Source organism: Bradyrhizobium sp. 44, from assembly GCF_023073095.1.
GTDB lineage: Bacteria > Pseudomonadota > Alphaproteobacteria > Rhizobiales > Xanthobacteraceae > Bradyrhizobium.
Map to the genome: position 1 here is coordinate 991,955 of NZ_JADPIY010000008.1, position 109,943 is coordinate 1,101,897.

General features: G+C 64.6%; 118 protein-coding genes, 1 tRNA gene and 1 riboswitch (1 of these 120 cut by a window edge). Of the genes, 55 read left to right on the forward strand and 64 right to left on the reverse strand.

Annotated features, from left to right (window positions below; translation table 11 throughout):
* Window positions 1–8, forward strand: partial view of an alpha/beta fold hydrolase gene (locus IVB41_RS06745; protein ID WP_247428232.1) — the 3' end only. 895 nt of this gene lie to the left of the window's left edge; only the last 8 of its 903 coding nucleotides appear in the window; its start codon lies off the left edge, out of view; the stop codon is at window positions 6–8.
* Between the two features lie 125 nt (window positions 9–133).
* On the opposite strand, the gene IVB41_RS06750 is transcribed toward IVB41_RS06745, so the two are convergent.
* A complete protein-coding gene (locus IVB41_RS06750; protein ID WP_039798664.1) occupies window positions 134–592 on the reverse strand; it encodes a nucleoside deaminase in 459 nt (152 codons plus the stop codon).
* 119 nt (window positions 593–711) lie between these two features.
* On the opposite strand from IVB41_RS06750, the gene IVB41_RS06755 reads away from it, so the two are divergent.
* A complete protein-coding gene (locus tag IVB41_RS06755; protein ID WP_247428235.1) occupies window positions 712–2,883 on the forward strand; it encodes a pseudouridine synthase in 2,172 nt (723 codons plus the stop codon).
* A 2-nt stretch (window positions 2,884–2,885) separates the two neighbouring features.
* Window positions 2,886–3,440, forward strand: coding sequence for a 16S rRNA (guanine(966)-N(2))-methyltransferase RsmD (gene rsmD, locus IVB41_RS06760; protein ID WP_247428238.1), 555 nt, complete (start codon window positions 2,886–2,888; stop codon window positions 3,438–3,440).
* A 9-nt stretch (window positions 3,441–3,449) separates the two neighbouring features.
* Here rsmD and mutL read toward each other — a convergent pair whose 3' ends face one another.
* A complete protein-coding gene (gene mutL, locus IVB41_RS06765) occupies window positions 3,450–5,261 on the reverse strand; it encodes a DNA mismatch repair endonuclease MutL (RefSeq protein WP_247428241.1) in 1,812 nt (603 codons plus the stop codon).
* A gap of 277 nt (window positions 5,262–5,538) precedes the next feature.
* On the opposite strand from mutL, the gene IVB41_RS06770 reads away from it, so the two are divergent.
* On the forward strand, window positions 5,539–5,856 hold the full coding sequence (locus IVB41_RS06770) for a ribbon-helix-helix domain-containing protein (RefSeq protein ID WP_247428245.1): 318 nt from the start codon (window positions 5,539–5,541) through the stop codon (window positions 5,854–5,856).
* Between the two features lie 138 nt (window positions 5,857–5,994).
* On the opposite strand, the gene IVB41_RS06775 is transcribed toward IVB41_RS06770, so the two are convergent.
* Genes IVB41_RS06775 through IVB41_RS06790 form a run of 4 tightly spaced genes read right to left on the reverse strand, consistent with a single transcriptional unit; the run spans window position 5,995 to window position 8,971 of the window.
* Complete coding sequence (locus tag IVB41_RS06775; RefSeq protein WP_247428249.1) at window positions 5,995–7,563, reverse strand: GMC family oxidoreductase; 1,569 nt, start codon at window positions 7,561–7,563, stop codon at window positions 5,995–5,997.
* A 29-nt stretch (window positions 7,564–7,592) separates the two neighbouring features.
* Window positions 7,593–8,141, reverse strand: coding sequence for a gluconate 2-dehydrogenase subunit 3 family protein (locus IVB41_RS06780; RefSeq protein ID WP_247357953.1), 549 nt, complete (start codon window positions 8,139–8,141; stop codon window positions 7,593–7,595).
* 47 nt (window positions 8,142–8,188) lie between these two features.
* Window positions 8,189–8,584, reverse strand: coding sequence for a VOC family protein (locus IVB41_RS06785; protein ID WP_027565406.1), 396 nt, complete (start codon window positions 8,582–8,584; stop codon window positions 8,189–8,191).
* Complete coding sequence (locus tag IVB41_RS06790; RefSeq protein WP_247428252.1) at window positions 8,585–8,971, reverse strand: cytochrome c family protein; 387 nt, start codon at window positions 8,969–8,971, stop codon at window positions 8,585–8,587. It lies immediately after the preceding gene.
* Between the two features lie 305 nt (window positions 8,972–9,276).
* Here IVB41_RS06790 and IVB41_RS06795 point away from each other — a divergent pair, with 305 nt between their 5' ends.
* A complete protein-coding gene (locus IVB41_RS06795) occupies window positions 9,277–9,585 on the forward strand; it encodes a hypothetical protein (RefSeq protein ID WP_247428271.1) in 309 nt (102 codons plus the stop codon).
* Between the two features lie 62 nt (window positions 9,586–9,647).
* Here IVB41_RS06795 and arfB read toward each other — a convergent pair whose 3' ends face one another.
* The 7 genes from arfB to IVB41_RS06830 form a co-directional block, all read right to left on the reverse strand.
* Window positions 9,648–10,064 (reverse strand): alternative ribosome rescue aminoacyl-tRNA hydrolase ArfB, encoded by a 417-nt coding sequence (gene arfB / locus IVB41_RS06800; protein WP_018453479.1) that lies wholly within the window; start codon window positions 10,062–10,064, stop codon window positions 9,648–9,650.
* 114 nt (window positions 10,065–10,178) lie between these two features.
* Entirely contained in the window at window positions 10,179–11,546 is a 1,368-nt protein-coding gene (locus IVB41_RS06805; RefSeq protein WP_247428274.1) for a pitrilysin family protein, read from the reverse strand.
* Window positions 11,543–12,937: a pitrilysin family protein gene (locus tag IVB41_RS06810; RefSeq protein WP_247428277.1), complete on the reverse strand. Its 1,395-nt coding sequence runs from the start codon at window positions 12,935–12,937 to the stop codon at window positions 11,543–11,545. The genes IVB41_RS06805 and IVB41_RS06810 overlap by 4 nt, the downstream gene beginning before the upstream one ends.
* A gap of 198 nt (window positions 12,938–13,135) precedes the next feature.
* Complete coding sequence (locus IVB41_RS06815; protein WP_247429092.1) at window positions 13,136–13,861, reverse strand: hypothetical protein; 726 nt, start codon at window positions 13,859–13,861, stop codon at window positions 13,136–13,138.
* Between the two features lie 97 nt (window positions 13,862–13,958).
* Window positions 13,959–14,453 (reverse strand): signal peptidase II, encoded by a 495-nt coding sequence (lspA, locus tag IVB41_RS06820; RefSeq protein WP_247284532.1) that lies wholly within the window; start codon window positions 14,451–14,453, stop codon window positions 13,959–13,961.
* A gap of 156 nt (window positions 14,454–14,609) precedes the next feature.
* Complete coding sequence (gene ileS, locus IVB41_RS06825) at window positions 14,610–17,618, reverse strand: isoleucine--tRNA ligase (RefSeq protein WP_247428295.1); 3,009 nt, start codon at window positions 17,616–17,618, stop codon at window positions 14,610–14,612.
* Between the two features lie 202 nt (window positions 17,619–17,820).
* Window positions 17,821–18,792: a bifunctional riboflavin kinase/FAD synthetase gene (locus IVB41_RS06830; protein ID WP_247428298.1), complete on the reverse strand. Its 972-nt coding sequence runs from the start codon at window positions 18,790–18,792 to the stop codon at window positions 17,821–17,823.
* Window positions 18,793–19,022: 230 nt separating this feature from the next.
* Here IVB41_RS06830 and IVB41_RS06835 point away from each other — a divergent pair, with 230 nt between their 5' ends.
* Complete coding sequence (locus IVB41_RS06835; protein WP_007596883.1) at window positions 19,023–19,418, forward strand: response regulator; 396 nt, start codon at window positions 19,023–19,025, stop codon at window positions 19,416–19,418.
* 120 nt (window positions 19,419–19,538) lie between these two features.
* Here IVB41_RS06835 and IVB41_RS06840 read toward each other — a convergent pair whose 3' ends face one another.
* The 9 genes from IVB41_RS06840 to uvrC form a co-directional block, all read right to left on the reverse strand.
* Window positions 19,539–20,393, reverse strand: a complete 855-nt coding sequence (locus IVB41_RS06840) for a TIGR01459 family HAD-type hydrolase (protein ID WP_027565397.1) — start codon at window positions 20,391–20,393, stop codon at window positions 19,539–19,541.
* Between the two features lie 15 nt (window positions 20,394–20,408).
* The gene (locus IVB41_RS06845; RefSeq protein WP_247428302.1) at window positions 20,409–21,887 is read right to left on the reverse strand and encodes an EAL domain-containing protein; all 1,479 of its coding nucleotides are present in this window, start codon (window positions 21,885–21,887) and stop codon (window positions 20,409–20,411) included.
* 142 nt (window positions 21,888–22,029) lie between these two features.
* On the reverse strand, window positions 22,030–23,160 hold the full coding sequence (locus IVB41_RS06850) for a YihY/virulence factor BrkB family protein (RefSeq protein WP_247428305.1): 1,131 nt from the start codon (window positions 23,158–23,160) through the stop codon (window positions 22,030–22,032).
* A 2-nt stretch (window positions 23,161–23,162) separates the two neighbouring features.
* Complete coding sequence (locus IVB41_RS06855) at window positions 23,163–23,762, reverse strand: phage holin family protein (RefSeq protein ID WP_247284502.1); 600 nt, start codon at window positions 23,760–23,762, stop codon at window positions 23,163–23,165.
* 90 nt (window positions 23,763–23,852) lie between these two features.
* Entirely contained in the window at window positions 23,853–24,812 is a 960-nt protein-coding gene (prmB, locus tag IVB41_RS06860; RefSeq protein WP_247428308.1) for a 50S ribosomal protein L3 N(5)-glutamine methyltransferase, read from the reverse strand.
* Window positions 24,812–25,288, reverse strand: coding sequence for a molybdenum cofactor biosynthesis protein MoaE (locus IVB41_RS06865; RefSeq protein ID WP_247428311.1), 477 nt, complete (start codon window positions 25,286–25,288; stop codon window positions 24,812–24,814). Before IVB41_RS06865 ends, prmB begins: the two co-directional genes overlap by 1 nt.
* A 3-nt stretch (window positions 25,289–25,291) precedes the next feature.
* Entirely contained in the window at window positions 25,292–25,543 is a 252-nt protein-coding gene (gene moaD / locus IVB41_RS06870) for a molybdopterin converting factor subunit 1 (RefSeq protein WP_247428314.1), read from the reverse strand.
* Complete coding sequence (gene pgsA / locus IVB41_RS06875; protein WP_027565390.1) at window positions 25,540–26,157, reverse strand: CDP-diacylglycerol--glycerol-3-phosphate 3-phosphatidyltransferase; 618 nt, start codon at window positions 26,155–26,157, stop codon at window positions 25,540–25,542. Before pgsA ends, moaD begins: the two co-directional genes overlap by 4 nt.
* A gap of 97 nt (window positions 26,158–26,254) precedes the next feature.
* Window positions 26,255–28,324, reverse strand: a complete 2,070-nt coding sequence (gene uvrC / locus IVB41_RS06880) for an excinuclease ABC subunit UvrC (RefSeq protein WP_247284474.1) — start codon at window positions 28,322–28,324, stop codon at window positions 26,255–26,257.
* A 251-nt stretch (window positions 28,325–28,575) separates the two neighbouring features.
* Here uvrC and IVB41_RS06885 point away from each other — a divergent pair, with 251 nt between their 5' ends.
* Entirely contained in the window at window positions 28,576–29,199 is a 624-nt protein-coding gene (locus IVB41_RS06885) for an outer membrane protein (protein WP_027565388.1), read from the forward strand.
* An 86-nt stretch (window positions 29,200–29,285) separates the two neighbouring features.
* Here IVB41_RS06885 and IVB41_RS06890 read toward each other — a convergent pair whose 3' ends face one another.
* From IVB41_RS06890 to IVB41_RS06905, 4 genes are all read right to left on the reverse strand, one after another.
* A complete protein-coding gene (locus IVB41_RS06890) occupies window positions 29,286–29,501 on the reverse strand; it encodes a cold-shock protein (RefSeq protein ID WP_007614865.1) in 216 nt (71 codons plus the stop codon).
* A gap of 249 nt (window positions 29,502–29,750) precedes the next feature.
* On the reverse strand, window positions 29,751–30,611 hold the full coding sequence (locus IVB41_RS06895) for a 23S rRNA (adenine(2030)-N(6))-methyltransferase RlmJ (protein ID WP_247403900.1): 861 nt from the start codon (window positions 30,609–30,611) through the stop codon (window positions 29,751–29,753).
* Between the two features lie 52 nt (window positions 30,612–30,663).
* Window positions 30,664–31,356: a ribonuclease T2 family protein gene (locus IVB41_RS06900; protein ID WP_027565386.1), complete on the reverse strand. Its 693-nt coding sequence runs from the start codon at window positions 31,354–31,356 to the stop codon at window positions 30,664–30,666.
* A gap of 114 nt (window positions 31,357–31,470) precedes the next feature.
* Entirely contained in the window at window positions 31,471–31,935 is a 465-nt protein-coding gene (locus tag IVB41_RS06905) for a hypothetical protein (RefSeq protein WP_027565385.1), read from the reverse strand.
* Window positions 31,936–32,117: 182 nt separating this feature from the next.
* Between IVB41_RS06905 and IVB41_RS06910 the strand changes: the two genes are divergently transcribed.
* Together IVB41_RS06910 and IVB41_RS06915 are read left to right on the forward strand one after the other, a co-directional pair.
* Window positions 32,118–32,411: a hypothetical protein gene (locus tag IVB41_RS06910; protein ID WP_027520377.1), complete on the forward strand. Its 294-nt coding sequence runs from the start codon at window positions 32,118–32,120 to the stop codon at window positions 32,409–32,411.
* A gap of 42 nt (window positions 32,412–32,453) precedes the next feature.
* A complete protein-coding gene (locus IVB41_RS06915; protein ID WP_247284451.1) occupies window positions 32,454–32,984 on the forward strand; it encodes a DUF3617 family protein in 531 nt (176 codons plus the stop codon).
* A 66-nt stretch (window positions 32,985–33,050) separates the two neighbouring features.
* Here IVB41_RS06915 and IVB41_RS06920 read toward each other — a convergent pair whose 3' ends face one another.
* Genes IVB41_RS06920 through IVB41_RS06930 form a run of 3 tightly spaced genes read right to left on the reverse strand, consistent with a single transcriptional unit; the run spans window position 33,051 to window position 35,724 of the window.
* Complete coding sequence (locus tag IVB41_RS06920; protein ID WP_027520375.1) at window positions 33,051–34,439, reverse strand: ATP-binding protein; 1,389 nt, start codon at window positions 34,437–34,439, stop codon at window positions 33,051–33,053.
* 17 nt (window positions 34,440–34,456) lie between these two features.
* On the reverse strand, window positions 34,457–35,188 hold the full coding sequence (locus IVB41_RS06925; protein WP_018453502.1) for a response regulator: 732 nt from the start codon (window positions 35,186–35,188) through the stop codon (window positions 34,457–34,459).
* Window positions 35,185–35,724 carry a MarR family winged helix-turn-helix transcriptional regulator gene (locus IVB41_RS06930; RefSeq protein WP_007596846.1) on the reverse strand — a complete coding sequence of 180 codons (540 nt, stop codon included), beginning with the start codon at window positions 35,722–35,724 and terminating at the stop codon, window positions 35,185–35,187. Before IVB41_RS06930 ends, IVB41_RS06925 begins: the two co-directional genes overlap by 4 nt.
* Window positions 35,725–36,064: 340 nt before the next feature.
* Here IVB41_RS06930 and IVB41_RS06935 point away from each other — a divergent pair, with 340 nt between their 5' ends.
* The 5 genes from IVB41_RS06935 (at window position 36,065) to IVB41_RS06955 (ending at window position 40,245) form a co-directional block, all read left to right on the forward strand.
* A complete protein-coding gene (locus IVB41_RS06935; protein ID WP_027565383.1) occupies window positions 36,065–37,147 on the forward strand; it encodes a branched-chain amino acid aminotransferase in 1,083 nt (360 codons plus the stop codon).
* Between the two features lie 121 nt (window positions 37,148–37,268).
* Complete coding sequence (locus IVB41_RS06940; RefSeq protein ID WP_247428319.1) at window positions 37,269–37,793, forward strand: YegJ family protein; 525 nt, start codon at window positions 37,269–37,271, stop codon at window positions 37,791–37,793.
* A 50-nt stretch (window positions 37,794–37,843) separates the two neighbouring features.
* A complete protein-coding gene (gene hisS / locus IVB41_RS06945) occupies window positions 37,844–39,364 on the forward strand; it encodes a histidine--tRNA ligase (protein WP_027565381.1) in 1,521 nt (506 codons plus the stop codon).
* Window positions 39,365–39,382: 18 nt separating this feature from the next.
* On the forward strand, window positions 39,383–39,667 hold the full coding sequence (locus IVB41_RS06950; protein ID WP_256378942.1) for a tautomerase family protein: 285 nt from the start codon (window positions 39,383–39,385) through the stop codon (window positions 39,665–39,667).
* 182 nt (window positions 39,668–39,849) lie between these two features.
* Window positions 39,850–40,245 (forward strand): thioesterase family protein, encoded by a 396-nt coding sequence (locus IVB41_RS06955; RefSeq protein ID WP_247428322.1) that lies wholly within the window; start codon window positions 39,850–39,852, stop codon window positions 40,243–40,245.
* Window positions 40,246–40,376: 131 nt separating this feature from the next.
* Here IVB41_RS06955 and proC read toward each other — a convergent pair whose 3' ends face one another.
* Entirely contained in the window at window positions 40,377–41,204 is an 828-nt protein-coding gene (proC, locus tag IVB41_RS06960) for a pyrroline-5-carboxylate reductase (RefSeq protein WP_247428325.1), read from the reverse strand.
* 190 nt (window positions 41,205–41,394) lie between these two features.
* Window positions 41,395–41,895 carry a YbjN domain-containing protein gene (locus IVB41_RS06965; protein ID WP_247357974.1) on the reverse strand — a complete coding sequence of 167 codons (501 nt, stop codon included), beginning with the start codon at window positions 41,893–41,895 and terminating at the stop codon, window positions 41,395–41,397.
* A gap of 410 nt (window positions 41,896–42,305) precedes the next feature.
* Window positions 42,306–42,463, forward strand: a riboswitch (FMN riboswitch).
* Between the two features lie 76 nt (window positions 42,464–42,539).
* Between IVB41_RS06965 and IVB41_RS06970 the strand changes: the two genes are divergently transcribed.
* Window positions 42,540–43,118: a 6,7-dimethyl-8-ribityllumazine synthase gene (locus IVB41_RS06970; RefSeq protein ID WP_247357975.1), complete on the forward strand. Its 579-nt coding sequence runs from the start codon at window positions 42,540–42,542 to the stop codon at window positions 43,116–43,118.
* A 76-nt stretch (window positions 43,119–43,194) separates the two neighbouring features.
* On the opposite strand, the gene IVB41_RS06975 is transcribed toward IVB41_RS06970, so the two are convergent.
* From IVB41_RS06975 to IVB41_RS07010, 8 genes are all read right to left on the reverse strand, one after another.
* Window positions 43,195–44,229, reverse strand: a complete 1,035-nt coding sequence (locus tag IVB41_RS06975) for an ATP-grasp domain-containing protein (RefSeq protein WP_247428328.1) — start codon at window positions 44,227–44,229, stop codon at window positions 43,195–43,197.
* Window positions 44,226–45,254 (reverse strand): putative zinc-binding metallopeptidase, encoded by a 1,029-nt coding sequence (locus IVB41_RS06980; protein ID WP_247403879.1) that lies wholly within the window; start codon window positions 45,252–45,254, stop codon window positions 44,226–44,228. The genes IVB41_RS06975 and IVB41_RS06980 overlap by 4 nt, the downstream gene beginning before the upstream one ends.
* Before the next feature lie 138 nt (window positions 45,255–45,392).
* Window positions 45,393–46,346 carry a ribose-phosphate pyrophosphokinase gene (locus IVB41_RS06985; protein ID WP_007596822.1) on the reverse strand — a complete coding sequence of 318 codons (954 nt, stop codon included), beginning with the start codon at window positions 46,344–46,346 and terminating at the stop codon, window positions 45,393–45,395.
* Window positions 46,347–46,539: 193 nt separating this feature from the next.
* Window positions 46,540–47,154 carry a hypothetical protein gene (locus IVB41_RS06990; RefSeq protein ID WP_247428349.1) on the reverse strand — a complete coding sequence of 205 codons (615 nt, stop codon included), beginning with the start codon at window positions 47,152–47,154 and terminating at the stop codon, window positions 46,540–46,542.
* Window positions 47,155–47,267: 113 nt separating this feature from the next.
* Window positions 47,268–48,035, reverse strand: coding sequence for a peptidoglycan editing factor PgeF (gene pgeF, locus IVB41_RS06995; protein ID WP_247428352.1), 768 nt, complete (start codon window positions 48,033–48,035; stop codon window positions 47,268–47,270).
* On the reverse strand, window positions 48,032–49,150 hold the full coding sequence (locus IVB41_RS07000) for an SAM-dependent methyltransferase (protein WP_247428355.1): 1,119 nt from the start codon (window positions 49,148–49,150) through the stop codon (window positions 48,032–48,034). The genes pgeF and IVB41_RS07000 overlap by 4 nt, the downstream gene beginning before the upstream one ends.
* Before the next feature lie 21 nt (window positions 49,151–49,171).
* Window positions 49,172–50,017, reverse strand: coding sequence for a prolipoprotein diacylglyceryl transferase (gene lgt, locus IVB41_RS07005; RefSeq protein WP_247428358.1), 846 nt, complete (start codon window positions 50,015–50,017; stop codon window positions 49,172–49,174).
* Window positions 50,018–50,031: 14 nt separating this feature from the next.
* Window positions 50,032–50,763, reverse strand: coding sequence for a dienelactone hydrolase family protein (locus IVB41_RS07010; protein WP_247428362.1), 732 nt, complete (start codon window positions 50,761–50,763; stop codon window positions 50,032–50,034).
* A gap of 169 nt (window positions 50,764–50,932) precedes the next feature.
* Here IVB41_RS07010 and IVB41_RS07015 point away from each other — a divergent pair, with 169 nt between their 5' ends.
* The 4 genes from IVB41_RS07015 (at window position 50,933) to ychF (ending at window position 53,956) form a co-directional block, all read left to right on the forward strand.
* Window positions 50,933–51,184 carry an accessory factor UbiK family protein gene (locus IVB41_RS07015; protein WP_247428365.1) on the forward strand — a complete coding sequence of 84 codons (252 nt, stop codon included), beginning with the start codon at window positions 50,933–50,935 and terminating at the stop codon, window positions 51,182–51,184.
* A 285-nt stretch (window positions 51,185–51,469) separates the two neighbouring features.
* The gene (locus IVB41_RS07020) at window positions 51,470–52,189 is read left to right on the forward strand and encodes a 50S ribosomal protein L25/general stress protein Ctc (RefSeq protein ID WP_027565369.1); all 720 of its coding nucleotides are present in this window, start codon (window positions 51,470–51,472) and stop codon (window positions 52,187–52,189) included.
* Window positions 52,190–52,247: 58 nt separating this feature from the next.
* Complete coding sequence (gene pth, locus IVB41_RS07025; RefSeq protein ID WP_007614831.1) at window positions 52,248–52,853, forward strand: aminoacyl-tRNA hydrolase; 606 nt, start codon at window positions 52,248–52,250, stop codon at window positions 52,851–52,853.
* 5 nt (window positions 52,854–52,858) lie between these two features.
* Window positions 52,859–53,956 (forward strand): redox-regulated ATPase YchF, encoded by a 1,098-nt coding sequence (gene ychF, locus IVB41_RS07030; RefSeq protein WP_027565368.1) that lies wholly within the window; start codon window positions 52,859–52,861, stop codon window positions 53,954–53,956.
* Between the two features lie 47 nt (window positions 53,957–54,003).
* On the opposite strand, the gene IVB41_RS07035 is transcribed toward ychF, so the two are convergent.
* Window positions 54,004–54,300, reverse strand: a complete 297-nt coding sequence (locus IVB41_RS07035) for a DUF4282 domain-containing protein (RefSeq protein ID WP_007596805.1) — start codon at window positions 54,298–54,300, stop codon at window positions 54,004–54,006.
* Window positions 54,301–54,477: 177 nt separating this feature from the next.
* Between IVB41_RS07035 and IVB41_RS07040 the strand changes: the two genes are divergently transcribed.
* From IVB41_RS07040 to IVB41_RS07050, 3 genes are all read left to right on the forward strand, one after another.
* Complete coding sequence (locus IVB41_RS07040) at window positions 54,478–54,930, forward strand: MaoC family dehydratase (RefSeq protein WP_247428368.1); 453 nt, start codon at window positions 54,478–54,480, stop codon at window positions 54,928–54,930.
* Entirely contained in the window at window positions 54,930–55,412 is a 483-nt protein-coding gene (locus tag IVB41_RS07045; RefSeq protein WP_247428371.1) for a MaoC family dehydratase, read from the forward strand. The genes IVB41_RS07040 and IVB41_RS07045 overlap by 1 nt, the downstream gene beginning before the upstream one ends.
* Before the next feature lie 198 nt (window positions 55,413–55,610).
* Window positions 55,611–55,757, forward strand: a complete 147-nt coding sequence (locus IVB41_RS07050) for a hypothetical protein (RefSeq protein ID WP_007596790.1) — start codon at window positions 55,611–55,613, stop codon at window positions 55,755–55,757.
* A gap of 40 nt (window positions 55,758–55,797) precedes the next feature.
* Here the strand turns inward: IVB41_RS07050 and IVB41_RS07055 are convergent, their stop codons facing one another.
* The 5 genes from IVB41_RS07055 to IVB41_RS07075 all read right to left on the reverse strand — a co-directional run bounded on the left by IVB41_RS07055 (window position 55,798) and on the right by IVB41_RS07075 (window position 59,231).
* Window positions 55,798–55,935: a hypothetical protein gene (locus IVB41_RS07055; RefSeq protein WP_197031095.1), complete on the reverse strand. Its 138-nt coding sequence runs from the start codon at window positions 55,933–55,935 to the stop codon at window positions 55,798–55,800.
* A gap of 302 nt (window positions 55,936–56,237) precedes the next feature.
* Window positions 56,238–56,660, reverse strand: coding sequence for a hypothetical protein (locus tag IVB41_RS07060; protein ID WP_007614810.1), 423 nt, complete (start codon window positions 56,658–56,660; stop codon window positions 56,238–56,240).
* A 330-nt stretch (window positions 56,661–56,990) separates the two neighbouring features.
* Window positions 56,991–57,908, reverse strand: coding sequence for a hypothetical protein (locus IVB41_RS07065; protein WP_247428374.1), 918 nt, complete (start codon window positions 57,906–57,908; stop codon window positions 56,991–56,993).
* Window positions 57,909–58,121: 213 nt separating this feature from the next.
* Window positions 58,122–58,562, reverse strand: coding sequence for a nuclear transport factor 2 family protein (locus IVB41_RS07070; RefSeq protein WP_247284320.1), 441 nt, complete (start codon window positions 58,560–58,562; stop codon window positions 58,122–58,124).
* Window positions 58,563–58,778: 216 nt separating this feature from the next.
* Window positions 58,779–59,231 carry a nuclear transport factor 2 family protein gene (locus IVB41_RS07075; RefSeq protein ID WP_247428377.1) on the reverse strand — a complete coding sequence of 151 codons (453 nt, stop codon included), beginning with the start codon at window positions 59,229–59,231 and terminating at the stop codon, window positions 58,779–58,781.
* A 262-nt stretch (window positions 59,232–59,493) separates the two neighbouring features.
* Between IVB41_RS07075 and IVB41_RS07080 the strand changes: the two genes are divergently transcribed.
* From IVB41_RS07080 to IVB41_RS07090, 3 genes are all read left to right on the forward strand, one after another.
* Complete coding sequence (locus tag IVB41_RS07080) at window positions 59,494–59,736, forward strand: hypothetical protein (RefSeq protein ID WP_247357983.1); 243 nt, start codon at window positions 59,494–59,496, stop codon at window positions 59,734–59,736.
* A gap of 120 nt (window positions 59,737–59,856) precedes the next feature.
* Window positions 59,857–60,243: a hypothetical protein gene (locus tag IVB41_RS07085; RefSeq protein WP_247428382.1), complete on the forward strand. Its 387-nt coding sequence runs from the start codon at window positions 59,857–59,859 to the stop codon at window positions 60,241–60,243.
* A gap of 7 nt (window positions 60,244–60,250) precedes the next feature.
* Window positions 60,251–60,616 carry a hypothetical protein gene (locus IVB41_RS07090; RefSeq protein ID WP_027565363.1) on the forward strand — a complete coding sequence of 122 codons (366 nt, stop codon included), beginning with the start codon at window positions 60,251–60,253 and terminating at the stop codon, window positions 60,614–60,616.
* A 63-nt stretch (window positions 60,617–60,679) separates the two neighbouring features.
* On the opposite strand, the gene uvrB is transcribed toward IVB41_RS07090, so the two are convergent.
* The 4 genes from uvrB to IVB41_RS07110 form a co-directional block, all read right to left on the reverse strand.
* Window positions 60,680–63,658 (reverse strand): excinuclease ABC subunit UvrB, encoded by a 2,979-nt coding sequence (uvrB, locus tag IVB41_RS07095; protein WP_247428386.1) that lies wholly within the window; start codon window positions 63,656–63,658, stop codon window positions 60,680–60,682.
* 107 nt (window positions 63,659–63,765) lie between these two features.
* Window positions 63,766–63,996: a hypothetical protein gene (locus IVB41_RS07100; protein WP_247428389.1), complete on the reverse strand. Its 231-nt coding sequence runs from the start codon at window positions 63,994–63,996 to the stop codon at window positions 63,766–63,768.
* Window positions 63,997–64,054: 58 nt separating this feature from the next.
* Window positions 64,055–64,282: a hypothetical protein gene (locus IVB41_RS07105; protein ID WP_007614796.1), complete on the reverse strand. Its 228-nt coding sequence runs from the start codon at window positions 64,280–64,282 to the stop codon at window positions 64,055–64,057.
* Window positions 64,283–64,406: 124 nt separating this feature from the next.
* The gene (locus tag IVB41_RS07110) at window positions 64,407–65,324 is read right to left on the reverse strand and encodes a LysR substrate-binding domain-containing protein (protein ID WP_247282556.1); all 918 of its coding nucleotides are present in this window, start codon (window positions 65,322–65,324) and stop codon (window positions 64,407–64,409) included.
* A gap of 125 nt (window positions 65,325–65,449) precedes the next feature.
* Here IVB41_RS07110 and IVB41_RS07115 point away from each other — a divergent pair, with 125 nt between their 5' ends.
* From IVB41_RS07115 to IVB41_RS07125, 3 genes are all read left to right on the forward strand, one after another.
* Window positions 65,450–66,229 carry a sulfite exporter TauE/SafE family protein gene (locus IVB41_RS07115; protein WP_247403845.1) on the forward strand — a complete coding sequence of 260 codons (780 nt, stop codon included), beginning with the start codon at window positions 65,450–65,452 and terminating at the stop codon, window positions 66,227–66,229.
* Window positions 66,226–66,456 carry a hypothetical protein gene (locus IVB41_RS07120; RefSeq protein WP_247428392.1) on the forward strand — a complete coding sequence of 77 codons (231 nt, stop codon included), beginning with the start codon at window positions 66,226–66,228 and terminating at the stop codon, window positions 66,454–66,456. The genes IVB41_RS07115 and IVB41_RS07120 overlap by 4 nt, the downstream gene beginning before the upstream one ends.
* 116 nt (window positions 66,457–66,572) lie before the next feature.
* The gene (locus IVB41_RS07125) at window positions 66,573–67,271 is read left to right on the forward strand and encodes a glutathione S-transferase family protein (RefSeq protein ID WP_247428395.1); all 699 of its coding nucleotides are present in this window, start codon (window positions 66,573–66,575) and stop codon (window positions 67,269–67,271) included.
* Window positions 67,272–67,286: 15 nt separating this feature from the next.
* On the opposite strand, the gene IVB41_RS07130 is transcribed toward IVB41_RS07125, so the two are convergent.
* Window positions 67,287–67,499 (reverse strand): cysteine-rich CWC family protein, encoded by a 213-nt coding sequence (locus IVB41_RS07130; RefSeq protein ID WP_247428400.1) that lies wholly within the window; start codon window positions 67,497–67,499, stop codon window positions 67,287–67,289.
* 114 nt (window positions 67,500–67,613) lie between these two features.
* Here IVB41_RS07130 and IVB41_RS07135 point away from each other — a divergent pair, with 114 nt between their 5' ends.
* From IVB41_RS07135 to IVB41_RS07145, 3 genes are all read left to right on the forward strand, one after another.
* Window positions 67,614–69,203 (forward strand): DUF1800 family protein, encoded by a 1,590-nt coding sequence (locus IVB41_RS07135; RefSeq protein ID WP_247428403.1) that lies wholly within the window; start codon window positions 67,614–67,616, stop codon window positions 69,201–69,203.
* 2 nt (window positions 69,204–69,205) lie between these two features.
* A complete protein-coding gene (locus tag IVB41_RS07140) occupies window positions 69,206–70,423 on the forward strand; it encodes a DUF1501 domain-containing protein (protein WP_247429095.1) in 1,218 nt (405 codons plus the stop codon).
* A 77-nt stretch (window positions 70,424–70,500) separates the two neighbouring features.
* Window positions 70,501–70,824 (forward strand): antibiotic biosynthesis monooxygenase, encoded by a 324-nt coding sequence (locus IVB41_RS07145; protein ID WP_247428406.1) that lies wholly within the window; start codon window positions 70,501–70,503, stop codon window positions 70,822–70,824.
* A gap of 18 nt (window positions 70,825–70,842) precedes the next feature.
* Here the strand turns inward: IVB41_RS07145 and IVB41_RS07150 are convergent, their stop codons facing one another.
* The 6 genes from IVB41_RS07150 to IVB41_RS07175 all read right to left on the reverse strand — a co-directional run bounded on the left by IVB41_RS07150 (window position 70,843) and on the right by IVB41_RS07175 (window position 74,739).
* Window positions 70,843–71,784 carry an aldo/keto reductase gene (locus IVB41_RS07150; protein WP_247428411.1) on the reverse strand — a complete coding sequence of 314 codons (942 nt, stop codon included), beginning with the start codon at window positions 71,782–71,784 and terminating at the stop codon, window positions 70,843–70,845.
* 275 nt (window positions 71,785–72,059) lie between these two features.
* The gene (locus IVB41_RS07155) at window positions 72,060–72,515 is read right to left on the reverse strand and encodes a GNAT family N-acetyltransferase (protein ID WP_247282546.1); all 456 of its coding nucleotides are present in this window, start codon (window positions 72,513–72,515) and stop codon (window positions 72,060–72,062) included.
* A gap of 66 nt (window positions 72,516–72,581) precedes the next feature.
* Window positions 72,582–73,394: a PAS-domain containing protein gene (locus IVB41_RS07160; RefSeq protein ID WP_247403820.1), complete on the reverse strand. Its 813-nt coding sequence runs from the start codon at window positions 73,392–73,394 to the stop codon at window positions 72,582–72,584.
* Window positions 73,395–73,523: 129 nt separating this feature from the next.
* The gene (locus tag IVB41_RS07165; protein WP_155809328.1) at window positions 73,524–73,718 is read right to left on the reverse strand and encodes a hypothetical protein; all 195 of its coding nucleotides are present in this window, start codon (window positions 73,716–73,718) and stop codon (window positions 73,524–73,526) included.
* A gap of 37 nt (window positions 73,719–73,755) precedes the next feature.
* Window positions 73,756–73,932 (reverse strand): hypothetical protein, encoded by a 177-nt coding sequence (locus tag IVB41_RS07170; RefSeq protein WP_007614766.1) that lies wholly within the window; start codon window positions 73,930–73,932, stop codon window positions 73,756–73,758.
* A 156-nt stretch (window positions 73,933–74,088) separates the two neighbouring features.
* Complete coding sequence (locus IVB41_RS07175) at window positions 74,089–74,739, reverse strand: glutathione S-transferase family protein (protein WP_007596746.1); 651 nt, start codon at window positions 74,737–74,739, stop codon at window positions 74,089–74,091.
* Window positions 74,740–75,350: 611 nt separating this feature from the next.
* Here IVB41_RS07175 and IVB41_RS07180 point away from each other — a divergent pair.
* The 8 genes from IVB41_RS07180 (at window position 75,351) to IVB41_RS07215 (ending at window position 83,966) form a co-directional block, all read left to right on the forward strand.
* Window positions 75,351–76,553, forward strand: a complete 1,203-nt coding sequence (locus IVB41_RS07180; protein ID WP_007596745.1) for a pyridoxal phosphate-dependent aminotransferase — start codon at window positions 75,351–75,353, stop codon at window positions 76,551–76,553.
* 160 nt (window positions 76,554–76,713) lie between these two features.
* Window positions 76,714–77,193, forward strand: a complete 480-nt coding sequence (locus IVB41_RS07185; protein ID WP_027565351.1) for a DUF992 domain-containing protein — start codon at window positions 76,714–76,716, stop codon at window positions 77,191–77,193.
* A gap of 152 nt (window positions 77,194–77,345) precedes the next feature.
* Window positions 77,346–79,394, forward strand: a complete 2,049-nt coding sequence (locus tag IVB41_RS07190; protein ID WP_247428414.1) for an elongation factor G — start codon at window positions 77,346–77,348, stop codon at window positions 79,392–79,394.
* A 176-nt stretch (window positions 79,395–79,570) separates the two neighbouring features.
* Window positions 79,571–79,843 carry a helix-turn-helix domain-containing protein gene (locus IVB41_RS07195; RefSeq protein ID WP_007614761.1) on the forward strand — a complete coding sequence of 91 codons (273 nt, stop codon included), beginning with the start codon at window positions 79,571–79,573 and terminating at the stop codon, window positions 79,841–79,843.
* Window positions 79,844–79,953: 110 nt separating this feature from the next.
* A complete protein-coding gene (locus IVB41_RS07200; RefSeq protein ID WP_247428418.1) occupies window positions 79,954–81,708 on the forward strand; it encodes a SulP family inorganic anion transporter in 1,755 nt (584 codons plus the stop codon).
* 93 nt (window positions 81,709–81,801) lie between these two features.
* Window positions 81,802–82,635, forward strand: a complete 834-nt coding sequence (locus IVB41_RS07205) for a shikimate dehydrogenase (protein ID WP_027565348.1) — start codon at window positions 81,802–81,804, stop codon at window positions 82,633–82,635.
* A gap of 65 nt (window positions 82,636–82,700) precedes the next feature.
* On the forward strand, window positions 82,701–83,327 hold the full coding sequence (locus IVB41_RS07210) for a hypothetical protein (RefSeq protein WP_247428421.1): 627 nt from the start codon (window positions 82,701–82,703) through the stop codon (window positions 83,325–83,327).
* A gap of 15 nt (window positions 83,328–83,342) precedes the next feature.
* Window positions 83,343–83,966: a hypothetical protein gene (locus IVB41_RS07215; protein WP_027565346.1), complete on the forward strand. Its 624-nt coding sequence runs from the start codon at window positions 83,343–83,345 to the stop codon at window positions 83,964–83,966.
* A 210-nt stretch (window positions 83,967–84,176) separates the two neighbouring features.
* On the opposite strand, the gene IVB41_RS07220 is transcribed toward IVB41_RS07215, so the two are convergent.
* Window positions 84,177–85,313, reverse strand: a complete 1,137-nt coding sequence (locus tag IVB41_RS07220; protein ID WP_027565345.1) for an alpha-hydroxy acid oxidase — start codon at window positions 85,311–85,313, stop codon at window positions 84,177–84,179.
* Between the two features lie 145 nt (window positions 85,314–85,458).
* Between IVB41_RS07220 and IVB41_RS07225 the strand changes: the two genes are divergently transcribed.
* The 11 genes from IVB41_RS07225 to IVB41_RS07275 all read left to right on the forward strand — a co-directional run bounded on the left by IVB41_RS07225 (window position 85,459) and on the right by IVB41_RS07275 (window position 96,554).
* Window positions 85,459–85,626, forward strand: coding sequence for a hypothetical protein (locus tag IVB41_RS07225; protein WP_007596725.1), 168 nt, complete (start codon window positions 85,459–85,461; stop codon window positions 85,624–85,626).
* A gap of 220 nt (window positions 85,627–85,846) precedes the next feature.
* Window positions 85,847–87,190, forward strand: coding sequence for a phosphoglucosamine mutase (gene glmM, locus IVB41_RS07230; RefSeq protein WP_027565344.1), 1,344 nt, complete (start codon window positions 85,847–85,849; stop codon window positions 87,188–87,190).
* Between the two features lie 238 nt (window positions 87,191–87,428).
* A complete protein-coding gene (locus IVB41_RS07235; protein WP_027565343.1) occupies window positions 87,429–88,676 on the forward strand; it encodes an MFS transporter in 1,248 nt (415 codons plus the stop codon).
* 234 nt (window positions 88,677–88,910) lie between these two features.
* The gene (locus tag IVB41_RS07240; RefSeq protein WP_027565342.1) at window positions 88,911–89,738 is read left to right on the forward strand and encodes an outer membrane protein; all 828 of its coding nucleotides are present in this window, start codon (window positions 88,911–88,913) and stop codon (window positions 89,736–89,738) included.
* Window positions 89,739–89,905: 167 nt separating this feature from the next.
* Window positions 89,906–90,733, forward strand: coding sequence for an outer membrane protein (locus tag IVB41_RS07245; RefSeq protein ID WP_247282541.1), 828 nt, complete (start codon window positions 89,906–89,908; stop codon window positions 90,731–90,733).
* 73 nt (window positions 90,734–90,806) lie between these two features.
* Window positions 90,807–91,397: a glutathione S-transferase family protein gene (locus tag IVB41_RS07250; protein ID WP_247428425.1), complete on the forward strand. Its 591-nt coding sequence runs from the start codon at window positions 90,807–90,809 to the stop codon at window positions 91,395–91,397.
* A 25-nt stretch (window positions 91,398–91,422) separates the two neighbouring features.
* On the forward strand, window positions 91,423–91,887 hold the full coding sequence (locus tag IVB41_RS07255) for a GNAT family N-acetyltransferase (protein WP_247428428.1): 465 nt from the start codon (window positions 91,423–91,425) through the stop codon (window positions 91,885–91,887).
* A 173-nt stretch (window positions 91,888–92,060) separates the two neighbouring features.
* A complete protein-coding gene (locus tag IVB41_RS07260; protein ID WP_247428430.1) occupies window positions 92,061–92,252 on the forward strand; it encodes a hypothetical protein in 192 nt (63 codons plus the stop codon).
* A 79-nt stretch (window positions 92,253–92,331) separates the two neighbouring features.
* Window positions 92,332–93,504: a phosphoserine transaminase gene (locus IVB41_RS07265; RefSeq protein ID WP_027520323.1), complete on the forward strand. Its 1,173-nt coding sequence runs from the start codon at window positions 92,332–92,334 to the stop codon at window positions 93,502–93,504.
* A gap of 134 nt (window positions 93,505–93,638) precedes the next feature.
* Window positions 93,639–95,228 carry a phosphoglycerate dehydrogenase gene (gene serA / locus IVB41_RS07270; protein ID WP_027565337.1) on the forward strand — a complete coding sequence of 530 codons (1,590 nt, stop codon included), beginning with the start codon at window positions 93,639–93,641 and terminating at the stop codon, window positions 95,226–95,228.
* 153 nt (window positions 95,229–95,381) lie between these two features.
* On the forward strand, window positions 95,382–96,554 hold the full coding sequence (locus IVB41_RS07275; protein WP_247358004.1) for an acetyl-CoA C-acyltransferase: 1,173 nt from the start codon (window positions 95,382–95,384) through the stop codon (window positions 96,552–96,554).
* A 90-nt stretch (window positions 96,555–96,644) separates the two neighbouring features.
* Here IVB41_RS07275 and IVB41_RS07280 read toward each other — a convergent pair whose 3' ends face one another.
* Both IVB41_RS07280 and IVB41_RS07285 read right to left on the reverse strand, forming a co-directional pair.
* Window positions 96,645–97,814: an AI-2E family transporter gene (locus tag IVB41_RS07280; protein WP_247428433.1), complete on the reverse strand. Its 1,170-nt coding sequence runs from the start codon at window positions 97,812–97,814 to the stop codon at window positions 96,645–96,647.
* 223 nt (window positions 97,815–98,037) lie between these two features.
* Window positions 98,038–101,475, reverse strand: a complete 3,438-nt coding sequence (locus tag IVB41_RS07285; RefSeq protein WP_247428436.1) for a PAS domain-containing protein — start codon at window positions 101,473–101,475, stop codon at window positions 98,038–98,040.
* Between the two features lie 515 nt (window positions 101,476–101,990).
* On the opposite strand from IVB41_RS07285, the gene IVB41_RS07290 reads away from it, so the two are divergent.
* The 4 genes from IVB41_RS07290 (at window position 101,991) to IVB41_RS07305 (ending at window position 104,209) form a co-directional block, all read left to right on the forward strand.
* Window positions 101,991–102,422 (forward strand): phasin, encoded by a 432-nt coding sequence (locus IVB41_RS07290; protein WP_247428457.1) that lies wholly within the window; start codon window positions 101,991–101,993, stop codon window positions 102,420–102,422.
* Between the two features lie 194 nt (window positions 102,423–102,616).
* Window positions 102,617–102,693: transfer RNA gene (locus tag IVB41_RS07295), tRNA-His, on the forward strand.
* 272 nt (window positions 102,694–102,965) lie between these two features.
* A complete protein-coding gene (locus IVB41_RS07300) occupies window positions 102,966–103,460 on the forward strand; it encodes a hypothetical protein (RefSeq protein WP_247428460.1) in 495 nt (164 codons plus the stop codon).
* On the forward strand, window positions 103,457–104,209 hold the full coding sequence (locus IVB41_RS07305; RefSeq protein ID WP_247428463.1) for a hypothetical protein: 753 nt from the start codon (window positions 103,457–103,459) through the stop codon (window positions 104,207–104,209). The genes IVB41_RS07300 and IVB41_RS07305 overlap by 4 nt, the downstream gene beginning before the upstream one ends.
* A 216-nt stretch (window positions 104,210–104,425) precedes the next feature.
* Here IVB41_RS07305 and IVB41_RS07310 read toward each other — a convergent pair whose 3' ends face one another.
* Together IVB41_RS07310 and IVB41_RS07315 are read right to left on the reverse strand one after the other, a co-directional pair.
* A complete protein-coding gene (locus tag IVB41_RS07310; protein WP_247428466.1) occupies window positions 104,426–104,938 on the reverse strand; it encodes a hypothetical protein in 513 nt (170 codons plus the stop codon).
* A 3-nt stretch (window positions 104,939–104,941) separates the two neighbouring features.
* Entirely contained in the window at window positions 104,942–105,439 is a 498-nt protein-coding gene (locus IVB41_RS07315; RefSeq protein ID WP_247428469.1) for a hypothetical protein, read from the reverse strand.
* Between the two features lie 375 nt (window positions 105,440–105,814).
* Between IVB41_RS07315 and tenA the strand changes: the two genes are divergently transcribed.
* Window positions 105,815–106,489 (forward strand): thiaminase II, encoded by a 675-nt coding sequence (gene tenA, locus IVB41_RS07320; protein ID WP_247428472.1) that lies wholly within the window; start codon window positions 105,815–105,817, stop codon window positions 106,487–106,489.
* A gap of 292 nt (window positions 106,490–106,781) precedes the next feature.
* Here tenA and IVB41_RS07325 read toward each other — a convergent pair whose 3' ends face one another.
* The 3 genes from IVB41_RS07325 to IVB41_RS07335 are packed head-to-tail and all read right to left on the reverse strand — an operon-like array spanning window position 106,782 to window position 109,819.
* The gene (locus IVB41_RS07325) at window positions 106,782–107,720 is read right to left on the reverse strand and encodes an AEC family transporter (protein ID WP_247428475.1); all 939 of its coding nucleotides are present in this window, start codon (window positions 107,718–107,720) and stop codon (window positions 106,782–106,784) included.
* A 6-nt stretch (window positions 107,721–107,726) separates the two neighbouring features.
* The gene (locus IVB41_RS07330; protein ID WP_247428478.1) at window positions 107,727–108,656 is read right to left on the reverse strand and encodes a CoA ester lyase; all 930 of its coding nucleotides are present in this window, start codon (window positions 108,654–108,656) and stop codon (window positions 107,727–107,729) included.
* Window positions 108,653–109,819, reverse strand: a complete 1,167-nt coding sequence (locus IVB41_RS07335; RefSeq protein ID WP_247428481.1) for a CaiB/BaiF CoA-transferase family protein — start codon at window positions 109,817–109,819, stop codon at window positions 108,653–108,655. The genes IVB41_RS07330 and IVB41_RS07335 overlap by 4 nt, the downstream gene beginning before the upstream one ends.
* Window positions 109,820–109,943 lie beyond the last annotated feature (124 nt).

A 109,943-nucleotide genomic window follows, 5' to 3' on the forward strand; every position in this document is an offset into this window, starting at 1 on the left:
CTGTTTAGGCCCAACTGTCATCGCGCGGCTTGACCGGGCGATCCAGTATTCCGAGACGGTGCTTGTTGAATCGATAAGCTGCGGCGTACTGGATGCCCCGCCTTCGCGGGGCATGACAGCGATGTGCGGCGACCTAGCGCCGCTCCCGGAAGAAGTCCTTGAGCATCCGCGCCGACTCGCTCTCGCCGACCCCGGAATAAACATCCGGGACGTGATGGCAGGTCGGCGAGGTGAAGAACCGCACGCCTGATTCAACCGCGCCGCCCTTGGGGTCGGCGGCGCCGTAATAAAGCCGCCTCACCCTTGCAAACGAGATCGCGCCCGCACACATGGTGCAGGGCTCCAGCGTCACGTAGAGGTCGCAGTCGACCAGGCGCTCGCTGCCGATTTTTTTGGCCGCCTCGCGCAGCGCGACGATCTCGGCATGAGCCGTGGGGTCGTAGTCGGTCAGCGTCCGGTTCGCCGCGGTGGCGATGACCTCGTAATTGCGGACCACGACGCATCCGATCGGAACTTCGCCCGCCTTTCCGGCGTTTTCGGCCGTTTTGAGCGCCAAATCCATGAAAGAGGGGGCTTTCAAGCCTCGTATCATCCCGAGAAACCTGCTAGTAGCTGCGCCTTCAGCAGAAGTGCTTACCGATTTTGCCTGAGCATGCGGCTCGAGACGAGCGCGCACAATGCTTTCTGGCCACCCCCTGAGTGAGATTATTCATGCCTCGCGACAGCGACAAAGACAACGATTCCCGCGGCCGGCGTGATCGCGGCCCGGCCAAGGGCGGCCCCGCCAAGGGCCGCTCCGGCAAGCCACGCGGACCCGACAAGAAGTTCGCCAAGCGCGGCCCTCCCGGGGACAAAGGCGACGCCCGCCCGCCCCGCGGCGACCGCGACAGCCGTCCCTTCCGTCGCCGCGAGGAGGGCGATGCCCCGCGCCGCGACTTCAGCGACCGCCCGAAGTTCAATCGCGAAGACCGGCCGCGCCAAGACCGGCCGCGTGAAGACCGGCCGCGCGGCGAGGATCGTGGCGAGCGCAGCTTCAAGCCGCGTGGCGATCGTCCCTTCAAGCCGCGTGAAGACCGTCCGTTTTCCGATCGTCCGTCGCGCGACGGCGAGAAGCGCCCGTTCAAGCCCCGTGGCGACCGCCCATTTTCTGATCGCCCCTCGCGCGATGGCGACAAGCGGCCGTTCAAGCCGCGCGGTGATCGCCCGTCCTATGGGCGTGATGACCGTCCGCCGCGCAGGGATCGCGACGATTCCCGTCCGGCCGGCCGAACCGGTGACGCGAAGTTTGGCGACAAGCGACCTTACGCGCCGCGTGGCGACCGTCCGGAACGCAAGTTCGACGGCGAGCGGAAGTTTTCGCGCGGCGCACCGGACCGCAATCGCAGCGAGCGCAGCGATTCGAAACCTTGGCAGAAGCGCGATGCGGCCCCGCGCGGCGACCGGCCGCCGCGCAAGGACTTCAGCAAGGGTCCGCGCAAGGATTTCGGCGGCAGCGACCGCGGTCAAGACAAGCCCTGGCAGAAGCGCGATAATCGGCAAGGCGGCGGCGACGACCGTCCGCGCTTTTCGCGTTCGCGCGACGATCGTCCATCGGGTGATCGTCCGTTCCGCGAGCGGCCCAAATTCGATCGTCCCAAGTTCGATCGTCCGCGCGATGATCGTCCGAGGTTCGATCGCGGCGGCGATCGCCCGAAATTCGATCGTCCGCGCGAGCGTTCCGAGGGCCGTTCCGACTGGCACGAGCATCCCCGCAGCGAAGCGCCTTCCGGCGATCGTCCACGTCGCGAAAACGAGGACGAGAGCAGGATCTTCGAGAAGCGTCCCGCCTTCGGCGGTCGCGGCGCCTATCGAGAGCGCGATCGTGATTCCGAGCGGCGACCGCGCCGCGAGGAAGAGGTCAAGCCGAAGAAGGCCGGTGAGCGTATCGCCAAGGTGCTGTCGCGCGCGGGCCTCGCCTCGCGCCGCGACGCCGAGGAGATGGTCACGCAGGGCCGCGTCAGCGTCAACGGCCGGGTGATCAATTCGCCTGCGCTCGACATCACCTCCAACGATGTCGTCACCATCGACGGCAAGCCGTTGCCGGAGCGCGAGCGCACGCGGCTGTTCCTCTATCACAAGCCGCGCGGCCTGATGACGACCCATGACGATCCCGAGGGGCGTCCGACCGTGTTCGACAATTTGCCCGAAGGTCTGCCGCGGCTGATCTCGATCGGCCGGCTCGACTTCAACACCGAGGGCCTGCTGCTGCTCACCAATGATGGCGGGCTCGCGCGCACGCTCGAGCTGCCGGACACCGGCTGGCTGCGCCGCTACCGTGTCCGCGCCCATGGCGATGTCACGCAGGCGCAGCTCGACGAGCTCAAGAACGGCATCGAGATCGAGGGCATCAAATACGGTCCGATCGACGCCACGCTGGAGCGTGACCAGGGCGCCAATGTCTGGCTGGTTTTCGCGATCCGCGAGGGCAAGAACCGGGAAGTGCGCAACGTCTGCGCTCATCTCGGACTCGAGGTGAACCGGCTGATCCGGGTTTCCTACGGCCCGTTCCAGCTCGGCGAGGTCCCCGAAGGCCAGGTCGAGGAGATCAAGTCCCGCGTGCTGCGCGACCAGCTCGGCGAAAAGATCATCGAGAAATCGGGCGCGCAGTTCGACGTGCCGCAGAAATCTGCCTCGCATGAGGGAGACGACGCGCCGCGCGAGAAGAAGCCGGCGACCAAGCGCGGTGTGATCAACGACCGCAAGGGCCGGCGCGTGCTGGTGCAACGCACCGGGAGCGAGGAAGCGCGCGAGCGCAACGAGGCTGAGGCGAGCGGCTACGGCCCGCCGCGCCGTCCCAAGCGCGGCTACCACGGCAAGCGCGATCTGGCGCCGAAGGAGGACTGACGTTGCGCGTCGTCGGCGGTCGCTTGAAGGGGCGCAATCTGGCCTCACCGTCCTCGCGCGACATCCGCCCCACGGCGGACCGCCTGCGCGAGTCCGTGTTCAACATCCTCGTGCACGCCTATGACGATCCGATTGCGGATGCGCGCGTGCTCGATCTCTTCGCCGGCACCGGTGCGCTGGGCATCGAAGCGTCGTCACGCGGCGCGAAATTCGTGCTGTTCGTCGACAACGGCGCGGAAGCGCGGGCCCTGCTGCGGAATAATGTCGAGACGCTGGGCTTGGGCGGCGTGACAAAAGTCTATCGCCGCGATGCGACCGATCTCGGCCCTGCGCATCCGGTCGAGCCGTTCTCGCTGGTGTTTCTCGATCCGCCCTATGGCAAGGGGTTTGCGGAGAAGGCGCTTGCGAGCTTGCACGACGGCGGCTGGCTGACGCCGGGCGCGCTGCTCGTCGTGGAAGAGGCAAAGGTTGCGCAGTTCGTCACGCCGGAGGGCTTCGAGGAATTGGAGCGGCGCGCTTATGACGACACGGAGTTCGTGTTTTTGAAGCGGCCGTAATTTCGAACGTTACCTCCGCCCGAACAGCTTCTCGACATCCGACAGCTTCAGCTCGACATAGGTCGGGCGGCCGTGATTGCACTGGCCGGAGTTCGGCGTGTCCTCCATCTCGCGGAGCAGGGCGTTCATCTCCTCCGGCCGCAGCCTTCGGCCGGCGCGCACCGAGCCGTGGCAGGCCATGGTGGCGGCGACGTGCATCAGGCGGCGCTCCAGAGGCAGCGCCTCGTCCCACTCGGCCATGTGCTCGGAAAGATCGCGCAAGAGCCCGCCCGCGTTGGTCTTGCCCAGCAGGGACGGCGTCTCGCGCACCGCGACTGCGCCGGGGCCGAAGGATTCGACCGCGAGGCCAAACGACGCCAGCTCCTCGCTGCGCTCGAGCAGGCGCTCCACCGTAGCCTCGTCCATCTCGACGATCTCGGGGATCAGCAGGATCTGCCGCTGCACGCCGTTCTCCGCCAGCGAGGCCTTCAGCCGTTCATAGACGATGCGTTCATGCGCAGCGTGCTGGTCGATGATGATCAGGCCGTCGCGGGTCTGCGAGACGATATAGGTCTCGTGGATCTGGGTGCGCGCAGCGCCGAGCGGGCGGTCGACCAGGTCACTGACCGGCTGGGATTCGATCCGCACGTCCGCGCTGGGTGCGCCGACGTCGAACGCCGCTTGGGCACGTTCGGTAAATGCCGGCACGGCGGAGCCGTCGAATGACGGCATAGGCGCGACCGGGGCGGATGGCGACGCCCGCCAGTCCCAGCTTGCCGGGCGGGGCGTGAATGCGGGGCGGAACGACGACAGCGCGCTCTCGCCGCTGTTAGCCGCCGTACGCCGGCCCTCCCGTGCAAGCCCTTCCTTCAATCCGTGCACGATCAGCGCGCGGACGAGGCCGGGGTTGCGAAACCGCACCTCGGTCTTGGCCGGATGCACGTTGGCATCGACCTCGCGCGGATCGAGCGTGACGAACAGCGCCAGCACCGGATGGCGGTCGCGCGGCAGATAGTCGGCATAGGCCCCGCGCACTGCCCCTAGGATCAGCTTGTCGCGCACCGGGCGGCCGTTGACGAAGAGATATTGCCCGAGCGCGTTGGCTTTGGTCAGCGCCGGCGCTGCGGCATAGCCGGCGACCACCACGCCCTCGCGCTCGGCATGGACCTCGATGGCATGGCTGCGGAACTCTGCCCCCAGAATGTCGCCGAGACGCGTCAGGCGACCGGCGACGCCGGGCAGCGCCGCAGCCCAGGTCACCGGCGCGCGCTCTTCGCCCGCGAGCGTGAAGGCGATTTCGGGCCGCGCCATCGCGAGGCGCCGCACCACCTCACGGATCGCTTCCGCCTCGGTCCGGTCGGTCTTCAAGAACTTCAGCCGCGCCGGCGTAGCGTAGAAGAGGTCGTTGACCTCGACCCGCGTGCCATGCGCGAGCGCGGCCGGCATGATCTCGGATTTCTCGCCGCCCTCGACATTGAGCGCCCAGGCGTGCGGCTCGCCGGCGTGCCGCGTGGTGATGGCGAGCCGCGCCACGGAGCCGATCGAGGGCAGCGCTTCGCCGCGGAATCCGAGCGTGCGGATCTGCAGCAAGTCCTCGTCGTCGAGCTTGGAGGTGGCGTGACGCTCGACCGCCAGTGACAGGTCCTTGGCGGTCATGCCGCCGCCGTCGTCGGTGATGCCGATCCGCCGACGCCCGCCGCCATCGGTAAAGACGTCGATCCGGCTCGCGCCGGCATCGATCGCGTTCTCGACCAGTTCCTTGACCACGCTCGCGGGACGTTCGACCACCTCGCCGGCGGCGATGCGGTTGACGACCTGTTCGGGTAATTGGCGGACGGGCATGAAACTCGTTTTTCGGCTTCGATCTTGGGCTTCGATCTTGGGCTTCGATCTGGATTCGCGGAGAACGCTATTCTAGGCCGTGTTGCGTCAAAAGCATGTGTTGGGCAACAGGAACGTGGCGGGCTGGGGAAAAGGGCTGTCTATCGCATTGATGGGATTGGACGTTCGAGAAAATCGCGCAACCGGGATGGATCGATCTCCGGCTGCCGTCCCGATTGTGGGGTACCGGGCTGCGGTGTAGCATCGCGAAAAAACGGCAACAGGACGGGAGGACGCCATGTGCCATCTCTTCGCGCATCAGCCCCAAGGCGACTATGAATCCCAGACCCGCTCCTTACGGATCGGTGGGCATTGCACCTCGATCCGTCTGGAAATGGCGTTCTGGGACACGCTGGAGGAGATCGCGGCCAAGGAGAACATGAGCGTCGGCAAGTTTCTGACGACGCTCTACAACGAGGTGCTCGACCATCACGGCGAGGTCAACAATTTTGCCTCGTTGCTGCGCTGCTCATGCCTGATCTATCGCTCCCGGAGCTTGGCGCCGGTACGGGATTTCAAGGTCGCCGTCGCACCCATTCTTGATGCGGCTGAATAGCCCCTCCGTCATTGCGAGGAGCTCTTGCGACGAAGCAATCCAGACCGTCACCGCGGTGGGATTCTGGATTGCTTCGCGTCGCTCGCAATGGCGGGGAGGGAACGGTGTGCTCCATTCCGAGCCGATGGACGTCGGGCGTCAGATCTCTTTCTTCTGCATCGCGCCGGCAATGTAATCCGCCTGCCGGATCGCCAGCGAAACGATGGTCAGCGTCGGATTGCAGGCTGCGCCGCTGGTGAATTGGCTGCCGTCGGAGACGAACAGGTTCTTGACGTCGTGGCTTTGCCCGAACTTGTTGACCACGCCATCTCTGGGCTTCTCGCTCATCCGGTTGGTACCGAGATTGTGCGTGCTGGGATATGGCGGTGTCGGATAACTCACGGTGGCTCCGACGGCATCGTAGACCGCAGCGCCCTGCTTGTACGCGTGCGCGCGCATCGCGAGATCGTTGGGATGATCATCGAAGTGCACGCTTGCGACCGGCTGGCCGAACTTGTCCTTCACGGTCGGATCGAGCGTGATGCGGTTGGTCTCCTGCGCCATGTCCTCGCCGACCAGCCACATGCCGGCCATCCTGGGATAACCGTCGAGCGCTGCGGTGAACGGACGTCCCCAGGCGCCGGGGTTGAGGAACGCCGCCATGAAGGGCAGGCCGATCGACAGTGTCTCCATCTCGTAGCCGCCGACGAAGCCGCGCTTCGGATTATTTGCGGCCTCGTCGCGGATGATGCCGGCCATGGTGGTGCCGCGATACATGTGCACCGATTTCTCGAAGACGGCGTAGACGCTGCCGGTCATGTGGCGCATGTAGTTGCGACCGACCTGGCCCGATGAGTTGCCGAGGCCGTCGGGAAACATCGTGGATGCGCTGTTCAACAGCAGCCGCGGGCTTTCGATCGAATTGCCGGCCACCGCAACGATGCGGGCCTTCTGGCGCTGCATCGCGCCCGTCTCGTCGGCGTACACCACGCCGGTGACCTTGCCGCCTGCGTCATGCTCGATCTTGACCGCCATGCTCGCGGGACGGACCTCGAGATTGCCGGTCGCCTCGCCTTTGGGTATCTCGGTGTAAAGCGTCGACCATTTCGCGCCGGACTTGCAGCCCTGGAAGCAGAAGCCGATCTGCTGACAGGCGCCGCGGCCGTCGCGTGGCTGGCTGTTGATCGCCATGTTGCCGGTGTGCACGGTTTTGTATCCGAGCTTCTTCGCGCCCGCCTCCATCACTCTGAAGTTATTGTTGCCGGGAAGTCCGGGAATGCCGTTGGTGCGGGTCACCCCCATCTTGTTCTCGGCCTTGGCGTACCACGGCTCCATCTCCGCGAGCGTGACCGGCCAGTCCAGCAGGTTGGCGCCGGGAATGTTGCCGTAGGTGCTCTTCACCTTGAACTCGTGTTCGTCGAAGCGCAGCGACGCGCCGGCCCAATGGGTTGTGGAGCCGCCGACCGCCTTGACGATCCAGGCGGGAAGACCCGAGAAGTCTTTTGCGACGCGCCATGATCCTGATGTGGTGCGCGCATCGGTCCAGGCGAGCTGCGAGAAGCTCTCCCACTCGTCATTGACGAAGTCCTGATTCTCGATGCGGGGACCTGCTTCGAGAATGACGACCTTGACGCCCTTCTGTGCGAGCTCGTTGCCCAGCGTGCCACCGCCGGCACCGGAGCCGACGATCACCACAACGCTGGAGTCGTTCAGATCGAATTTTGCCATATGCGTTCTCCTGAACTGTTGGGTGAGCGTTAAGCCTTCGGCAGCCAGTCGATGTCGGCGAAGCCGCGGTTGATGTAACCGCCGTGCTCGGCGGAGGAGCCCTCGTAGCCGAACCGCGGCCAGACCTCCTTCTGGTTGTAGAGAGAGACGATGAGGTCGCCGCGCACCTTCTGGAAGAAGTCGCTCTGCTCGATCTCCTTCAACAGCACCACGCGATCGGCTTCCCAGGGCACTTCAGCGTAAGCCACCTTGTGGCGATCACGCGCATTCTGATCGAGCCGTGTGATGCCGTCGCTGATCAGCGACTTGACGGCGGGATCCTTCGCCGCCTTGCCGTCCCACGGCTTGATCGCGGTGATGTAATAGCTGTCGCCGAGGACGTCGTGCGGATAGATATCGCGTGCGACCTTCAGCAGCGTCTTCATCGTCGCGGGCGAAAGCGCGCTTGTCTCGTCAGCCCATGCGCCCTCGATGCTGACGGCGACGCTGGTCGCGACTGCCGCGACCGGCACGGCGGTCGCGGCGCCCTTGAGAAAGACGCGGCGGCTGTGCTTGCTTCGACGATCTACTTCTCTCATGGCATTCCTCCTTCGATTTTTTTGGGATTTGAATTCTTGTGGTTCGATCAGTTGAAACGTCCGCCGCGCTGGATCACCTCGATCTTGTAGCCGTCGGGATCGCTGACGAAGAAGAAGCGCGCCAGCGTTTTGCCGTCGTGCTTGAAGTCGCGCAGCTGACCCGGTGCGAGCTTCTCGCGCTCGAAGCGGGCATGTTCGGCATCGAGATCCTCGACAACCACGGCGAGATGTCCGTAGCCGTCGCCGAGCGCATACGGCTCCTTGCGATCGAAATTGACCGTGAGCTCCAACTCGAAGGGTGAGGAGGGGTGACGCAGATAGATCAGGGCAAAGTCTGCGAACTTCAGACGCTCGGTGACTTCCAGGCTAAAGGCCCGTCTGTAGAAGTCGAGTGAGCGCGCCTCGTCGAGTGCGCGGATCATGGAATGGACCGGCTTTGCCATTCAGTTCTGCTCCTTAAGAAAGGCGATGATGGCGGCGCGCGTCTCCGGCTTCGCCTGCCGGTACACCATGACCACGCCGGGAATCACGGCTTGCGGATTGGTCAGCCATGCGTCGAGCTTCGTCTCGTCCCAGGCGAAGGCTGCTTTTGCGAGGGGCTCTGAATAGTGAAAGCCTTCGACCTTGCCGGCGGGCCGCCCGACGATCCCGACCAGCGGCGGACCCTGCCGCACCGGTTCTGACAGGTTCGTGGTGTGGCACACCGCGCATTGCTGCTTGAACAGTGTTGCGCCATCCGGCGGCTTTGCAGCCGGCAAGGGCATCTGCGCCTCGGCCACCCGCACCACCAGCACCATCGCGGTGCACAATCCCAGCACGATCGCGCGCATCGTAAAAAGACCGCCCGTCCACGTCAATTCAGCGTGCGCAAACTCTAGGCGCGGCAAAACATGCGGTGGTAGTAGCGGGCTGTTTCGCTGCGTGCGGAGGTGCACGCGGGTGCGTTGTTCCGCGCTGCCGTATATGCGGAGGACAATTCCGCGAAACCGCCGTCAAATCCCTAAACGATCACCACACGAGACAGGTTGCATTGCGGTCGCGCCGTTCGAACTCGTAACGCGATGGATTGGTTCGGCTCAGGCGGACGGCGCATCAAGCCGCCGAACCGATCATCGCGAAAATCCAGGAGAAATGGATGAAGTTGGTGAAGACCTCCGCAATCGCATGCGCCGTCTCGGCCCTCATTGTGACACCTGTTCTCGCGCAAGGTACGTCGTCTGGCGCCAAGCCTAGCGGCACCGTGCAAAGCAAACCCATGCAAGGCAGCACGATGGGCAGCGGCGACGAGGAGATGAATGCCCAGCCGGGCACGGCGGGCGAGACGACGGGCATGAAGCCGACGAAGGGCACCAGGGGCACGGTTGGCACCACGGGCAGTGCTGCACACAAAGGGACCGCCGACGAGTCCGCGACGGGCGGTGCAGCCACGGGCAAGCGCTACTAGCCAATGGAGTGAGACGGCAGAACTCCGGTCGCCCTGCGGCCGGAGTTCTTTTGCAGTCTCTGCTAGTCGTCGAAACCGCGCCCGCGCTTCGACTTGATGTCGCTGCGGTGTTTCTTGCCCTCGAGCCGGCGCTGCTTGGAGCCAAAGGTCGGCTTTGTCGCGCGCCGGGGCTTCGGCCGGATCATGGCTTCTCCGAGCATCTCCGTAAGGCGGTCGATAGCGTCCTGGCGGTTGCGCTCCTGGGTGCGGAAGCGTTGGGCCTGGATCACGATGACGCCGTCCTTGGTCATGCGCTGCCCTGCGAGCCGGGCGAGGCGCAGCGCGGCATCCTCCGGAAGCGTCAGCTTGCGGGTGTCGAAGCGCAATTGCGCCGAGGTCGCGACCTTGTTGACGTTCTGCCCGCCCGGGCCGGAGGCGCGGACGAAGCCGATCTCGATGTCGTCCTCGTCGATGACGAGATCGCGGGATATCCGCAGCATGGTGGCACCATTCGTGATGCCCGGACATATCCCGGACGCCCAAGTTCGGCAATGGCGCCCCGAAATGCAAATGGCCGGGCGAGCCCGGCCATTTCAGGAAGCGTATGGAAGACGTCAGTTCGACTTCGTCGCCGGTGCGGCTGCGGGTTGCGCCGCGGCCTGCGGAGCGCGGCCGACGACGACGGTCAGCAGGCCCTGGCCCCAGAGGCGCTTTGCGGCCGCCTTGGCGTCGTCCATGGTGACCGCATCGACGACGGCGTTGCGCTTCTCGATATAGTCGATCGGCAGCTTGTCCTGCTGATATTGCAGCAGCGCCTGCGCGAGCTTCGAGGAGGTGTCGAGCGCCAGCATCTGCGAGCCCTTGAGGTAGGACTTGGCCTCGTCGAGCTCCTTCTGCGTCGGGCCTTCCTCGGCGATCCGGCGCACTTCCTTGTCGATGGCGTCGATGGTGTCACCGGCACGGTCGGCGCGGGTGCCGGTATTGCCGATGAAGACCGCCGAATGCTCCATCCAGAGCAGCGATTCGAACACCGAATAGGCCAGCCCGCGCTTCTCGCGCACCTCGCGATAGAGCCGCGAGGACAACCCGCCGCCGCCGAGGATGTGGTTGACAACATAGGCCGCCATGAAGTTCGGATCGCTGCGCTTCACTCCGGGGCCGCCGAAGGTGATCACGGTCTGGGGCACGTCGAGCGTCACGAAAGCGCGTTGCGGCGGCTTGGCGGCCTCGACGTCGGGGACCGGCACGAGATTGGCCTTGGCGGGCAGGCTGCCAAACGTGTGGTCGAGCAGCTTGCCGAGCGTATCGGCATCCACGTCGCCAACCACTGCAATCTTCAGCGTGTCCTTGGCGAGCACGCGGCCGACATAATCCTTCATGTCGGCGACCGTGATGGCCGGAACGCTGTCGAGGTTGCCGTTGGACTGCCTACCGTAGGGATGATCGCCGAAGGCGACCTCCAGGAATTTGCGGCTCGCCAGCGAGGTCGGGTTGGTGGTCTCGCGGCGCAGGCCCGAGATCACCTGCGAACGGATGCGCTCGACATCGGCGGTTTCGAAATGCGGCGAGGTCAGCGCGCTCCGCAGCAGGTCGAAGGCTTCGTCCTTGTTGTCGCGCAGCATGCGCAGGCTGCCGCGGAAGGTGTCGCGGGTGGCGCTGAAGGAGAGCTCGATGGCGCGGCGGTCGAGCCGCTCATGGAAAGTCTTGGAATCGAGATCGCCGGAGCCTTCGTCGAGGAGATCGCCGACCAGATTGGCGACGCCCGACTTGTCCTTGGGGTCCTGGGCCGAGCCGCCGGCAAAGGAATATTCCATGGCGATCAGCGGCACAGTCGCATCCTGTACGAACCAGGCCTCGATGCCGCCCGGCGAGGTCAAATGCTGGATCTTTGCTGCCGCCTGCGACGGCGAGACGGTAGCAAGCGCGAGTGCCGCGCCGGTGACGAGGGAGAATGAGACACGTCGAAGGAAGGGATAGGTCACGAACGCTTCTCCTCGCGCTTGGCGGCGCCGGTGTCCTTGATCAGATAGCCCGTCACCGAGCGCTTCTTCTCGAGCCATTTCTGCGCGACGGTGCGGACCTGCTCGGCGGTAACGGCGCGGATGCGATCTGGCCAGCTCCGGATGTCCTCGATCGACAGGCCCGTGGTCAGTGCGCCGCCATACCAGCGCGCCAGCACCGCCTGGTTGTCCTGGGCGTAGATCGCCTCGGCGATGAGCTGGGTCTTGACCCGCTCGAGATCCTCGGCGCGGATCGGGTTCTGCGCGATGTCGGCGATGACGCCGTCGACCACCTGCTCGACCTCGGCGAAGCTGACGCCGGATTTGGGCGAAGCCGAGATCGCGAACTGGGTCGGGTCGAGCGAGATGCTCGAATAGCTGGCGCTCGCGGAGACCGCGAGCGGCTTGTCCACCACCAGCGCACGGTAGAGATAGGAATTGCTGCCGCTGCCCATCAGTTGCGCCAGCACGTCGAGGGCCGCGCTTTCGCCGGCCGCAGCCGTCGTCGCCGAGGGCACCAGGTAATAGCGTCGCAGGCCGGGCTGCTCGACGCGCGGATCGGCCAGCGTCACGGTGCGCGGCGCCGCGGGCTCGGGCTCCTGCGGGCGGACGCGGCGCGCCGGGATCGCGGGTTGAGCCGGGATGGAGCCGAAATTGCGCTCGACCAGCGGGCGGATGTCGGCGGGCTCGACGTCGCCGGCGATCACCAAGATCGCGTTGTTCGGCGCGTAGAAGCGGCGGTAGAAGGCGAGCGCATCCTCGCGATCGAGCTTCTCGATCTCCTGGTGCCAGCCGATCACCGGCCGGCCATAGGGATGGTTGAGATAGAGCGCGGCCATGATCTGCTCGTTCAGCCGTGCGTCCGGATTGTTGGCGATGCGCATGTTGTATTCTTCGAGCACGACGTCGCGCTCGGGCAACACGTTCTCGTCCTTGAGGATCAGGCCGGTCATGCGGTCGGCCTCGAATTCCATCATGGTCGGCAACTGCTCTTTCGGCACCCGCTGGTAATAGTTGGTGTAGTCCACCGAGGTCGAAGCGTTCTCGTTGCCGCCGACGCGGAGCACGGTCTGGGAGAATTCGCCGACCGGATGCTTCGATGTGCCCTTGAACATCAGGTGCTCGAGAAAGTGCGCGAGCCCGGACTTGCCCGGCGTCTCGTCCGCCGAGCCGACCTTGTACCAGATCATTTCCGTGACGACGGGCGTGCGGTGGTCCGGAATCACCACGACCTGCATGCCGTTTCCGAGCGTGAAGCTGGTGGGTGGAGCCGATGTCACCGTGGTCTGCGCAAGCGATGCGCCGGCCGTGAGGACACACGTCGAAAGCAGCGCGGCAAGGAGGCGGGCAGCCGATCGGTAAGAGGACATCATGATCCTTATGAAAGGCCGAGCCCGGATGTCCGGCTCGGAGGCACGACATGGTACACCGTGCGGCAAACGCTTCGCGTCACGAAGCAGAGAACTCAACTCGGGCGCAAGTTACTGATAAGCAATTAAAGACCGCGTCCGGCGCGCACGAGCCGCCGGCGCGGGATCGCGTCTGTCGGGATCTCGCAAAGGGACAGGAGGCTATTGTTCCTTGTCCTTGCCGGACATGATGTCGAAATAGGTCCGCCGTGTCTTGTCCTCTCCGGCGCCGTAGGCGTAGCTCGGCGACGGCGTCTGGTAGCCCGGCGGCGGCTCGACCAACGACTGGCGCGGCGGCTCGGTCGTGAATTGCTTGGCCTCGCCTTTGTTGTTCGACATCATGCCCCACAGACCGCCGGTGAAACCGAGCTGGGCGGGGCTGAGCGACGGATTGCCGTTGGTGCCCGGCTGAATAGGATCATTGCTCGTGCGCTCGGGTGCGGCTGTCCTGCCGACCTCCATCTCGGCGGGCGACAACGCCCGGCCTGCCTGCCAGCTCTCGGTGGCCTTGACGGCCTTCTTCCGCTGCGCGATGGCCTCCTTGCGGCGTCTCTCGTCAGGGTCCTTCGGCCAGTTCGGTGCGTTCTTGGCTTCAACGCCGGCGGGCGGCGGCAGGTCGAGCTTGGGCGGCACCACCAGCGGCGACCGCTCGCGGTATTCGATACCCTTCTTCTCCATGCTCTTGGCGCCGATGCCCGACATCAGATTGTCGATGAGCTTCTCTTCGAAGGTCATGTCGTCGTCGTCCTCGCCGTCGTCACCGGCGCGGGCGGCGCCAGCCGACATGACGAGACCGATGCCGAGCGCGACAGCGCACAATTTCAACGCCCGCCAGAACCCCTGCCGGGGGTCTTCAACCATCGAACGGCTGGTCTTCGCGCTGCGCATCACTGTACCTGTTCCAAAATGTGGCAGTTTGCCGCTCTCGCGCGGCATAATCCCTCGCAACAGCAAGGTTCCGCCTGCCGGTCCGTATCGGCCGGGATCAGGGCGCTTTTGCGGCGGGTACCCCCAGGAAGGAATCATACAATAGCGCCGCCACGCCAGCAACGATGGCCACGTCCGCGAGGTTGAACACGTACCAATTATAGGTATTTCCGCCGATATTGATGTGAAACAGCGCGAAATCGACCACCGCGCCATAGGCGAGGCGATCGATCCCATTGCCGATGGCGCCGCCAATGATCAGGCCGAGCGCGATGGTTGCCAGCAGGGTGTGGGAGCGGGCCATCCAGATCGCCAGCGCAACCACCGCGAGGACCTTCACGGCCATCAGCGCCATTTGCGCAGCCTGACCGTCGTTCTGGAGCCAGCCGAAGCTGATCCCGATGTTCCAGGCCAGTACCAGGTCGAAGAACGGCGTCACGCTCACCGCGCCGCGACGGGCAAGGTCGAACACGTTCAGCAGCCAGAGCTTTGAGGCCTGATCGGCCACGAGCGTGACCAGGGCCGCGAGGATACCGGCGCGGAGCGGGGTCATGGGCAGCCGGCCACAATAGGCTCCGTCGTCGTCCTGGCGAAAGCCAGGACCCATACTCCGAGGCGGTCGTTGTTTGAAAGACTTGTGGTCATCAGCCTTCGTCGCAATTGGCGGCGGTGGAATGGGTCCTGGCTTTCGCCAGGACGACGGTGAGATCTAGATGCTGACCCCCAGCGCCTTCCATTCGCGCAGCGCCTGGGCATCTCGCGGGGTGACGTCGGGGTATTCGGGGTCTTCACCCACCGCCGGCGAAATCTTCCAGGAACGGGCGCATTTGGTGCCGACCGCCTTCTCCACCACGACAGCGATGCCTGGAACGGCATCGAGACGGAATGCGGAAGCCGGCGCCTCGCCCTCGCGCACCTCGTAGTTCGAGGTGATGCAGATCTCGGCAAGGTCGGTGTCGAACAGCGTCGCAAGCATGTCGCGGTCGGCGACATAGATGACCGGTGATGCCTCCAGCGACGAGCCGATGTTCTTGGCGGCGCGTTCGAGCTCCAGCGCACCGGTGACGACGCGGCGGACGTTGCGGATAGCTTCCCACTTCGCGGCGAGCTTGTCGTCGCGCAGGCTTTCGAGGTCGTCGGGAAACTGCGTCAGGTGCACCGAGGGCTCGGCGTCAGGCCTGTACATGCGCCAGGCCTCCTCCGCGGTGAAGCTGAGGATCGGCGCCAGCCATTTCAGGATCGAGCTGCACAACAGGTCGATCGTGGTCAGCGCCGCCTTGCGCGTCGGCGAGGACGGCGGATCGCAATACAGCGTGTCCTTGCGGATGTCGAAATAGAACGCGGAGAGCTCACTGTTCAGGAAGGCGGACAAGGTCGCGACCACGGTCTTGTAGTCGAACTCCTGATAGGCCTTGCGGACGACGGCAGCACGGACCGCGAGCTCGTGCAGCATCAGCCGTTCAAGCTCAGGCATGTCGGCGGGCGCGACTGCGTCGGCCGGCTTGTAGTGATCCAGCGTTCCCAGCATCCAGCGCACAGTGTTGCGCAGTTTGCGATAGGTCTCGATGGTGTTCTTCAGGATCTCCGGGCCGATGCGTTGGTCGTCGGCATAGTCGGTGGCGCAGACCCACAGGCGCAGGATATCCGCGCCCGAATCCTTGATCACCTTCTGAGGCTCAACGGTGTTGCCGATCGACTTCGACATCTTGCGGCCGTTCTCGTCGAGCGTGAAGCCGTGGGTGAGCACGATGTCATATGGCGCGCGGCCGCGCGTGCCGGCGCTTTCCAGCAACGAGGAATGAAACCAGCCGCGATGCTGGTCGCTGCCTTCCAGGTACATCACGGTGTCGTCGCCGCCATCGACCTTGCGGACGATGTTGCCGAGCTGCGGGAAGTTCTGGCGATCCTCGAGCACGAAAGCATGTGTGGAGCCGGAATCGAACCAGACGTCGCAGATGTCGTCGATCTTCTTCCAGTCTTCTTTCGCGCGCGGTCCGAGGAAGCGCTCGCGGGCGCCGTCCATGTACCAGGCGTCGGCGCCTTCCTCCATGAAGGCCTCGGCGATGCGCTGATTGACGATCTCGTCCTGCAGGATCTCGGCCGAGCCGTCGTTGTTCTCGCGCACGAACACGGCGATCGGAACGCCCCAGGCGCGCTGGCGCGAGATCACCCAGTCCGGACGATTGGCGATCATGCCGTTGATGCGGTTCTCACCCGACGGCGGCACCCATTGCGTGACCGAGATCGCCTGCAGCGCGCGGGCCCGCAGCGTATCGCCCTTCCTGGCGTGGCCATTCTCGCTGACATCCTTGTCCATCGCGATGAACCATTGCGGCGTATTGCGGAAGATCACCGGCTTCTTCGAGCGCCATGAATGCGGATATTGGTGCTTGAGGCGGCCGCGCGCGAGCAGCTTGCCGGCCTCGATCAACGCCTTGATGACGGCCTCATTGGCATCGCCCTTCTCGCCCTTGTCGTTGAGCACGCGCTTGCCGGTGAAGCCGGGGGCCTGCGCAGTATAGGCGCCGTTCTCGTCGACAGTGTAGGGGATCGCGGTCGAGATGCCGCGTTCATCGAGCTCGCGGGTGTTGGCCATCCAGACGTCGAAATCCTCGCGGCCGTGGCTCGGCGCGGTGTGCACGAAGCCGGTGCCGGTATCGTCGGTGACATGCTCGCCGGCGAGCAGCGGCACGATAAACGTGTAACCGCCATCGAGGCCGCGCAAGGGATGGGCACACTCCACGGCGTCCAGCGTGTCGCCGGGAATGTCGCGCACCTTCTCATAGGCCGTGACGCGCGCCTGCTTGAACACCTCTGCGGCAAGCGCATCAGCCAGGATCAGGAGATCGCCGGTCTTCGCCCAATTGTCCGCGGCCGCATCCGTGACCTTGTAGAGGCCGTAGGCGATCTTCGGCGAGAACGAGATCGCGCGGTTGCCGGGCAGTGTCCAGGGCGTGGTCGTCCAGATCACGACCGAAGCATTGGCGAGCGCACCATGTGCCGGGGACGTGACGGGAAACTTCACCCACACCATGTCGGAGGTGTAGTCCTCGTACTCGACCTCGGCCTCGGCGAGCGCGGTCTTCTCGACCACGCTCCACATCACCGGCTTGGAGCCGCGATACAGCGTGCCGTTGGCGGCGAACTTCATCAGCTCGCGGGCGATCTGCGCCTCCGCGGGATAGCTCATCGTCTGATAAGGATGATCCCAGTCGCCGATGATACCGAGGCGCTTGAATTCCTCGCGCTGCACGTTGATCCAGTGTGTCGCATAGGCGCGGCACTCTTTCCGGAACGCCACCATCGCAGCGGAGTCGCGGAAGTCGGGCTTCTGCTTGCCCTTGGAGCGGTAGTTCTCTTCCTCGATCTTCCATTCGATCGGCAGGCCGTGGCAGTCCCAGCCGGGCACATAGTTGGAGTCGAAGCCGAGCATCTGCTGGCTCTTGGTCACGACGTCCTTGAGGATCTTGTTCAGCGCGTGCCCGATATGGATGTTGCCGTTGGCGTAGGGCGGGCCATCATGCAGCACGAATTTGGCGCGGCCCTGGGCTTCCTGGCGCAGTCTGTCGTAGAGGCCGATGTCGTTCCAGTATTTCAGCAGCTCCGGCTCGCGCTGCGGCAGGCCGGCGCGCATCGGGAATTCGGTCTGCGGCAGGAACAGGGTTTTGGAATAGTCTTTGGCTTCGGATTTTTGGGATTTTTGTGGCTTGTCGGACATGAGGCTGACTGGCTCGGAAAGGCGCGGGAACGGATGGCGATGCGGAATCGCGGGTGAAACGACAACATCCCGGTCTTGCGCCGAGCCGAAAGCTCAGGCGGAGGCCGGGCCGCTAATCCCTATGATGCGCCGCGCAAACATGGGCTCTCCATAGCAGGGGGGCGGGGGAAGCGCAAAAGGTTCGGCGCACCGGTTTCCGACCTCAATCGATGACGCCAAGCCTCGGAAACGCGTCCGGGGCGGCGGCGAGCATGGCGCGGGCGCGGGCGGAATCGTCGTCCATCTGGCGGATCAGGGCCTCCAGGCTGTCGAATTTCAGCTCCTCGCGGATGAAGCCGATAAAGGCGCAGTCGAGCGTCTGTCCGTAAAGATCGCCCTTGAAGTCGAACAGGAAGATTTCCAGCAGCGGCGCACCATTATCGAACGTCGGGCGGCGACCGAAGCTTGCCACCCCGTCCAACCGCTCCGCGCCGCGGCCGACCCGCACCGCATAGATGCCGTGCTTAAGGCCGCAATTGGCATCGAGACGGATGTTGGCAGTGGGATAACCGAGGTCGCGGCCGCGCTTCTCGCCGTGGATGACCTCGCCGGTGATGAACCAGGGCGCGCCGAGCATGGCCGTGGCCTCGTCGAGTTGGCCTTCGGCGAGCGCGATCCGGATCGCGCTGGACGAGACCGGCCGCTCGTCGATATCGACATGCGGCTGCACGTCGACCTCGATGCCGAGCCGGGGCGCCTCGTTGACGAGGAGGCTCGGCGAGCCGACCCGACCCTTGCCGAAGTGGAAGTCGTAGCCGACGGCGATCCCGCCGATGCCCAAGCGCCCGATCAGGTCATGGTGAATGAAGTCTTGCGCACTGGTCCCGGCGCGGGACTTGTCGAAGGTCATGACCACGGCGCCGTCAAGTCCGGTGCCGGCCAGAAGCCGCAGCTTCGCCCGCTCGTCGGTCAGGCGGAATTGCGGGGTGTTGGGGCTGAAAAACCGGCGCGGATGCGGCTCGAAGGTCAATGCCAGCGCCGGGCGGCCATGGATCCTGCCCATTTCCATGGCTGCGGCGATCACGGCACGATGGCCGAGATGAACGCCGTCGAAATTGCCCATCGCGACCACGGCACCCCTTGCAATGGCAGAGTCCGGCGTGGTGTCGCGGATAACGGTAAAATGCGGAGCCATCAGGGGAATTCTCAAACCGGCGGGACCGGCCGGGACCGTGGCGCGACGGGCCGGATGAAGTCAAGCGGGAGGGGGCGGCCGCATCGAAAGCGATTTCAGTCCACCGGGGGCGTTCCCAGTTAACGCGCTGTTTAACGCCTTGGTGCTAGTCCTTGGGCGTGGAACCGCGGGGCTCCGGCCCGGCAGGTCCGATCGTAAATATTTCCTGGGTTTGCGTTGGGGGAGTCGAGATGGCGGTTGATTTGTCGATGTCGGTTCTGGTGGTTGACGACTACAGCACCATGATCCGTATCATCAGGAACCTCCTGAAGCAGCTTGGCTTCGAGAATATCGATGATGCAAGCGACGGTTCGGCAGCGCTGAACAAGATGCGCGGCAAGAAGTACGGGCTCGTGATTTCCGACTGGAACATGGAGCCGATGACGGGTTACGACCTGCTGCGCGAAGTGCGCGCAGATCCGAACCTCGCCACCACGCCCTTCATCATGATCACGGCCGAATCAAAGACCGAGAACGTGATCGCGGCCAAGAAGGCCGGCGTGAACAACTACATCGTCAAGCCGTTCAACGCGGCGACGCTGAAGACCAAGATCGAGGCGGTCTTCCCGGACATGGCAAGCGCGTAAGGCGCGATCGAAGCCATCGGTTGAATTCGGAAGGCCCGGGCGATTGTCCCGGGCTTTCTGCGTCGGGTTCGTCGTTCCGGAATCGATGCCCCATATCAAGCGGGAATGACGATCAACTCGCTACCACTTCAGTTCGCGCATCAGCGCCTTCGGCGGATGGCCGAACAATTCCAGCACCGAAGCCGGGTCGAGCTGGTCGAGACCCTCGAACTCCTCGGCATGGATGCCGCGGGTCACGAACAGGCAATCGATGCCGAACTCGCGCGCGCCGGTGAGGTCGGTCCGGACGGAATCGCCGATCGCGAGCACCTTTTTGCGGTCGATCTGGTGGCCCTGGCGTTCGCCGGCGAGCGCCATCGCGCGCTCGTAAATCGGCCGGTGCGGCTTGCCGTAGAAGATCACCTCGCCGCCGAGCTCGCGATAGAGCTCCGCGATCGCACCGGCGCAATAGATCAGGCGGTCGCCCTTTTCCACCACGATGTCGGGGTTGGCGCAGACCAGCGTCAGCTTGCGCTCGCGCGCCTTGAGCATCATGCCGCGATAGTCTTCTGCCGTCTCGGTCTCGTCGTCGTAGAGACCGGTGCAGACGATGTAATCCGCCTCCTCCAGCGGCGCGATCACCGCATCGAGGCCGCGGTAGATCGAGTTGTCGCGCTCCGGGCCGAGCCAGAACATCTTGCGGCCGGGATGGTCGGCGACATAGAGCCGCGTCAGGTCGCCTGAAGACACGATCGCATCATAGGTCTCGTCGGCGACGCCAAGCTTGCGCAATTGCCGCTGCACGGAGTCGGCCGGGCGCGGCGCGTTGGTGATCAGGATGACCGTACCGCCGCGGCTGCGATAGGTATGCAGCGCCTCGCAGGCTTCGGGGAAGGATTCGAGGCCGTTATGGACCACGCCCCAGATATCGCTGAGCACGACATCCACGCCCGCCACGAGTTCACGCAGGCTTTCAGCGAAATGCAGCGTGGTCATGATACGTGCGGCCGATCAGATGCGGCGCGCGAGCGCGGCGTTGCCGGTGACGCGCTGTGGCGCAGACGCAGCCGACGTTGCGCTTGAGCTGGGTGTGCCGGAGCCATTGGATCCCTGAGTGTCCTGTGCCTGGTTCGGCGCGGCGGTAGCAGATGGCCCCTCCGGCCGCAATGGCCGGGGCGGCGCGAACAGGAACCCCTGGCCGAACCGCACGTCATAATCGAGCAGGTCGATCACGGCGCGCTCGCCCTCGATCCGCTCGGCGATCAGGTCAATGCCGAAGCGGCCGAGCAGGTCGGAAAGGTCGGAAGGGTGGATGTCCGAGGCCGAAGCCTGCCTGGGGTCGAGCAGCAGCGAAGCCGGCACCTTGATGAAGCGCACGCCGCGATCGGCGAGCTCGCGCGGTTCGATGCGCAAATCGGTGACATGGTCGATCGAGAAACGGAAGCCGCGCTGGGCGAGCGCGGCGAGATTTTCGGTCTCGGCCGGACCGAGATTGCGGAAGGTCGATTGCTTGAATTCCAGCACCAGCGACGGCGCCAGCGCCCGGTTGGCTTCGAGGAAATCGAGGTATTGCGCGAAGGTCGTGGAATTGCCGAGCGTGGAAGCCGCGACGTTGCAGAACACGCCGACCTCCTTGTTGCGTACCATCAGGCGCCGCAGCACCTGGACGCAGCGCAGCATCACCATGTTGTCGATGCGCCCGATCAGGCCGGAGGCCTCCGCGATGCTGATGAACTCCTCCGCCGCGACCAGCTGGTCACGCTCGTCGCGCAGGCGCGTCACCGCCTCGTAGAAGCGGACCTTGCGCTGCGGTAGCGACACCATCGGCTGGAGAAAGATGTCGATGCGGTTCTCGTCGATCGCGTTGCGGAGCGTCGCCAGCAATTGGGTCTGGTTGCGGCCGTTGGAGGTCTGAACCGGATTGGCGGTCTGGGTCTGGATCGCCGGTGCTGCCGGCCGCAACGGCGGCGGCGCGGGAACCGGGGGAGGAGCAGCCGGCCGCTCCTCCTCAAGCGTGGCCATCAGGTCGAGCGGCGCCTCCGGCTCCTGCCTTGCGATCGGCGTGGGGGCCGGCACCGGCGCGTTGCCGGCCATCAGATCCTCGTGGGCCGACACGGTGGTGGCGAGTTGCCTGACCAGTCCGCCGAGCTCGTTGATCTCGCCGACCACCGACTGGATGCGGTCGGAGTTGGCCGAATTGGAAGAGGCGATGCGTGCTTCGATCGTGGCGAGCCGGCGGCCGAACTCGGCGACCTGGCGGGCGAGGTCGGCGGTGCCGCGCGAAAGATCGGCGATCTGGCCACCGACGTCGCTGCGGTCGCGCAGTCGCATCGACACTGCAGTGTAGAGGATCAGGAAGGTCAGCGCCGTCAGCGCCACGATCGCGGATTCGGTTCCGCTGATGCCGGCGACCGCATAGAGCACGAGCCCAAGCGAGGCGGCGACCAGAACCATGCAGATGGCGATGAAGATCGTCGAAATACGAATCATGCCGCGCGTTACGCCTCAAGAGCTGACTGCCTGACCGGGAAAACACGGGTGGCGTCTCGATCCCGTCACGCCGCATGCTCCCCCAAGCGGCATGAGCTTAACATCATTGTTGATTCGAGGGGATAGCGGCCCGATCTCGGAGTCAGGATGGCGCCGCAGCGCCGACCGTGTCGGCTGAGACCGCCTCGCGGGTGCCAAGCGGCTTGGGCGCCCCGGCGGTCGTGTCGCGCAGGGTCTGCCGTTCGATCTCCGAATTCAGTTCGGCCCCGAACATGATGACGATGGCTGACATCCACATCCACATCATCAAGCCGATCGCAGCGCCGAGCGAGCCGTAGGTCGCATTGTAATTGGCGAATTCCGAGAGATACCAGGACAGCAGCGCCGAGCCGGCGATCCAGAGGATCGCCGCCGTTACCGCTCCAGGGCTCAGCCATTGCCAGCGCGGGGCGTCGCGGCTGGGCGCGAAGCGGTAGAGGATGGCGAGCGCCGCAAGGAGAATGACGAACAGCACCGGCCATCGCGCCAGCGCCACGATCAGCTTGCTTTCGGGCGCCATGCCGAGGTGGTTGAGCGCAAGCGGGAAGGCGACGACGGTGCCCACCATCAGCAGCAGGGCAACGATGCCGCCGACCGTGAAGGCCAGCGAAACCGTGTTCAGCCGGATGAAGCTGCGCTTTTCACGCTCCTCATAGGCGACGTTGAGGGCGTCGAAGATGGCTTTGACGCCGGCATTGGCGCTCCAGATCGCGAGCACGAGTCCAAACAGGAAAGTGACACCAAGGGTGGCGCCGCCGTTCGACACGACGCGCGCCACCTGGTCCTCGACGATCTGGAACGCGCCCTCGGGCAGCATCATCGCGAGCGAATGCAGGTTGGAACTGATCGTCGAGGGATCGGCGAACAGGCCATAGAATGAAACCAGAGCTGTGATGGCGGGAAAGATCGCGAGCAGCCCGAAAAAGACGACGCCGCCGGCGGTCGCGAGCAGGCGATCCTCGTCGATGCGCTGATAGGTGCGCCAGAGGATGTCCTTCCAGCCTGCCCACGGGATCGCGAACGGGCTTTTCGCACGGCGGCCGCGGCCGGGCTGCGAGGCTGCGCCCGTAGGGCTCGTTTCCGGCGAATTCGCCTCGCCGTTGCGGTGGTCTTGCGGAGGTCCCGGCCGGATCAGGCCAGAATCCTGGAAATACCGTTCCGCGGTGAGCACGAACACGGTCGTGGCTGCCATTAACAGCCAGCTGTCGAATTGCTCGGCGCGCCGCAGAGGCATTTTCAGGTATCCGCTCCGTGGCCGTGACGCCGCCGGCGCGCGGCCGTCAGCCCGACCAGCCCAACGGCCGCGAGCATCAGCCCGAGTTGCACGGGCCGGTTGGACCGAGCCGGCCACGTGCTGCCGCCATGTCCCCGGTCATGTCCCCGTTCGCCCGGCGCGAGCGGCGCGAGGGGAATTGTCGTCGCGACCTCTTTCACCGCCTGCTTCACCGTTCCGCGCGGGATGCGCGGGGTGGCGATCGCCACTCGTAGGCGACTGGCGAGCGGCAAGATCGGCTTGGTTTTGCGCTTCATCTGAGCCATGGCCACGCCGGCGCAAGCGGCGGCGAGGACCAGGAGGACACCGCCGGCGGCGCCGAATCCCCAGAATTGCCCGTAATGGATCGCAACCCAGCGGTACAGGGCGATCAGGCCGACAAAGAAGGCTGCGACGACGAACAAGCCCGCAACGGCGAGCAGTCCGGCCGCAGTCGCGTAAGACGTCATGCGCCCCGTGGCTTGATTGCTCCGGTCACGGGCATAGGACTGGGCGGCGCGCTTGAGATGGTTGAGCTTGAGCGCGACGCCGGCGCGCAGCAATTCGCCCGATGGCGCAAGCATGCGGTGATCCTCCGAGTGCGAGAAAATTCGTCGGGGGATGAACGTGGCGGTATTTGACTTGTTCCGACGAGGTCTGCCCGTCGTGGTCGATCAGCCGAGATCGGCTGCCGCGATCCAGAATACTTCGCCCTCGGAGTCCTCGGTGTCGAGCCAGAGCAGCGGTAGTTCAGGAAAGGCCTCGTCGACGAGCTCGCGGCCGCGGCCGATCTCGCAGATCAGCCCGCCATCCGGCGTCAAATGGCCGGGCGCGTCGCGCAGGATCCGGCGCACCACGTCGAGACCGTCCGCGCCGCCGTCAAAGGCGAGCTTCGGCTCGGCCCGGCACTCCGGCGGCAGCGCCGCCATGCCTTCGGCATCGACATAAGGCGGGTTGGTGATGATCAGGTCGTATTTGGCGTCACCGAGCGGGGTGAACAGGTCGCCGCGATGCAGGCTGATCCGGTCATCGAGCCCGTATTCGCCGACATTTCGTCTGGCGACGTCGATCGCGCCCTTGGAGATATCGACGGCGTCGATCGTGGCATTCGGAAAATGATGCGCCGCGAGGATCGCGAGGCATCCCGACCCAGTGCAGAGATCGAGTACGCGTTCGACCGCGCTGGGGTCGTCGATCAGCGAGCCGGCTTCGCCGTCGCCGCCGAAATGCGATTCCAGCAACTCGCCGATAAAGGAGCGGGGAACGATGACGCGCTCATCGACATAGAACGGCAGGCCGCGCATGTAGATCTTGTTGACGAGATAGGCGGCCGGTTTGCGGGTGGTGACGCGCTGATGGATGAGATCGATGATGATCCTGCCCTCGGCGGCCGTAACGCGCGCGTTGGCAAAAATCTCGAACTGGTCGGGATGCAGGTGCAGGGCTTCACAGACCAGGAAGGCCGCTTCCGCGACCGGATCGGGTGTGCCATGGGCAAAGGCGAGCTTGGCCTCATTGAAGCGGCTCACCGCATAGCGGACGAAATCGATCAGCGTGAGAAGCTCGCCGCGCCCCACTTTCGCGAGCTTTGGCGCGGCGCGGCCGCGCACGGTCTTTTTGGATGTCGTTGCCATCAGGATCGGGTCCAGCGTGCGGCGGCTTCATCGTCGTGGGCCTGGGCCTCGACCCAGCCGGTGCCGGTGGCGCTCTCTTCCTTCTTCCAGAACGGCGCGTTGGTCTTCAGATAATCCATCAGGAACTCGGCTGCCTGGAACGCTGCCTGGCGGTGCTGCGAGGCGGTCAGCACCAGCACGATGTTCTGGCCGGGCATGAAACGGCCGACGCGATGGATCACCGTGACGCCGTTGAGCGGCCAGCGCGAGGTGGCCTCGTCGGCATGGCGCCGGATCTCTTCCTCGGCCATACCCGGATAATGCTCGAGCGAGAGCGCGGCGATCTTGGCGCTGTCCTCGTCACCGCGGCAGATGCCGGAAAAGCTCACGACTGCACCGATGTCGGTGCGGTTCCCGGTCAGCACCGCGATCTCGCGCGCGATGTCGAAATCGTCTTGCTGGATCCGAATGGTGACGGGACAGGTGGTGACCGGCATGGTCTAGCCGCCGGTCATCGGCGGGAAGAACGCGATCTCGCGAGCGCCCGCGATCGCGGCGTCCGACCTGACGTGGGCATGGTCGATCGCGGTGCGGATCACCTTCGGTTTCTCGAACGCGTAGGCGTAGGCTTCGCCTTGGCCGGACAGCCAGGCGATCAGCTCTTCCACCGTGCGCACGGTCGCGGGCGGCTCGATGGTCTCCTCGGCCTTGCCGACGCGCTCGCGCACCCAGGCGAAGTACTTCACTTTCATCCCTCATCCTCCTTGATGAGGTGATGGATGCCGGCGCCGAAATAGTCGTAGCCGGTGTACATGGTGAGGATCGCCGAGGCCCAGAGCAGCGCCAGCCCGGTCATCGAGACCATGGGCACCACCTCATCGCCGGCGGGACCGGCCAGCAGGAAGCCGATGGCGATGAGCTGAACCGTCGTCTTCCACTTCGCAAGCTTGGTCACGGGCACGCTGACGCGCAGCGCGGCAAGATATTCGCGCAGGCCCGAGACCAGGATCTCGCGGCACAGGATCACGATGGCGGCCCACAGCGACCAGCCGTGAATGATGCCGTCGGCGGCCAGCATCAGCAGGCACGAGGCGACCAGTAGCTTGTCGGCGATCGGATCGAGCATGCGGCCGAACGCCGATTGCTGATTCCAGATCCGCGCGTAATAGCCGTCGAGGTAATCAGTGACCGCGGCCGCGATAAAGATGGCGACCGCGACCCAGCGCAGCCACAGCGGACCGTCCATGATCGACTGTGCGTAGATGCACCCGACCACGACCGGGATCGCGGCGATCCGGCCGTAGGTCAGGATGTTCGGGAGGGACATCGCGCGGCTGGTGGTCCCTCGTGTCGTGGCGATGTTCATCCGTCCTACCAATACCGCTGCAGCCTGAAGGTCAACCGTTCCGCTCCCAAATGGGGTGCGGGATGCGACGACCATATGACCGCGGCCCCCTTTTATTTCATCCCGGCTGAGGGTGGAAATATTCGAAAATCCTGCGGGCGCTCTCGGCGCTCACCCCCGGAACCTTGCCGAGATCGGTGATCGAGGCCCGTTCGATCTCCTTCAGGGTTCCGAAATGATGCAGCAAGGCACGTTTGCGTGACGGGCCGATGCCCGGAATCTCCTGCAAGCCGGCCTCGCGGATGTCCTTCTTGCGCAGCTTGCGGTGCGAGCCGATGACGAAGCGGTGCGCCTCGTCCCGCAGGCGCTGGATGAAATAGAGCACGGGGTCGCGCGGCTCCAGCTTGATCGCCTCGCGCTCCGGCATGAACAGGGTCTCGCGGCCGGCATCCCGGTCCGGCCCCTTGGCCACGGACATCAGCGCCACCTGGGTCAGGCCGAGATTTGCAAATATCTCCCGGACCGCGTTGAGCTGGCCGCGGCCGCCGTCGATGATCACGAGATCGGGCCATTGCGGGAAGTCGTCGTCCTTGGTTTTGGCTGCGCCCTCTTCGGGCGGATTGATCAGGCGCTTGAAGCGGCGCTCCAGCACTTCGCGCATCATGGCGAAGTCGTCGCCCGGCGTGATCCCTTCCGACTTGATGTTGAACTTGCGGTACTGGTTTTTGACGAAGCCATCGGGGCCGGCGACGATCATGGCGCCGACCGCGTTGGTGCCCTGGATGTGGCTGTTGTCGTAGACCTCGATCCGCTTCGGCGCATGCGGCAGGCTCAGGGTCGTGGCCATGGCGTCCAGCAGGCGGCTCTGCGTCGCGGTGTCCGCGAGCTTGCGGCCCAGGGCCTCGCGCGCGTTGGTGAGCGCGTGGGTGACGAGCTCCTTCTTCTCGCCGCGCTTCGGCGTGGACACCTCGACCTTGCGGCCGGCCTTGATCGACAGCGCGTTGGCGAGCAGCTCGCTCTCCTCGATCTCGTGCGAGAGCAGGATGTTCCTCGGCGGCGGCTTGTCGTCATAGAACTGGGCGAGGAAGGAGCCGAGCACCTCTTCCGGCGTATACGTCTTCTCCGCGCGCGGGAAATAGGCGCGGTTGCCCCAGTTCTGCCCGGTGCGGAAGAAGAACACCTCGACACATGAGAAGCCGCCCTCCTGGTGGATGGCGAACACGTCGGCTTCTTCCACCGTGCGCGGATTGATGCCCTGCTGCGACTGGATCGCGGACAACGCAGCGAGGCGGTCGCGGTAGAGCGCGGCGCTCTCGAATTCGAGCTCACCGGAGGCCTTCTCCATCTCGGCGGCAAGCTCCTGTTTCACCGCATGGCTCCTGCCGGACAGGAAGTCGCTCGCCTCGCGCACCAGGGTCGTGTAGCCGGGGAAGTCGATCTCGCGGGTGCAGGGGCCGGCGCAACGGCGGATCTGGTAGAGCAGGCAGGGCCGCGAGCGGCTCTCGAAGAAGGAATCCGTGCAGGAGCGGATCAGGAACGCGCGCTGCAACGCGGTGATGGTGCGGTTGACGGCGCCGGCCGAGGCGAACGGGCCGAAATAGCGACCGGGCCGCGTCTGCGCGCCGCGATGCTTCAGGATCTGCGGCGCCCAATGGTCGCCCGTGATCAGGATATAGGGAAACGACTTGTCATCGCGCAGCTGCACGTTGAAGCGCGGCCGAAGCTGCTTGATGAGGTTGGCCTCCAGCAGCAGCGCTTCGGTCTCGGTGTGGGTCGAGATGATTTCCACGGTCACGGTGGCGGCGATCATGCGCAGGATGCGCGCCGGCTGCGGCGCACTCTGGCGCGCATAGTTCGACAGGCGCTTTTTGACGTTCTTAGCCTTGCCGACATAGAGCACGTCGGCATTCCCATTGAGCATGCGGTAGACGCCGGGCGAGGTGGGGGCGAGGCGGACCGCGCGTTCGATCGCCTCGTGGCCGGTCGCCAGCGGCTCTTCGCCGACCGTGCCGCTCTCTTCCAGGATGTCCGGCAGCCGTGCGTCGTCCTCGTCGTCCCCGTTTGCTGTGGCGGGATCGAGGTCGGGCGGCGCCGCTTCCGTCTCCTGGGGCGGGACGTCGGGCGCGTTGCCGCGCACGGGTTTGCGCGCACGTGCGTCGTCCGGATTGTCGGTGGAATCGTGAACCATGGTGCGAATTTAGGCGTTGCGGCTGCCGATTTGAAGTTCCGGCCGTGCGGCACGCACAGGATGGCGGCGCAATTCCGGGTAACGCTTGCTTAAGCCTGTTAACAGCGCGGTAAGCCGGCTTAACAGGCCTTTAACTTAAAACTCTCGATAAATGTTACGCGAAATAGTGGTGGTTCCGTAACCATGCGGTTTTGCCTCGCGCGGCGGCGCAGGCATCGCGCCGGGTGACGGCAGTTGCGTTGGAGTATGTGATGAAGAGGCTCGTTGTGGGCGCAGCCGCGTTGGCTGCAGTCGGCTGGACGGCTTCGGCAGGGGCCGCCGATCTCAATTACGGGCAGCGTGCGCCCTACACGGTCAATCAGCCGCTCAACGCCTATAGCTGGGCCGGTCCGTATCTCGGTGCCAATCTCGGCTACGAATGGGGCTCGGTGAACAACAATCCCGCAAAACCGTCGGGCTTCGTCGGCGGCGTTCAGGCCGGTTACAATTTCCAGACCGGCCCGTGGGTGTTCGGTGTCGAAGGTGACATCCAGGCCGCCGGTGCCGACGATACCTTCGCGCCGTGGAAGTTCTCCAATCCGTGGTTCGGCACCCTGCGCGGCCGCGCGGGCTATGCCCTCAGCAACGTGCTGTTCTACGGCACGGCGGGCCTCGCCTTCGGCGAGCTGCGCGCGCAGACGTTCGGCTGGACGGAGTCGCATACCAGCGCCGGCTGGACCATCGGTGCCGGCGCGGAAGTTGGTTTCGCGCCGAACTGGAGCGCCAAGCTCGAATATCTCTACATCGATCTGTCGACGAGTCAGTTCGCGATTACAGGCGTGTCAAACGGCTATAGCGCCAGCGTTGTGCGCGCAGGCGTGAACTATCACTTCTGATACCCAAAGAAGAAAATACCGGACTACAGCCTCCCGGCCGCTCGCGGCCGGGATTTTTTTTGCGCCGGTGTTTCGCGTCGGACTCGCTAGGGAAGGATGACCAAATCGACCGCCTTCGGCCCCTTGCCCTTCTTGTCCGGTTCGACTTCGAAAGTAATACGCTGTCCTTCGGCAAGGTCCTTCAGTCCGGCCCGCTCCACAGCAGTAATATGCACGAAGACGTCGCGGCCCCCGTCGTCCGGTTTGATGAATCCGTAGCCGCGCTCACCGTTGAAAAACTTGACCGTTCCCGTCATGGCCATCGGGAAACTCCCCCTCATTGCTCCTCCGTCGTGACGCAGACGCACGTCACGACATGACCGGGCCTTGCGAAGCCCGGGAGCTGGCCATCCTTGGGCAGACCATTCGGTCCGACTGGATCTTTCTTAGGCCTTCACTCCGCCGCAACCATTCGCGGAAGCGGAACGTAAAGCCAGTCACCGCAACAGCATAATACGGTTCTCTGCAGATTGACCACCGCTCCTGCATATTTTTCCCAAGATGCCGGAGTGTTACGGCCTTGGCACCTCTAATCGGAATCTGGCAGCGCCCCCCTGGCCGAGCGGCATTTCCAACTCGGGCAGGATCGTCTTAAGCTCGCCGTGCAGTGTGTAAGGGGGATTGACGATCAAGAGCCCGCTGGAGGTGAGGGCTGCGCCGTCGGCTTGTGGCGCCACGCTGAATTCGAGGCGCAGGCATTTTCCCGGCGGTTTTGCTGCGGCTGCGAGCCGCGCCACTGATTGCACCAGCGCGTCGGTGGCGCGCCGGCTCTTGGCGGGATACCAGATTACATAGATACCGGTCGGCCATTTCGCGAAAGCCGTCGAGAAGGCCTCTTCGAGCTTTTCGAACTCGTCCTTCGCCTCGAACGGGGGATCGATCAGCACGAGCCCGCGCCGTTCCTTCGGCGGCACGAAAGCCGGCAGCGCCATCCAGCCGTCGAGGTCGACCACGCGGGCCTGTTCGTCGTGGCGCAGCACGCCGATCAGCGCCTTGCGCGCCTTCGGCTCGAGCTCGCAGAGCAAGAGGCGGTCCTGCGGCCTCAGCAGGCCGCGTGCGATCAGCGGCGAGCCCGGGTAAGCCTTGAGCTCGCCCTTCGGATTGAAGGCGCGGACGATGTCCAGATAGGGCTTGGTCAGCGCCATGGCGTCGTTCGACAGCCGCGCCTGCATCAGCCGCGCAATGCCCGTCAGCCACTCGCCGCCGCGACGCGCCTCGTCGCTTTCGAGATCGTAGAGGCCAGCGCCGGCATGGGTGTCGATGACACGGAACGCGCCCGGCTTATCCTGGAGATAGGTGATGATGCGCGCCAGCACGATGTGCTTGATGACATCGGCGAAGCTGCCGGCATGGAAGGCGTGGCGGTAATTCATGCAAGAGCACTACGCCACGTGACGGCTTGAGCAAAGAGGCACGATGCCTGGGCTAGCCACCCCGGATCGGCGGCATCGCCAACTGGTCGCGACGGCAGGCGCGGCGGTCGATCTCCTCGCAGGCGCGGAATTGCAGGTCCTTGCTGAGGCAGATGCGGACTTCCGATAGCCGCGTCCGGTTGCAGGTGATCGAGACGGCGGCATTGCTGAGGCCCGGATTGGCCTTGATGAAGGCTTCCTCCACCTCTGCCGGCGCCACCGTCTTGGCCTGCGACAAATCGAGATATTCGGCCGGAATCTTGATTGCGGCGCGCGCCTTCCGGATCGTCTCGAAATAGCTGCGGTCGGCGAGCCCCGAGCAGGTGCCGTGCTTGTCCCATTCGTTGAAGATCAGCCCCGGCGCCGGCATCAGATCGAGCATGGAGGAGACGATGCTGCGGTTCAGCCGCGGCGAAGGCCGCTGGCAATATTCCGGAAAACCGTTCTCATATTGCGGCCACAGACCATGCACCACGAAAGCATAGGGCCGTCCGCTGCACTGGGTCTGCGAGCGGCCGCCGCGCTCCGCTGCCTCTTCGCAGAAGGAGGGCGACCACGACAGCGACAGCACATAAAAATCGAATTCGCCGGGCGTGTTCTGCCGCTTGTCCTGGGCCTTTGCGCCGCCGGCCAGTGCAGCCAGCCCGGCCGCAAGCGTCAGCGAGATCATCAGGCGGGAGAACGAATGCAATCTGGAATGAAACATGGCGACGCCCCTCAACTAGACTGTGCAGACGAGCCTAGCAGGCGATAGGAACATTTCAAGAACAAATTTCGGGCGACCATCGTTGGGCCGCCTGATCGGTCCGGATCAGCGCAATTATTGCTTGGCGGCGCGGCAGGCCGGGTTGTAGGCCCAGTTGCGGTCGAGCCCGACCACGCACCATTCCACGCCCTGGCCGTAGCCGGCGAAGCCGCCGTCCTCGACGATCGAGAAGTGCACCTTGCGCATCTTGCCGTCCGTGAGCATAGCCTCGCCGGTGCAATAGCGGCGGGGGATGTTATCCGATGCCCAGGGCCGGAACGCGGTCTCGTGAACCGCGGCGAAGCCGGTGATCTTCAACGAGGAATTCCAGAACGAGCTTTCTTTCTCCCAGAACTGGCTGGCGATCGTCGGCAGCGCCCGGTCGCATTCGGAGACGTTGCCGTCATAACGCGGCCCGCTCAGCCAGAAATTCAGCTCCAGCGGATTGGCGGCCCTGGCCTCACCGAGCGACAACGCCCCGAACAGGAGGCCGAGCACGGCGGCAAAGCGGAGCGATTTCAGGAAGGTCGAGGCGCGCATGGATGATCCAGACAGCATGATCTGCAAGGGTCGGACGGTGCCGTGAAGGCCGGAGGAGGTCAAGTGCAGCGCGGCAACACTTGCCGACGAGTTGACCGCAATGCTGCGTTGGACCGGCCATCCGTTCTTTCCACCGCCGCGCCGACACCGTAAACTGCCGCCAACCAATCGGAGTGACGGGAATGCGAATCATTGCGGCCGCGGGCCTACTTGCCTTGGGTATGATGGCGAGCCAGTCGGCGCGCGCCGATCTGCTTCCGGTGCCTCCGTTCAAGGGCAACGACACCGGCGGCATCATCGCCTATTCGATGGCAACCCAGGTCGATGCGCGGCAGGTCGCGGTCGATCACTGCGCGCGCTACGGCAAGGTCGCCAAATTCCTGGCGGTGCAGGCCTATGAGGGCGGCTACATCTCGTTCTCCTGCCGCTGGGTGCCCTATGGCGCCGCCGACCAGCCGATCCGCACGCTCTACTGAGGCGCTTTCGCAACGCCGCCATCGCAGCCGGGAGCTTCCGTCATGACGCGCAAACTCGCTTTGCTCGGCTCCGCACTTTGCCTCGTCTTGTCGGCAGCCAGCGCCCGCGCTGACGACCTGCCGGTGCGCAAGGCGGGCCTGTGGGAATTGAAGATGGTCAGGACCGGCACGCCGGTGCCCGAGATGACCATGCAGCACTGCACCGACGAGACCGTCGACAAGGAGATGAACAACAACATCTCCCCGATGGCGAAGCAGATCTGCGCCAAGCAGGACATCAAGAAGACCGCGACCGGTTATGTCAGCGATTCCGAGTGCAATGTCGCCGGCATCAGCACGACCTCGCATGCTGAGATCACCGGCGATTTCAATTCGGCCTATACGGTGAAGACGTCGTCGCACGCGCAAGGCGGCGCCGCCGGCGCGGCAGGCCGCGACACGACCATGCAGCTCGAAGCGAAATGGCTGGGCGCCTGCAAGCCGGACCAGAAGCCCGGCGACATCGTGATGCCCGGCGGCTTCAAGATGAACGTGCGTGACATGGACAAGCTGAAAGCGCTGTTGCCGAAGTAGGTGAGATCGCCGCGCAAACACGTGCACTCCCTCGCCCCGTTCTTACGGGGGCGTGAAGTCCCGCGCCTACACCGGTATCCGCACGCTCGCTCTTAATCCGCCCATCGGACTGTCGCCAAGCGTGATGTCGCCGCCGTGCGAACGGGCGATGTCGCGGGCGATCGCGAGGCCAAGACCCGTGCCGCCTTCGTCTTGGTTGCGGGCGTTGTCCAGCCGCAGGAACGGCTTGAACACCTCTTCGCGCAAATGGGCGGGAATGCCCGGCCCGTCGTCGTCGACCGTCACGGTCAAATAACGGTGATCGCGCTGGCCGGTGATGGCGATGCTTTTGCCGTAGCGGGCGGCGTTGGTGACGAGGTTGGCGAGGCAGCGCTTGAACGAGGCCGGCTTCACCGTGACCACGGGCAGCCCGTTGAATGCGACCGTCGCCGTGTGGCCGTGGCGTTCGGCGTCGCTACGCAGCTCCTCGAGCGCCTGGGCCATGTCGGTTGGCTGCGACTGCTCGCCGGAATCGCCGCGGGCAAACGCGAGGTAGTCCTCGAGCATCATCGACATCTCGTCGACGTCCTTGCGCATGCCTTCCATTTCTGGGCTGTCGCCGATCAGCGCCAGCTCGAGCTTGAACCGCGTCAGGATCGTGCGCAGATCGTGGCTGACGCCGGCGAGCATCGCGGTGCGTTGCTCCATCGTCCGCTCGATGCGCGACTTCATTTCGAGGAAGGCGACCGACGCGCGCCGCACCTCGCGCGCGCCGCGCGGGCGGAAATTCGGCGCCTCGCGGCCCTTGCCAAAACTTTCAGCGGCGTCGGCAAGTCGCAGGATCGGCTTGATCTGGTTGCGCAGGAATAGCACCGCGACGATCAGCAGGATCGAGGACGTTCCGACCATCCAGAACAGGAAGATCTCCGAGTTCGAGGCATAGGCGGCGCTGCGCTGCGCGAACACGCGCATCACGGCGTCGTCGAGCTGGATCCGGATCTCGACCAGATTGGAGCGGCCGACCGTGTCGATCCAGAAGGAGCGCCCGATCTGGCGGCCGAGCTGCACCGACAGCGTCTGGTCGAGCAGCGAGAAGAACGGCTTGGGTCCCGGCGGCGGCATGTCGCCGGCCGGGAGGAAATCGACGACGAGGCCCAGGCGCTGCTGCGCGATGCGGCGGATCTGGTCGCGATCCTTGTCTTGCGGATAGCCCTTGTAGACGTCGATCAGCGCGGCGATGTCCTGCACCACCGCGGCCGACAGCCGCCGTGTCACCGTGTTCCAGTGCCGCTCCATGAACACGAAGGCAACGACCGATTGCAGGATCACCATCGGCACGATCATGATCAGCAGCGCACGCGCGTAGAGGCCGGTCGGCATCCAGCCCTTGAACGCATTGCCCATCCAGCCATTGGCGGCGGAGACGCGGCCGGCGGCGCTCTTCAAAAGCGTCAGGCCGCTATCGATCGTGCTCATCGGTGGCGCTTCACTCTTTATGGCGAGGCTACCAGCCGGTAGCCGATGCCGCGCACGGCCTGGAGGAACAGCGGATTGGCGGGATCGGTCTCGATCTTGCGCCGCAGGCGGTTGATCTGCACGTCGACGGCGCGCTCGTTGACGCTGCCATTGCCGGTCAGCGCGCTGCGCGGCACGGTCTCGCCCGGTGTCTCCGACAGGATCCGCAGCATCTCGCGCTCGCGGTCGGTCAGGTGAATGACGTCTTCGCCTTGGCGCAGTTCGCCGCGGTCGAGGTGATAGATGTACGGGCCAAACGCGATCTTCTCCACTGCAGCGGCCTGCGGCGGCGGCGCAGCGCGCTTGAGGATGTTGTTGATGCGTAGCGCAAGCTCGCGCGGCTCGAACGGCTTTGCGACGTAATCGTCGGCGCCGATCTGCAGGCCCTCGATGCGCGCTTCGGCTTCATGCCGCGCCGTCAGCATCACGATCGGTACCGAGGACGAAGTCCGGATGAAACGGGCGAGATCGAAGCCGGTCTCGCCGGGCATCATGACATCCAGGATCAAGAGGTCGAAGTGCAGGCCCAAAAGCTTGGAACGGGCGTCGCTGGCGCTGGCGGCGGTCGAGACGCGATAGCCTTCGCCGGCAAGGAAGCGCGAGAGCAGGTCGCGGATGCGGCGGTCGTCGTCAACCAGCAGGAGATGCGGAGCATCGTCGGCGGGGCGTGCCGGCGGGCGTGCGAGCGTGGCAGCGAGCGGCACGGTCACTCCTTGTCCTGATTGACGGTGGCGAAGATCGTTTCGAGCACCTTGTCGGGATCGTCGCGGTCGATCATCGCGCGCAGGAAGCGCTTGACGGTTTCGGCATCCTGCGGCGCCATCTCGGCGAGCGCCTTGGTGATGCGCGTGGTCTGGAGACCGGCGAGCTTCTGCACCAGCGCCTCGCCCTTCGGTGTCGCAAACAGCAGGCGTTGGCGGCGATCATTGTCGCCGGTCTTCTGGACGATATAGCCCTCGTCCAGGAGCTGCTTGAGCACCCGGCCGAGCGATTGCTTGGTGATGCGCAGGACGTCGAGGAGGTCGGCGACCTTGAGGCCAGGATAACGATAAACAAAGTGCATGACGCGGTGATGGGCCCGGCCGAAGCCGAACGCCTCCAGCTCCTGGTCGGGATCGCCGACGAAATCGCGATAGGCGAAGAACAGCAGTTCGATGATATCCCAGCGCAAATTGCCTCCGTCGTCTGCGGCCGGCCGCGGCCCGGCAGCGTCTTGAGAAGGAGTCGCGAAATTTATGTCAGGCATATTGACGTATCTTGGTCTCAATGTTACAAAACGATCGGCCCGTACGAAATTTTAGATCGTTTCGCGTCGGGGTGGGCATCGAAGCAAGGCGGCCCCAGTGGGCCAGACAGGCGGCGACGGCCGGAGCAGATCAACCGTGCGATTGTCGAACGGCATTTCGGCAAAACATACTGGACTTCCGTCTTCCGCAAAAGCATGTCCTCGGTGACATGCTGGCCACGGAAACCGGCCGTAACAAGGCTGGCGGCGGTCCGGCCAGAAACCAATTGAGCCAGCCGGGCCCAAATCGGGGCAGGTGGGTGCCACAACGGCGCCGCTACCGGCAGCGGGAGGCAAGGACATGAGCATGAAATTCGACATCCAGCCCGCATCCAATCCGACCCCCGAGAAGGATCGGGTCGCCAAGCTGGTGGACCCCGGCTTCGGGCGGGTCTTCACCGATCACATGGCGGTGGTCCGCTACAACCAGGCCAAGGGCGGCTGGTACGAGGCGCGTGTCGAGGCCCGCGCCAATTTCCAGCTCGATCCGGCCGGCGCCGTCCTGCACTACGCCCAGGAAATTTTTGAAGGCCTCAAGGCCTACAAGCGCGACGACGGCGGTGTGAACCTGTTCCGCCCCGACGCCAATGCGCGGCGCTTCAAGGACTCGGCGGACCGCATGGCGATGGCGCAGCTCCCCGAAGACGTCTTCATCGAGGCCGTCGAGCAAATCGTGCGCATCGACCGCGCCTGGATGCCGGGCGGCGAGGGCAGCCTTTACCTGCGCCCGTTCATGATCGCGAGCGAGACCTTCCTCGGCGTCAAGCCGTCGTCCGAATACATCTTCGCGGTGATCGCCTCGCCGGTCGGCTCCTACTTCAAGGGCGGCCCCGCGCCAGTCTCGATCTGGGTGTCCGAGAACTACACGCGCGCTGCCGTCGGCGGCACCGGCGCCGTCAAATGCGGCGGCAACTATGCCGCTAGCCTGCGCGCCCAGGCCGAAGCGATCCAGCACGGCTGCGACCAAGTCGTGTTTCTCGATGCGATCGAGCGCCGCTACATCGAAGAGCTCGGCGGCATGAACGTGTTCTTCGTGTTCGACGACGGCTCGCTCTCGACGCCGCCGCTCGGCACGATCCTGCCCGGCATCACCCGCGATTCCATCATTGCGCTGGCCAAAGACGCCGGCAAAACCGTGCGCGAGGAGCCGTATTCGCTCGACCAGTGGCGCAAGGATGCGGCAAGCGGCAAGCTGAAGGAGGCGTTTGCCTGCGGCACCGCCGCCGTGATCTCGCCGATCGGCACGGTGCGCTCAGTGAGCGGCGATTTCGAGATCAGCGGCGGCGCCGCCGGCCCCGTCGCCATGGGCCTGCGCAAGCAGCTCGTCGACATCCAGTACGGCCGCACCAACGATCCGCATAACTGGATCCGCAATCTGTCTTGATTTTTGCCCTCTCTCTCTCCGCTCGCGGGGAGAGAGAGGCGCAATGAACGCGACACGATGATCGTGCGACAAAGTCCGAGACCTCGATACCTGGACATCGAGTTTTCCGGACATTGCGATCATGACATCCACTCTTCCCCAGTCCCTGAAATGGGTCGTTCTCGCCGCAATCACCGGCGTCACCGTCTTTGGCATCCTGACCATCGGCCCCAAGCCGGACGTCTCCGCTGAGGGCCGTTCGCCCGTCGTCGACGTGCGCACCACCGATCCGGAGATGAACACCGCGATCGCGCGCGCCCGCGGCACGCTGCCGACCTTCTGGGCCTCCTACGAGGCGCCGAAACCGTCGGAAACGGGGCACGCCCTGAAGGTGCACTTTTCGACCCGCAAAGGCGGTGAGCACATCTGGATGGCCGAGGTGAAGAAGCTACCCAATGGGGGCTATTCCGGCCTCTTCGCCAACGAGCCACGCGATCTGCCGGGCAAGCGGGCAGGCGACAAGGTCGAATTCACTGAAGCCGACATCTCGGACTGGATGTTCATGCGCAACGGCAAGATCGTCGGCGGCGAAACCATCAAGCCAACGCTGAAGTCGCTGCCGAAAGCGGATGCCGATGCGCTGCGGGCACGGATGGAGCAGCCGTAAGGGCCTACCCGGCAGTTGCCGCTTCGCGCGTCGGCTGGTAAATGCCGCGCATGGCCGAAAAATCCAAAAAACCCCAGAAACTGAAGGCGCGCCTGCCGCGCGGGCTCGAGGATCGCGATCCCGCCGCGATCCGGGCGACGCGCGAGATGGTGGAAAAGATCCGCACCGTCTACGAGCTCTACGGGTTCGAGCCTGTGGAAACGCCGGCGATGGAATACACCGATGCGCTCGGCAAGTTCCTGCCCGACCAGGATCGTCCGAACGAGGGCGTGTTCTCGTTCCAGGACGACGACGAGCAGTGGATCTCGCTGCGCTACGATTTGACCGCGCCGCTCGCCCGCTACGTCGGCGAGCGATACGGCACCGACGCTCTCGTGTTGCCCTACCGCAGCTACCGGGTCGGCTACGTCTTCCGCAATGAAAAGCCGGGTCCCGGTCGCTTCCGCCAGTTCATGCAGTTCGATGCAGACACGGTGGGCTCGGCGACGCCGGCGGCGGACGCGGAGATCTGCATGATGGCGGCCGACACGATGGAGGCGCTGGGCATTGCGCGCGGCTCGTATGTTGTGAAGGTGAACAACCGCAAGGTGCTCGACGGCGTTCTGGAAGCCATCGGACTCGGCGGCGAAGAGAACGCAGCACGCAGGCTCACCGTGCTGCGCGCAATCGACAAGCTCGATAAGTTTCCCGCCGAGGAAGTTCGCAAGCTCCTCGGTCCCGGCAGATGGGATGGCGGCGAAGAAGGCAAGGGCGACTTCACGAAGGGCGCCAATCTAAGCGCGTCGGAAGCTGACGTCGTTCTCGCCATCACCAAACCGCGCGACGATTGGAAAGAGGCCATTGCCGCGGCGGAAACCTATCTCACCAAGAGCGAAGTCGGTCAGGCCGGCGTGAGCGAGCTGGAAGAGATCGCGAAACTAGTGACGGCGTCGGGTTACGGTGCGGATCGCATCAAGATCGACCCCTCCGTGGTGCGCGGCCTCGAATATTACACCGGCCCCGTCTACGAGGTCGAATTGCTGCTCGAGACCAGGGACGACAAGGGCCGACCGGTGCGCTTCGGCTCGGTCGGCGGCGGCGGACGCTACGATGGCCTGGTCTCGCGCTTCCGCGGCGAGCCCGTGCCAGCGACCGGTTTCTCGATCGGCGTGTCGCGGCTTCAGGCCGCGCTGACGCTGCTCGGCAAGCTCGACACGAAGCCCGGGTTCGGCCCCGTCGTCGTCACCGTGTTCGACCGCGACCGCGTCGCCGACTATCAGAAGATGGTCGCATCGTTGCGAACCGCCGGCATCCGCGCCGAGCTCTATCTGGGCAATCCCAAGAACATGGGCAACCAGCTCAAATATGCCGATCGCCGCAATGCGCCCTGCGTCATCATCCAGGGCTCGGATGAAAAAGCGCGTGGCGAGGTGCAGATCAAGGATTTGATCGAGGGCGCGAAGGCGGCAGCCGCGATCGCTTCCAACCAGGAATGGCGTGAGAGCCGCCCGGCGCAGTTCTCGTGCAGCGAGGCCGATCTTGTCGCCAAAGTTCGCGAGGTGCTAGCGCGCCATGACGTGAGCTGGGGCTAGCTATTCGCTGACGCCGCCATGCCCGGGCTTGTCCCGGGCATCCGCCTCCTGTTTGATGGCGCCCGTCAATGGCCGGTGTTCGGCCCAAGGGAGAGAAAAATGCCTGAGATCACTGTCAGCATGGCCGAAGGCCGCACCGACGAGCAGAAGGCCGGCATGATGCGCGACATCACCCAGGCGCTGGTGAAGAATCTCGGCGTCGATGCCGACGCCGTCGTCATCCAGATCAATGAAGCCCCGCTCCGCCACAAGATGAAGGGCGGCAAGACGTTCGTGGAGCGCGCGGCGGCTGCGAAGAAGTAGCCCGCGCTCTAGCTGCAAACGCAACTGTCGTCCTGGCGAAAGCCAGGACCCATTACCCCAAGCGGCAGTTGTTACGGCGGGTCGTGGTTTAGGCCGCTCATGACAATGTTCAGTCGGGGTAATGGGTCCTGGATCGGCGCTTCGCTTCGCTGCGCTTGTCCAGGACGACGGGGGGAGGCCCCATGGACGCACGCGACTTCATCAAGGTCGGCATGAGCGCCGAGCGCACGCTGGTGGTGCCGGTGGAGCGCACGGTCGGGCATTTCGTGCCCGGCATGCCGATGGTCTATGCGACGCCGATGATGATTCTGGAAATGGAGATGACGTCGGGCGATGCGATTCGTGCGGCGCTTCAGCCCGGCTGGGTCACCGTCGGCACCGAGGTCGATATCCGCCATCTTGCAGCAGCCCTTGTCGGCGCGACGGTGCGGACTACCGCGAAGGTCATTGCGGTAGAGCGCCGCGTCATCCGCTTCGAGGTCGAGGCCTTCGAGGGCACGCGAAAACTCGGCGAAGGCCGCCACGCGCGCGGGCTCGTCAATGTAGCGATGTTCAACAAGCGGCTGGGGACGACGTAGCAGCCGCTTGCTCTGCCCTCATCCTGAGGAGACCGCGCAGCGGTCGTCTCGAAGGATCGCCACAGGCGAGAGCCGGGCATGCATGGTTCGAGACGGCGCTTCGCGCTCCTCACCATAAGGGGATAGCTTCTTTACTTCGCCAGTTCCTTCGACCGCTGCGTCGCCGCCGCGATCGCGCGGATCATCAGATCGCGCAGACCGGGTTCGCCCATCAGCACGCCGAGCGCCGCGGCCGTGGTGCCGCCGGGCGAGGTGACGTTCTGGCGTAGCGTGCCGGAGGCAAGCTCCGACTGGTGGAGAAGTTCACCCGAGCCGGCGACGGTTTCGCGCGCGAGTTTGGTTGCCAGCGCCTCGGGCAAGCCCGCCTCGACACCGGCGCGCGCGAGCTCTTCGGCCAGCAAGAACACATAGGCCGGGCCCGAGCCGGACACCGCGGTCACCGCGTCCATCAGGCTCTCATCGTCGACCCATTCGACCGAGCCGGTGGCGCGTAGCAGCGCATCGGCCACAGCGCGTTGCTGTGCGCTGACGTTGTTCGCGGCGACAGCCACCGTGATGCCGCGACCGATCGCGGCCGGCGTGTTCGGCATCGCGCGCACGACCGCGCCGCCGCAGACCTCCTCGAGCGAGGCGATCGTGGTTCCCGCCATGATCGACACCACCGCCGTCTTGTCGGAGACGAACGGCTTCAGCTTGGCGCCGGCCTCGCGGAACATTTGCGGCTTCACCGCGACGATCAGCGTCTCGACCTGGCCTGCCGTCGTCACATCAGGATTGAGCGCAACCCCCTTGGCGGCAAGTGCGGTGATCTCGGCCGAGATGTGTGGATCAATCACCGCGACGCGGCGCGGATCGAGCCCGCCCGAAAGCCATCCGGTCAGCATCGCGCCGCCCATCTTGCCGGCGCCGGCGAGCAGGATAGTGCCGGTGATGTTTTCGAGAGTGCTGTTGCTCGTCATAGGCGTTACCACAAACTCAGTGTCGTCCCGGCCTAGTGCGCAATTGCGCACGGGGGCCGGGACCCATAACCACAACCGGTTTTAGTGGATGGAGGTGTTGGCAACAAGCAGCGTGCCACAAGCGAAATCACGCGGTATGGGTCCCGGCCCCCCGTGCGCAATTGCGCACTAGGCCGGGACGACAAGAAAACTACGCCTCGCCCACCGTGTCGAACATCGCCGCGTCCATGGCTTCCGACGTGGACTTGCCCGCCCACACCACGAACTGGAACGCCGGGAAATAGCGCTCGCAGGCGTGGATGGCGCCGGCGAGCATGGCTTCGCATTGCCCGGTGGAGGCGGTGAGCCCGCCCGGCAGCACGAGGGCCTGCCGGTGCATGATCATGCCGGTGGTCGTCCACAGGTCGAAGTGCCCGACCCACAACTGCTCGTTGACGGCGGCGACGAGCCGCTGCACCTCCGGTCGCCGCGCAACCGGAATCTTCATGTCGAACGCACAGGCCAGATGCAGCGCCTCGATCTCGCCCATCCAGGTGAAGGAGATCTGGTAGTCGGTCCATTGTCCCTTGGAGACAATCGTGAGTTCGTCTTCGCCGGAGCGTTCGAACGGCCAGTTGTTGCTGGCAGCGATATCCTCGACCACCGCGAGCGGATGGTTTTTGGAATCGATAGTGCCTTCGAGCAGGGACATGCCGTCTCGACCTCTTGCCTTTTTGTTGTCTTTGATACGCACGCGGTTGGTCCGGCGCGCGCTCCCTTAATATTGGTAAGGCGATCCGTTCGGATCAGCGCGGGCTTGTCGCGGATCAACTGATGTGATTTGCGGAATCTGCGCAACTGGCTGCCGAGTCCGTCCACAAGTCAGGACTCGTTCGTCCACAGCTCATCTCCGCCACAATTATTAACGCAGGGGAGGCCGAGCCGGACGGAAAAGAACAAACCGGAATCGGATTCGCCGATGGCCCGCCAATCGTTAATTCCGCCGCGTACGGACTGGACCACTATAGCGGCATGGGACCATGCGGTTTTCCCATGCGGAACCCGCTTGCCGCGGCCCCCAACCGGCGTCATATTTCGGTCAGGCCGTTCATTCCGGGCGGCCGATGTTCTCAGGGCGGGGTGAAAGTCCCCACCGGCGGTAAGGGCCGTAAGGCCTAAGCCCGCGAGCGCCTTCCTCAAAGTCTTGCTGAGGGGAAGGGTCAGCAGATTCGGTGCAACTCCGAAGCCGACGGTTAAAGTCCGGATGAAAGAGAACGGTCGGTGGCAGACGCATCGCAGGATGCGGCTGTTTGTCGTTCCGTGTGCCCTGATTCTGGTCCTTAACTGAGGAAAGCCATGAATCAGATGTTGCAAGATACCCAAGTCCAAACTTCCAAAGCCGAAACGTCCCAACCAACCCAAACGCCACCGCCGGTTCCGCAAGATCCGGCGCCCGACCATCCGCGCTTTGCGAAACCGCAGCGGGTGGCCTTCGTGCAGGCCTGCTGGCACCGCGACGTGGTCGCGGAGGCCCGTATCGCCTTCGTGAAGGAGGCAGAAGCGCGCCACCTCAATCATGTCGACGTGTTCGAGGTGCCGGGCTCGTTCGAGATCCCGCTGCATGCGCAGATCCTCGCCAAGACACGACGCTACACCGCGATCGTCGCGGCCGGCCTCGTCGTCGACGGCGGCATCTACCGCCATGAGTTCGTCGCCGACACCGTGATCAAGGCGTTGATGGACGTGCAGCTGCGCACGGAGGTGCCCGTGTTCTCCGCGGTGCTGACGCCGCAGCAATTCCACGAGACCGAGGTGCACTACGATTTCTTCCGCAGGCATTTTGCGATCAAGGGCGTCGAGGTGGCGGCCGCCTGCGCGGAGACGTTGCTCGGGCTCGAACGCCTGCGCGGCCAGGTCGCCGCGGGAATCGTGTAACGCAGCGCAACGACCATCCCTCATCCCGAGGGGCGCGAAGCGCGTCTCGAAGGATGAGGGGCGATCGTCGCCGTCATCATCCCAGTGACACTCCTGCCTTGGCGCGGCTGATCCCGAGGGCCAGGATGCGCTGCAGGAGAGCCGGATATTTGAGCCCGTCATGTAGAGCGGCCGTCGCGAACTCCTGGCTCTTGGCGATCTCGGGATTGGGATTGGCTTCGATGAAATACGGCGTTCCGTCGGCGGTGAGGCGAAAATCGATGCGCGCGTAGCCGTCGAGGCCAAGCGTCCGATAGATGCGTTTCGCGGCCCGCTGGATCCTGGCGGTCACTTCCGGCGCCAGATCCTTCGCAGGCCCGTCGACGATGCCGACCTTCTCCTGATAGTCGGTGTCGTGCTTGGCCTTCTCAGTGGCGATATGCCGTGACGAGCGGCCGCCCATGCTGCCGAATTTCAACTCCCAGATCGGCAGAACACGTAAGCGGTTGTTGCCGAGCACGCCGACGTAAAGCTCTCGCCCCTCGATGAACTGCTCGGCGATGGCGGCGGATTCGACCCGCTCGTGGATGAAGGCAACCCGCTCGGCCAGCTTTTCGTCGGTGTCGACGATCGAGGCTTGCGAGATGCCGAACGAGCCATCCATGTTCAGGCTCTTGACGATCAGCGGCAGCGCAAGACGCGTCGGGCGTTTCACTTTGCGGCGCATCGGGAAGACAGCGAAGGCCGGCGCGGCGATCCGGCGGTGATGCACCAGCGTCTTGGACAGATCCTTGCCGCGGGCCAGGGTCAGGCCGCGCGGATTGCACCCGGTATAAGGGACCTTCATCAGTTCGAGATAGCTCGCGATGTGCTGGTCGAAGGCGACGTTGTTGTGGAATTCCTCCAGCAACGTGAAAACCACGTGCGGCTTGAACTCCTCGATCGCCTCGCGCACCGGCCTGATTTCCTCCTGCGCGCCGAGCGGTCGAACCTCGTGGCCGGCGGCACGCAAGGTGCTCACCACGTCGTACTCGGTTTTCCACGCATTGATCTCCTGCGGGCTGTATCCGTCGGAGGAGTCCGGAGGCAGGAAGTCCGGATGCATGAGAACCAGAATGCGCAGACGTCTCATAGCGCGATCCATTTTCGTCGAGACGGGCCAAACATCGTGTGCATCGTCTTGGCGGTCACGAGGACGATGAAGTCGAGAACGAGCTTCTGTTCAGGGCCGACGGCACGCAGATCGAGCTCGCGACAGCGAGAGATCATCTCGTCAAGCACGGCATCGAGCGTAAGCTGATTCTCGCCGGTCCATCGCGAGACCAATTGCCTGATCTGGGAGCGGTGGCGCCTGATCAGGGCCGAAGCCGGCTTTGAGCGGTGATGCCGTGGATCGGCTGAAAACAGCCGGGAGAGATCGCGGTCGTAGGTCTTGGGGGGTGTGAAGGCGTAGAACGCCTGCTTCTTCTTGTAGTGCTCTTCGAGCGTCTGGCTGAGCCGACCCAGCGTATCGACACGCTCCCGAGTCGCGATCGGCGGCCGCTTTCCCGCGATCTCGCCCATCAGCTCGTCGACATATTCGAGCTTCTTCAGCGCCGGCCAACCAGCATATCGCGTCCGCCAGTTCGAACGGGGCCGCAGCCACACCGCAAAGGTCTCGGCGAAATCCTCGTCCGGATGGCTCTGCGCATACCACAGCCGCAGATGCTGGACGTAACGCCTGCTCGCCGGATTGGGCCGGTAGTAGCGCGGGTAGTGTTTCGACGACGGGCCGAACAGCTGTTGCCAGCGCCGCCGGCGCTGCAGCTGGTAACCGTGCTGGATCGCGTGGCCCGCTTCGTGACGGAGGATGGCCATGCACTCGCGCCATGTTCCGCCCTCGACGTCGAACATCATCTTCTTCTCGAGCTTCATCAGGCGGGGATGAGCGAGATAGAACGGAATGGCGATGCCGGGAACGCCGCCCGGACTGAACCATTCGCTCGACATCCAGGTGTGCGGCCGCAGCCGGATATCCCGTTCTTCCAGCTCCTCATAGAGCGTGCTGACGCAATCCTCGAGCCAGGTGCCTTCGACCGTAACCCTCAGGCTGGAGAGGCGTTGCTTGAGCAACTCGTCATCCGACAGCTTCTCCCAGGCAAATTTCCGGCGTGGCATCGGGCATCCAGAGGGCAGAGATGACTCGGGATTCGGATGATGTCATGGGCGGTCGTTGGCAACAACCCGGGGGCTGCCTCGTAAGGGACGTAGACGCTCGCACTCCCTGTCCCTGCAAGCGGGGCAAGGTAAGAAACCTCAGTCGAACAGGCTCGACACCGACTCTTCCGCCGCGGTGCGCGCGATCGCGTCGGAGATCAGGCTGGCGATCGGCAGCGTGCGGATGTTCGGCGCCTTACTCACCGCCTCGGTCGGCAGGATCGAGTCGGTGATCACCAGCTCCTTCAGCCTGGAGTTTGTGATCCGGGCGGCCGCGCCGCCGGAGAGCACGCCGTGGGTGATGTAGGCGTAGACGTCCTTGGCGCCCTTGGCGATCAGCGCGTCGGCGGCGTTCACCAGCGTGCCGCCGGAGTCCACGATGTCGTCGATCAGGATGCAGGTGTAGCCGGCGACGTCACCGATCACGTTCATGACCTCGGATTCACCCGCCCTCTCGCGGCGCTTGTCGACGATCGCGAGCGGGGTGTTGATGCGCTTGGCGAGGCCGCGTGCGCGCGCCACGCCGCCGACGTCGGGTGAGATCACCATCGTCCTGGAGAGGTCGAACTTGTCCTTGATGTCGCGCACCATCAGCGGCGCGGCGTAGAGGTTGTCGGTCGGGATGTCGAAGAAGCCCTGGATCTGGCCGGCATGCAGGTCGAGCGTCATGACGCGGTCGACGCCGGCCTGCGTGATCAGATTGGCGACGAGTTTTGCCGAGATCGGCGTGCGCGAACCCGATTTGCGGTCCTGCCGGGCGTAGCCGAAATAGGGCAGCACAGCGGTGATGCGGCGCGCCGAGGAGCGGCGCAGTGCGTCGGTGATGATCAGCAATTCCATCAAATGGTCGTTCGCCGGGAACGAGGTCGACTGGATGACGAAGGCATCCGAGCCGCGCACGTTCTCCTGGATCTCGACGAAGATCTCCATGTCGGCGAAGCGCCGTACCACCGCTTTGGTCAGCGGCAGGTCGAGACCTTGCGCGATGGCCTGCGCGAGAGCCGGATTGGAGTTGCCGGCGACGAGCTTGATGGAGCCGTTCTTGGCCGACATGGACGCTTCCTCCCGCGCTTTGCTGGACACGATGTTCAACATCAAACAATACCCACTGGAAGCACGGTTACGACGGGCGAGGAAATATCAGGCCGGGGGCTGCAATGGCAACCCGGGACGCTACGTTTTCCCTGCGAAATCCCGAGTCCGGCCAACGGTTTGGCCGGAAATTGGGGCCGTGGTTTCGCGGGGGTTATCGCTCGGCATAGCCCAGCGCCGAGGCCGGCATCTCGGCCGCCGGAGCCTCCGGGATCACGCTCGCCACGGCCGGCCCGCGCAAGCCGGGAGCCGAGTTCGGCGCATCCGGCGTGCCGTTGATCATGTTGGAAAGTCCGCTGAATCCGGCCTGGGCGATCTTCCGCAGCACGAGGTCGTCGGCCGCGCTCCAGGGATCGCGGCCGCCCTTGGCCGCGGTCGGTTCCTCGCCGGAAAGGCGCAGCGCCCGCTGCTGGTTGGCGTCGTAGACGTCCCAGACCCAGGCGATCACGGTCTTGCCGCGCACGATCTGGGCGGAGAGGTAGCTGCGCACGCGGTAGGCAGCCGTCCCCTCGCGGGAGACCACGGACAGGCTGCGCAGCTTGGATTCGGTGTCGAGCACGCCGACCATGCGGTCGAACACTTGTGGTGGCGGCCCGTCGATCGATTCGAACGCCACTGTCGCGCCGGAGCCGGCGCTCGGCGCCATCGCATGGGAGTTCGCGGCATCACCGCCACCGGCACAGCCGCCAAGCGCGGTCGCAGCCGTCAGCAGCATGACCGCCAGCACGCGCGAACCCGCGCGGCGCAAGATGAATGACGCGTCCCTCATTATGGAGGGCAGCGATATCGTTAAAATCGATTAAGGTCTAGGGCGGGTGCGCCACAGGCCACTGTCATCGCGCGCAGGCATCGCCCCGGAATGACACGGGGTTGCCCTTGTGTTCACGCTTCGAGCGCGATCGCGTGAACGTGGCGGCCGTAATCCGGCTCCTTGCGATGCACCGAGCGGCGGTAGCTGAAGAAGCGTTCGTCGGCGTAGGTGTCCAGACCGAGATCGTCGATCATCAGGATGCCCGCGGCTTCCAGACGCCTGCGGATAAAGCCGGCGAGGTCGAACATCGCGTGGCTTTCGCGCACCGACGGGATGAAGAACATGGCGTTGTCCGCATCCGCCTCGATGAAGCGCGCCACGAACTCGTTGCCGACTTCATAACTGTCCTGGCGGATCAGCGGGCCGATCGCGGCGATGATGCCGCTGCGCGAGGCGCCGAGTTTTTCCATCGCTGAAATGGTCTGCTCCAGTACGCCGGTGAGCGCGCCCTTCCAGCCGGCATGAGCGCCCCCGATCACGCCCGCCTCGGAATCGACGAACAGCACCGGCCCGCAATCGGCGGTGGAGACGCCGAGCGCAATGCCGGGCACCTTCGTCACCAGCGCATCGCCCTTGGGCCGCGGCCCGCTCGGCCACGGAGCGTCGGCCACGAGCACGTCGGGCGAATGGATCTGGTGCAGGCTGAGAAAGCGTTCCGGCGCGACGCCGACATGCTCGGCCATGCGACGGCGGTTCTCCGCGACAAGGGCCTGATCGTCGTTGGAGCCGAGCCCGCCGTTCAGCGCGGAATAGATGCCGCCCGAGACGCCGCCCTCCCGGGTGAAGAAGGCGTGGCGCAGGCCCGGCACCGCCGACAGCAGCGAGGAGGCAACCGTCATGAACCGTCTCCGGCGCGTTCGAGATCGCTGAGGCCCGCAAGCCCCGTCAACCGCGGCTCGGAGATGCCGAGCACCTTGAACATCGAACCCATGCCGCTGCGCCCGGTTTCAGTCAGTCGCTTGAGCGCGATTGAAATGTCGGTGGCGACGTCGGGCGCCGCCTTCTGCATCAACGCGCCTGCGCGGGTCTCGATGCCGACGCGTTTGAGGAAATCGCCCTGGGTCACCGGCCCGTGCACGCGGGCGCCGACGTCCTCCGCCCCGCGCGCGAGCGCCTGGAAGTCGACATGGGCCGTGACGTCGGCCTGGCCCGGCGCCTTCAGGGGATCGGTGAAGGTGTGGCGCGCGATCGCCTGGAAGGTGTCGCCGGCATCGCTGCGCAGATGGCCGTAATCGATGATCAGCGCGGCGCCGTCCTGGTCGCGCACGCGGCTGGCGAGCTTCATGATCTCCGCATCTGGCCGCCATTCGAACACGGCCCCGACGGGCGCGGCGCGCACCAGAGGCGGCAGCAGCACCTCGAAGCGCGGCGTCGGCTCGGCCGCCGCGCCGAATTGAAGTTTTCCGTTGGCGTCGACCTCGATCACGCGCTCGTGCCAGCCGTTCTCGTGACGGACCATCTGGTGGATCGGCAGCACGTCGAAATATTCGTTGGCGAGGATGATGCTCGGTCCCTCGGGCACGTCGTCGATGCTGTCGTGCCAGGCGATGTTGCGGACGCCCGACAGCGTCGCACTCTGCCGCTCGCGCAGGACCGGATTGACTTCGACCATGTGGATATGGAGCGCCTGATAGAGCGGCGGCAGCACGCGGAGCGCACGCAGCGCATCCGCCATCATGGTGCCGCGGCCGGGACCGAGTTCGATCAGCCGCAGGAATTGCGGCGAGCCCATCTGCTTCCACACCGAGGCGGTCCACAGGCCCAGGAGTTCGCCGAACATCTGGCTGACCTCCGGCGCGGTGGTGAAGTCGCCTTCTCGTCCCAACGGATCGCGCGAGACGTAATAGCCATAGCGCGGATGCATCAGGCACAGTTCCATGTACCGCCAGACCGGCATGGGGCCTGAGGATTTGATCAGCGCCTTGATCTCGTCGAGTAACGGCTGGTCGGTCACGGCCTATCTTCTCAAAAGGAATTAACGAATAGCCCCTGCGGGCTCGGGCGAACCGCGCCTCACTGCCAATACAATAAGTATGCCGCCCACAATAAGCATCGGGATCGACAACAGCATGCCCATGGTTAATCCGCCCCAGAGGAAGCCGAGCTGGATGTCCGGTTCGCGGAAATGCTCGCCGGCGATCCGGCTCAAACCATAGATCAGGATGAAGGCGCCGAGGATCATGCCCGGCCGCTTCAGGGCGCCGAAGCGGATCATAATTGCGAGGGCCGCGAACAGCAAAATGCCCTCCATGCCGGCCTCGTAGAGCTGGCTCGGATGGCGCGGCAGCTGGGCGGGATCGTTGGGGAAGATCATCGCCCAGGGCAGCTCCGGGTCGGCGGCGCGACCCCACAATTCGCCGTTGATGAAATTGGCGATGCGGCCGAGCAGCAGCCCGACCGGGGCGACGGCGGTGGTGATGTCGCCGAGCGACAGGATCGAGATGCGGTTGCGATAGGCGAACCACATCACCGCGACGACGCAGCCGAGGAAGCCGCCGTGGAAGGACATGCCGCCTTCCCACAGCCTGAAGATCGCGGCGGGATGATCGATGAAGAAGGGCAGATTGTAGAACAGCACATAGCCGGTGCGGCCGCCGAGGATGATGCCGAGCGTGACCCACAAAATGAAGTCGTCGATCTGCACCAGCGACATCGGCGCCGGGCCGCCCCACAGGCGCTCTTTCTTCAGGAGCGAGCGCGCATAGAGCCAGCCGAACACGATGCCGCAGATATAGGCCAGCGCATACCAGCGGATCGCGAACGGACCGATCTCGATCGCGATCGGCTTGAAAGCGGGAAAGTCGATGAGCAGAAAGGGCATCGCGCCTTCTATGTCTAGACGAGATTGCGGCGATAGAGCGCCAGCAGACGCTCCCAATGCCGCTCGGCGGCGTCGCGGTGATAGACCGGACGCTTGGGGAAGGCGAAGCCGTGATGGGTGCCGGGATAGATCTCGACCTCGGCTTTGGCGCCGCTCATGCCCTGCTTCACCTTCTCGATGATCTCGGCGGAGGCGTAGATGTCGGTCTCGGCGCAGGCGAAGTAGAGCTCGGCCTTGGTCTTGGCTGCCGCGAGATGCGGGCTGTCGTTCTGGTCGGTTGCGAGCTGCGTGCCGTAGACCGAGGCGGCGGCCTTGACGCGATCGGGGAAATGCGTGGCGGCGTTGACGGCGTAGCGGCCGCTCATGCAGTAGCCGACGGTGCCGATCAATTTGGTGTTCGCGGCCGCCTGGCCCTCGGCATAGGTCAGCAGCGCGCGCGTGTCGTCCATGATCATGGGGATCGTGAGCGATCCCATCAGCGCGAACATGCGCTTCCGCTCCGGCGCGTTCGGATCGGCCGGCAGCGCGCCGAGCTCCATCACCCCGGAACGGTAATAGAGGTTCGGCAGCATCACGTAATAGCCCGATGTCGCGAGCCGGCGCGCCATGTCGCGCAGCTCTTCGCGGATCGCCGGCGCGTCCATGTAGAACAGGATGACCGGAAACGGCCCGCCGCGTTCGGGATGGCTGATGAAGGTTGCGGTGTGACCGTCCTTGGTGGGGATCGCGATCTGCTGGTCGATCATCTCGAGCGCCTTTTGTGATTCTTCTTATGCAGGGACGTTGAATACGATTGCAAGGAAACCGGGGCATGACAAGGATACCGCCGATCGGCCCTTGAACCGGCCCAAACGGATTGCCATTGTCTTCCCGCGCGTTCGCGCAGAGTTCATCGAAAGCCGCCAGGAGACCGACATGACCCAGACCAACAACCGGTTTTTCGACGAGATCGGCCGCCTGATGAACGATGCCGCCGGTGCCGCGCAGGGCGTCAAGCGCGAGTTCGACACGGTGATGCGCACCCAGGCCGAAAAATTCCTGCGCGACATGGACCTGGTCAAGCGCGAGGAGTTCGAGGCGGTCAAGGACATGGCGCGCCTGGCGCGTGGGGAGAACGAGGCTCTGAAGGCGCGCATCGCGGCGCTGGAGGCCAAGCTCGGCGGGTAGGGAGGGAATCGTAGCCCGGATGGAGCCAACGGGTCGGCGCGAAGCGCCGCCCGATGACAGGCTTCGCGCAATCCGGGGTGTTCCAGCGGCGTAGGTCCCGGACCACGCTGCGCTCCGTCCGGGCTACTGACACCTTCCGGCAGCCCATTCTCCTTGTCATTTCCGCGTCTTCCGGGTAAAAGCCCGCCACGTCCGCAGCCCCCGCACCCCTGGAGGCTTGCTGCGGCGTATGTCATGGGCCGCGTTGCGGCCCATTAACTTTTGCAAAAACAAGGACTTAACGTTATGGCGACCGTCAAGGAATTGAAGGCGACCGCACGTCCGAAGAGCGGCAAGGGGGCCGCCCGGGCTGAGCGTCGCGCCGGGAGAGTGCCCGGAGTGATCTACGGCAACAACCAGCCCCCGCTGACCATCTCGGTTGACGATCGCGAACTGCGCTCGCGCATCCTCGCCGGCCGGTTCCTGACCACGCTGGTCGACATCGACCTCGAAGGCAACAAGCACCGCGTGATTCCGCGCGACTACCACCTCGATCCGGTCAAGGACTTCCCGATCCACGTCGACTTCATGCGGCTCGGCGAAGGCGCCACCATCCGCATCAGCGTTCCCTTGCACGTGGTGAAGGCTGAAGGTTCGCCCGGCGTGAAGCGCGGCGGCGCCGTGAACATCGTTGCGCACGCGATCGAGCTCGAGTGCGGCGTGGAGAACATCCCGCAGTTCATCGAGGCCGACGTCGGGTCGCTCGAAATCGGCCACTCGCTGCATCTCTCCGACATCAAGCTGCCGGCCGGCGTGAAGGCGCTGACCGCCGAGGACGCGACCCTCGTCACCATCGTGCCGCCGTCCGGCTACGCCGAAGAGCAGAAGGCCGCGGCTGCTGCTCCGGCTGCGGGTGCTGCTGCTCCGGCGGCTGGTGCTGCTCCGGCTGCGGGTGCTGCTGCTCCGGCAGCGGCTGCCAAGGCCCCGGCTGCCAAGGCTCCCGCCGGCGGCGACAAGAAGAAGTAATCTCTCAAAGCTGGCGCGCGGTCCCTGACCGCGCGCCGAGCGAGGGGCGCGCCGCGTCATGCGACTGTTTGTTGGGCTCGGCAATCCCGGCCCGAAATTCGCACGTAACCGGCACAATGTCGGCTTCATGGCCGTCGATGAGATCGCGCGGCGTCATGGTTTCGCGCCTTGGCGCCGCAGGTTTCAGGGCGAGACCTCGGAAGGCACGCTCGGCACCGAGCGCGTGATCCTGCTCAAGCCGATGACCTACATGAATGAGTCCGGCCGCAGCGTTCAGGAAGCGGCAAGCTTCTTCAAGATCGCGCCGGGCGACGTCACCGTATTCCATGACGAGCTCGAACTGCCGCCGGGCAAGGTGCGGGTGAAGATCGGCGGCGGCATCGCCGGCCACAACGGCCTGCGTTCGATCTCCGCCCATATCGGCAACGAGTACCGCCGGGTGCGGCTCGGCATCGGTCACCCCGGCGTCAAGGAATTGGTGCACGGCCACGTGCTGTCGGACTTCGCTAAAGCCGACAACGACTGGGTGGCGACGCTCTGCGACGCGGTGGCCGAGCACGCGGCACTGGTTGCCAAAGGCACCGACGCGACTTTCGCCAACAGGGTGCACCTCGCCATGCAGGCGAAGGGATTTTTGACCAAGGACGACAACGGCAAGGAATAACGCTCGTGGGATTTAAATGCGGGATCGTCGGATTGCCCAATGTCGGCAAATCGACCTTGTTCAACGCGCTGACCGAGACGGCCGCGGCGCAGGCGGCGAACTATCCGTTCTGCACCATCGAGCCGAATGTCGGCGAGGTCGCGGTGCCGGATCCGCGGCTCGACAAGCTCGCAGCGATCGCCAAGTCGGGCCAGATCATCCCGACCCGGCTGACCTTCGTGGATATCGCCGGCCTCGTGCGCGGCGCGTCCAAGGGTGAAGGCCTCGGCAACCAGTTCCTCGCCAACATCCGCGAGGTCGACGCCATCGCGCATGTCGTGCGCTGCTTCGAGGATTCCGACATCACCCATGTCGAGGGCAAGATCGCCCCGCTCGCCGACATCGAGACCATCGAGACCGAGCTGATGCTCGCCGATCTCGACAGCCTCGAGAAGCGCGTCGACAATCTGTCCAAGAAGGCCAAGGGCAACGACAAGGACGCCAAGGAGCAGCTCGACCTCGTCAATCGCACCCTGGTGCTGCTGCGCGAGGGCAAGCCCGCGCGCCTCGTCGAGCGCAAGGCGGAGGAGGAGCGCGCCTTCGGCATGCTCGGCCTGCTGTCGTCCAAGCCCGTGCTCTACGTCTGCAACGTCGAGGAAGGCTCGGCCGCATCAGGCAATTCGTTCTCGAAGGCGGTGCAGGACCAGGCTGCCAAGGAAGGCGCCATTGCCGTTGTCATCTCGGCAAAAATCGAATCCGAGATCGCCACCATCTCACGTGACGAACGCGCCGACTTCCTGGAGACGCTGGGTCTCGAAGAGGCCGGCCTCGATCGCCTGATCCGCGCCGGCTACACGCTGCTCGACCTCATCACCTATTTCACGGTGGGCCCGAAGGAAGCACGTGCCTGGACCATCTATCGCGGCACCAAGGCGCCGGGCGCGGCCGGTGTGATCCACACCGACTTCGAGAAGGGGTTTATCCGCGCCGAGACCATCGCGTATGAGGACTACATCACGCTCGGCGGCGAAGCCGGCGCCCGCGATGCCGGCAAGCTCCGCCTCGAAGGCAAGGAATACGTCGTCGCCGACGGCGACGTGATGCATTTCAGGTTCAACACGTAAGATTCCGGAGTTCGTGCCCCGGACGCACCGTCCGGGACACGGAAGCCTCACCGTACCCCGCCGCCCTGATCCCTGATCGCGCCGAGATGCTCGTTGATGCGGAAAATGATCAGGATCAGCTCCGCGATGATGCGCGAGAACACGATCCCGACGACGACGCTCGCGATCGACGACAGCAGCATCAGGAAGCCGCCGAACGGGCTGATCGCCATCATCGCGAGGCCGGAGAAGATGCCGGAGAGGCCGAACAGGCAGATCAGCGCGATCACCAGCCAGTAGAAGGTCTTGATGATCGTCGGCGTGATGAAGCGGTCCCATTGAAACAGGTCGCTGAATGAAAACATTGCTCTCCCCAGGGCAATTCAGGTGTTGTCGGGCCTTGCAAATGGATCGCGGCCCCTGCTCGATCCGACTCAAGACCAACGCCGTGCGCCGAATGTAGCACGAGCCATGCGGGCCGGCGGGTTGAGATTGCCGCAAAGTGCGGCCACAATCTGTCATTCCCTCAAACCTTTCCCAAGATGACCCTGACCTTCGAAGATTTCCCGCCCGGCCGGTTCGGAACATTCGGCCCGCGCCATGTCACGCGCGACGAGATCGTGGCCTTTGCCGCCGAGTTCGATCCGCAGCCGATGCACCTCGACGAGGAGGCCGCCGGCAAAAGCATGCTGCGCGGCCTGTCCGGCTCGGGCTGGCATCTCTGTTCGCTGATGATGCGGATGATGGCCGACGGTTTCATTACCCGCGCCGCTTCGCTGGGATCTCCCGGCGTCGATGAGGTGCGCTGGCTGTCGCCGCTCAGACCCGGCGACGACCTCATGCTCGACGTCGACGTCGTGGAGGCCCGCACCTCGAAGCGCCGACCGGAGCTCGGCATCGTCAAGTTCAAATGCACCGTGCGTAACGCCAGGGGTGAGGCGCTGTGCGAGATGACGTCGCCGATCCTGATCAAGCGGCGCGAGGGAGCGGTCTGATGCCGTTTTTCGAGGAGATCGAGATTGGGCATCGCCGCGAGATCGGCGCCTATACGTTCACGGCCGAGTCGATCAAGACATTCGCCGCAAAGTTCGATCCGCAGCGTTTTCACCTTGACGAGGAGGAGGGCAAGAACTCGCTGTTTGGCGGGCTCGCGGCCTCGGGCTGGCATGTCGGCTCAGCCTGCATGAGCCTGCTTGTCGCCGACGGCCAGCGTCTGGCGCGGGAGGCCGCCTCGCGCGGCGAGGAGGTCGCGGTATGGGGGCCGTCGCCGGGCTTTCGCGACCTGCGCTGGATCAGGCCGGTGCTCGCCGGCGACATCATCACCTACGTCAACGTCGTCATCGACAAGCGCAGCTCCGCCTCGCGACCCGGCTGGGGCATCCTGACTGCGCGCACCACCGGCACCAACCAGCGCGGCGAGGACGTCTACGCCATCACCGCCAGTGCTTTCGTGCCGATGCGTGCGAACGGCGGTTAGATTCGTTCCAGGATGAACGGCAAAAACAGCGCGCAAGTGTTGCCCCCGCGCTATGGACGCGATTCCGGGTGGCTGCCATAAGCCTGCGCAACATGGTTTTCCCGCGAAGCAGTTGGGGGAACCATCGAGTTGCTAACCAATTATGAACCTGTCGCTGTCTATTTGAACGAACTGGGCAGAGTACAGGGGACGAGGACCATGGCAGACCGCGGCGCACTCAAGCTGGTCGGATTCATCTTTGCTACCGCGACGCTGGCCGTGATGCTGGTCGCGGGCATGGTGGTGAAGGGCTATGCCGACGGTGCCTACACCTTGGAAGCTTCGACCGTGGAAGCCGCCCGGTAAGACTTCGTTAACTCCGCGGGGCCGCAACGCGGCCTCCGCCTCAGCGGCTATAGACGAACGCCAAGATCGCGATCGCAACCGCCAGCAATCCGACAAAACGCAACATGATCGTGCCGAACTGGTTCGGCGCGGGCTGTAGCGGTATCGGGTCCGTGGTGTCGGGCCGAATGCTTTCCATGACATGTCCCCAGGCCCGGCCGCGATGGCAAGAGCGCTTGGCGTTAGTCGCCGGGTGGATGCGGGAAGTTCAAAATCCTCCGCTGTCGTGCCCCGCGAAAGCGGGGCATCCAGTACGCCGGGGGGCTCTCGGTTCTAGCCTCGCTGCCTCTGGAATACTGGATCACCCGCTCCAGTGCGCAATGCGCACAAGGCGGGTGAAGACACTTTTCATGGGGCGCGTGCGCACCGTCGCACACCCACGAATCCAAACCGCCGCGCCCCTTTCGGAACGCGGCGGCTGGTGATGCGTGATGTCAGCGATCAGCTGTTGCGCAGGCCGTCGGCGGCGCGCTTCCACTGCGAGACGTTGTCGGCGATCATGCGGGTCGACTTCATCGCGGCCTGGCTGAGCTGGGCGTAGCCGGAGATCTCGCGCTGGACGCGCTGGCCTTCCGCGTGGAGCAGGTCGCGCAGGCTCTCGAGCTCGGAGATCAAATTCTCGATCTCGGCAAGCGAGGTGCCGGCGACGCGCTGGATCAGCGAGTTGACGTTGGTGACGGTGGCCTCCGCGCTCGGATCAAGCGGCGGCGCGTCCGTGGCGGTCGCTGCCGGACGGCGCAGATAGGCGATGTCGTTGCGGACGAAGTCACGGATGCCGGCTTCGACTTCCGTCACTGCGGCGAGGTTGGTGTCGATGGTCTCGGTCTCGGTGCCTTCGGTCTTTTCCGGACGCATGGCGTTCATCGTTATTCCCCTGTTCGCGTTGAGCGCAGCGCGAGTGTCCCCCGCACGACGACGTCAGTCTGGGACTAGGGCGTCGGATTTTGGCCGCAACTTGGCCGAGGTGCGGCAAGGGCGGTCCATTCGTGGGCTTTGCCGTGGCGTATGGTTACGGGAGTCTGAACGCAGCCGCGCCGAACTTTCTGGTTCCTCATGGTGAGGAGCGCGAAGCGCGCGGCGGACGGCGCTGCGCACCGCCGCGAGAACCATGCAGGCCCGGCTCTCGCAATAGGGCCTCGATCCTTCGAGACGCGCTCCGTTGGAGCGCTCCTCAGGATGAGGGGGAGAGTGGACCTACCAGCTCTTCTTGAAACCCGCCGTCAGGCTCTTGTTGATCGCCCCTTGCGAGGTTTCGCCGACCGAGCCGGAGACGGTGACGTTGTCGAAGAGCTTTTGTTCGGCGCCGACCTTGCGCAGCCATTTGTCTTCGGTGGTCGACAGCGACTGGCCCGCGGTGATGCTGGTGCCGGTGTCGGTGAGGGTGACCTTGGCCGACTGGTCGGTCTCGTAATTGCGCGTGATGTGACCGCCGACGCCGGGGAGCGCCGTGGTGCCCTGCTGGTTGACGCTGTAGCCGTTCTGCAGCGTCAGCGACGTGTCGCCCGACAGCGGCACCGACTTGATCAGCGAGGCCCCGAGCTTGCTCTGCTCGGCGCCGGGATCGACGCGGGCCTCCACAGCGGTCTTGTCCCAGATCGCGCCCGCGCCGGGCGCGGTCGCGGCCGCCCAGGCGCTGCCGGACGACTGAGGCACGCTGCCGCCATTGGTGGCCTTCTGCGCCAGCAGCTCGGACATCGTCCGCGGCTCGCTCGTCACCGTCATGTCGGCGCCGATGCGGGCGTCCCAGAATGAGGATACCGACTGCTTCACCGTCACCGCCGAGGAGCCGTTGGCGTTGGCGTTCGTCGCCCAGTTCAGCCCGTCCTTGGCGGCGGCCTGGGCGCGCTTCTTGGCGGCGATGATGTCGTTGAGCGTGCCGGCGTCGATCGCGAGCTGGCCCCAGTCGAGCTTGTCGACGTCGATGCCGCTCAGCACGTCGGGGTCGTTGACGTCGGGGGCCTCCGCCGTCTCGGCCTCGTCGTCAGGCGCTGCGGCGGGGCCGGGGGAGAAGGGCGGAATGATCTGCGCCGACACCGTCAGCACCGAGCCCAAGATCAAAGCGGCCGCCAGCATCGGCAGCTTGGTCCAGCTAAACCCTGTCGCGAATTCCATCGTCCTGCCCGTCAGCCCAGTCCCGCCGAGGATGCGGAACCATCGTTGCGAAATTGTGGCGGTTCCATCAAACGCGAACCAACGGGCCGCGCGAAAGGCGCGCGCCCGATGGCGAGCTTCTCCACGATTGCATCCGGCGGGGCTGGAGGCCAGGACGCGTCGCGGAGAGCATCAGCCATCGGTCCCGAACAGCGGGGCCCGTTGGTGTTCCGTTCAGCCGACGCTGGTCATCTTCGGCAGATGAATGGCGCGGCCGAGTGCCTGCTCGACCAGATCAAACGTGTCGATCAGCACACGCATGCTGGTGAGCTTGCCCGCCTTGAACTGGGCGAACTGCGCCACCCGCAAGCTGATCGGCTTGCTGGAATCCAGCGCGGTCAGCGAATAGCGCAGCATCGAGGCGGCGGAATCGACGCCGAGCATGATGCTCTCGCGGTCGAAGCGGCGGACCTGGAAGTTGTCGGCGAACTGGCGGATGACGTCGAGCACGGCGTCCTTGCCCTGGCGCGCGCCGAGGAACGGAAACATGTCGATCGGGCCGTAGAGCGCCCACTCGACGTCCTCGTCGATCAGGGCCTCGATGTCCTCGAAATGCCGGTCGTTGATCGCGCGGTGCAATGCGCGCGAGAAACGCCAGAGGCTGTGCTCTGTCATTTTGGGCAGTCCTGAAGCTGGCTTGCGAAAAAACGAAAAACAACCCCAAGCGCACAGGATAGGTGCCGCGGGGTCGCTCAACTCATTTGTATACGAACAAAATACGCCAATTCGGCCAAAACGCAATTCACGTTTTCGCAATGCACAATTGATCGCGGCGTGTGAGATTTACAATAGAACCCCGTATTTTCCCGGTCCGGGCCGGTTTGGAGAGAGCTAAGCCCCGTCCACCCGCTCGCCCACGATCAGCGGGCCGATCTCACGTTCCAGCACCTGCTGCACCAAGTCGTAGGAATCGATGATCTCGCGGATCTGCGCCACCTGGCCGTTGCGGAAAGTGTAGAATATGGCCATGTCGACCTGAATGACGCGGTCGTTGCTGCGCTTCCTGAAGAACACGCGCAGATAGGCCGCGACCGCGTCGCCTTCGGCGATGATCTGCGGCACCTCGTAGCGGACCTCGGCGTATCGCTCCTGCACGGTGCGCCAGAATTCGCCGAGCTCCTGCTTGCCGTGGCAGGGGCCCATGTGGGGCAGCACGTCGATCGGCGCGTGGGTGAGGAAGTCGACGTCGTCGGTGCAGCACGACAGCGCCGCCTCGAGATCGCTGCGCGCGATCGCGTCGAGCAGATGCAGCACACGCTGGCGATTGAGCTTCTCGACCGTCATTCCGCCCGTCCTCATTGGCCGTGTGGAGCTTGCGCCGAGCTAACGCGCGGCCTCGGATACCGGCAATCCGCAAAACCACAGGGGATATTGCAGACCATATGACGCGCAAGCGCAATGCCAGGTTCATGGCTGCAATTAAGGATTGAGCGACCGGGCGCCTGCACGAATTCGCGTGGCTGGGGTGGACGCAGGAAGCGAACGCGGAACCGGGACGGGCCCATGCCCGTTGAGGTCGCAACACCGCATCCGGAGACATCGATCCATGAAATCCCTCGCCGCCATCGCAGCCGTACTTCTCATCTGTGGCGCGACTTCCGCCGCCAACGCCAAGGGCTGCATCAAGGGCGCCGTCGTCGGCGGTGTCGCCGGCCACTATGCCGGCCATCACGGCGTCCTCGGCGCCGCCGCCGGCTGCCTCTACGGCCGCCACCATGCCAAGGAGCAGCAAGAGCAGGAGAGGCGGCAGCAACAGCAGAGCCAGGTGAACGGGCAGGGCAAGCTGTAATCGCTGGTCATTCGGGGCGCGCGCGCCTTGTTCCCGCAGAGGAAATGGGCGTGACGCATCTCACATCAGGCCCTCCTGATGGCGGCTAGATTCATCCGCATGTCCTCAGGGAGACGTGCCATGGCCGCCATCGCCAGAGTCAGAAAGTCCAGCCTGCATAACGCGCTCGAAGGCCTCGCGCTGACCGCGACGCTGCAGAGCTTCCCGACCTTCGCCGCCGCCGCCTTCCTGCTCAAGCTGGTCGGCAATCACGACCTGGTCGGCGATCCCGGCGTCGCCATCTTCGTCGCCATCGCTTCGCTCGCCCATGCGCTGCTTGCGGTGAGCTTCGGGCCGAGCTTCCCGACCTTCTTCAAGACCGTCTACGAACCAAAGTTCTTCGAGGCCCATCTGTCGCTCACCGACAAGATCACGGCATGGCGAACCCAACCGGTCGCCTCGTTGCAACTCATGACCATCGTGCTGCTGCTGTCCGTGATGGCCGTGGTGACGGCGAGCGTGGGGTGATCGCATAATGCCCTTCATTACCGCGTCGAAATCGGGCCCGCTCAACTGGCTCGAAGGCTTTGCGCTCACCGCGATCCTGCAGGGATTTCCAATCTTTGCCGCGGCGTCCCTGATGGTGAAGCTCCTGGGCAACCATCATGGCGGCAATCCCATGCTCACCATCACCATGGCGACGATCTTCTACAGCTTCCTCTCCATCTGGGCAGGATCGACATTCCCGGGATTTGCAAAGAACGCCTACGAACCGCTGTTCTTCGACGCCAGCCTGTCCTTCTCCGACAAGATCGCCCGCTGGCGCGCCAAGCCCGCGACGTCGATGCAATTGGTGGCCTCAGTGCTGCTGTTGTCGCTGCTGGCGGCAAGCGTGGGGTGAGCTCGCGTTCTCATCATTCTCGCCGCCATGAACAACCATCGGCGGCGCCGGCGCTCTGCACCCCTACCTCTTCTTCCACCCACCTCTATGCCCCGGCGCCCCTCCGCTCGACCGCGGCGATGGCCCGAACTCCGGCCCCGACTGCTTTGAATCCGTCGGTTGGATGATCCGGCTCTCGCCGCCGAACGGCTTTGAGGGCAGCGCGCGGTCGGCGCGAAAGGGCAGGGATTCCGGGCCGTGCATCTCGTCGAGATGCGGCTTGTGCACCTTCGAGCCGCTGCCGCCGCCGCTCGCCTTCAGCGCGGAGCTCACGGTCTTTTTCTTCATGGCGCTGACCGGCAAATTGGCGGCGTCGCCGTATTTCTTTGCTCCCGCATAGGCGCCGGCCTTGCCCTGCACCGTGCGCTGCTTGACGGTGGGATCGTCGACCACCGCGAGCTCGGTGGCGCGCAGGCGCTTGACCTCGTCCCGCAGGCGCGCGGCTTCCTCGAAGTTCAAATCGGCGGCGGCCTCGCGCATTCTCGTTTCGAGATCGCCGAGCACGGCCTCGAAATTGTGGCCGATCGAGATGACGTCGTCGGTCATGTCATGGCCGCCGATCTCGACCAGCACATGATCGCGCTCGTAGACGCTGTTCATGATGTCGCCGATCGACTTCTTGATGCTCTCCGGCGTGATGCCATGCGCCGTGTTGTACTCGACCTGCTTCTCGCGGCGCCGGTCAGTTTCGGCGATGGCGCGCTCCATCGATCCCGTCATCTGGTCGGCATAGAGGATCACCTTGCCGTCGACGTTGCGCGCGGCGCGGCCGATGGTCTGGATCAGCGAGGTCTCGCTGCGCAGGAAGCCTTCCTTGTCGGCATCGAGGATCGCGACCAGCGCGCATTCGGGAATGTCGAGGCCTTCGCGCAGCAAATTGATGCCGACCAGCGCATCGAACGCGCCGAGGCGCAGATCGCGTATGATCTCGATGCGCTCGATGGTGTCGATATCGCTGTGCATGTAGCGGACGCGAATGCCCTGCTCGTGCAGATATTCGGTGAGGTCCTCCGCCATGCGTTTGGTCAGCACCGTGATCAGCGAGCGATAGCCGGCCTGGGCCGTGGCGCGGACCTCGCCGACGAGATCGTCGACCTGGGTGCGGGCCGGACGGATGTTGACCGGGGGATCAATCAGTCCGGTGGGGCGGATCACCTGCTCGACGAACACGCCGCCGCTCTCGTTGATCTCCCAGGCGCTGGGCGTGGCCGAGACCGCGACCGTCTGCGGCCGCATCATGTCCCATTCCTCGAAGCGTAGCGGGCGGTTGTCCATGCAGGAGGGCAGCCGGAAGCCGTATTCGGCGAGCGTCGCCTTGCGGCGGAAGTCGCCGCGGAACATGCCGCCGATCTGGGGAACGGTGACGTGGCTCTCGTCGGCGAACACCAGCGCGTTGTCGGGCACGTATTCGAACAGCGTCGGCGGCGGCTCGCCGGGCAGGCGCCCGGTCAGATAGCGCGAATAGTTCTCGATGCCGGCGCAGCTTCCTGTCGCCTCCATCATCTCGAGGTCGAAGGTGGTGCGCTGCTCCAGCCGCTGGGCCTCTAGCAGGCGGCCCTGGTCGTGGAGCTGGTCCAGCCGCATCTTCAATTCGGATTTGATCGACTTGATCGCCTGCACCAGCGTCGGGCGCGGCGTCACATAGTGCGAGTTGGCGTAGATCTTGATGAATTCGAGCTCGTCCTGCTTGTGGCCGGTGAGCGGGTCGAACTCCTCGATGGTCTCGACGGTGTCGCCGAACAGGTTCACGCGCCAGGCGCGGTCTTCATAGTGCGCCGGAAAGATGTCGATGACATCGCCGCGCACGCGAAATGTGCCGCGGGTAAAATCGGCCTGGGTGCGCTTGTATTGCAGCGCGACGAGGTCGGCGATGAGCTGGCGCTGGTCGATGCGCTCGCCCTTCTTCAGGGCAAAGGTCATCGCGGTGTAGGTTTCGACCGAGCCGATACCGTAGATGCAGGACACCGAGGCGACGATGATGACGTCGTCGCGTTCGAGCAGCGCGCGCGTCGCCGAGTGGCGCATGCGGTCGATCTGCTCGTTGATCGAGGAGTCCTTTTCTATGTAGGTGTCGGTGCGAGGGACATACGCTTCCGGCTGGTAGTAGTCGTAGTAGCTGACGAAATACTCGACCGCGTTGTCGGGGAAGAAGCTCTTGAACTCGCCGTAGAGCTGGGCGGCGAGCGTCTTGTTCGGCGCCAGGATGATGGCGGGGCGCTGCGTGGCCTCGATCACCTTGGCCATGGTGTAGGTCTTGCCGGAGCCGGTGACGCCGAGCAGCACCTGAGAGCGGTCATTGCGATTGATGCCCTCGACCAGCTCGGCGATCGCGGTCGGCTGGTCGCCGCGCGGCTCGTAGTGCGACTTGATCTCGAATCGCACGCCGCCTTCGGACTTTTCCGGGCGCGGCGGCCGATGCGGAGTCCACACCCTGGTGGAGCCGTCGTCCTTGCGGAACTCCGGCCGGCCCTCGCGGATCAGCGATTCCAGCGCGTCGGCGGTCGCCTTGACGCCGAGCGCCTCCATCTTGCTGCGCGGCGGACGCGCCAGGGCTTCGGCATCGTCCTCTTCCGTGGGAAGACCGAGCTGACGCGCCAGCTCCGGATCGAGCGTCGGGATCGTGGCCGCGGTTCCGTAATTGGCCTGCGGTGCCTCGTCGAAGCCCGCGTCGCGGGCGCCGGGCGGCTGCGGATTGAGCCGCAGCGGCATCGGCCGCGTATTGTCCTGCGGAAACTCCTTCGGCGTCGAAGCGCGCGCGCGATGCGCGGCGGCCTCGCCCCCGGAGCGCCGGTCGCGCGAATTGTCCGGCGGCGGCTGCAGGCCGGTGCCCGATCCGAGCCCGGCATCGCCGCGATTGATTGCGGGATTGAGCAACTCGGCCAGCGCCGGCCCGATCGGCTGCACGTCGGGGCGAGACGCCTTGGAATTGGGCGCCTTCGCGTTCGGAGCCTTGGTCTTGGGGGATTTCCCGGATTTTTCGGAGGATGCAGGTTTCTTCGCCATGCTCCGAATATGGGGCGAGTCCGCCTCGCAATAAAGAGCGAATGCCCTTCCCGGATCAGACTGCTGACAGCAGGTTGGCAGCAGGATTGGATCGCCGGATCTTGCGATCAGGCCGCCGGCGACGCCCCCTCGTCGTCCCCGGCCGCCTGACGCGGCTCGAGGATGTCGAGGTGGATGCCGCCGCAATCGGTGCAGCGCATGGCCCAATACTCGCATCCGGCACGGCCGCCGATCACGCGGAGCACCGTGAGATCGCCGTCGCATTCCGGGCAGCTGGACAGCACATTGCGGGTGTAAATCCTCGGCCGCGACGTGTCTTCGAATTCGATGACTGACATGACCGGTTTCCCCCTTTGACCCTGCGCCGTTCCTTGGTTCGCTTGCAGTCCCGCTCGCCTATTCGTCGTCGCTGTCGTCGGCCCGCCGGCGGAATCGATCGATGTGATGCTTGGCATGGGCAATCGCGGCATCGGGATCGGGCCAGGCGAAGCCGACTTCCATGGCCGGAAACAGCACGCCGTCGATGGCAACCGGGCTGAAATCGGCACGCCGGATCCGGGCGTGCCAAAGTCCCTTGCCCGCTTCGAAGGATTCGATGTCAAAGCCGTCGTAGAGGGTCGTCATTGCAGTCCCCAAAATGTTTTGTTCGAGCGCCTTGTTGGAGGGTCAGGGGACCACATTTGCGGATTTCAGGATGTGAAGCCGTTCACAAGCGGCGGGCTTTTTTGCCCAAAGGGCGGCTGCAGCGTCAGTTCCGCGCGCTGGTGCGGCCGGTCCGCCGGACCGGACGGGCGGCGGGTTCCGACGCCGCGCGCATGATCCAGCGGCGGAACGCGGCAAAGTCGCGCTGCTCGGTCTGGAAGCTGCGATAGAGTAGGTACCAGCGCATGCCCTTGGGCACGGAGAGGTCGAATGGCGCGACCAGTCGGCCGGCGGCGAGATCGTCGTCGATATAGGGCCGGATGCCCATGGCGATACCGAGCCCGTCGGCGGCAGCCTGAAGCGCCTGGCCGTAGAACTGGAACTCCGGCCCCCGCGCGTTGATGCGCGCGAGGTTCGCGGCCTTGAGCCAGATCGGCCAGTCCTCGGGCGAATGCGCGACGCGGATCAGGCTAGGTCCCCTAAGATCGGCCGGGCGCTTCAGCGAGGAAGCCAGGCGAGGCACGCAGACCGGCGTGAGGTCGCCGGCGAACAGCGGCTCGGCGACTAGCCCGGGCCAGTCGCCGGTACCGAGCTGGATGCCACAGCTCCAGTCTTCGCCGAACGGCACCGACGCGCCGCCTGTGGTGAAGCGCACCTCGATGTCGGGCTCCTCGTTGCGAAACTCCGACAGGCGCGGGATCAGCCAGCGCATCGCGAAGGTGTGGCCGATGCCAATGGTGAGCACGCGGACGCTTGAGGGCGCCGTCACCTGGGCGGTGAGGCTTGCGAGCGCGTCGAAGATCGGGGTCAGCCCGCTCTGATAGGCGCGGCCCGCCTGCGTGAGAAGCAGCTTGTTGGCCTTGCGCTCGAACAGCGCGACGCCGAGCCGTTCTTCCAGGATGTGCACCATGCGGCTGACCGCCGCTGCCGATACGCTCAGCTCGAGGCCGGCCGCGGCAAAGCTGCCGGCCCGCGCCGCGGCTTCGAATGCCTTGATGCCGTTGAGAAACAGCAAGCGTCGCAAATGACCGACCCTCAGGAAAGCTGATGCCAGGCCAAGATAACTCATTTTGCGTAGACGGCGCAAGCGGGGCACGTTTCTCTTCGCTCGCGCCGCAAGCGGGGAGAAGGCCAACCGGAGATTTTTACGTGACGCCCATCATGATCGCTGCCCTTGGATTGCTGATGGTCGGCACCGCGTTCCTGTCGGGGCTGTTCGGGATGGCGGGCGGGCTGATCCTGATCGGCGTGCTGCTGGCCCTGATGCCGCTGCCGACCGCCATGGTGTTGCATGCGATCACGCAGATGGCCTCGAACGGCTGGCGGGCCTTTCTCTGGCGCGCGCATATCCGCTGGCGGCCGGTCGCGAACTACATGGTCGGCGCGGCTGTCGCGCTCGCGGCGTGGTCGCTCACGCGCTACGTGCCCGACAAGCCGGTCGCGCTGCTGCTGCTCGGCATCACCCCGTTCATGGCGCGGCTGCTGCCCGCGAACATCAAGCCGGATCCCGACCGTCTCTGGCAGGGCACCGTCTACGGCACGATCTGCATGGGCCTCATGCTGATGACCGGCGTGTCGGGACCGCTGCTCGACACCTTCTTCCTCGGCGGCGATTTCGGCCGGCGCGAGAAGGTGGCGACCAAGGCGATGTGCCAGCTCGTCAGCCATTTCACCAAGCTGATCTATTTCGGCGGCGTGATCGACCAGGCCGCGACGCTCGATCCCGTGCTCGCGGCCGTCGCGATCGCAGCATCCATGCTCGGCACCACGCTGGCGCGGCGCATCCTCGAAGCCATGACCGACCAGCAATTCGTGGCCTGGTCGATGAAGCTGATCACCACCATCGCCTGCTACTACGTCGCCTATGGCAGCTGGCTGCTGGTCCGCACGCCCGTGCTGGCGGCCTTCGACAAGGGAGGTTTGCAATGAGCGAGACTGCCGACCCGCTGGTGCTGGACTTCGTCGAATGGGTTGCGCGCGAGCCGCGCGCCCATGCCGAGGTTGTCGCGACCTGGAAGACCTCGTGCCCGCGCCTCACCATCTGGGAAGACGCCGCCGACCGCGGCTATGTCGCGCGCGAGACGCTCCCCGGAATGGGGCTGGTCATCGCGGTGACGGAAGACGGCGAGAAGCTGCTGCGCACGAACGGGCGCTAGCTCTCGCCACATCCGTCATTGCGAGCGCAAGCGAAGCAATCCAGAATGTTTCCGCGGCGGCAGTCCTGGATTGCTTCGCTTCGCTCGCAACGACGGAATACCGGGAGACCCTTTTTATGTCGCTCAAATTGTTCGAACTCGTCGGCACCGACGCCTCGCGACCGTTCAGCCCGTTCTGCTGGCGCACGCGGATGGCGCTGGCACACAAGGGCCTTTCGGCGGAAACGCTGCCCTGGCGCTTCACCGAGAAAAGCGCGATTGCGCCGCACGGCTCGGAGAAGGTGCCGGTGCTGCTGCATCATGACCAGCCGGTAGTCGATTCCTGGGCGATCGCGACCTATCTCGAAGACAAGTTTCCGGACCGTCCGTCGCTGTTCGGCGGCGAGGGTGGCGGCGCCATGGCGCGCATGCTCAACGCCTGGGGCGACATCGCCATCGTCGGCGGCATCTTTCCGCTGATCATCGCCGACATCCCGAAGAATCTGGACGAGGTGGACGCCGCCTATTTCCGCCAGTCGCGCGAGGCGCGTTTCGGCGGCAAGACGCTTGAAGAGATCATGGCCAGCCGCGATGCCGGCGTGGTCGCCTTCCGCAAATCGCTCGAGGTGATGCGGCAGACCCTGAAGAAGCAGCCCTTCATCGGCGGCGCCGCACCGAACTATGCCGACTACATCGTGTTCGGCGGTTTTCAGTGGGCGCGCGTGACGAGCCCGTTCAAGCTGCTCGAGGCGGACGACCCGGTCTACGCCTGGCGCGAAAAGCTGCTGGATGCGTTCGACGGCATGGCCCGGAAGTCACCGGGGCACGGGGTGTAAGCTTCGTAGCCCGGATTACGCTTTCGCTCCATCCGGGCTATGAATCGCCGCCGCCTCGCGCAGGCACGCCCGGCACAAACAATCCTCGCCCTTGACCGGCATCGGCAGCCGCGCCGTTTCTTCCGCGCACCAGCAGGCGCCCGAGAGGTCGCAGCCGAACTCGGTGCCGCAGCGGGAGCAGGCGAGGCGGCGCGCTTCCTGCACTGGAATGTCTTGCGGATTTGTCATGATTTGCGCAAAAGCCGGGCTGTCATTTTCATGCCGGGTTCATCTCCCGCTGCGGTATATTAGGCCTCGCGCACGTATCAGGAAAGCGGTTGGCAACGCGCGAAGGACACATCGATGGCCCGCGATTCGCAAGCCGCGCTCGTCGCGCTCAACCGTTTCGGCTTCGGCGCCCGTGGTGGTGCATCCGGCGATCTCATCAACGCGGCCTCCGATCCTCGCGGTTTTGTGAAGGCGGAACTCGCCCGCCCCAACGCGGTGCTGCTGGAGGCGCCGGGCCTGCAATCCACGCCGCAGCTCGGGCAGGCCGTGTTCGCCTATCAGGACCAGGTCAAGCAGGCGCGCGAGGCCGCCGCCAAAGCCGGCGCGCCGGCCGAGGCGCCGTCGCAAGCGCCGGTCGATCAGAAGCTCGGACCGCGCCGCAATCTCTCGCTGAACGCCGTGGCAACCGAGATCGCCGGCCAGATGGCTGAGTCCAAGCCTACTGAAAATAAGCCGATTGATAACAAGCCGGCGGACAATATGGCCAAGCCGGACAGCATGCAGCCCAACGCGGCCGCGCCGGCTGCCGCAAAACCCGCCCCGCAGCCGCTCAACGTCATCCAGAAGACCTTTCGCGCCGAAGCGTTGGCGCGGTTGCAGCGCGCGACCCTGGTCGAATGCGGCTTCACCGAACGTCTGGTCGTGTTCTGGTCCAACCATTTCTGCATCTCCGCCAGCAAAGGCGAGCTGGCACGGATATGGGCCGGCGCGTTCGAGCGCGAGGCGATCAGGCCGCATGTGCTCGGGCGTTTCGCCGACATGCTGAAGGCGGTAGAGCAGCATCCGGCGATGCTGTTCTTCCTCGACAACCAGCAATCGCTCGGACCGGACTCGCGCGCGGGCCAGAACCGCAAGCGCGGGCTCAACGAAAATCTCGCGCGCGAGATCATGGAGCTGCATACGCTCGGCGTCGGCGGCGGCTACACGCAGGACGACGTCACCTCGCTCGCGCGCATCATCACCGGCTGGACCTTTGCCGGCCGGCAGGGACAGCTGGGGGTGCCCGGTTCGTTCGTGTTCAACGTCAATGCGCACCAGCCCGGGCCGCAAATGCTGCTCGGCAAGACCTACGAGCCGACCGGCCTTGCGCAGGGCGAAGCCGCGCTTGCGGACATCGCACGCCATTCCTCGACCGCGAATTTCATCGCCACCAAATTCGTTCGCCATTTCGTCGCCGACGATCCGCTGCCGGCGCTGGTGGCGCGATTGCGCGATGTCTTTATCAAGACCGACGGGGATCTCAAGGCGCTCGCAACCGCACTGGTCGATTCCGACGAGGCGTGGAAGGCGCCGCTGACGAAGATGCGGAGTCCCTATGATTTCCTGGTCGCGAGCGGCCGGCTGCTCGCGCGCGTGCCGGAGGATCCCGGCGCCTATCTCAACAACCTCAATCTGCTGGGCCAACCGCTGTGGTCGCCGGCCGGCCCGAATGGTTTCGCCGATACCAGCGCCGCGTGGGCGGCGCCCGAAGGCATCAAGCTCCGGCTCGACATTGCCGCGCAAATGGGCGCGCGGCTTGGACCCAACATCGATCCGCTCGATTTGTTGGAATTTGCGGCCGCAGATGCGGCCTCGATCGAAACGCGCCGCACCATCGAGCGGGCGGAGTCGCGGCAGCAGGCGCTGGCGCTGCTGTTGATGTCGCCGGAAATGCAGAGGAGATGATGATGATCGACTGCGTCGAGAACCGGCTCCTCACCTCGCGCCGCGTCCTCCTGCTCGGCGGTGCCTCTTTTGCGGCGTGGGCTTATTTGCCGAAATTCGCCCGCGCGACGGACGGTCGGGATCCCCGGCTGATCGTGGTGATCCTGCGCGGCGCGCTTGACGGGCTTTCGACCGTCGCGCCGGTCGGCGATCCCGATTATGCCGGCTTGCACGGGGCGATCGCGCTGACGGTGGACGGTGCCCATCCCGCGATCATGCTTGATACGTTCTTCGCGCTGCATCCGGCGATGCCCGAGTTCGCACGCATGTATCGCGCCACGCACGCCGCGGTGATCCACGCGGTGGCGACGCCCTATCGCGACCGCTCGCATTTCGATGGCCAGGACGTGCTCGAAAGCGGCTATGCCGGTCCCGGTCGCGTGCAATCCGGCTGGCTCAACCGCGCGCTGGAGGCGCTGCCGCGCGGCGAGCGGGTGTCGAGTGCTCTTGCCGTCGGCCCGACCACGCCGCTGGTGCTGCGCGGCAATGCGCCGACCGTCGGCTGGGCGCCGGTGGCGCTGCCGCAAGCCGATGACGACACCGCGATGCGCCTGGTCGAGCTCTACCGTCATCGCGATCCCGCGCTGGCGGCCGTGCTGTCGCAGGGCCTTGCGCTGGAAAAGGCCGCAAGCGGCGACGACATGAAGCCGAAGCCCGGCAATGCGGTCGCTCAGATGCGGCAGGTCGCGCGCGGCGCCGCAAAACTGATGGCGTCCGACGACGGCCCGCGCATCGCAGCGCTCGCTTTCGACGGCTGGGACACGCACGCCAATGAAGGCGGGCCGATCGGTCGCCTCGCCTTCCTGCTCGGCGGGCTCGACGGTGCGCTCGCCGAATTCGAAGCCGGCTTAGGGGAACGCTGGCGCGACACCGCCGTGGTGGTCGCCACTGAATTCGGCCGCACCGCGCGCATCAACGGCACCGATGGCACCGATCACGGCACGGGAACGATCGCGCTGCTCGCCGGCGGCGCGGTGAAGGGCGGCCGCGTCATTGCCGACTGGCCCGGCCTCAAGCCCGCCAACCTCTTTGAGGCCCGCGACCTCAAGCCCACCACCGATCTGCGCTCGGTGATCAAGGGCGTGCTGCAGGGCCAGTTCGGCCTGTCGGATCGCGTGCTCGCCGAGACGGTGTTTCCGGATAGCGCAAGCGCACGTCCGATGAAGGGGCTGGTTACCTGACTGCCATTCCGGGCTCGCGCCTTGCGGCGCGTCCCGGAATGACGACATGATCAGCCGAACATCAGGAGACCATCCCCATGTACATCGCCATGAACCGCTTCCGCGTCGTCAAGGGCTCCGAGGCCGCCTTCGAGCAGGTCTGGCTTTCGCGCGACACTCATTTGGACAAGGTACAGGGTTTCGTCGAATTTCATCTGCTGCGTGGGCCCGAGCTCGAGGACCACACGCTGTACGCCTCGCACACGGTGTGGGCCAACCATGCCGCCTTCGAAGCCTGGACCAAATCGGATGCTTTTCGTGCCGCGCATGCGCGGGCCGGCGACACCAAGCCGACCTATCTCGGCCATCCCCAGTTCGAGGGCTTCGAGGTGATCCAGACGGTCGGACATGGCGCCAAGTAGCGCGCCACTTCGCAACGATCAGCCCAGCGTGATCTTGTCGATCTCCGCCATCTCCTCCGCACTGAGCTTCCACGCAATCGCCCTCACGTTCTCCTCGACCTGCGCGACGCGGGTGGCGCCGGCAATCACGCTCGACACTTGCGGGCGCGCGGCGAGCCAGGAGAACGCGAGCTCGAGCATGCTGTGGCCGCGCGCTTTCGCGAAGGCCATGAGCTTCTCGACGATGTCCTCGTGGCGTGGCGTGACGTAGCGGTCGCGTAACGCCGGTACCTTGCCGAAGCGCGTATCGGTCGGGGCGGCCGCGCCGCGCTGGTACTTGCCGGTGAGGAGCCCGCTTGCGAGCGGGAAGAACGGCAGGAGGCCGAGCTTGTACTCTTGTGCGGCCGGCAGCAGGTCTTTTTCGATGTCGCGCACCAGCAGGCTGTATTCATCCTGGCAGGACACGAAGCGGCTGACATTCATCGCGCGCGCGGTGAATTCGGCTTCCGCCATGCGCCAGGCCGGAAAGTTGGAATTGCCGATGTAGCGCACCTTGCCCTGACGGATGAGATCGTCGAGCGCGCGCAGCGTCTCCTCCATCGGCGTCAGCGGGTCGTAATCGTGCTGCTGATAAAGATCGATGTAGTCGGTCTTGAGCCGCGTCAGGCTCGCCTCGACTGCGTTCATGATGTAGCGGCGCGAAGCGCCCTGCTTGGTCCCGTCGGTCGCCATCGGCTTGGAATATTTGGTGGCGAGCACGATGTCCTTGCGGCGGTCGCCGAGCACGGTGCCGAGCACCGTTTCCGAACCGCCCATGCCGGCATAGATGTCGGCAGTGTCGAACAGCGTGATGCCGAGATCGAGCGCGCGATGGATCACCTTGCGCGAGGTCTCCAAATCCGTGCGCTGGCCGAAATTGTTGCAGCCGAGCCCGACCGCAGACACGCGCAGGCCGGAGGCGCCGAGGTTACGAATTTCCATGGGAGATCCCTGTCGGAGATAGGCAGGGGCGTATTGTGACCGCGGCGCGCCGCTGCAGCAAGCCGCGCGCCGCGTTGCTGCCATGCTGACAAGGAACTGCGGACAACGACTGCCGACAAAAAAATGCGGCCCCTGTCAGACGCGGCGACTGACGGGGACCGCTTTGGGGCGCTTGATCGGTGACGGGGGGCTGACCAGACGCAGCTGCAGCCTAGTCCCGCTATGTTACGCGCGGGTGACAGGCAAAGTTATCCACAGGCCCCGCGTCGCGACGATCAGAAGATCTTGCGATAGACGATGAACCCGGAACGCTCGGCGACCTTGTCGTACAGACCCTGCGCCGTGACGTTGGTCTCATGCGTTTGCCAGTACACGCGCGGGGAGCCTGCGAGCTTCGCGCGCTCGTAGACGCCGTGGATCAGCGCCGAGCCGACACCTTTGCCGCGTGCGTCCTCGGTCGTGAACAGGTCCTGCAGATAGCAGGACGGCTCGATCGCGGTGGTGCTGCGGTGAAACAGGTAATTCGTCATCCCGAGCAGGCGGCCATCGCTCTCGGCGACCAATCCGTGCACCGGCTCATAGGCATCGAAAAAGCGCTGCCATGTCACGCGCGTGATTTCGGGCGAGAGCGCGGTCGGGCCGGAGCGGCCGTAGAAGGCGTTGTAGCCGTCCCACAGCGGCAGCCATTGATCGTAATCCTGCCTGGTGACGGGGCGAATGGTGAGCGACATATGAAATTACCGCAATCGATGAGGCGTCCTTCATACGTGATGAGGGGCGTGCCGATCAATCGCGCATCACTCCGCGACGCGCAGATAACGGATCAGCTTGCGGCCTGCGGGATCGCGCAGTGAGCGGTAGTAGTCGGCGCGGGACGGCGCATCGGTGTGGCGCACGAGGTCGGTCACGGGCGTGTAGCTCAGCATGCGCCCGCCATCGGGCAGCGCGGCACAGACGAAGCGCAACACCTCGCCATTGCGCAAGGCGATGTTGATCGGCGTGGCATCGCCGATCCGCACCATCTCCATGCGCTGTGCGATGAAGGTGCCGAGCTCGTCCTCGGGCAATTCGAACGCGCCGGTGTCGCGGCCGTGATACATCAGCGCGATGAACGGCGGCTTGCCGTCGGCGATGTCGTCCGGCACCGCAAAATAATGGCGGAACGCGCGGTTGATGAATTCGGCGCGCGTCTCGGCGTCGAGCAGCACGATGCCGATATCGACTTGGTCGAGCGCGGCCGACAGCCGCGCGGCGATGGCGTGGCTCCGACGCTCGGCGGCAAACGTGCCGAGCAGCCGCTGGCGCATCAGGCCGGTGATGCCTGCGGTGCCCGCGGCGGCCGCCGCCAGGAGGCCGAGCCGGATCATATCCGCCGTGGTCAGGCCTGAAACGCCGTGCTGGCTGAGGAGCAGCAGTGCCGCGCCGATGACGGCGATAGCTGCGCTGGCGACGGCGGAAGCGGGACCCGAGAGCGCGCCGGCGAGCGCCACGATGCAGACGAGCAGCGGCGCGGGCGAGGGAATGGGGACGAAGCGATCGAAAAACATCGCCAGCAGCAAAGTCGCTGCCGTCAGCGCCGGACCGGAGATCGCACGCCATCCCAACCGCATGGGCCTGTCTCGCTCCTTCCTGAACGAGGTAAGGCGGCAACACTGACCGAACATTGCGCCATTGCGATGCGGTTTCGCGCGGTGTGCTTAAGGTGCGCTTTGGCTCACGCGCAAAGCTTTCGGATGATTTTAGACCAAATGCGCGTGCCTGAGACGTTGTTGCAGCGCGGGCGCATTCAGCGTCGACGTCCCTTGGCCCTTGCGTGTGCCGACGAAGATCAACAGCGATGCCGCGACGAGGATGGCCGCGGTCAGGGTGATTGCAACGATGACCACAGGTGATTTCATCGAAATCCTGTCGCGATGCCGGTCGGTGCGGGCCACGCGGTGCCTTGAAGGCGGGTCCAGGGTGAAGCGGGAATCAGACCGGCAGGCCCATCGCCATGGTCGCCTTGGTCGACAGCACCGTCAGGGTGACGATCAGGCACAGCGAGAGCGCGGCGACGGCGAGCGAGGCCGCGACCGCGTTGGTCAGCCGGGAAGACGAAACGGTAGCGGGTGGGCCCTGAAAGCCTGCCGTGCCGGACGCCCGAATCATGGTCTAAATCCTTCAACGCGCGAGCGAATCACCCGCGACATCGAACAATTTCACTGTTGCAATCGGCAATATTGCGGCGGCTGATCAAGCGAAAATGGCGAGATTGCGGCAATGGTGATCCTTATGCCCGCTATTCGCCAGAGCGCGATCGCCCCCTCAGGCGCCAGCGGCGATGCTGGCGGGGTCCTCGATGTCGGCCGGCCGCCAGTCCATTGCGACGAAGCCGGGCGCCGCTTCCACGCGCTTGAGCCAGTCCCGGATCGCCGGGAAGGTCGAGAGGTCGAAGTCGCAGCGGTCGGCGAGGTGGGTATAGCCGTACAGCGCGATGTCGGCGACCGTGAGCTGGCGGGCCGCAAAATAGGCGTTGGTCTTGAGGTGATTCTCCATCACCTGGAGCGCGCCATAGCCGCGCTCCATCCAGTCCTCCAGCGAATGAGTCTGCAGGTCGCGGCCGCCCCTTACCAGCGACAGCCAGAAATAGGCCGCGCCGATGTTCGGCTCCAGCGCGTGCTGCTCGAAGAACATCCATTGCAGCGCGTCGGCGCGATCGATGCGGTTCTCCGGCGCGAGCGGCGTGCCGACGGCGACGTACCAGAGAATGGCGTTGGACTCGGCGAGATAGCGATCGTCGCCGACCTCGAGCAGCGGCACCTGACCGGATGGGTTCTTGGCCAGGAAATCCGGGGTGCGGCTCTCGCCGCGCAGAATGTCCACCTCGACCGCTTCGTAAGGCAAGTTCAGCAGCGCCAGCGCAAGGCGGACCTTGTAGCTGTTGCCCGAGCGCTGCATCGAATAGAGCTTGTACATTCTGAGGATGATTCCGGAAGACGGGAGGGCGCGGCGCTTGTTGCCTCGCAACGCGGCTAAACAATGATGCCGATGCGAATCCGCCGCAAGACCCGGCCAATAGAAAAACTCGAAAACCCTACCGCATTGCAATGCGGCGGAAGATCATTTCCGTGCGACCATCCAACTCAGTTCACGCTTGCGTCACCACGCGGGATGCAAGGCGCCTGCATTGGTGTAGCGCAAGCGCTCGCGTTTCGTCGTGGCCGGGCTTGACCCGGCCATCCACGTCTGAGCTACGCAGCAGAAGAACGGATGCCGGGCCTTCGCCGCGCCGAAGCGGCTTTTGCCGCGCAGGCGGGACAAGCCCGGGCATGACGACGGTCTGGATTTCGCGGCGATCAACCCGCCAAAATTGCTCCGAGGACACGCCTTGTCGGATATGTGGGATTTGCCTGGCAAAGTTGCGGAAAATTGCGGGAAATCACGGCTTGATGCGCGCCAGACACGTAAACTTTTGCGGGATCGGACCGAAGTTTCTTGCGGTGCAACGGCACTCGTTTTAGGGTGGCTCATTCCCACAATCGGAGTCGTGAAGCCAAAGGGTTCACGACGCTTGTCAGGAGATGACGATGTCCTTCCTTGCCGCTGCGCTCGACCGTGTGAAGCCGTCCGCGACCATCGCGGTCACGGATAAAGCACGTGCGCTGAAAGCGGCGGGCCGCAACGTCATCGGCTTAGGTGCCGGCGAGCCCGACTTCGACACGCCCGCCAACATCAAGCTGGCCGCGATCCACGCCATCGAAGCGGGCAAGACCAAGTACACCGCGGTCGACGGCATTCCCGAGTTGAAGGAAGCCATCATCGCCAAGTTTCAGCGCGAGAACGGCGTCGTCTACAAGGCGAACCAGATCATCGTCGGCACCGGCGGCAAGCAGGTGCTCTACAACGCGCTGATGGCAACCATCAATCCGGGCGACGAGGTGATCATCCCCGCGCCGTACTGGGTCAGCTATCCCGAGATGGTGGCGCTGGCCGGTGGCGAGCCGGTGCCGGTGGTCTGCACCGCCGCGACCGGCTTCAAGCTCCAGGCCGAGGCGCTCGAGCGCGCGATCACGCCGAAGACCAAATGGGTGATCCTGTGCTCGCCGTCGAATCCGACGGGAGCTGCCTACACCAGGACCGAGCTCAAGGCGCTCACCGACGTGCTGGTCAAGCATCCGCACGTCTGGGTGATGACCGACGACATGTATGAGCATCTCGTCTATGACGACTTCCAGTTCACCACGGTCGCGCAGGTCGAGCCGAAACTCTACGACCGCACGCTTACCGTGAACGGCGTGTCGAAGGCCTATTGCATGACCGGCTGGCGTATCGGCTATGCCGGCGGCCCGGCGCAGCTGATCAAGGCGATGTCGACGATCCAGTCGCAGTCGACCTCGAACCCGTCGTCGATTGCGCAATGGGCCGCGGTTGAGGCGCTGAACGGTCCGCAGGACTTCATCCCCGCCAACAACAAGGTCTTCAAGGAGCGCCGCGACCTCGTCGTCTCCATGCTCAACCAGGCCAAGGGCATCGAGTGCCCGCGTCCCGAGGGTGCCTTCTACGTCTATCCGTCCTGCGCCGGCACCATCGGCAAGACCGCGCCGTCGGGCAAGGTGATCGACAATGACGAGACGTTCGTGACCGAGCTGCTCGAGACCGAAGGCGTCGCCGTGGTGCAGGGTTCGGCCTTCGGCCTTGGACCCGCGTTCCGCATCTCCTACGCAACCAAGACCTCGGACCTCGAAGACGCCTGCAAGCGCATCCAGCGCTTCTGCGGCAATCTGCGCTGAACTCGCAGACATGAAGTAACATCAAAGGGCCCGCGCAATGCGGGCCCTTTTTCTTTCAAGTCTGCGCGATCTGGCGCCACCGGAACTGTTGTGGCATAGACCATCGCGCGGCGTGTGCCGCGCCCCCATGCTCGCATCGCATTCATCGCCGGAGATTTTCATGCGCCGTTCACTCCTCCTCGCCGGGCTTGCCGTTGCGAGCCTCGTTGCCTCGGTTGCGGGCGCCAGCGCGCAATCGCGGATGGTGCAGGTGGGCGTGCTCGAATGCCGCGGCGGCGCCAGCGTGGGCTTCATCGTGGGATCGGTGACCCATCTCGGTTGCGTGCTGCGGGTCGATGGTTTGCCGGACGACCGTTACGTCGCGACCATCCGCAAGGTCGGTCTGGATATCGGCATCACCCAGGAGACGGCTTTGGCGTGGGGCGTGTTCGCGCCGGTGAACCGGCTCGGCCCGGGCGACCTCGCCGGCAACTACGCCGGTGCGCAGGGCAGCGCCTCGGTCGGTGTCGGCCTCGGCGGCAACGTGCTCGTCGGCGGCTCCAACAATTCGATCGCGCTCCAGCCGCTCAGCGTGCAGGGCCAGGTCGGCCTCAACGTCGCCGCCGGCCTCGAGAGCCTGGAACTCCGCCCGGGCCGTTAACAACTCCCGTGTGTGAATCGCGTTGCTCCGGCGCGATTCCCGCGACGACGCACCGCAGCGACGTTTGATGCTTGCCAAATCTCGGGGACGGGCAGAGCATCAGCGTTTGCCGACCCAATCATGGGCCGAGCTCCACACCAAGGAGGCGGCGAATGGGACAAGACGTCAGAAGTCCCCGAGGTCCACGGTGCATCGCGCTGGTGGGCCCTTTCCAAAGCGGTAAAACCACACTTCTCGAAGCGATCATGGCACGAACCGGCGCAATCCCTCGCGCCGGCAGCGTCGATGCCGGAACCTCCGTCGGCGACGCCACGCCAGAGGCCCGTCATCACAAGATGACCGTCGGGTTGACTGCCGTCACCACGAGTTTCATGGGCGACAGCTACACCTTCCTCGATTGTCCCGGTTCCGTCGAATTTGCCCACGACATGCGCGCCGCGCTGCCCGCGGTCGATGCCGCAATCGTGGTCTGCGAAGCCGACGAGAAGAAGCTGCCGCAGCTTCAGATCATCCTGCGCGAGCTGGAGGAGCTGAAGATCCCGCGTTTCCTGTTCCTCAACAAGATCGACCGCGCCAACAAGCGCATCCGCGAGACGCTCGAGATGCTCCAGCCCGCCTCTCGCGTGCCGCTTGTGCTGCGCCAGATCCCGATCTGGAAGGACGAGCTGATCGAGGGCTTCGTCGATCTCGCGCTGGAGCGCGCGTTCATTTACCGCGAGCACAAGGCCTCCGAAGTGGTCGCGCTTCAAGGCGGCGATCTCGATCGCGAGAAGGAGGCCCGCTTCTCGATGCTGGAGAAGCTCGCCGATCACGACGATGCGCTGATGGAGCAACTGCTCGAGGACATCCAGCCGCCGCGCGATGCCGTGTTCGACGATCTCGCCCGCGAATTGCGCGACGGGCTGATCTGCCCCGTGCTGCTGGGCGCCGCCGCCCGCGAAAACGGCGTGCTGCGCTTGATGAAAGCGTTGCGCCACGAGGCGCCAGGTATCGCGGAGACCGCAAAACGACTCGGCGTTCCCGAGACCAGGGACGCCCTCGGCTTCGTCTTCAAGACGCTGCACTCGCAGCACGGCGGAAAGCTGTCGCTGACACGGATGCTCGCCGGCCACCTCGACGACGGTGCCACCCTGCAATCCTCCTCCGGCGGAGCCAGCCGCATCTCCGGCATCCTCGCCGTCACCGGAGCCTACGACACCAAGCGTGCCGCGGCGGAAGCCGGCGACACGGTGGCGCTCGCCAAGCTCGACCCGATCAAGACCGGCGACACGGTCTCGAACGGCAAGACTCAGCCGACAGCGCTCGCCGCCAGCGAGCCCACTCCGCCGGTGCTCGCGATCTCGGTTGCGGCCACCGACCGCAAGGACGACGTCAAGCTCGGCCAGGCGCTGATGCGGCTGCACGAGGAGGATCCGTCGCTCGTCTTCGTGATGAACGCGCAAACCCACGACACCGTGCTGTGGGGGCAGGGCGAGATGCATCTGCGCGTCGCGAGCGAGCGGCTGCGCGACCGTTTCGGCGTCAAGGTCGCCTCGCATCCGCCCGCGATCGGCTATCAGGAAACCATCCGCAAGCCGATCGTCCAGCGCGGCCGCCACAAGAAGCAGTCAGGCGGCCATGGCCAGTTCGGCGATGTCGTGCTCGACATCCGGCCGCTGCCGCGCGGCGAGGGCTTCAGGTTCGCCGAGAAGGTGGTCGGCGGTGCGGTGCCCCGCAACTATATCGGCGCGGTGGAAGAGGGCGTCGTCGACGGGCTTGCGCGTGGCCCGCTCGGTTTCCCGGTCACCGATTTGCAGGTGACGCTGACCGACGGCTCCTATCACAGCGTCGATTCCTCCGACCTCGCCTTTCGCACGGCGGCGCGGGTCGGGCTCAATGAAGGCCTGCCGCAATGCCAGTCGGTGCTGCTGGAGCCGATCCACGTGGTCGAGATCGTCTGCCCGACCGACGCCACCGCCAAGATCAACGCGATCCTGTCGGCGCGTCGCGGCCAGATCCTCGGCTTCGACACCCGCGACGGCTGGAGCGGATGGGACTGCGTCCGCGCCATGATGCCGGAAGCCGAGATCGGCGAGTTGATCGTCGAGCTGCGCTCGGCCACGGCAGGCGCCGGCAGCTTCACCCGCCAGTTCGACCACATGGCCGAAGTCACGGGGCGCGCCGCCGACCAGATCATCGCTGCGCATCAGCACGCGGCGTGAGCTGCCTCTCGCAGTGAGGCACGTACTGCTCTCGCCCTCTCTCCGTTCGTACGGGGAGAGGGCGACGCGGAACACGTGGCGGCGAGGGCCCTCTTGCGTTCGGCTCAACTTGATGTATTTTACATCATTGTGCATGCTCCAGACATCATTTATAATCGTTCATACGTGAGGCCAAGGTGATCACGTCGTTCCAGATGCGGGCAGCGCGCGCGCTGCTCGGCATTGACCAGAGGGCCTTGGCGGAGCTTGCAGGCGTATCGCTGCCGACCATTCAGCGGATGGAGGCGAGCACCGGCAACGTCCGTGGCGTGGTCGAGACCTTGATGAAGGTGGTCGAAGCCTTTGATCGGGCCGGCGTCGAGCTGATCGGCGAACAGGCGCGCAGCGAAGGCGGCGGACGTGGCGTTCGGCTCAAGGAGCCGGGGCCGCCGCGTCGGGTGGGGGCGTGATCCCGCAAATGATCATGCTCGGAAGCAGTCTTAACTAACGCACCGTCGCGCCCCGATACGCGGCCGCACGATGCATCGGAGCGTCGTGGGCAGCGGAGCATTTTGCTGAAATGAGCATCACAGGCGAACACGCAGGCAAGCTGCACCAGCTTCGTCGGCCGACCTTCACCGAACTCTATTTGCCAAAGCTCGTCACCGTATGGCGCGAGGGCTACGGCTGGTCGGATTTCCGCGCCGATGTGTTCGCGGGCCTCACGGTTGCGATCGTCGCGCTGCCGCTGTCGATGGCGATCGCAATCGCCTCTGGCGTGACGCCGGACCGCGGACTTTACACCGCTGTTGTCGGCGGCTTCATTGCGTCACTGCTCGGCGGCAGCCGGTTCCAGATCGGCGGTCCTGCCGGCGCCTTCATTGTGCTGGTTGCGGCGACCGCCGACCGTCACGGGGTCGACGGCGTGATCCTGGCGACGCTGATGGCGGGCCTGTTCCTGATCGCTGCGGGCTTCCTGCGGATCGGCACCTATATCAAGTTCATTCCGTATCCGGTGACGGTCGGCTTCACCGCCGGCATCGCCGTCATCATCTTCGCCAGCCAGCTGCGCGATCTCGGCGGGATCACGCTCCTCGCGAAGGAGCCGAGCGAGTTCGTTCCGAAACTGGTCGCGCTTGCCGGCGGCCTGCACACCGTCAATCCGTCGGCCGTCGCGGTCGCGATCGTCAGCATTGCCATCATCGCCGGCCTGCGACGTTGGCTGCCGTCCTGGCCGGGCATCCTGATCGCGGTCGTGTTCGCTGCGGCCGCATGTGCCGTGCTGTCGCTGCCGGTCGAGACCGTCGGCTCGCGCTTCGGCGGCATTCCGCGCGAACTGCCCTCGCCGGCCTTGCCTGCGTTCTCGCTCGCGAAGGCGACCGCCGTGCTGCCGGATGCGATCTCTTTCGCGCTGCTCGCCGCCATCGAATCGCTGCTGTCGGCGGTGGTGGCCGACGGCATGACCGGTCGCCGTCACCGCTCCAATTGCGAGCTGGTGGCGCAAGGCGCCGCCAATGTCGGCGCGGCGCTGTTCGGCGGCATCTGTGTCACGGGGCTGATCGCGCGTACCGCGACCAACATCCGCGCCGGCGCGCGGGGGCCGCTCGCGGGCATGCTGCATTCGGTCTTTCTGCTGCTGTTCATGCTGATCGCAGCGCCGCTCGCGAGCTACATCCCGCTGGCCGCGCTCGCCGCCGTGCTCGTCGTGGTGGCTTGGACCATGGCGGAGAAGCACGAATTCGCGACGCTCCTTCGCTCGTCATGGGGCGATGCCGTGGTGCTGCTCGCAACCTTCCTGCTCACCATCTTCCGCGATCTGACCGAAGGGATTCTGGTCGGCTTCGCGCTCGGCGCGGTGCTGTTCATCCATCGTATGGCGGAAATGACCGGCATCGAGGAACGTTCGCCGATGGTGGCCGCCGATCGTCCCGACGACGAAAATGGCGAGCGCGTGCCTTACGACCCCGCGCTCGCGGTCGATCGCGACGTGCTGGTCTATCGCATCACCGGCGCGTTCTTCTTCGGCGCGGCCTCGGCGATCGGCAGCGTGCTCGACGGCATCGCCGACAAGCGCAAGGGATTCGTGGTCGATTTCGCCGCGGTGCCGTTTTTGGATTCGACCGCGGCCAACGTGCTCGGCCGCGTCGCCGCCAAGGCCCACCGCCAGGGCATCCGGCTGTTCATCACGGGGGCGTCGCCTGCGGTGCGCCGCGCGCTGCTCACCCATGGCGTCACGCCGCCACGCGCCCGCTATCGCGAGACCATCGCGCGTGCGGTCGCCGACATCAAGGGTGGCGCGGCGCAGCCCGCGGCCGGTGAGGCGGGCACGACCTGACGTCGAGCCTCTCCCGAGACGGCCCGCGCGCTTGACAGGGCTTGCGGGACGCGAAATGGATCGCCTCCGAAACGACCCCAGGGGAGGACGACCGTGACCAAGGCTCCCGCAGCCTGTCTGATCGGATGGCCGGCCGCGCATTCGCGCTCGCCGCTGATCCATCGTTACTGGCTGCGCACGCTCGATATCGAGGGCGGCTATGTCATCGAGGCGGTTCCACCCGATAATCTGCGCGACTTCGTGCTGCGGCTGTCGCTGCGCGGCTTCGTCGGCGCCAACGTCACCATCCCGCACAAGGAGGGCGTGCTTGAGCTCTCGACGCCCGATGCCCGCGCGCGGGCGGTCGGTGCGGCCAACACGCTGTGGTTTGCGGACGGCGAGCTGCACTCGACCAACACCGACGTCGAGGGCTTTATCAGCAATCTCGATGCCAGCGCGCCCGGCTGGGACGCAGCCGAAGAGGCGCTGGTGCTGGGCGCCGGCGGTTCCTCGCGCGCCATCGTGTTCGGGTTGCTCGAACGCGGCATCAGCTGCGTCCATCTCGCCAATCGCACCATCGCCCGGGCCGAGATGCTTGCAAGGCAGTTCGGGCCGAACGTGCATCCTGTTGCGTGGGACAGCATCCACGACGTTCTGCCGCGTGCAAACCTTCTCGTGAACACGACCTCGCTCGGCATGGACGGCCAGCCTTCACTCGACCTTGACGTGGCGCGGCTGGCGGATGGCGCCGTGGTCGCCGATCTCGTCTATGTCCCGCTGGTGACGCCGCTGCTCGCGGCCGCACAGGCGCGCGGGCTGAAAACCGCCGACGGGCTTGGCATGCTGCTGCATCAGGCGATCCGCGGCTTCGAGCTGTGGTTCGGCCAGCGGCCGCAGGTCACGGCCGAGCTGCGCGCGCTGGTCGAGGCCGATCTCACAAAGACTTGAGAGAATAGCGCGTAACCTCCGGAGTTCTATGTCCGTAAGGGCGATAGGGACAATCGGAGACCATCATGTCTGTTCAACGTGCAACTTTCACACGTCCGCTCATCGCCGTCGCGATGGTGGCCGTCTCGACCATTTCGGCACTTGCGCAAAGGGCGCCGGTGCCGACGCGCGTGCGCGGCACGATCGAAAGCGTCAATGGTGACACGATGCAGGTCAAGGCGCGCAGCGGCGAGGACGTCAAGCTGCACATCGCCTCCGACGTGAACGTGTCGGGCATTACCAGGATTTCACTTGGCGACATCAAGCCCGGCTCCTTCGTCGGCGCCACCACCGTGCCGGGACCGGACGGCGGCGCGAACGCGGTCGAGGTCCACGTGTTTCCGGAGAGCATGCGCGGCACCGGCGAGGGCTCGCGACCCTATGACCTCAAGCCCAACTCCAGCATGACCAATGCGACCGTGTCGGAGAGCGTCGTCGGCAATGACGGCCATACGCTGCTGGTCAAGTACAAGGACGGCGAGAAGAAGGTGTTCGTCGCCGACAATACGCCGGTGCTGACCTTCGTGCCCGGCGACAAATCCGATCTGAAGGCCGGCGCCAAGGTGATCGCCTTCATGAAGCAGCTGCCGGACGGCTCGTTCGAAACCAACCGCGTCAGCGTCGGCCGCGACGGCCTGACGCCGCCGATGTAAATGGAGAATAACAACATGTCGAAGAGAAGCTGGATATCACGCGTTGGCGTGGCCGCATTCGCCGCCTGCATCGTCACGTCATCCGCCCTGGCGCAGCAGACGCCGACGGTCCGCATCCGCGGCACCATCGAGAGCGTCGACGGCAACACGCTCGGAATCAAGACCCGCGAAGGCAGCGACGTGAAGGTGCGCATGACCGACAACGTCGCCGTCTTCGCGGTGGTGAAGACGTCGTTGTCGGAGATCAAGGACGGCTCCTATATCGGCGTCACCGGAATGCCCGAGCCCGACGGCACCCAGAAGGCGATCGCGGTGCACATCTTCCCTGAAAACCAGCGCGGCGCGGCCGAAGGTTTTCGTCCCTGGGATGCGCGCGCCAACTCGACAATGACCAACGCCACCGTGGCGCAGACGGTGAAGGGCACCGACGGCCAGAACATCACGGTCAAGTACAAGGACGGCGAGAAGAAAGTCGTGGTGCCCCCGGACACGCCGATCGTCACCTTCGTGGCCAGCGACAAATCCGAGCTCAAGCCCGGCGCCAAGCTGATCATTTTCGGTGCGGTGAAGAAGGACGATGGTTCGCTGGAAGCCAACCGGGTCAATGTCGGCCGCGACGGAGTGACGCCGCCGATGTAAGGGGGCTGCTGCGGCGACATCTTCAGTGTCGTCCCGGCGAAGGCCGGGACCCATACCGCGTGATCTATCGTTGGGCGCAGGTCTCAGTACCGCGCGAAGGTTGAATAACTACCAATCTTCGCCAAACTACTCGCTGTGGCTATGGGTCCCGGCCTTCGCCGGGACGACGGCTGAGTTTGAAGCGGTTGCTTTTTGCCACACCGCTGCGGTTCACATCGCGATGATATGCTCGTCGATCTCGTCAATCCTGTTGACGCCGCACAGGCCCATGGTGGTGAGCAGCTCCTTCTGGATGATGTCGATCGCCTTGGCGACGCCCGCCTGGCCGCCGGCGCCGAGGCCATAGGCGTAGGCGCGGCCGATCATGCAGGACTTTGCGCCGAGCGCGAGCGCGCGCATCACGTCCTGGCCGGAACGAATGCCGCCGTCGAACATGATCTCCATCCTGTCACCGACCGCCTCGGCGATCTCGGGCAGCACTTCGATCGATGACGGCGCGCCGTCGAGCTGACGGCCGCCGTGGTTCGAGACGACGAGCGCCTGCGCGCCGGTCTTGGCGGCCTCCTCGGCGTCCTCGACGTCCAGAATGCCCTTGATGATCAGCTTGCCCGGCCAGATGCTGCGGACCCACTCGACGTCCTTCCAGTTCAGGGACGTATCGAACTGCGAGGCCGTCCACTCCGCGAGGCGATTGAGGTCCCCGGTGTTCTTCACATGGCCGGCGATGTTACCGAAGGTGCGGCGCTTGCCTTGCAGCACGCCGGAGACCCAGGCGGGCTTGCTGGCGAAATCCAATAGCTTCGAGAGCGACCATTCCGGCGGGACCGTCATACCGTTCTTGATGTCCTGGTGGCGCTGGCCGATCACCTGGAGATCGACGGTCAGCACCAGCGCGGAGCATTTCGCCGCGATCGCGCGCTGGATCAATTCCTTGATGAAGCCGCGGTCCTTCATCACGTAGAGCTGGAACCAGAACGGCTTCTCGACACTGGCCGCGATGTCCTCGATCGAGCAGATCGACATCGTCGACTGCGTGAACGGGATACCGGCGGCTTGCGCGGCGCGGCAGGCATGGATCTCGCCGTCGCCATGCTGCATGCCGAGCAGGCCCACCGGCGCGAGCATCAGCGGCATGGTCGAGGGCTCGCCGAGGATCGTGGTCGCAGTGTCGCGCTTGGAGACATCGACCAGAATGCGCTGGCGGAACTTGATCGCCTGCATGTCGTCGCGGTTGGCGCGCAGCGTTTCCTCGGCGTAGGAGCCGCGGTCGCAATAATCGAAGAACGCCTTCGGCACGCGGCGCTGATGCAGTGTGCGAAGATCGTCGATACAGGTGATGTGCTTCATGAACGTTTCCCCGGCCCGTCTTGTATCGGAAGAGTCTGCATCGGAAGTAGCGGATGAGTCTTGCATCGGAAGATCGAGGGGTCATCTAGCATGGTTGGATGCACAGCCAAATCGTTTGCAAATCCTTTGTGGAGAGGAGGGCGCCATGACCAGGCCGCACACCGGACCGACGCCGGAGGAGATCAAGGAGAAGCATGATCTCGAGGAAGCGCTGGAGGAAGGTCTGGAAGAGACCTTTCCGGGCTCCGATCCCGTCAATGTCACCCAGCCGGCGCCGAGCCGCGGGGACGGCCATGTGAAGCGCTCGGACTAGGCGCGAGTTCCGCCCTGTTCCGGCGTCCTCGCTGGAAATATAATGTTAACAAGACGTTATCAGCGTCGGGGCCTGCCCGGTTCCGTAATGATTTATCATATTTTTTGAAGCCAAGTTAGCCGCGATGGCTTTATAAGACCTCAGCAAATCAGGGATGCGGGTCCCGCCAGGGCACCCGCAGGTTGTATTGGGGATCCCTGGTTGTCGCGTGGGGGACGATATGAGCCGCAAATATTTCGGGACGGACGGGATCCGGGGCCGCGCCAACGGACTGATCACGCCGGAGCTCGCGCTCAAGGTCGGCCAGGCCGCAGGCCTGGCGTTTCAGCGCGGTGACCACCGCCACAGGGTCGTGATCGGCAAGGATACCCGCCTGTCCGGCTACATGATCGAATACGCCATGGTGGCGGGCTTCACCTCGGTCGGCATGGACGTGCTGCTGGTCGGCCCGATGCCGACGCCGGCGGTCGCGATGCTGACCAAGTCGATGCGCGCCGATCTCGGCGTGATGATCTCCGCCTCGCACAATCTGTTCGAGGACAACGGCATCAAGCTGTTCGGCCCGCAGGGCTTCAAGCTCTCCGACGACGTCGAGAAGCAGATCGAGCAGCTGCTCGACGAACCCATCGACAAGCGTCTCGCCCAGAGCGCCAGTCTCGGCCGCGCCCGCCGCATCGACGGCGTGCATGACCGCTACATCGAATTCGCCAAGCGCACGCTGCCGCGCGATCTGTCGCTCGACGGCCTGCGCGTCGTGGTCGATTGCGCCAATGGCGCCGCCTACAAGGTGGTGCCGGAAGCGCTGTGGGAGCTGGGCGCCGACGTGATTCCGATCGGGGTCGAGCCCGACGGCTTCAACATCAACAAGGAATGCGGCTCCACCTCGCCGGAAGCGCTGTCGAAGAAGGTCCGCGAGATGCGCGCCGACATCGGCATCGCGCTCGACGGTGACGCCGATCGCGTCATCCTGGTCGACGAGCGCGGTCACATCGTCGACGGCGACCAGCTGCTCGCGGTGATCGCGCAGAGCTGGAAGGAAGACGGCCGGCTGTCGCGATCGGGCATCGTCGCCACCGTGATGTCGAACCTCGGGCTCGAGCGCTTCCTCAATGCGCAGGGCCTCGATCTCGTGCGCACGCCGGTCGGCGATCGCTACGTGCTCGAGCAGATGCTGAACGGCGGCTACAATCTCGGCGGCGAGCAGTCCGGCCACATCATCCTGTCCGACTACGCCACCACCGGCGACGGCTTCGTTGCCGCATTGCAGGTGCTTGCCGTGGTGCAGAAGCTGCGTCGCCCGGTGTCGGAAGTTTGCCACCGCTTCGATCCGCTGCCGCAGATCCTGAAGAACGTTCGTCACAAGGGCGGCAAGCCGCTCGACAATTCCGATGTCAAATCGGCGATCTCCGACGGCGAGCAGCGGCTCAACGGCCACGGCCGCCTGCTGATCCGCTCCTCCGGCACCGAGCCGGTGATCCGCGTCATGGGCGAGGGCGAGGATCGCATCCTGGTCGAGGACGTCGTCGATACCATCGTCTCGGCGCTCGGGCAGGCCGCGGCGTAAGCTCTTCCTCGACCACAGTATCGTAGGGTGGGCAAAGCGAAGCGTGCCCACCGCTTCTGTTGCGCTATCGGTCGATGGTGGGCACGGAGCAAGTGCGCCTTTGCCCACCCTACGATTCCGGACTCGCGGAGAGGGTAAGAGATGCATCGCAGCCATTTGCGATTGGCGGTGGTTCCACCACTCCCTGCATCGTAATGAGCTTGTCGCGGCAATCTGCCGCGCCCGCCGGGATGCTCCAGTGAACAAGCCTGTCGTCGTCTCAGAGGAAGCGCTGACCGAACCCGTCATCGTCAGCGACGTGGCACAAGCAGCCAAGGCCGCAGGGCCGGCCTATGTCGTGCTGGCCGGCATCAGCTTCTCGCACTTCCTCAACGACACCATGCAGTCGCTGATCGCCTCGGTGTATCCGATCCTGAAGGACACCTACGCGCTCGACTTCGCGCAGATCGGCATGATCACGCTGGCCTTCCAGTTCACGGCCTCGCTGCTCCAGCCGGTGGTCGGCCACTACACCGACAAGAAGGCGCAGCCTTATTCGCTGTCGATCGGCATGGCCTCGACCTTCTTCGGTCTGTTGCTGCTCAGTGCCGCCCACCAATATCTCGTCATCCTCGTCGCCGCCGCGCTGGTCGGTCTCGGCTCGGCGGTGTTTCATCCGGAGTCGGCGCGCATCGCGCGGCTGGCCTCCGGCGGCCGCTACGGTTTTGCGCAATCGGTATTCCAGCTCGGCGGCAGTTTTGGCACCTCGATGGGACCGGTGCTGGCCGCGCTCATCGTCGTGCCGTTCGGGCAGGGCAGCATCGCCTGGTTCTCCTCGATCGCCTTCCTCGCGATCCTCATCCTCTGGCGCATCGGCCGGTGGTACGAACCGCAGATCAAGGCGAAGAAGACCGCGGTGGCTCAAGCCCATCCCGACGCGCCGAGCTCGCGTCGCGTCGTCGTTGCGCTCCTCGTGCTGGTCGCGCTGCTGTTCTCGAAACAGCTCTACGTCTCGAGCCTGTCGAGCTACTACATCTTCTATCTGATCGACCGGTTCGGCGTGTCGACGCAAGCCGCGCAGATGTATCTCTTCATTTTCCTCGCGGCGAATGCGGTCGGGGCTTTTCTCGGTGGTCCTCTGGGCGATCGCTTCGGCCGCAAGATCGTGATCTGGATCTCGATCCTGGGGGCGCTGCCGTTCACGCTGGCGCTGCCCTATGCCGGGCTCTATGCGAGCGCGGTGCTGTCCGTGATCATCGGCCTGATCATCTCCTCAACGACGTCGTCGATCATCGTGTTCGCGCAGGAGTTGGTCCCGCATCGCTTCGGCATGATCTCCGGCGTGTTCTTCGGTGTCGCGTTCGGCATCGGCGGCTTGGGCGCCGCCGTGCTCGGCAAGCTCGCCGACCACACCTCGATCGCGTTCGTCTACCAGGTCTGCGCCTATCTGCCGGCGATCGGCCTGCTTGCGGTGTTCCTGCCCAAGCTGCCGCGGCACGCGCGTTAACATATCCTGTCTTGCCGCAGCGCGGCTTCATACATCGTTAGGACATGCGGCGACGGCGTCGCATTTGCGCTGCATTTTTGCAACGCTCGCCCCGCATGCGCGTGAACGGTTAGAAAAAATCAACCTTAAAAATTAGGGTTAAGTGGCGCTTAAACATTTGCTGGCATCGTCCGGGCCGTGAGTTTCCAGAACGTGAGGCGCCGTATTGCCTCACCGGCCAAAAGGACGAAGCCAATGCGTAGCGTTAAGTCTCTCCTTGCCGCGGGTGCGGCAACCCTGATCTCCTCGATGGCGTTCGCCGCCGACATGCCGATCGCGGCGCCCCCTCCGATGTACGCGCCCCCGGCACCGCCCGCCGACTTCGGCGGCTGGTATCTGCGCGGCGACGTCGGCATGACCAACCAGCGCGCCAAGAGCATCGAGGGCGCCGTAGCGCCTGGGTTTACGAAGACGACGGAGGGACTCGGCTTCGACTCGGCGACGCTGTTCGATCTCGGCGTCGGCTACCGCTTCAACAACTGGTTCCGTGGCGACGTGATCGGCCAGTACCGGGGCAGGGCCAATCTGCACGGCAGCGACAACGTCATTGGACCCGGCTTCGTCGGCGTCAACAATTACAGCGGCAGCAAATCCGAGTGGGTCGTCATGGCGAATGCCTATGTCGATCTCGGCACCTGGTGGTGCATCACCCCGTTCATCGGCGCCGGTGTCGGCGGCTCCTACAACAAGATCAGCGGCTTCCGCGACGACGGCGTGTCGTACAGCCCGGGGCTCAACAACAGCGTCGCTTACTTCGCCGACAACGGAAAGTGGAACCTCGCCTGGGCCGCCCACGCCGGTCTCGCCTACAAGGTCAATCCCGGGTTCACCGTCGAACTGGCCTACAGCTACATGAACCTCGGCGACGCGGCGCCCGGCAACTATCGCTTGTTCGACAACAGCGCCTCGGGTCCGTCAACGATCAAGATCAAGGAGCTCACCTCGCACGACGTCAAGCTCGGCGTGCGCTGGGATCTCAACAGCCCGCCGGCCTATATGCCGCCGCTGGTCACCAAGGGCTGATCGCCAGCCTGATCGGTTAGGACTTCTTAACGGCGCGGGATCATCCCGCGCCGTTTTGCCTTGCGTATTTTTCACGGCGAGCGGCGACGAAAGGCTGCGACGCAACCATTGGTTAAGGTTAACGAGCCATGATCAGGGCTGAAAGTTCGAGTTCGATGGAGCGTTCGATGCGTAGGCTTTTGTTGGCGGCGGCGATGTTGGGGACGGTCTCTGCGGCGCATGCGGCCGATCTCTCCGATCTTCCCATCCTGCGCGGCGGCTTCACCGACGGCTTGAGCAAGTCCAACGTCAACTGGCAGGGCAGCTATATCGGCGCCCAGGGCGGCTATGGCTCGTCGGACGAGAACTTCAACGGCTCGACGCGCAACATGATGGCGGCGTTGCTGGCCGATACCTTGATCGAAAGTTCGATGGGTGTATCGCAGTGGAACCTCGGACTCGGCAAGGCTTCGCAGCGTACCAGCGGCTACGGCGCTTTCGTCGGCTACAATGGCCAGTGGGACGACGTCGTACTCGGCCTTGAATTCAGCTACCTGCACGGCAAGTTTGGTGGAACGGCGTCAGCGTCGGAGCGGCGCGTGAGCCCCGTCGCCCTGTCCGACGGCAATTTTCACGACGTCACGGCGACCTCCACGTCATCGATCAACATCAGCGACATGGCGACATTCCGCGGCCGCGCAGCTTACGCCTGGGGATGCTTTCTGCCCTACATGTTCGCGGGTCTCGCACTCGGGAATGCCGACATCATCCGCACCGTCAGTGCGCAGGACCGCATCAGTGCGACCCAACTCGGCACCTATACTCCACTCGCGCTGCTGAGCTCGACGGACGCCCAGCATAACCATTTGATCTACGGCTACACCGCCGGTCTTGGCGTCGACGTCAATCTGGTCGGTGGCCTGTTCTTCCGCGGTGAATACGAATACATCCGCTTCAGCTCGGCGGTCGACACCAGCATCAACACCGTTCGCGCCGGTCTCGGCTACAAGTTCTGACGCGCCTGCGCGGCGCCGATTGACAGGCCGCCTCCGTCCTGATGCTCTGTCGCCGAATGCGCGGGGGGCAGCGATGCGGATCTACGGCGATACCAATTCCGGCAATTGTCTGAAGGTGAAGTGGGTCTGCGACAAGCTCGCGCTGCCCTACCAGTGGATCGAGATCGACACTCGCAAGGGCGAAAGCCGCACGGCGCAATTCCTCGAGATGAATGGTGCCGGCCAGGTGCCCACCGTCGCTTTCGACGACGGCCGCACGCTGGCGCAATCCAATGCCATCATCCGCTATCTCGCGCGCGACAGCGTGCTCATTCCGCGCGATGCTTTCACCGCCGCCAAGATGGACGAATGGCTGTTCTGGGAACAATACAGCCACGAGCCCTACATCGCGGTGTGCCGCTTCCAGCTCGTCTATCTCGGCAAGGACGCCTCCGAGCTCGATCCTGAAAAGGTCAAACGCGGCTATGCGGCGCTTGACCGCATGGAGCAGCATCTCGCCGGCAGCCGTTTCCTCGCCGGCGATGCGGTCTCGCTCGCCGAGGTGTCACTGCTCGCCTATACCCGCGTTGCGCATGAAGGCGGCTTCGATCTCGGTCGTTATGCCGCCATCCGCCGCTGGATCGGCGAAGCCGAGACCTTTCTCGGGCTTCCCAAGGCGCGCTAAGGCGCGCTGAGGCAGGAGTAACTTAATGAACGCCGAACCCGTCTCCATTCGTCCCGCGCGCCGCGAGGATGTTGCTGCGATTGTGACGATGCTCGCCGACGATCATCTCGGGCGCGCACGCGAGCGCGTGGAAGACCCGTTGCCTGCGTCCTATTACGAGGCATTCGCGCGCGTCGAGCGCGATCAAAATATCCAGCTCGTGGTTGCGGAGAGCGGGGGCAGGGTGGTCGGCTGCCTGCAGCTCGCGATCCTGCCGGGTCTCAGCTCGCAAGGCGGCCGGCGGGGTCTGCTCGAAGACGTCCGCGTTGCTTCCGATTGCCGCAGCCGCGGCATCGGCGAGCAATTGGTGCAATGGGCGGTGACGGAAGCGAAAGCGCGCGGCTGCAATCTGGTCGAACTGCTCACACATCAGACGCGAACAGATGCGCAGCGCTTCTACAAGCGGCTTGGGTTCGCCGCGAGTCACGTCGGCATGACTGTCCGCTTTTGACGCAGCGCGCCATGAGCCTTGCGCGATCAGCGAAATCGGATCGCGCATACGTTCATGTTAAGAGCTGATAAACTACCCGTTCGACGTTCACATGGAACCAGGAACGAACGGTGCTACGCGAGCGTCTGAAACCGGGCTCGATCGGTTCGGGGATTTCGATGACAAGCTATTCGATGATCAAGGTCGGCAACGACTACGTCGTGCAGGCCAATGACAAATGCATTTTGAAAGTCGGCAGCCGCCGCCGCGCCGCGCAATTGATCAACGATGCCACGGACTTGCTGAACGCGCTGGCCGTGGTCGAATCCCCCAAAATCGCATCGGAGGCGCCATCACTCGCGCGTGAGGCTCCGGAACTTCCTTGACTGGTCTTCCCGATTCCCGTATCTGCCGCGGCGGGACACCTCCCCCCAACGGGAGGCTTACTATCTGGAAGGGTAGACGATGACTGTAGCGAAGCCCGCTTCGCGGCCCAACGTGCCGCATTTTTCCTCCGGCCCCTGCGCCAAGCGCCCCGGATGGAATGCCCAAAATCTCAAGGACGCAGCGCTCGGCCGTTCGCATCGCGCGAAGGTCGGCAAGACCAAGCTCAAGCTCGCGATCGATTTGACGCGCGAGGTGCTCGAAGTGCCTGCCGATTATCGCATCGGCATCGTGCCGGCCTCCGATACCGGCGCTGTCGAGATGGCGCTGTGGTCGATGCTGGGGGCGCGGCCCGTCACCACGCTCGCCTGGGAATCCTTCGGCGAGGGCTGGGTCAGCGACATCGTCAAGGAATTGAAGCTCAAGGACGTCACCAAGCTCAACGCGGCTTACGGTGAGATCCCCGACCTCTCCAAGGTCGATCCGAAGTCTGACGTCGTCTTCACCTGGAACGGCACCACCTCAGGCGTGCGCGTGCCTAACGCCGACTGGATCAGCGCCACTCGCGAAGGCCTGACCATCTGCGACGCCACCTCGGCCGCGTTCGCGCAACCGCTCGACTGGGCCAAGCTCGACGTCGTCACCTTCTCCTGGCAGAAGGCGCTCGGCGGCGAAGCCGCGCACGGCATGCTGATCCTGTCGCCCCGCGCCGTGGAGCGGCTCGAAACCTACAAGCCGGCCTGGCCGCTGCCGAAGATTTTCCGCATGACCAAGGGCGGCAAGATCAACGAAGGCATTTTCGTCGGCGAGACCATCAACACGCCGTCGATGCTCTGCGTCGAGGATTATCTCGACGCGCTGAACTGGGCCAAGTCGATCGGTGGCCTCAAGGCGCTGATCGCGCGCGCCGACGCCAACACCAAGGTGCTCGCCGACTGGAAGGCGAAGACGCCCTGGATCGACTTCCTCGCCAAGGACGCCGCGATCCGCTCCAACACTTCGGTGTGCCTGAAGTTCACCGATCCCGCGATCACCTCGCTCTCCGAGGACGCGCAGGCCGACTTCTCCAAGAAGCTGGTGGCGCTGGTCGAGAAGGAGGGCGCGGGCTACGACTTCGCCTACTACCGCGATGCGCCCGCCGGCCTGCGCATCTGGTGCGGCGCCACCGTCGAGGCCAGCGATGTCGCGCTGCTGACCCAGTGGATCGATTGGGCCTTCGCGGAGACCAAGGCCACGCTCGCCAAGGCGGCTTAAGCAGGCTTCGCTCGTCGCGTTATCTCATCTCGTCATGGCCGGGCGTGACCCGGCCATCCATCGAAGAGAATGGATCCGCGGGTCAAGCCTGCGGACGACGGTCTCAGATTTATCGACCATCAGGGATCTTTCCCATGACCAAACCCAAAGTTCTCATTTCCGACGCGCTCTCTCCGGCCGCCGTGCAGATCTTCAAAGACCGCGGCGTCGAGGTCGACTTTCAGCCCAATCTCGGCAAGGACAAGGACAAGCTCGCCGAGATCATCGGCAATTACGACGGCCTCGCGATCCGCTCGGCGACCAAGGCGACCGCGAAGATCCTCGAGAAGGCGACCAATCTCAAGGTGATCGGCCGCGCCGGCATCGGCGTCGACAACGTCGAGATTCCCGCCGCCACGGCCAAGGGCATCATCGTGATGAACACGCCGTTCGGCAATTCGATCACGACCGCCGAGCACGCCATCACCCTGATGCTGGCGCTGGCGCGCGAAATTCCGCAGGCGGACGCTTCGACCCAGGCCGGCAAGTGGGAGAAGAACCGCTTCATGGGCGTCGAGATCACCGGCAAGGTGCTCGGCGTCGTCGGCTGCGGCAACATCGGCTCGATCGTCGCCGACCGCGCGCTCGGCCTGCGCATGAAGGTGATCGCGTTCGATCCGTTCCTGTCGCCGGAGCGTGCCAGGGACATCGGCGTCGAGAAGGTCGAGCTCGACGACCTCTTCAAGCGCGCCGACTTCATCACGCTGCACACTCCGCTGACCGAGAAGACCAAGAACATCATCGACGCAGCCGCGATCGCCAAGATGAAGAAGGGCGTGCGCCTGATCAACTGCGCCCGCGGCGGCCTCGTCGACGAGCAGGCCGTGGTCGACGCCTTGAATTCCAAGCACATCGCAGGCGCCGCCTTCGACGTCTTTGTCGAGGAGCCCGCCACTGCGAACGTGCTGTTCGGCCATCCCAACGTGATCTGCACGCCGCATCTCGGCGCGTCCACCACGGAAGCGCAGGAGAACGTCGCGCTTCAGGTCGCCGAGCAGATGTCGGATTACCTGCTCACCGGCGCGATCTCGAATGCCGTCAACTTCCCTTCGATCACGGCGGAAGAGGCGCCGAAGCTGAAGCCGTTCATCGCGCTGGCCGAAAAGCTCGGCTCGTTCGCGGGACAGCTCACCGAGAGCGGCATTCTCAAGGTCGAGATCACCTATGAGGGCCACGTCGCCGAGATGAAGATCAAGGCGATCACCTCCGCCGTGCTGTCCGGCCTGCTGCGGCCGATGCTGGGCGAGGTCAACGTCGTCTCCGCGCCCGTCGTCGCCAAGGAGCGCGGCATGGTGGTGGACGAGATCGTGCGCGCCGCCCAGAGCGACTATGAAAGCCTGATCACCGTCACCGTCACCACCGAGCGGCAGGAGCGGTCAGTCTCGGGCACGGTCTATGCCGACGGCAAGCCGCGCCTGGTCGACATCAAGGGGATCCGCGTCGACGCTGAATTTGGCAAGTCGATGATCTACGTGACCAACGAGGACAAGCCGGGCTTCATCGGCAAGTTCGCGAGCCTGCTCGGCGATGCCAAGATCAACATCGCGACCTTCCATCTCGGCCGCGTCGCGCCGGGCTCCGATGCCATCGCGCTGATCGAGGTCGACGGCGCGGTGCCGGCCGATCTGCTCGCCAAGGTGCAGGCCCTGCCGCAGGTCAAGCAGGTCAAGGCGCTGACGTTCTGATACGCCGACATATTCCGACCCGCGGAACAACGCCGCCCTCTCGCGAGGGCGGCGTTTTTATTTCTCCCGCGACCGCTGCACTTTGTGTACCAATGGCGCCGAGAAGACGTCGACCGACGCTCCGTTCAAAATCGTTCGAAAAGGGAGAAAACAATGCGTGAAGCCGTCATCGTTTCCTATGCACGCACGGGCCTCGCGAAATCCGGCCGCGGCGGGTTCAACATCACTCCGCCGATGTCGCTCGCGGCCCACGCCATCAAGCACGCGGTCGAGCGCGCCGGCGTCGAGAAGGACTATGTCGAGGATTGCTATCTCGGCAATTGCGCCCATGGCGCGCCGAACATCGGCCGCCAGGCCGCGCTGCTGGCGGGAATGCCGAAATCGACCGGCGGCGTCTCGGTGAACCGGTTCTGCTCGTCCGGTCTCCAGACCATTGCGATGGCCGCCAACTCGATCCGCTCGGACGGTTCCGACTGCATCGTCGCAGGCGGGGTCGAGAGCATCTCGATGCCGGGCGGCGGCACTCCGAAGGAATCGATCGATCCCGAGCTGCTCAAGACGGCGCCGGCGATCTTCATGGCGATGATCGACACCGCCGACATCGTCGCCGAGCGCTACAATCTCAGCCGTGAATATCAGGACGAATATTCGCTCGAGTCGCAGCGCCGCATGGCCGCCGCGCAGCAGGCGGGCAAGTTCAAGGACGAGATCGTCCCGATGAAGACCAAGATGAAGGTGGTCGACAAGGCGACCAAGGCCGAGTCGATCGTCGACTACGTCGTCGACCGCGACGAGTGCAACCGGCCCGAGACCACGCTGGAAGGTCTCGCCAAGCTCGAGCCCGTCAGGGGTCCGGGCAAGTTCGTTACGGCGGGCAACGCCAGCCAGCTTTCGGACGGTGCTGCGGCCGTGGTGCTGATGGAAGCCAAGGACGCGGAGAAGCGCGGCCTCAATCCCATGGGCCGCTTCGTCGCCTGGGCGGCGGCCGGTTGCGAGCCGGACGAGATGGGCATCGGCCCGATCTTTGCCGTGCCGAAGCTGTTGAAGCGTCACGGCCTGAAGATCGACGACATCGATCTGTGGGAGCTCAACGAAGCCTTCGCCAGCCAGTGTCTCTATTCGCGCGACAAGCTCGGCATCGATCCGGCCAAGTACAACGTCAACGGCGGCTCGATCGCGATCGGCCATCCCTTCGGCATGACCGGGGCGCGTCTCACCGGCCACATCCTCCAGGAAGGCAAGCGCCGCAAGGCCAAGTGGGGCGTCGTGACGATGTGCATCGGCGGCGGCCAGGGCGGCGCGGGACTGTTCGAGATCTACAGCTGAGGCGATCGCCTCATTGAATGCGAAGGGCACGGCGCCGCAAACGCCGTGCCTTTTGCTTTCTGGCGTGCTTGGGGTTACGCCCGCGGCAACTCAACCGTTCTTCTCGGTTGCGACAGGTCGGAACACCCATTCGCGCCAGACCACCAGCAAGGCTGACATGATCACCGGGCCTAAAAACAAGCCCAGGAGGCCGAAGGCAGCCAGGCCTCCAAAGATCCCGACGAATGCGAACAGAAACGGTAGCCGCGCCGAGTCGCCGACCAGGGTCGGCCATACGAAATGATCGCCGGCCAACATGACGATCGCGCCCCAGAAGAAGACGCCCGCGGCTGCGAAGCCGCTGCCTCCGCCGGAGATCAGGACCAGCGCCGCGGCGGTGAAGGCCAGCCAGGCGCCGAACGGAAGCATGGCGAAGGCCGTGGTCAGCATCGTGAATACGATGGCATGCGGCACGCCCGCGACGAAATAGGCCACTCCGATCAATAATCCCTCGCCCGCGGCGACCAGCACCGTGCCGTTCACCGTGCCGCGGATCGCATCGACCATTTGCTCGGCGAGACCCTCTCCCGCCTCGCCGAAAAGCCGATCGCAGGTTTCCAGCACGCGGCCTGAGATCGACCGGCCGTTGCGCAGCAGGACGAACAAGGCCACCAGCGAAAAGAACAGAAGAAACAGGCGGTGAAGCAGCTGTCCGCCGAACGTTCGAAACAGTTCCGATGCGTTGTCTGCATTGACGCTTTTCAGCCATGCGGTCGCGGCTTTGGGATCGGAAAGATTGCTGCGCCACCACTGCTCCATGCTCCCTGCGGCGATCGGAAGCCGCGCGAGCCAATCGGGCACTTCGATCCCGCTCTCTCCGGCCTGTTTCATCCAGCCCACGAGCAGATCGCCTTGTTGCGCGATCTGATAGACGGCAAGCGACATCGGCGTAAACAGGATGAGGGCGACGACGAGCGTGAAGACCAGCGGGGCCAGGCTGGACCGGCCGGAACTCACGCGTGCCGCAAACTTGGTGTAGAGCGGCCACAGGCTGGTTGCGAGAATCGCGGCCCAGATCAATGCGGGGAGAAATCCCGCCGCCGTCCACAACGCCAGTGCGACGAGCGCGAGGGCAAGCACGACCCGTGCGTTCATGCGCGCGCCCGCGCCCGTGGGCAGCGGCTTTCGCTCGGTCGTGTTCGGGCCGCCTTCGCTCCGCACGGCGTCGCTCCGCTTGGGCGAACGCTGCTTCGGTGCCACGGATTTCGCTCGTTCGGCCATTTGAGATCACTGGGGTGCGGGAGCTGCAGTGTCGAACTGATCAGCAGGAGAAACGCTGGGTCCCGGCTTCAAGCCGCAACAAGGGGCTTCAGTTCCGCTCGGGAAGAAGTTGCAGTGAGGTGGCGCCCTTCGTCGGGCGCGGCTCGGCCGAAGCCGCCCGGCACGAGGCCGCCCGCAGCGCGGCCGCGGGCGTGCACCGCGGGCAGGAAATCGCGTTCGCCGCTTACGCCTGCGCCAGCGCCGGTGCGAACACCACCTCGATCAGCGAGCCGGAGTTCGCCGCGCTCCTGATGTTGAAGCGGGCGCGGTTGGCTTCGACCAGGGCCTTGGTCAGCGACAGGCTCAGCGCCGAATTGTCCTCGGCGTCGCCGGGCGGCGGGGTCCGGAACGGCTCCATCGCGGCGGCGACTTCGCGCTCGCTGAGGCCGTGGCCGGTGTCGCGGATGCGAAGTGCGACCTCGCCGCGGTCGGTGAGCGCGGTGGAGACGATGACCTGGCCGCCGGCGCTGGCGAGCCGGATCGAGTTCGAGATCAGGTTCATGGTGATCTGCCGCATCGCGCGCGCATCCGCGCTCACCTGCGGCAGCGCATGGCCGAGCGAGGTGCGGATGATGATGCGCTCGCGATTGGCCTGCGGCTGCATCACCACCACGCAGGCCTCGACGAGGTCGTTGAGGTTGAGGTTGGCGAAGTTGAGGTCGAGCTTGCCGGTCTCGATCCGCGACAGCTCGAGCAGGTCGTCGATGATGGCGATGACGCGCTCGCCGGAGGCGCGGATGTCCTTCATGTACTCGCCGTAGCGCTCGTTGCCGAGCGTGCCGAAGCGCTCCGAGATCATCACCTCCGAGAAGCCGATGATGGCGTTCAGCGGCGTGCGGATCTCGTGGCTGATCCGCGCCAGCATGTCGGCCTTGGCATTCGCCGTGCCTTCGACGAGGCGGCGCGCCTGCGTCAGCTCGCTCTCGCCCTGCTTGCTGTGCGAGAGGTCGCGGAATACGGCGAAGAAGTTCGGGCCGTCGGGCCTGGTGCGGCCCATGATCATGGCGAGCGGAATGACGCCGCCCTTCTTCTCGCGTCCCAGCACCTCGCGGCCGTGGTCGAGCAGGCTCGCGATGTCCTGGCTCTTGAGGTTTTCCAGATAGTCGATCACGACATGCTGGCTCTCCGGCGCGAACAGCGTCACCAGATTCTGCTGCATCAGCGTCTCGCCGTCATAGCCGAACAGCGCCTCGGCGCTGCGGTTGCAGGCGTGGATGTTGCCTTCGGCATCGAACATGACGATGCCCTCGGCCGTGGTGTCGAGGATCGCAGCGAGATCTTCCGCGGCCGCCTCGCCGGCGTCGGGCTCGGGCGCGGTGGGCAAGATCTCGGGGACAATGGTCTCGGCGACGACGGTCTCGGCGATGACGGGCGCAGCGGGTGCTGCTTGCGGCAGCGCGCAGATCAGCGCATGCGCGCTCTCGCCGTCCCAGTCGATCGCGTGCAGATGCGCCTCGGTGGTCGGCAGCGGCGCTTCGCCATTGGCGAGCGTCGCGCTGATCGTGACAGGCGTGCCTGCTTGCGACGTGCTGCTGGCCGCGGACACGCCCGGCTCGACATAGAGCGCATCCAGCCCACCGGCAATCTCCAGTGCGCTCAGGCTGGCATAGCCCATGCGCGCGAGAAACGCGGAATTGGCGTAGAGCAGGCGGTCGAGCCGGTAGATCAGGATGCCGGTCGGCAGCAGGTCGAGCAGCGCGCGGTCGCGCATGCTGTGGCCGTGCGCGGGCGGCGCGGGCTCGCTCAGCCATTCGGCCGGCGCGTGCGGCGTCTCAGGCTCCGGCGTCGGCGCCTCGGGCGTGATCTCGGCATCCGGCGGTTCGGCCGATGCCGCGATGGTTTCCTTGTCGCGTTCGAGGCGCTCGGACAATTGCCGGGCGAGTTCGTTGAACGCGCTGTTCTCGACCGGCGTTAGCGTCGGCGATCGCGTGTCGCCGGGCGCGCGGAACGGCAGGACATTGGGAGGCGTTTCCACTGGCGTTTCCGGATCGGTTGGATGTGAATTCGCGTCGGTTGTGGGTTCGGGCAGTTCGGCTTCAGGCTCAGGTGCGGGCTCAGGCTCAGGCTCAGGCTCAGGCTCAGGTTCAGGTTCAGGTGCGGGCGGCTCGATCGGCGGAGGCGGCGGCGCCTCTAGCACTGGCTGGGGCTCGGGTTCGGGCTCCGGCTCGACCACATCGGCAGACAGGCTTTGCGGTGCCGCCGGTTCGGCCAACAGCTCGAAACGCCTGAGCGCATCGAGCCGGTTGAGGCCATCGAGATCGCGGCAGACGCCAAAACCCCTGAAGCTCGCGAAATTGCGTTCGCCATCATAAACCGGAAGCCCGGCAAGCTCGACCGGCAGATGCTCGCCGCCGTCGGCCGGCCAGTTCACGGTGATCCCGGCCCAGGTGTCCTTGCTCGCAAGCGCCTGCGCCACGCGTCCCTCAGGATCGAGCGCGAATGCATCGGCGATCTCGCGCCAGGAGCGGCCGAAGCCGGCGGCCGTGCGCGGACCGATCAGGTGGATGAACTCGTCTGACAGAAGCACAAAGCGGCCCTCTGCATCCATCTTCCAGAGGAAGCGCAGCGGATGCTGACGCGGTGCGGGCGGCTCTTCATGGCCCGACGGCGGCTCGACCATGCCTGTTACGGTCGGCGCGGCCTGCGGCGACACCATGGCCTCGGCCGAGTTTTCAACCGGAGTCTTCGGTTCGACCTCGGCAGGCACGGCTTCGGCCGCTTCCTCGACGGCCTGCTGAATCGTCACGATCTCTGTTGCCGGCGCATCGAGCGGCTCGGCAAAGGCGTCGAACAGCGCGATTTCGGATGGCGCCTCATGCGACGGCGCTGCTTGCACATGCTCTGGCACGGGGGCGGGAGCAGGGGGCGGCGCAGGCTCAGGCCGAGCGATGTCTTCGCGCGCGACGTGTTCAGCGGCCTCGGGTTCGACCTCATCAGTCGCAGGCGCCGGCTGCTGCACGGCCGGCTCGATCAGCGCGACCAGGCCGACATCGGCCCCGCTGCCGACCCGTTGCAGCACCATCTGGCCGATGCCGATCGGCGTCTCGGCGCGGCCCTGGCGAAGCGCGTCGCTGCGCGCCTGTTCGAGGCCTGCTTCGCCGAGATCGCGGAAGCCGAGCAGGGTGCGGGCGGTTTCGCTGGCGCCGACGAACAGGCCGTCGGGCGCGAACGCCGCCATCGGCGTCTTGGCGCCGTCGACGAGACGAAGCAGCCGCTCGACCAGCGGCATGGTGCGCAAGCCCGGGTCCATCGCGGTGACGAGCACGGCAGATCCTTGGAAGAATTGGCCGCCATCGGCGAAGTCGAGCCGGGCACAGGCGCAGGTCATCAGCGTGCCGAGCCGCGCCCCGAAGCCGCGCAGCCGTTCGAGCCGGATCGCGCCGTTCGCAGGCAGCCGGCCGGCCAGCCGGATGATCTGGCGGCGGTGGCCGTCGGTGGGGCCGAAGGTCTTCTCTGCCAGCGCCGTGGCATTGGCCGCGCCAAACAGCCTTGCGCCGACCGGATTGGCCCAGAGCACGCGCGTGCCGTCGATCGACCAGAGCCAGACGGGCAGTGGCGAGGTCGCGTGCACGGCCAGCCGGGGATCGCCCACGCCTCGCAACTGGAAATCCGAACTCGTCATCCGACCGGCTTCGCGTCCCACTTGTGCGCATCAGGCTGCCGGAATGACAGCCTTAAGAAAGGGTTAGTATCGCCCGCAGCCGCGGGCAGGTCCACGTCCCAAGCCTATGCGCCAAGGCCTAAAGCCGCGATAACCTTAATGTAGCGGGGCCCGCAAGCCGTAGGCCGGTCGCATCCCCATCCTTCAGATGCCCGCGTCGGGCAGCACCTATGCCGCCCAGCCAATCCGCGCAGCGGTCGTCTCCAGGACAAGGCGGGTGCTCAGAGGCCACCCCATTACCTCAACCACCGGTTCCCCGGCCCGGGAACCTCATCCTCGCCGCGATTAAATTTGCGCAATGCACCCCAAAACCCGCTGCGTTGCACAATGTTGACATTTTAGGCAGGCATGGTCGCCGCGCTGGGCGAGCCATCATTCGTTTTATGTTTCCAGTCTTCGCTTCCGTCACCCAATTGGCCGGCGGGCGCGGCCGAAAAGGCTCACTCCGTTTTTCCATTTAGTGTGAGGGATACCCAATGACAGGTACGACTGATCCATTCTCCGCCTCCGTCATTCCGTTCGAAGTTCCGGAGCAGATGCGTGCGTTCGCCGAAAAGGGCGTGTCGCAGGCCCGCGAGAGCTATGCCAAGTTCAAGGACGCCGCCGAAACCCACAACGGCACCGTCGAGGCCGTGTTCGCGTCCGCCCACAAGGGCGTCAGCGAATACACCGCCAAGCTGATGGAGTTCGCGAAGGCCAACACCAAGGCCCATCTCGACTTCACCCAGGAGCTGTTCAGCGTGAAGGCGCCGCAGGATGCGTTCGCGCTGTGGACCAACCATTCCAGGACGCAGCTCGAGACCTTCCAGGCCCAGGCCCGGGAGCTCGCCGAGATCACCCAGCGCGCGGCCACTGCCGCCGCCGAGCCGATCAAGGCCTCCGCCGCGAAGCTCTACCCCGCCGCCTGAGCGGATTGGGCTGTTGAGATTAAGAAACCCGGGCCTAGAGCCCGGGTTTTGCTTTGGAAATAACGTTGTTTGAGGCGCGATTATCGGGTTTTGCGGCCTTGCCAAAAACGGCCGTTGCACCTAGTTTCCGCCCCGTCCAGCCCCCCTTAGGTCACGGCCCTTTCAGGGCGTCCAGAGGCGCGGCTCGCAAGGATGCAGTTGTAGCTCAGTTGGTTAGAGCGCCTGTCTGTGGAACAGGAGGTCGGTGGTTCGAGCCCACCCAACTGTACCAATGATCCCAATTTCTTAGGCGAACTCCATCGAGTCGAAGAACTGCGCGAAGATTGCGCTCACGTCGGCAGCGTCTGCGGCCGTCTTGGCGCGCGGAGAAATCGCTCCGGCTGGAATCGCCTCTCCGGATGTTGCGATATGTCGGCAAGATTTCCGAAATCGCTCATTTGCTCTTGCGATGCATTCAGCCCCTTTGTGGACAGATGGAACTTCGCCTTGCACGCATATCCATTTTCGTGATTTGTTCTCGTCCCCACACTCCTAGGTGATGGAATGGCAGGCAAGAAGCAAGGCTATAAGCTGACGGTGGCCGGACCCGGCCATAGCTTTGAGCGCGAAATCGACGAAGCGATTGCGAGCCAGATCATTTCTCTTGTGATAACTGGCAAAGTCTCTCATGCGGCTGATGCGCGGCACTCCGGGGGTGGTTCACCCGGAAGCGGGGCGGGCGCCCACGCGCCGGCTCATGCCGCGCCAGCGAGAGTCGGCGGCTCTCTCGCAAGCCACATCAAGGCAAAGAAGGGTGACAAGAATCAAAATAACCGTTTCTTGGCCACTGCGCATTGGCTCTCCGGTCGGGACGACAGTCCACTTACCGCGAAAGCTGTCGCAGGGGCGTTATCGGATCATAATCAGAAGCGCCTTGCTAATCCCCCCGATGCGCTAAACCAGAACGTTCGAAAAGGGTATTGCGAGAAGCGCAAGGATGGATCGTTCTTTATCACCCCAGAGGGATTGGAAGCATTGGAGGGGACGCCACCCGAATGAGCGTCCAGACTGCTCTAACTGCGATCCCCGACGGATTGCGCCAGCCGCTGCTTGCTGAATATCAGTCAATTGTCCAAAATTTCGCTGAGCATCGATGGTCGCCCTCGGAGCTTAGCGGAGGGAAATTCTGCGAGATTGTGTTCACCATCTTAGATGGGCACGCGAAAGGGACTTACGCGACTTCGCCGAAGAAGCCTCGCGCCTTTGACCAAGCTTGCAAACTGCTCGAAAATAACGGCCACGTCCCTCGCAGCTTCCAGATCTTAATCCCGCGACTTCTGCCTGCGCTTTTCGAGGTTCGCAATAATCGCGGCGTGGGACATGCAGGCGGTGATGTCGACCCAAACCATATGGATGCGGTATTCGTTCTTTCTAGCGGCAATTGGGTCATGGCTGAATTGGTCAGGGTCTTCCACAACGTCTCAATTCATGAGGCGCAAGACATTGTCGATAAGCTGGCCGAGCGGAGAATGCCGCTGCTCTGGATTGGCGACGATATGCGACGCATCCTCGATCCAAAGATGGGACTGCGCGAGCAAATTCTGTTGTTGCTCTGTACGTCTCCCGGGAAAATCGCGACGACCGACCTGAAGAATTGGGCCGGCTACAAAAACAACACGTATTTTAAGAAACTCCTTCGTGAGATGCACGATGAGCGGCTGATTGAACTGGCCAGCGATGGCGGCACAGCGCTTATTTTACCGCCCGGCGACAAGATCGCCTCAGAATTCATAGCCAAGCGATCTTAAGGCGTGCCTGGTTGGGATGTTACGGCGACAGTGCTGGACGGCACTGTCACCGTAACCCAGCCAGCTTCGCGTATTCGGTCAGGAGCTTGGCAACTTCATTAGTATCTGCCTTGCGAGCGGTCCATGAGGTCCGATGGTCCACTCGCCGATCACAGCGGCAGAATGCCTGTTGAACCCTTCATCGTAGCCGAACGGCCTGTGACTTAGATGAGCGCGTTAAGAATGGCGGCGGTTGAAAACCGAAATGACTCTCGCAAGCCTAGCGACCTTCTCCCATTCCAACATGAGCTCAAAAGCGCTGAAGGAGAGAGCTTGCTTGACCCTGTGGTTCGGAAAGTCAGCGACGCGCGAATAGACAGCCTCTAGGCGAATTATCAGTTCGGAATATAGCTTTTGGGGCGTATTCAGTCTGTTCTCGGGGCTGTGGAGATCGTCGCGCGACCAGTAAGGCTCGATTGATGCAAAGTCGTACTCAGCGGGCGAGAGCGGCGGCAAAGTGCGGTTATCGATCTGGGGAAGAATATTACGATAGATCCTAATTGCATCCTGAAGCTTAGTGGCGGCATTTGACATGCTCGCGGGCAAAGCGATTTCCATGTCCGGACTGCTTTCCATCTTTGCTAGAGCTTCAAAAATATCTGACGCCGCACTGAATGCTTTTGCTCCAGCGTCCGACGTCTCGAATTCTAACTTGGGCCACGACACGCCCGAGTTCGCGAAGAACGTCATTGCCTAGACTCCTTCCAAGTCTTGGACGTGCTTAATGAACTCTTTGCTGAAATTATTCTTGATTCTGATCCACTTCGCTCGTACCTGGTCCTCTTTCATCGTCTCTTTTAACTCGTAATCGATTAGCTTCGTCACTGATTGGGGCAGACGCAAAATGTTTCGCATCTCAAACCAAGCGCTATAATAACTGATGACTGTGCCGACGTATTGATCCTTGCGTTTCTCTTTGGCCTCCTCCGATTTTCCTTCAAGGATTATGTCGATAAATTTGTATTGCAGGTCGCGACCTTGGAGGACCATCTGATTATAAAGCTGGGCTTGGGCGTTTGACGTCGCGAGCTCCAAGTTCCCCGTAGCAGTCTCAAGGCTGCGCGTAGCGACCTCGATGCTTCTATTGGTTGCCCTGAGCGCCTTCCAAGAGAAAATAAAGCCTAAGACGACAATGATAATTTGAACAATCGATATCAAATTGGTGGTTGTTATAGGTTCAACGCTAAACACGGTGTCCCCCTGCCTTGGAGTCAGATTAGATTTTGACCCTATCCGTTCTCATTTAGCCGACGATCTTTGAAGATGCGGTGTACCTAACTTCTTACAACTTTAAAGATAGTGCAAGGAGGGTGTTTGGTTGCCGATGCCAAGGGGACTTAGTGAGTATGCGGTGTGCCGCGAGATCAGTCGGCCAGCACAACATTGTCTATGTTCACTATGTCCGGTCGTGACATCGCCCTTGTCTCGCTCTGTTAGCTGCCTGCGCAAGTAGTTGATTTTTTTTTGTTTTGAGCGTGCCCTGTCGCCGTAGCTCCCCGGTCCGCAATACGCTATCGGTAGCGAATGAAAGACGTTCGTGGACAAGCAAGCCAGGCGAAAAAGATCGTGAGTTTCTTCGAGCGTCTCAAGACAGCAGCATCCGTTGAGTGGCGGGCCTACACTGAGCATCCCTTCACGAACGGATTGGCGGACGGCTCGCTCTCCGAAGCGGCGTTTCGTCACTACCTCGTTCAGGACTATTTGTTCCTCATCGAGTTTGCGCGCGCCTACGCGCTCGCGGTCTACAAGTCGCCCAGGCTTGCCGACATGCGTGAAGCCGCGGCCGGCCTTTCGGCCATCCTCGATGTCGAGATGAACCTGCATGTGAAGCTCTGTGCCGATTGGGGTCTGTCGCCGGCCGATCTTGAACAGGCCCCTCCGGCAGCCGAGATGCTGGCCTATACACGCTACGTGCTCGACGCGGGAATGCGCGGCGACCTGCTGGCTCTCAAGGTGGCGCTTGCCCCCTGCGTGATCGGGTACGCGGAGATCGCAACGCGGCTCGCCTCGCTCCCCCTCGCGGACGCTGCGACGAACGCCTACCGCGTCTGGATCGCCGAGTACGCCGGCGCGCCGTACCAGGAGGTCGCTGCCAAGGCGCGGGCCCACATGGAGCATCTCGCCGATCTCTACGCCACGCCGGCCCGCGAGGCAGAGCTGATTGCGATCTTCAAGGAAGCCACCCGACTCGAGGCCGACTTCTGGGAGATGGCCTGGCGCGCGGGCCAGCGTGTTCAATAGCTCTTTCGGCAGTCAGGATGGGGGCGAGGGCTCAGCACGCCACGACGCAGGATCGGTCGCTTTCGTTCCCCCATTTCAGGAGAAATCGGCATCGAGCAAGGCCGAACCTTTTCATGACCTGGAGTGTTTGTACCTGCGGCAGGGCTGACAACGCTGAGGAGCCAAGACATGAACGGTATTATCTATCTGGTCGGACTCGTCGTCGTGATTGGTGTGGTGCTCTCGTTCCTGGGCCTGCGCTGATTGGGTATTTGGGAGGTGGTGCGGCGCGCTCTTTCAAACCTGTGACAGCTCACCTCGCTACCACCCACACCACCACCGGCAACGTCACCGCCGCCAGCAGCGTCCCCAGCGCCACCGCGCCCGACACCGGGTTCACCAACCGCTTGTATTGCACCGCAAAGATGTAGGCGTTCGCGCCGGTCGGCATCGCCGCGAACAGCACGATCACGCCGGCTGCGACCGGAGGCAAACCGAGCAGCTTCGCCAGCACGAACGCCGCCGCCGGCATCGCCATCAGTTTCAGCCCGCACATCACGACGACGCTCAACATCTCGCCCTTGACCTCGAACCGGAACAGATTGATGCCGAGCGCGATCAGCGCCGCCGGCGATCCCGCCTGCGCCAACAGCTCGACGGTCTTGTCGACGACGGGATTGAGGCCGAGGCCGGTAAAACGCCAGACCACGCCAAAGCCGATCCCCAGCATCAGCGGATTCCGCGCGAGATCCGCGAGCACGGGCCGGATCACTGACAAAGGCGAGCCGGCTTGCTTGCGGCTGACAAGCTCCATCTGCAGGATGCCGCAAAGCCAGAGCAGCGGCGTGTTCACCGACAGGATCAGCGCCATTGGCCCCGCCGCCTCGTTGCCAAGCGCCGAGAGCGTCAGGGGAATGCCGAGCATCACGATGTTGCCGTAGACCGAGCCGATCGCGAACACGACCCCGTCCTCGCGGTCTTCGCGCCGCGCGCGCAGCAGGGCCGACAGCGCCAGCGCCGCGAGCCAGGTGATGGCCAGCGCGCCGTAATAGGCGCCCCACATCCTGTAAGGGCTGACATCGGGGAATTCCGAGACCACGATGGTGCGGAACAGCAGCGCCGGAATCGCGATGCTGAAGGCGAATTCGGAGATGCCCTTGTGCGCGGTCTCGCTGACGAAGCGAAACAGCACCGCGGCATAGCCGGCCGCGATCAGCGCAAACACCGGCGCGACGATCAGCACGGTGGCCATGCGCCGCTACGACCCCATCTCGATGATACGGCGCGCCATCCGGACATTGGCATAGTCGATCATCTTGCCGTCGAGCGTCACCGCGCCCTGGCCCTGCGCCTCGGCCTGCTCCATGGCTTCGACGACCCGCCGCGCGTGCGCCAGCTCAGTGTCGGACGGGACGAACGCCCGCAGCGTCGGTTCGATCTGGTCGGGATGGATCACCTGCTTGCCGTCAAAACCCATCGCCGCGGCCTTGAGCGCGCTGCTTTCCGTCAGTCTGGCATCCCGGAACGCGCCGCACGGGCCGTCGATCGCGCGCAGGCCGAAGGCGCGCGCGGCCACCAGCAGGCGCATCATCGGATAGGCGAACAGATCGAGCGGGGCGGAGGCATAGCCGCTCTGGGCGGAGCCCACGTGGCGGTAGCCGTCCGGCGATGCGCCGATTTCGGAGGAACGGGCGCCGATCGACGCGGCGAAATCGCCGACACCGAGATGAAGGGCGGCGACGCTGTCGTGCGCGGCGGCGAGCGCGTCGACATTGACCAGACCCAGCGCGGTCTCGATCAGCAGTTCGAGCGCGACGGGAGAAGAGCGACCCGGCGCGGCCGCGCGCAGCTGATCGGCAATGGCGGCGATGTCGCTTGCCCGCTCCGCCTTCGGCACGATCACCGAATCCAGCCTGGGCAGCGCAGCGAGCGTGCGGATTTCCTGCGCGATGAAGGGGCTATCGACGGCGTTGAGCCTGACCGCGACGACCTTGTTGCCCCAGTCCAGCGAGGACAGCGCCCGCGCAGCTTCTTCCAGTGCCACGCTCTTCTCGGACGGCGGTACCGCGTCCTCGAGGTCCATGAACACCGCGTCTGCGGCCGAGGCAGCCGCCTTGGCGACGAGACGGGAGCGATGCGCGGGAACGGCCAGATAGACCCGCGTCGGCCGCTGAGGGGCCATCGTCATGTCTCCTTTGCGAGACCGAGCTCGCGCAGGATGGATGGGTTGTGCTGCCCGACGTCGGGCACCGGATCCATCCGCGGCGACAGGCCTGGAATGGTGAGAGCCGGCAGGAAGCTCATCACCGGGCCGCAACGAGTGCCCACCGTTTGCACCCGGTCGCGGGCGCGGAGCTGCTCGTGCTCCAGGAAAGCCTCGACCGAATTCAGATGCGCATTGGCGATCGAGGCTTCGTCGAGCAGCCGCAGCACCTCGTCGCTGGTCATCGCCGCAAAACGCTGCTCGATATGGATCTGCAGATCGTCCCTGTTCTGCATGCGCAGCGGATTGGTGCGGAAGCGGGGGTGATCGGCAAAGGCGGCGTCGCCAAGCACGAGGGCGCACAGCGATCGCCATTCCCGGTCGTTCTGGATGCCGAAGAAGATGGTGTTGCCGTCGCCGACGCGGAAAGGGCCATACGGCGCTATGGTTGCATGCTTGGCTCCGGTTCGCGGCAGCGGGCGGCCGGTACTCTGCGTGTAGAAGGCGGGATAGCTCATCCAGTCCGTGATGGAGTCGAACAGCGAGGCCTGGAAGGCGGTGCCCTTGCCGGTCCGCTCACGGCGATACAGCGCCATCAGCACGCCGTTGAGGATGTACATGCCGGTGGCGATATCGACCACGGAAAGTCCGACCTTGGCGGGCTCCGCCTCGGTGCCGTTGATGGCGAGCACGCCGGCCTCGCACTGCACCAGGAGATCGTAGGCCTTCTTGTTGCTGTAGGGTCCGCCCGCACCATAGCCCGACACGTCGCAGGCGATGATGCGGGGAAACTTTCGCAGCAGCGATGCGGCATCGAGGCCGAGCCGCTCCGCCGCGCCGGGCGCCAGGTTCTGGATGAAGACGTCGGCCTGCGGCAGCAGGGCCTCGAGCACCTCCTGGCCGTCAGGACTCTTGATGTCGATGGCGAGGCTCTCCTTCGACCTGTTGGTCCAGACGAACTGGCTCGACATCCCGTTCATCACGTGATCGTAGTCGCGGCAGAAATCGCCATCGCCCGGCCGCTCGATCTTGATGACGCGCGCGCCCCAGTCCGCAAGATGCCGGCTGGCAAGAGGAGCCGCGATCGCCTGCTCGAGCGAGACCACCGTCACCCCCGACAGCGGCAGCTCCGCCTCATTTCGCTCCATGCAATCGTCTCCGCTCCCGCTCACGCTTTCGACCAGCGCAGGAGACAAGCCGACCACCCCACGCACGTTCTGTGATGATGGCATCATGCCCCTGTTTTGCCCGACGAGTCAAATCGATTTCGTA

Bases quoted from the DNA above. Each gene is read 5' to 3' on its own strand.
- IVB41_RS06750 (WP_039798664.1), bottom strand. From the start codon at position 592: ATGATACGAGGCTTGAAAGCCCCCTCTTTCATGGATTTGGCGCTCAAA.
- IVB41_RS06755 (WP_247428235.1), top strand. From the start codon at position 712: ATGCCTCGCGACAGCGACAAAGACAACGATTCCCGCGGCCGGCGTGAT.
- mutL (WP_247428241.1), bottom strand. From the start codon at position 5,261: ATGCCCGTCCGCCAATTACCCGAACAGGTCGTCAACCGCATCGCCGCC.
- IVB41_RS06770 (WP_247428245.1), top strand. From the start codon at position 5,539: ATGTGCCATCTCTTCGCGCATCAGCCCCAAGGCGACTATGAATCCCAG.
- IVB41_RS06775 (WP_247428249.1), bottom strand. From the start codon at position 7,563: ATGGCAAAATTCGATCTGAACGACTCCAGCGTTGTGGTGATCGTCGGC.
- IVB41_RS06780 (WP_247357953.1), bottom strand. From the start codon at position 8,141: ATGAGAGAAGTAGATCGTCGAAGCAAGCACAGCCGCCGCGTCTTTCTC.
- IVB41_RS06785 (WP_027565406.1), bottom strand. From the start codon at position 8,584: ATGGCAAAGCCGGTCCATTCCATGATCCGCGCACTCGACGAGGCGCGC.
- IVB41_RS06790 (WP_247428252.1), bottom strand. From the start codon at position 8,971: ATGCGCGCGATCGTGCTGGGATTGTGCACCGCGATGGTGCTGGTGGTG.
- IVB41_RS06795 (WP_247428271.1), top strand. From the start codon at position 9,277: ATGAAGTTGGTGAAGACCTCCGCAATCGCATGCGCCGTCTCGGCCCTC.
- arfB (WP_018453479.1), bottom strand. From the start codon at position 10,064: ATGCTGCGGATATCCCGCGATCTCGTCATCGACGAGGACGACATCGAG.
- IVB41_RS06810 (WP_247428277.1), bottom strand. From the start codon at position 12,937: ATGATGTCCTCTTACCGATCGGCTGCCCGCCTCCTTGCCGCGCTGCTT.
- IVB41_RS06815 (WP_247429092.1), bottom strand. From the start codon at position 13,861: ATGCGCAGCGCGAAGACCAGCCGTTCGATGGTTGAAGACCCCCGGCAG.
- lspA (WP_247284532.1), bottom strand. From the start codon at position 14,453: ATGACCCCGCTCCGCGCCGGTATCCTCGCGGCCCTGGTCACGCTCGTG.
- ileS (WP_247428295.1), bottom strand. From the start codon at position 17,618: ATGTCCGACAAGCCACAAAAATCCCAAAAATCCGAAGCCAAAGACTAT.
- IVB41_RS06830 (WP_247428298.1), bottom strand. From the start codon at position 18,792: ATGGCTCCGCATTTTACCGTTATCCGCGACACCACGCCGGACTCTGCC.
- IVB41_RS06835 (WP_007596883.1), top strand. From the start codon at position 19,023: ATGGCGGTTGATTTGTCGATGTCGGTTCTGGTGGTTGACGACTACAGC.
- IVB41_RS06840 (WP_027565397.1), bottom strand. From the start codon at position 20,393: ATGACCACGCTGCATTTCGCTGAAAGCCTGCGTGAACTCGTGGCGGGC.
- IVB41_RS06845 (WP_247428302.1), bottom strand. From the start codon at position 21,887: ATGATTCGTATTTCGACGATCTTCATCGCCATCTGCATGGTTCTGGTC.
- IVB41_RS06850 (WP_247428305.1), bottom strand. From the start codon at position 23,160: ATGCCTCTGCGGCGCGCCGAGCAATTCGACAGCTGGCTGTTAATGGCA.
- IVB41_RS06855 (WP_247284502.1), bottom strand. From the start codon at position 23,762: ATGCTTGCGCCATCGGGCGAATTGCTGCGCGCCGGCGTCGCGCTCAAG.
- prmB (WP_247428308.1), bottom strand. From the start codon at position 24,812: ATGGCAACGACATCCAAAAAGACCGTGCGCGGCCGCGCCGCGCCAAAG.
- IVB41_RS06865 (WP_247428311.1), bottom strand. From the start codon at position 25,288: ATGCCGGTCACCACCTGTCCCGTCACCATTCGGATCCAGCAAGACGAT.
- moaD (WP_247428314.1), bottom strand. From the start codon at position 25,543: ATGAAAGTGAAGTACTTCGCCTGGGTGCGCGAGCGCGTCGGCAAGGCC.
- pgsA (WP_027565390.1), bottom strand. From the start codon at position 26,157: ATGAACATCGCCACGACACGAGGGACCACCAGCCGCGCGATGTCCCTC.
- uvrC (WP_247284474.1), bottom strand. From the start codon at position 28,324: ATGGTTCACGATTCCACCGACAATCCGGACGACGCACGTGCGCGCAAA.
- IVB41_RS06885 (WP_027565388.1), top strand. From the start codon at position 28,576: ATGAAGAGGCTCGTTGTGGGCGCAGCCGCGTTGGCTGCAGTCGGCTGG.
- IVB41_RS06890 (WP_007614865.1), bottom strand. From the start codon at position 29,501: ATGGCCATGACGGGAACGGTCAAGTTTTTCAACGGTGAGCGCGGCTAC.
- IVB41_RS06895 (WP_247403900.1), bottom strand. From the start codon at position 30,611: ATGAATTACCGCCACGCCTTCCATGCCGGCAGCTTCGCCGATGTCATC.
- IVB41_RS06900 (WP_027565386.1), bottom strand. From the start codon at position 31,356: ATGTTTCATTCCAGATTGCATTCGTTCTCCCGCCTGATGATCTCGCTG.
- IVB41_RS06905 (WP_027565385.1), bottom strand. From the start codon at position 31,935: ATGCGCGCCTCGACCTTCCTGAAATCGCTCCGCTTTGCCGCCGTGCTC.
- IVB41_RS06910 (WP_027520377.1), top strand. From the start codon at position 32,118: ATGCGAATCATTGCGGCCGCGGGCCTACTTGCCTTGGGTATGATGGCG.
- IVB41_RS06915 (WP_247284451.1), top strand. From the start codon at position 32,454: ATGACGCGCAAACTCGCTTTGCTCGGCTCCGCACTTTGCCTCGTCTTG.
- IVB41_RS06920 (WP_027520375.1), bottom strand. From the start codon at position 34,439: ATGAGCACGATCGATAGCGGCCTGACGCTTTTGAAGAGCGCCGCCGGC.
- IVB41_RS06930 (WP_007596846.1), bottom strand. From the start codon at position 35,724: ATGCCTGACATAAATTTCGCGACTCCTTCTCAAGACGCTGCCGGGCCG.
- IVB41_RS06935 (WP_027565383.1), top strand. From the start codon at position 36,065: ATGAGCATGAAATTCGACATCCAGCCCGCATCCAATCCGACCCCCGAG.
- IVB41_RS06940 (WP_247428319.1), top strand. From the start codon at position 37,269: ATGACATCCACTCTTCCCCAGTCCCTGAAATGGGTCGTTCTCGCCGCA.
- hisS (WP_027565381.1), top strand. From the start codon at position 37,844: ATGGCCGAAAAATCCAAAAAACCCCAGAAACTGAAGGCGCGCCTGCCG.
- IVB41_RS06950 (WP_256378942.1), top strand. From the start codon at position 39,383: ATGCCCGGGCTTGTCCCGGGCATCCGCCTCCTGTTTGATGGCGCCCGT.
- IVB41_RS06955 (WP_247428322.1), top strand. From the start codon at position 39,850: ATGGACGCACGCGACTTCATCAAGGTCGGCATGAGCGCCGAGCGCACG.
- proC (WP_247428325.1), bottom strand. From the start codon at position 41,204: ATGACGAGCAACAGCACTCTCGAAAACATCACCGGCACTATCCTGCTC.
- IVB41_RS06965 (WP_247357974.1), bottom strand. From the start codon at position 41,895: ATGTCCCTGCTCGAAGGCACTATCGATTCCAAAAACCATCCGCTCGCG.
- IVB41_RS06970 (WP_247357975.1), top strand. From the start codon at position 42,540: ATGAATCAGATGTTGCAAGATACCCAAGTCCAAACTTCCAAAGCCGAA.
- IVB41_RS06975 (WP_247428328.1), bottom strand. From the start codon at position 44,229: ATGAGACGTCTGCGCATTCTGGTTCTCATGCATCCGGACTTCCTGCCT.
- IVB41_RS06980 (WP_247403879.1), bottom strand. From the start codon at position 45,254: ATGCCACGCCGGAAATTTGCCTGGGAGAAGCTGTCGGATGACGAGTTG.
- IVB41_RS06985 (WP_007596822.1), bottom strand. From the start codon at position 46,346: ATGTCGGCCAAGAACGGCTCCATCAAGCTCGTCGCCGGCAACTCCAAT.
- IVB41_RS06990 (WP_247428349.1), bottom strand. From the start codon at position 47,154: ATGAGGGACGCGTCATTCATCTTGCGCCGCGCGGGTTCGCGCGTGCTG.
- pgeF (WP_247428352.1), bottom strand. From the start codon at position 48,035: ATGACGGTTGCCTCCTCGCTGCTGTCGGCGGTGCCGGGCCTGCGCCAC.
- lgt (WP_247428358.1), bottom strand. From the start codon at position 50,017: ATGCCCTTTCTGCTCATCGACTTTCCCGCTTTCAAGCCGATCGCGATC.
- IVB41_RS07010 (WP_247428362.1), bottom strand. From the start codon at position 50,763: ATGATCGACCAGCAGATCGCGATCCCCACCAAGGACGGTCACACCGCA.
- IVB41_RS07015 (WP_247428365.1), top strand. From the start codon at position 50,933: ATGACCCAGACCAACAACCGGTTTTTCGACGAGATCGGCCGCCTGATG.
- IVB41_RS07020 (WP_027565369.1), top strand. From the start codon at position 51,470: ATGGCGACCGTCAAGGAATTGAAGGCGACCGCACGTCCGAAGAGCGGC.
- pth (WP_007614831.1), top strand. From the start codon at position 52,248: ATGCGACTGTTTGTTGGGCTCGGCAATCCCGGCCCGAAATTCGCACGT.
- IVB41_RS07035 (WP_007596805.1), bottom strand. From the start codon at position 54,300: ATGTTTTCATTCAGCGACCTGTTTCAATGGGACCGCTTCATCACGCCG.
- IVB41_RS07040 (WP_247428368.1), top strand. From the start codon at position 54,478: ATGACCCTGACCTTCGAAGATTTCCCGCCCGGCCGGTTCGGAACATTC.
- IVB41_RS07045 (WP_247428371.1), top strand. From the start codon at position 54,930: ATGCCGTTTTTCGAGGAGATCGAGATTGGGCATCGCCGCGAGATCGGC.
- IVB41_RS07050 (WP_007596790.1), top strand. From the start codon at position 55,611: ATGGCAGACCGCGGCGCACTCAAGCTGGTCGGATTCATCTTTGCTACC.
- IVB41_RS07055 (WP_197031095.1), bottom strand. From the start codon at position 55,935: ATGGAAAGCATTCGGCCCGACACCACGGACCCGATACCGCTACAGCCC.
- IVB41_RS07060 (WP_007614810.1), bottom strand. From the start codon at position 56,660: ATGAACGCCATGCGTCCGGAAAAGACCGAAGGCACCGAGACCGAGACC.
- IVB41_RS07065 (WP_247428374.1), bottom strand. From the start codon at position 57,908: ATGGAATTCGCGACAGGGTTTAGCTGGACCAAGCTGCCGATGCTGGCG.
- IVB41_RS07070 (WP_247284320.1), bottom strand. From the start codon at position 58,562: ATGACAGAGCACAGCCTCTGGCGTTTCTCGCGCGCATTGCACCGCGCG.
- IVB41_RS07075 (WP_247428377.1), bottom strand. From the start codon at position 59,231: ATGACGGTCGAGAAGCTCAATCGCCAGCGTGTGCTGCATCTGCTCGAC.
- IVB41_RS07080 (WP_247357983.1), top strand. From the start codon at position 59,494: ATGAAATCCCTCGCCGCCATCGCAGCCGTACTTCTCATCTGTGGCGCG.
- IVB41_RS07085 (WP_247428382.1), top strand. From the start codon at position 59,857: ATGGCCGCCATCGCCAGAGTCAGAAAGTCCAGCCTGCATAACGCGCTC.
- IVB41_RS07090 (WP_027565363.1), top strand. From the start codon at position 60,251: ATGCCCTTCATTACCGCGTCGAAATCGGGCCCGCTCAACTGGCTCGAA.
- uvrB (WP_247428386.1), bottom strand. From the start codon at position 63,658: ATGGCGAAGAAACCTGCATCCTCCGAAAAATCCGGGAAATCCCCCAAG.
- IVB41_RS07100 (WP_247428389.1), bottom strand. From the start codon at position 63,996: ATGTCAGTCATCGAATTCGAAGACACGTCGCGGCCGAGGATTTACACC.
- IVB41_RS07105 (WP_007614796.1), bottom strand. From the start codon at position 64,282: ATGACGACCCTCTACGACGGCTTTGACATCGAATCCTTCGAAGCGGGC.
- IVB41_RS07120 (WP_247428392.1), top strand. From the start codon at position 66,226: ATGAGCGAGACTGCCGACCCGCTGGTGCTGGACTTCGTCGAATGGGTT.
- IVB41_RS07125 (WP_247428395.1), top strand. From the start codon at position 66,573: ATGTCGCTCAAATTGTTCGAACTCGTCGGCACCGACGCCTCGCGACCG.
- IVB41_RS07130 (WP_247428400.1), bottom strand. From the start codon at position 67,499: ATGACAAATCCGCAAGACATTCCAGTGCAGGAAGCGCGCCGCCTCGCC.
- IVB41_RS07135 (WP_247428403.1), top strand. From the start codon at position 67,614: ATGGCCCGCGATTCGCAAGCCGCGCTCGTCGCGCTCAACCGTTTCGGC.
- IVB41_RS07140 (WP_247429095.1), top strand. From the start codon at position 69,206: ATGATCGACTGCGTCGAGAACCGGCTCCTCACCTCGCGCCGCGTCCTC.
- IVB41_RS07145 (WP_247428406.1), top strand. From the start codon at position 70,501: ATGTACATCGCCATGAACCGCTTCCGCGTCGTCAAGGGCTCCGAGGCC.
- IVB41_RS07150 (WP_247428411.1), bottom strand. From the start codon at position 71,784: ATGGAAATTCGTAACCTCGGCGCCTCCGGCCTGCGCGTGTCTGCGGTC.
- IVB41_RS07155 (WP_247282546.1), bottom strand. From the start codon at position 72,515: ATGTCGCTCACCATTCGCCCCGTCACCAGGCAGGATTACGATCAATGG.
- IVB41_RS07160 (WP_247403820.1), bottom strand. From the start codon at position 73,394: ATGCGGTTGGGATGGCGTGCGATCTCCGGTCCGGCGCTGACGGCAGCG.
- IVB41_RS07170 (WP_007614766.1), bottom strand. From the start codon at position 73,932: ATGATTCGGGCGTCCGGCACGGCAGGCTTTCAGGGCCCACCCGCTACC.
- IVB41_RS07175 (WP_007596746.1), bottom strand. From the start codon at position 74,739: ATGTACAAGCTCTATTCGATGCAGCGCTCGGGCAACAGCTACAAGGTC.
- IVB41_RS07180 (WP_007596745.1), top strand. From the start codon at position 75,351: ATGTCCTTCCTTGCCGCTGCGCTCGACCGTGTGAAGCCGTCCGCGACC.
- IVB41_RS07185 (WP_027565351.1), top strand. From the start codon at position 76,714: ATGCGCCGTTCACTCCTCCTCGCCGGGCTTGCCGTTGCGAGCCTCGTT.
- IVB41_RS07190 (WP_247428414.1), top strand. From the start codon at position 77,346: ATGGGACAAGACGTCAGAAGTCCCCGAGGTCCACGGTGCATCGCGCTG.
- IVB41_RS07200 (WP_247428418.1), top strand. From the start codon at position 79,954: ATGAGCATCACAGGCGAACACGCAGGCAAGCTGCACCAGCTTCGTCGG.
- IVB41_RS07210 (WP_247428421.1), top strand. From the start codon at position 82,701: ATGTCTGTTCAACGTGCAACTTTCACACGTCCGCTCATCGCCGTCGCG.
- IVB41_RS07215 (WP_027565346.1), top strand. From the start codon at position 83,343: ATGTCGAAGAGAAGCTGGATATCACGCGTTGGCGTGGCCGCATTCGCC.
- IVB41_RS07220 (WP_027565345.1), bottom strand. From the start codon at position 85,313: ATGAAGCACATCACCTGTATCGACGATCTTCGCACACTGCATCAGCGC.
- IVB41_RS07225 (WP_007596725.1), top strand. From the start codon at position 85,459: ATGACCAGGCCGCACACCGGACCGACGCCGGAGGAGATCAAGGAGAAG.
- glmM (WP_027565344.1), top strand. From the start codon at position 85,847: ATGAGCCGCAAATATTTCGGGACGGACGGGATCCGGGGCCGCGCCAAC.
- IVB41_RS07240 (WP_027565342.1), top strand. From the start codon at position 88,911: ATGCGTAGCGTTAAGTCTCTCCTTGCCGCGGGTGCGGCAACCCTGATC.
- IVB41_RS07245 (WP_247282541.1), top strand. From the start codon at position 89,906: ATGCGTAGGCTTTTGTTGGCGGCGGCGATGTTGGGGACGGTCTCTGCG.
- IVB41_RS07250 (WP_247428425.1), top strand. From the start codon at position 90,807: ATGCGGATCTACGGCGATACCAATTCCGGCAATTGTCTGAAGGTGAAG.
- IVB41_RS07255 (WP_247428428.1), top strand. From the start codon at position 91,423: ATGAACGCCGAACCCGTCTCCATTCGTCCCGCGCGCCGCGAGGATGTT.
- IVB41_RS07260 (WP_247428430.1), top strand. From the start codon at position 92,061: ATGATCAAGGTCGGCAACGACTACGTCGTGCAGGCCAATGACAAATGC.
- IVB41_RS07265 (WP_027520323.1), top strand. From the start codon at position 92,332: ATGACTGTAGCGAAGCCCGCTTCGCGGCCCAACGTGCCGCATTTTTCC.
- serA (WP_027565337.1), top strand. From the start codon at position 93,639: ATGACCAAACCCAAAGTTCTCATTTCCGACGCGCTCTCTCCGGCCGCC.
- IVB41_RS07275 (WP_247358004.1), top strand. From the start codon at position 95,382: ATGCGTGAAGCCGTCATCGTTTCCTATGCACGCACGGGCCTCGCGAAA.
- IVB41_RS07280 (WP_247428433.1), bottom strand. From the start codon at position 97,814: ATGGCCGAACGAGCGAAATCCGTGGCACCGAAGCAGCGTTCGCCCAAG.
- IVB41_RS07285 (WP_247428436.1), bottom strand. From the start codon at position 101,475: ATGACGAGTTCGGATTTCCAGTTGCGAGGCGTGGGCGATCCCCGGCTG.
- IVB41_RS07290 (WP_247428457.1), top strand. From the start codon at position 101,991: ATGACAGGTACGACTGATCCATTCTCCGCCTCCGTCATTCCGTTCGAA.
- IVB41_RS07300 (WP_247428460.1), top strand. From the start codon at position 102,966: ATGGCAGGCAAGAAGCAAGGCTATAAGCTGACGGTGGCCGGACCCGGC.
- IVB41_RS07305 (WP_247428463.1), top strand. From the start codon at position 103,457: ATGAGCGTCCAGACTGCTCTAACTGCGATCCCCGACGGATTGCGCCAG.
- IVB41_RS07310 (WP_247428466.1), bottom strand. From the start codon at position 104,938: ATGACGTTCTTCGCGAACTCGGGCGTGTCGTGGCCCAAGTTAGAATTC.
- IVB41_RS07325 (WP_247428475.1), bottom strand. From the start codon at position 107,720: ATGGCCACCGTGCTGATCGTCGCGCCGGTGTTTGCGCTGATCGCGGCC.
- IVB41_RS07330 (WP_247428478.1), bottom strand. From the start codon at position 108,656: ATGACGATGGCCCCTCAGCGGCCGACGCGGGTCTATCTGGCCGTTCCC.
- IVB41_RS07335 (WP_247428481.1), bottom strand. From the start codon at position 109,819: ATGGAGCGAAATGAGGCGGAGCTGCCGCTGTCGGGGGTGACGGTGGTC.